The 111821-nt window shown below is 70.3% G+C and carries 108 protein-coding genes (2 of these 108 running past the window's edge); 65 read left to right on the plus strand and 43 right to left on the minus strand.

Features of this window, described 5'->3' with window-relative positions; genetic code table 11:
* The 8 genes from CCK91_RS04340 to CCK91_RS04375 all read left to right on the plus strand — a co-directional run.
* Positions 1–649: the 3' portion of a carbohydrate ABC transporter permease gene (locus CCK91_RS04340; RefSeq protein ID WP_207568180.1), read on the plus strand. 314 nt of this gene lie to the left of the window's left edge; only the last 649 of its 963 coding nucleotides appear in the window; the start codon falls outside the window, past its left edge; the stop codon is at positions 647–649.
* Entirely contained in the window at positions 646–1347 is a 702-nt protein-coding gene (locus CCK91_RS04345; RefSeq protein ID WP_086473000.1) for a hypothetical protein, read from the plus strand. Before CCK91_RS04340 ends, CCK91_RS04345 begins: the two co-directional genes overlap by 4 nt.
* A gap of 49 nt (positions 1348–1396) precedes the next feature.
* Positions 1397–2275 carry a CPBP family intramembrane glutamic endopeptidase gene (locus CCK91_RS04350; RefSeq protein ID WP_086473001.1) on the plus strand — a complete coding sequence of 293 codons (879 nt, stop codon included), beginning with the start codon at positions 1397–1399 and terminating at the stop codon, positions 2273–2275.
* A gap of 41 nt (positions 2276–2316) precedes the next feature.
* Complete coding sequence (locus CCK91_RS04355; RefSeq protein ID WP_086473002.1) at positions 2317–2973, plus strand: IMPACT family protein; 657 nt, start codon at positions 2317–2319, stop codon at positions 2971–2973.
* Between the two features lie 94 nt (positions 2974–3067).
* Positions 3068–3679 (plus strand): DUF1349 domain-containing protein, encoded by a 612-nt coding sequence (locus tag CCK91_RS04360; protein WP_086473003.1) that lies wholly within the window; start codon positions 3068–3070, stop codon positions 3677–3679.
* Between the two features lie 81 nt (positions 3680–3760).
* Positions 3761–4624: an SDR family oxidoreductase gene (locus tag CCK91_RS04365; protein WP_086473004.1), complete on the plus strand. Its 864-nt coding sequence runs from the start codon at positions 3761–3763 to the stop codon at positions 4622–4624.
* A gap of 61 nt (positions 4625–4685) precedes the next feature.
* Positions 4686–5279: a short chain dehydrogenase gene (locus CCK91_RS04370; protein WP_086473005.1), complete on the plus strand. Its 594-nt coding sequence runs from the start codon at positions 4686–4688 to the stop codon at positions 5277–5279.
* 63 nt (positions 5280–5342) lie between these two features.
* A complete protein-coding gene (locus CCK91_RS04375; protein WP_086473006.1) occupies positions 5343–5756 on the plus strand; it encodes a phage holin family protein in 414 nt (137 codons plus the stop codon).
* Positions 5757–5779: 23 nt separating this feature from the next.
* Here CCK91_RS04375 and CCK91_RS04380 read toward each other — a convergent pair whose 3' ends face one another.
* A complete protein-coding gene (locus tag CCK91_RS04380) occupies positions 5780–7072 on the minus strand; it encodes a LuxR C-terminal-related transcriptional regulator (RefSeq protein WP_086473007.1) in 1293 nt (430 codons plus the stop codon).
* Between the two features lie 101 nt (positions 7073–7173).
* Between CCK91_RS04380 and hxlB the strand changes: the two genes are divergently transcribed.
* The 5 genes from hxlB (at position 7174) to CCK91_RS19605 (ending at position 11084) form a co-directional block, all read left to right on the plus strand.
* Positions 7174–7785, plus strand: a complete 612-nt coding sequence (gene hxlB, locus CCK91_RS04385) for a 6-phospho-3-hexuloisomerase (protein ID WP_086473008.1) — start codon at positions 7174–7176, stop codon at positions 7783–7785.
* Between the two features lie 69 nt (positions 7786–7854).
* Complete coding sequence (gene hxlA / locus CCK91_RS04390) at positions 7855–8481, plus strand: 3-hexulose-6-phosphate synthase (RefSeq protein ID WP_085511986.1); 627 nt, start codon at positions 7855–7857, stop codon at positions 8479–8481.
* A 269-nt stretch (positions 8482–8750) separates the two neighbouring features.
* Positions 8751–10286, plus strand: coding sequence for a carboxylesterase/lipase family protein (locus tag CCK91_RS04395; RefSeq protein WP_086473009.1), 1536 nt, complete (start codon positions 8751–8753; stop codon positions 10284–10286).
* A gap of 105 nt (positions 10287–10391) precedes the next feature.
* Positions 10392–10568, plus strand: coding sequence for a hypothetical protein (locus tag CCK91_RS19600; RefSeq protein ID WP_165766984.1), 177 nt, complete (start codon positions 10392–10394; stop codon positions 10566–10568).
* 351 nt (positions 10569–10919) lie between these two features.
* Complete coding sequence (locus tag CCK91_RS19605; protein WP_162852292.1) at positions 10920–11084, plus strand: hypothetical protein; 165 nt, start codon at positions 10920–10922, stop codon at positions 11082–11084.
* A 90-nt stretch (positions 11085–11174) separates the two neighbouring features.
* Here CCK91_RS19605 and CCK91_RS04405 read toward each other — a convergent pair whose 3' ends face one another.
* Entirely contained in the window at positions 11175–11924 is a 750-nt protein-coding gene (locus CCK91_RS04405; RefSeq protein WP_086473011.1) for a type 1 glutamine amidotransferase, read from the minus strand.
* A 137-nt stretch (positions 11925–12061) separates the two neighbouring features.
* Between CCK91_RS04405 and dcd the strand changes: the two genes are divergently transcribed.
* Both dcd and CCK91_RS04415 read left to right on the plus strand, forming a co-directional pair.
* The gene (gene dcd, locus CCK91_RS04410; protein ID WP_056009122.1) at positions 12062–12652 is read left to right on the plus strand and encodes a dCTP deaminase; all 591 of its coding nucleotides are present in this window, start codon (positions 12062–12064) and stop codon (positions 12650–12652) included.
* Positions 12653–12715: 63 nt separating this feature from the next.
* Entirely contained in the window at positions 12716–13243 is a 528-nt protein-coding gene (locus tag CCK91_RS04415; protein ID WP_086473012.1) for a hypothetical protein, read from the plus strand.
* Positions 13244–13336: 93 nt separating this feature from the next.
* Here the strand turns inward: CCK91_RS04415 and CCK91_RS04420 are convergent, their stop codons facing one another.
* Positions 13337–13822 (minus strand): MarR family winged helix-turn-helix transcriptional regulator, encoded by a 486-nt coding sequence (locus CCK91_RS04420; protein ID WP_086473013.1) that lies wholly within the window; start codon positions 13820–13822, stop codon positions 13337–13339.
* A gap of 45 nt (positions 13823–13867) precedes the next feature.
* Here CCK91_RS04420 and CCK91_RS04425 point away from each other — a divergent pair, with 45 nt between their 5' ends.
* Together CCK91_RS04425 and CCK91_RS04430 are read left to right on the plus strand one after the other, a co-directional pair.
* Complete coding sequence (locus CCK91_RS04425; protein ID WP_086473014.1) at positions 13868–14818, plus strand: EamA family transporter; 951 nt, start codon at positions 13868–13870, stop codon at positions 14816–14818.
* A complete protein-coding gene (locus tag CCK91_RS04430; RefSeq protein WP_086473015.1) occupies positions 14815–15252 on the plus strand; it encodes a YdeI/OmpD-associated family protein in 438 nt (145 codons plus the stop codon). Before CCK91_RS04425 ends, CCK91_RS04430 begins: the two co-directional genes overlap by 4 nt.
* Before the next feature lie 59 nt (positions 15253–15311).
* Here the strand turns inward: CCK91_RS04430 and idi are convergent, their stop codons facing one another.
* On the minus strand, positions 15312–15857 hold the full coding sequence (gene idi, locus CCK91_RS04435; protein ID WP_086473016.1) for an isopentenyl-diphosphate Delta-isomerase: 546 nt from the start codon (positions 15855–15857) through the stop codon (positions 15312–15314).
* 85 nt (positions 15858–15942) lie between these two features.
* Between idi and CCK91_RS04440 the strand changes: the two genes are divergently transcribed.
* The 6 genes from CCK91_RS04440 to CCK91_RS04465 are packed head-to-tail and all read left to right on the plus strand — an operon-like array spanning position 15943 to position 21151.
* Entirely contained in the window at positions 15943–17016 is a 1074-nt protein-coding gene (locus CCK91_RS04440; protein WP_079001229.1) for a polyprenyl synthetase family protein, read from the plus strand.
* Complete coding sequence (locus CCK91_RS04445; RefSeq protein WP_086473017.1) at positions 17013–17981, plus strand: phytoene/squalene synthase family protein; 969 nt, start codon at positions 17013–17015, stop codon at positions 17979–17981. The genes CCK91_RS04440 and CCK91_RS04445 overlap by 4 nt, the downstream gene beginning before the upstream one ends.
* On the plus strand, positions 17978–19558 hold the full coding sequence (crtI, locus tag CCK91_RS04450; RefSeq protein ID WP_086473018.1) for a phytoene desaturase family protein: 1581 nt from the start codon (positions 17978–17980) through the stop codon (positions 19556–19558). The genes CCK91_RS04445 and crtI overlap by 4 nt, the downstream gene beginning before the upstream one ends.
* Complete coding sequence (locus tag CCK91_RS04455) at positions 19558–19911, plus strand: lycopene cyclase domain-containing protein (RefSeq protein ID WP_086473019.1); 354 nt, start codon at positions 19558–19560, stop codon at positions 19909–19911. The genes crtI and CCK91_RS04455 overlap by 1 nt, the downstream gene beginning before the upstream one ends.
* Positions 19908–20288: a hypothetical protein gene (locus CCK91_RS04460; RefSeq protein ID WP_086473020.1), complete on the plus strand. Its 381-nt coding sequence runs from the start codon at positions 19908–19910 to the stop codon at positions 20286–20288. The genes CCK91_RS04455 and CCK91_RS04460 overlap by 4 nt, the downstream gene beginning before the upstream one ends.
* Positions 20285–21151: a prenyltransferase gene (locus CCK91_RS04465; RefSeq protein ID WP_064297137.1), complete on the plus strand. Its 867-nt coding sequence runs from the start codon at positions 20285–20287 to the stop codon at positions 21149–21151. The genes CCK91_RS04460 and CCK91_RS04465 overlap by 4 nt, the downstream gene beginning before the upstream one ends.
* A gap of 109 nt (positions 21152–21260) precedes the next feature.
* On the opposite strand, the gene CCK91_RS04470 is transcribed toward CCK91_RS04465, so the two are convergent.
* On the minus strand, positions 21261–22061 hold the full coding sequence (locus tag CCK91_RS04470; protein ID WP_086473021.1) for an isocitrate lyase/PEP mutase family protein: 801 nt from the start codon (positions 22059–22061) through the stop codon (positions 21261–21263).
* A 205-nt stretch (positions 22062–22266) separates the two neighbouring features.
* On the opposite strand from CCK91_RS04470, the gene CCK91_RS04475 reads away from it, so the two are divergent.
* The 6 genes from CCK91_RS04475 (at position 22267) to CCK91_RS04500 (ending at position 30265) form a co-directional block, all read left to right on the plus strand.
* Positions 22267–23388 carry a LacI family DNA-binding transcriptional regulator gene (locus CCK91_RS04475; protein ID WP_086473022.1) on the plus strand — a complete coding sequence of 374 codons (1122 nt, stop codon included), beginning with the start codon at positions 22267–22269 and terminating at the stop codon, positions 23386–23388.
* Between the two features lie 152 nt (positions 23389–23540).
* Positions 23541–25217, plus strand: a complete 1677-nt coding sequence (locus CCK91_RS04480; RefSeq protein WP_086473023.1) for an ABC transporter substrate-binding protein — start codon at positions 23541–23543, stop codon at positions 25215–25217.
* 8 nt (positions 25218–25225) lie between these two features.
* Positions 25226–26197 (plus strand): ABC transporter permease, encoded by a 972-nt coding sequence (locus tag CCK91_RS04485; RefSeq protein WP_085512196.1) that lies wholly within the window; start codon positions 25226–25228, stop codon positions 26195–26197.
* Positions 26194–27114, plus strand: a complete 921-nt coding sequence (locus tag CCK91_RS04490; RefSeq protein WP_086473024.1) for an ABC transporter permease — start codon at positions 26194–26196, stop codon at positions 27112–27114. The genes CCK91_RS04485 and CCK91_RS04490 overlap by 4 nt, the downstream gene beginning before the upstream one ends.
* Positions 27111–28898: an ABC transporter ATP-binding protein gene (locus tag CCK91_RS04495; protein WP_086473025.1), complete on the plus strand. Its 1788-nt coding sequence runs from the start codon at positions 27111–27113 to the stop codon at positions 28896–28898. Before CCK91_RS04490 ends, CCK91_RS04495 begins: the two co-directional genes overlap by 4 nt.
* 188 nt (positions 28899–29086) lie before the next feature.
* Complete coding sequence (locus tag CCK91_RS04500) at positions 29087–30265, plus strand: glycoside hydrolase family 1 protein (protein ID WP_086473026.1); 1179 nt, start codon at positions 29087–29089, stop codon at positions 30263–30265.
* Positions 30266–30458: 193 nt separating this feature from the next.
* Here the strand turns inward: CCK91_RS04500 and CCK91_RS04505 are convergent, their stop codons facing one another.
* On the minus strand, positions 30459–31220 hold the full coding sequence (locus CCK91_RS04505) for a hypothetical protein (protein WP_086473027.1): 762 nt from the start codon (positions 31218–31220) through the stop codon (positions 30459–30461).
* Between the two features lie 53 nt (positions 31221–31273).
* Between CCK91_RS04505 and CCK91_RS04510 the strand changes: the two genes are divergently transcribed.
* Positions 31274–31936, plus strand: coding sequence for a MarR family winged helix-turn-helix transcriptional regulator (locus tag CCK91_RS04510; RefSeq protein WP_242664314.1), 663 nt, complete (start codon positions 31274–31276; stop codon positions 31934–31936).
* Positions 31937–32065: 129 nt separating this feature from the next.
* On the opposite strand, the gene CCK91_RS04515 is transcribed toward CCK91_RS04510, so the two are convergent.
* The gene (locus CCK91_RS04515; protein ID WP_086473029.1) at positions 32066–32836 is read right to left on the minus strand and encodes an SDR family NAD(P)-dependent oxidoreductase; all 771 of its coding nucleotides are present in this window, start codon (positions 32834–32836) and stop codon (positions 32066–32068) included.
* Positions 32833–33735: a fumarylacetoacetate hydrolase family protein gene (locus CCK91_RS04520; protein WP_086473030.1), complete on the minus strand. Its 903-nt coding sequence runs from the start codon at positions 33733–33735 to the stop codon at positions 32833–32835. Before CCK91_RS04520 ends, CCK91_RS04515 begins: the two co-directional genes overlap by 4 nt.
* Positions 33736–33915: 180 nt before the next feature.
* Here CCK91_RS04520 and CCK91_RS04525 point away from each other — a divergent pair, with 180 nt between their 5' ends.
* The 4 genes from CCK91_RS04525 to CCK91_RS04540 are packed head-to-tail and all read left to right on the plus strand — an operon-like array spanning position 33916 to position 37474.
* Positions 33916–35205: an L-fuconate dehydratase gene (locus CCK91_RS04525; RefSeq protein WP_086473031.1), complete on the plus strand. Its 1290-nt coding sequence runs from the start codon at positions 33916–33918 to the stop codon at positions 35203–35205.
* Entirely contained in the window at positions 35198–36151 is a 954-nt protein-coding gene (locus CCK91_RS04530; protein ID WP_086473032.1) for an aldo/keto reductase, read from the plus strand. Before CCK91_RS04525 ends, CCK91_RS04530 begins: the two co-directional genes overlap by 8 nt.
* Entirely contained in the window at positions 36151–37014 is an 864-nt protein-coding gene (locus tag CCK91_RS04535; RefSeq protein ID WP_086473033.1) for an amidohydrolase family protein, read from the plus strand. Before CCK91_RS04530 ends, CCK91_RS04535 begins: the two co-directional genes overlap by 1 nt.
* Before the next feature lie 43 nt (positions 37015–37057).
* A complete protein-coding gene (locus CCK91_RS04540; protein ID WP_086473034.1) occupies positions 37058–37474 on the plus strand; it encodes an RbsD/FucU family protein in 417 nt (138 codons plus the stop codon).
* A 15-nt stretch (positions 37475–37489) separates the two neighbouring features.
* Here CCK91_RS04540 and CCK91_RS04545 read toward each other — a convergent pair whose 3' ends face one another.
* The 4 genes from CCK91_RS04545 to CCK91_RS04560 form a co-directional block, all read right to left on the minus strand.
* On the minus strand, positions 37490–37897 hold the full coding sequence (locus CCK91_RS04545) for a hypothetical protein (RefSeq protein ID WP_086473035.1): 408 nt from the start codon (positions 37895–37897) through the stop codon (positions 37490–37492).
* Entirely contained in the window at positions 37894–38991 is a 1098-nt protein-coding gene (locus tag CCK91_RS04550; RefSeq protein WP_086473036.1) for a serine hydrolase domain-containing protein, read from the minus strand. The genes CCK91_RS04545 and CCK91_RS04550 overlap by 4 nt, the downstream gene beginning before the upstream one ends.
* Before the next feature lie 25 nt (positions 38992–39016).
* On the minus strand, positions 39017–39598 hold the full coding sequence (locus CCK91_RS04555; RefSeq protein ID WP_086473037.1) for a hypothetical protein: 582 nt from the start codon (positions 39596–39598) through the stop codon (positions 39017–39019).
* Between the two features lie 74 nt (positions 39599–39672).
* Positions 39673–41139, minus strand: a complete 1467-nt coding sequence (locus CCK91_RS04560; protein ID WP_086473038.1) for an MFS transporter — start codon at positions 41137–41139, stop codon at positions 39673–39675.
* Between the two features lie 160 nt (positions 41140–41299).
* Here CCK91_RS04560 and CCK91_RS04565 point away from each other — a divergent pair, with 160 nt between their 5' ends.
* The 8 genes from CCK91_RS04565 (at position 41300) to CCK91_RS04600 (ending at position 50632) form a co-directional block, all read left to right on the plus strand.
* Complete coding sequence (locus tag CCK91_RS04565) at positions 41300–43882, plus strand: ATP-dependent Clp protease ATP-binding subunit (RefSeq protein ID WP_086473039.1); 2583 nt, start codon at positions 41300–41302, stop codon at positions 43880–43882.
* 305 nt (positions 43883–44187) lie between these two features.
* Positions 44188–46050: a molecular chaperone DnaK gene (gene dnaK / locus CCK91_RS04570; protein ID WP_085511953.1), complete on the plus strand. Its 1863-nt coding sequence runs from the start codon at positions 44188–44190 to the stop codon at positions 46048–46050.
* 2 nt (positions 46051–46052) lie between these two features.
* Positions 46053–46727 carry a nucleotide exchange factor GrpE gene (locus CCK91_RS04575; RefSeq protein ID WP_086473040.1) on the plus strand — a complete coding sequence of 225 codons (675 nt, stop codon included), beginning with the start codon at positions 46053–46055 and terminating at the stop codon, positions 46725–46727.
* A 2-nt stretch (positions 46728–46729) separates the two neighbouring features.
* Positions 46730–47728 carry a DnaJ C-terminal domain-containing protein gene (locus tag CCK91_RS04580; RefSeq protein ID WP_086473041.1) on the plus strand — a complete coding sequence of 333 codons (999 nt, stop codon included), beginning with the start codon at positions 46730–46732 and terminating at the stop codon, positions 47726–47728.
* A 30-nt stretch (positions 47729–47758) separates the two neighbouring features.
* Positions 47759–48175 carry a heat shock protein transcriptional repressor HspR gene (locus tag CCK91_RS04585; protein WP_064297156.1) on the plus strand — a complete coding sequence of 139 codons (417 nt, stop codon included), beginning with the start codon at positions 47759–47761 and terminating at the stop codon, positions 48173–48175.
* Between the two features lie 90 nt (positions 48176–48265).
* Entirely contained in the window at positions 48266–48910 is a 645-nt protein-coding gene (locus tag CCK91_RS04590) for a hypothetical protein (RefSeq protein ID WP_133059934.1), read from the plus strand.
* 84 nt (positions 48911–48994) lie between these two features.
* Entirely contained in the window at positions 48995–49387 is a 393-nt protein-coding gene (locus CCK91_RS04595; protein ID WP_086473043.1) for a RidA family protein, read from the plus strand.
* Positions 49388–49429: 42 nt separating this feature from the next.
* Complete coding sequence (locus CCK91_RS04600) at positions 49430–50632, plus strand: class I SAM-dependent methyltransferase (protein ID WP_086473044.1); 1203 nt, start codon at positions 49430–49432, stop codon at positions 50630–50632.
* A 91-nt stretch (positions 50633–50723) separates the two neighbouring features.
* On the opposite strand, the gene CCK91_RS04605 is transcribed toward CCK91_RS04600, so the two are convergent.
* Positions 50724–52187 (minus strand): hypothetical protein, encoded by a 1464-nt coding sequence (locus CCK91_RS04605; RefSeq protein ID WP_086473045.1) that lies wholly within the window; start codon positions 52185–52187, stop codon positions 50724–50726.
* A gap of 91 nt (positions 52188–52278) precedes the next feature.
* On the opposite strand from CCK91_RS04605, the gene CCK91_RS04610 reads away from it, so the two are divergent.
* The 6 genes from CCK91_RS04610 (at position 52279) to CCK91_RS04635 (ending at position 58720) form a co-directional block, all read left to right on the plus strand.
* Positions 52279–53196 carry a DUF817 domain-containing protein gene (locus tag CCK91_RS04610; protein WP_086473046.1) on the plus strand — a complete coding sequence of 306 codons (918 nt, stop codon included), beginning with the start codon at positions 52279–52281 and terminating at the stop codon, positions 53194–53196.
* 252 nt (positions 53197–53448) lie between these two features.
* Positions 53449–55086: a sensor histidine kinase gene (locus CCK91_RS04615; protein WP_165766985.1), complete on the plus strand. Its 1638-nt coding sequence runs from the start codon at positions 53449–53451 to the stop codon at positions 55084–55086.
* A gap of 52 nt (positions 55087–55138) precedes the next feature.
* Positions 55139–55423 (plus strand): ATP-dependent Clp protease adapter ClpS, encoded by a 285-nt coding sequence (gene clpS, locus CCK91_RS04620; RefSeq protein ID WP_056009029.1) that lies wholly within the window; start codon positions 55139–55141, stop codon positions 55421–55423.
* On the plus strand, positions 55420–55989 hold the full coding sequence (locus CCK91_RS04625) for a DUF2017 family protein (RefSeq protein ID WP_086473048.1): 570 nt from the start codon (positions 55420–55422) through the stop codon (positions 55987–55989). The genes clpS and CCK91_RS04625 overlap by 4 nt, the downstream gene beginning before the upstream one ends.
* A 52-nt stretch (positions 55990–56041) precedes the next feature.
* Positions 56042–57247, plus strand: coding sequence for a glycosyltransferase (locus tag CCK91_RS04630; RefSeq protein ID WP_086473175.1), 1206 nt, complete (start codon positions 56042–56044; stop codon positions 57245–57247).
* Between the two features lie 9 nt (positions 57248–57256).
* Positions 57257–58720 (plus strand): MGDG synthase family glycosyltransferase, encoded by a 1464-nt coding sequence (locus CCK91_RS04635; RefSeq protein WP_086473049.1) that lies wholly within the window; start codon positions 57257–57259, stop codon positions 58718–58720.
* Between the two features lie 10 nt (positions 58721–58730).
* Here the strand turns inward: CCK91_RS04635 and CCK91_RS04640 are convergent, their stop codons facing one another.
* Complete coding sequence (locus CCK91_RS04640; RefSeq protein WP_086473176.1) at positions 58731–60989, minus strand: beta-glucosidase family protein; 2259 nt, start codon at positions 60987–60989, stop codon at positions 58731–58733.
* 106 nt (positions 60990–61095) lie between these two features.
* Between CCK91_RS04640 and CCK91_RS04645 the strand changes: the two genes are divergently transcribed.
* Together CCK91_RS04645 and CCK91_RS19610 are read left to right on the plus strand one after the other, a co-directional pair.
* Positions 61096–61764: an ABC transporter ATP-binding protein gene (locus CCK91_RS04645; protein WP_242664321.1), complete on the plus strand. Its 669-nt coding sequence runs from the start codon at positions 61096–61098 to the stop codon at positions 61762–61764.
* Positions 61761–63500: a hypothetical protein gene (locus CCK91_RS19610; protein WP_086473051.1), complete on the plus strand. Its 1740-nt coding sequence runs from the start codon at positions 61761–61763 to the stop codon at positions 63498–63500. Before CCK91_RS04645 ends, CCK91_RS19610 begins: the two co-directional genes overlap by 4 nt.
* 118 nt (positions 63501–63618) lie before the next feature.
* Here CCK91_RS19610 and CCK91_RS04655 read toward each other — a convergent pair whose 3' ends face one another.
* Complete coding sequence (locus CCK91_RS04655; RefSeq protein ID WP_207568181.1) at positions 63619–64620, minus strand: ABC transporter substrate-binding protein; 1002 nt, start codon at positions 64618–64620, stop codon at positions 63619–63621.
* A gap of 290 nt (positions 64621–64910) precedes the next feature.
* Here CCK91_RS04655 and CCK91_RS04660 point away from each other — a divergent pair, with 290 nt between their 5' ends.
* Both CCK91_RS04660 and CCK91_RS04665 read left to right on the plus strand, forming a co-directional pair.
* Positions 64911–65468, plus strand: a complete 558-nt coding sequence (locus tag CCK91_RS04660) for a hypothetical protein (RefSeq protein ID WP_133059935.1) — start codon at positions 64911–64913, stop codon at positions 65466–65468.
* A complete protein-coding gene (locus CCK91_RS04665; RefSeq protein ID WP_086473054.1) occupies positions 65459–66319 on the plus strand; it encodes a hypothetical protein in 861 nt (286 codons plus the stop codon). Before CCK91_RS04660 ends, CCK91_RS04665 begins: the two co-directional genes overlap by 10 nt.
* 147 nt (positions 66320–66466) lie before the next feature.
* Here CCK91_RS04665 and CCK91_RS04670 read toward each other — a convergent pair whose 3' ends face one another.
* Genes CCK91_RS04670 through CCK91_RS04685 form a run of 4 tightly spaced genes read right to left on the minus strand, consistent with a single transcriptional unit; the run spans position 66467 to position 70337 of the window.
* Entirely contained in the window at positions 66467–67270 is an 804-nt protein-coding gene (locus CCK91_RS04670) for an ABC transporter ATP-binding protein (RefSeq protein WP_086473055.1), read from the minus strand.
* A 1-nt stretch (position 67271) separates the two neighbouring features.
* Complete coding sequence (locus CCK91_RS04675) at positions 67272–68315, minus strand: FecCD family ABC transporter permease (protein ID WP_086473056.1); 1044 nt, start codon at positions 68313–68315, stop codon at positions 67272–67274.
* A complete protein-coding gene (locus CCK91_RS04680; RefSeq protein ID WP_079704968.1) occupies positions 68312–69382 on the minus strand; it encodes an iron chelate uptake ABC transporter family permease subunit in 1071 nt (356 codons plus the stop codon). Before CCK91_RS04680 ends, CCK91_RS04675 begins: the two co-directional genes overlap by 4 nt.
* Positions 69383–69386: 4 nt before the next feature.
* Entirely contained in the window at positions 69387–70337 is a 951-nt protein-coding gene (locus tag CCK91_RS04685; protein ID WP_086473057.1) for a siderophore-interacting protein, read from the minus strand.
* Between the two features lie 122 nt (positions 70338–70459).
* Between CCK91_RS04685 and CCK91_RS04690 the strand changes: the two genes are divergently transcribed.
* The 4 genes from CCK91_RS04690 to CCK91_RS04705 all read left to right on the plus strand — a co-directional run bounded on the left by CCK91_RS04690 (position 70460) and on the right by CCK91_RS04705 (position 75043).
* Positions 70460–72622 carry an ATP-dependent Clp protease ATP-binding subunit gene (locus CCK91_RS04690; RefSeq protein WP_086473058.1) on the plus strand — a complete coding sequence of 721 codons (2163 nt, stop codon included), beginning with the start codon at positions 70460–70462 and terminating at the stop codon, positions 72620–72622.
* A 222-nt stretch (positions 72623–72844) separates the two neighbouring features.
* The gene (locus tag CCK91_RS04695; protein ID WP_086473059.1) at positions 72845–73822 is read left to right on the plus strand and encodes a PrsW family glutamic-type intramembrane protease; all 978 of its coding nucleotides are present in this window, start codon (positions 72845–72847) and stop codon (positions 73820–73822) included.
* A gap of 87 nt (positions 73823–73909) precedes the next feature.
* A complete protein-coding gene (locus tag CCK91_RS04700) occupies positions 73910–74329 on the plus strand; it encodes a hypothetical protein (RefSeq protein WP_086473060.1) in 420 nt (139 codons plus the stop codon).
* A gap of 60 nt (positions 74330–74389) precedes the next feature.
* Positions 74390–75043, plus strand: coding sequence for a DUF1345 domain-containing protein (locus tag CCK91_RS04705; RefSeq protein ID WP_229940487.1), 654 nt, complete (start codon positions 74390–74392; stop codon positions 75041–75043).
* 167 nt (positions 75044–75210) lie between these two features.
* Here CCK91_RS04705 and CCK91_RS04710 read toward each other — a convergent pair whose 3' ends face one another.
* On the minus strand, positions 75211–75792 hold the full coding sequence (locus tag CCK91_RS04710) for a nitroreductase family protein (protein WP_086473061.1): 582 nt from the start codon (positions 75790–75792) through the stop codon (positions 75211–75213).
* An 80-nt stretch (positions 75793–75872) separates the two neighbouring features.
* The gene (gene acs, locus CCK91_RS04715) at positions 75873–77969 is read right to left on the minus strand and encodes an acetate--CoA ligase (protein ID WP_086473062.1); all 2097 of its coding nucleotides are present in this window, start codon (positions 77967–77969) and stop codon (positions 75873–75875) included.
* A gap of 176 nt (positions 77970–78145) precedes the next feature.
* On the opposite strand from acs, the gene CCK91_RS04720 reads away from it, so the two are divergent.
* Positions 78146–79087, plus strand: coding sequence for an NADP-dependent oxidoreductase (locus CCK91_RS04720; protein ID WP_086473063.1), 942 nt, complete (start codon positions 78146–78148; stop codon positions 79085–79087).
* Positions 79088–79256: 169 nt separating this feature from the next.
* Here CCK91_RS04720 and CCK91_RS04725 read toward each other — a convergent pair whose 3' ends face one another.
* From CCK91_RS04725 to CCK91_RS04790, 14 genes are all read right to left on the minus strand, one after another.
* On the minus strand, positions 79257–79601 hold the full coding sequence (locus CCK91_RS04725) for a hypothetical protein (RefSeq protein WP_133059936.1): 345 nt from the start codon (positions 79599–79601) through the stop codon (positions 79257–79259).
* Between the two features lie 209 nt (positions 79602–79810).
* Complete coding sequence (gene thrC, locus CCK91_RS04730; protein ID WP_086473177.1) at positions 79811–81256, minus strand: threonine synthase; 1446 nt, start codon at positions 81254–81256, stop codon at positions 79811–79813.
* 92 nt (positions 81257–81348) lie between these two features.
* Positions 81349–82458, minus strand: a complete 1110-nt coding sequence (locus tag CCK91_RS04735) for a threonine aldolase family protein (RefSeq protein ID WP_175116455.1) — start codon at positions 82456–82458, stop codon at positions 81349–81351.
* 163 nt (positions 82459–82621) lie between these two features.
* Positions 82622–83059 carry a hypothetical protein gene (locus tag CCK91_RS04740; RefSeq protein ID WP_079704981.1) on the minus strand — a complete coding sequence of 146 codons (438 nt, stop codon included), beginning with the start codon at positions 83057–83059 and terminating at the stop codon, positions 82622–82624.
* On the minus strand, positions 83056–84207 hold the full coding sequence (locus CCK91_RS04745) for an ABC transporter permease (RefSeq protein WP_242664329.1): 1152 nt from the start codon (positions 84205–84207) through the stop codon (positions 83056–83058). The genes CCK91_RS04740 and CCK91_RS04745 overlap by 4 nt, the downstream gene beginning before the upstream one ends.
* A complete protein-coding gene (locus CCK91_RS04750) occupies positions 84204–85088 on the minus strand; it encodes an ABC transporter ATP-binding protein (protein ID WP_086473064.1) in 885 nt (294 codons plus the stop codon). Before CCK91_RS04750 ends, CCK91_RS04745 begins: the two co-directional genes overlap by 4 nt.
* A gap of 187 nt (positions 85089–85275) precedes the next feature.
* The gene (locus CCK91_RS04755; protein WP_086473065.1) at positions 85276–86280 is read right to left on the minus strand and encodes an aldo/keto reductase family protein; all 1005 of its coding nucleotides are present in this window, start codon (positions 86278–86280) and stop codon (positions 85276–85278) included.
* A gap of 63 nt (positions 86281–86343) precedes the next feature.
* On the minus strand, positions 86344–87051 hold the full coding sequence (locus CCK91_RS04760) for a response regulator (RefSeq protein ID WP_086473066.1): 708 nt from the start codon (positions 87049–87051) through the stop codon (positions 86344–86346).
* Entirely contained in the window at positions 87048–88451 is a 1404-nt protein-coding gene (locus tag CCK91_RS04765; protein WP_086473179.1) for a sensor histidine kinase, read from the minus strand. The genes CCK91_RS04760 and CCK91_RS04765 overlap by 4 nt, the downstream gene beginning before the upstream one ends.
* Before the next feature lie 134 nt (positions 88452–88585).
* Positions 88586–90019 (minus strand): DUF6421 family protein, encoded by a 1434-nt coding sequence (locus tag CCK91_RS04770; protein ID WP_086473067.1) that lies wholly within the window; start codon positions 90017–90019, stop codon positions 88586–88588.
* Positions 90020–90179: 160 nt separating this feature from the next.
* Positions 90180–91025 (minus strand): ABC transporter permease, encoded by an 846-nt coding sequence (locus CCK91_RS04775; RefSeq protein WP_086473068.1) that lies wholly within the window; start codon positions 91023–91025, stop codon positions 90180–90182.
* A gap of 130 nt (positions 91026–91155) precedes the next feature.
* Positions 91156–92217, minus strand: a complete 1062-nt coding sequence (locus tag CCK91_RS04780) for an aliphatic sulfonate ABC transporter substrate-binding protein (protein WP_086473069.1) — start codon at positions 92215–92217, stop codon at positions 91156–91158.
* A gap of 54 nt (positions 92218–92271) precedes the next feature.
* Positions 92272–93180 carry an ABC transporter ATP-binding protein gene (locus CCK91_RS04785; RefSeq protein ID WP_086473070.1) on the minus strand — a complete coding sequence of 303 codons (909 nt, stop codon included), beginning with the start codon at positions 93178–93180 and terminating at the stop codon, positions 92272–92274.
* Positions 93181–93311: 131 nt separating this feature from the next.
* Complete coding sequence (locus CCK91_RS04790; RefSeq protein WP_071262226.1) at positions 93312–93893, minus strand: TetR/AcrR family transcriptional regulator; 582 nt, start codon at positions 93891–93893, stop codon at positions 93312–93314.
* Positions 93894–94030: 137 nt separating this feature from the next.
* Here CCK91_RS04790 and CCK91_RS04795 point away from each other — a divergent pair, with 137 nt between their 5' ends.
* Together CCK91_RS04795 and CCK91_RS04800 are read left to right on the plus strand one after the other, a co-directional pair.
* On the plus strand, positions 94031–94417 hold the full coding sequence (locus CCK91_RS04795) for a DUF1304 domain-containing protein (protein ID WP_086473071.1): 387 nt from the start codon (positions 94031–94033) through the stop codon (positions 94415–94417).
* 100 nt (positions 94418–94517) lie between these two features.
* A complete protein-coding gene (locus CCK91_RS04800; RefSeq protein ID WP_086473072.1) occupies positions 94518–95531 on the plus strand; it encodes an NADP-dependent oxidoreductase in 1014 nt (337 codons plus the stop codon).
* A 79-nt stretch (positions 95532–95610) separates the two neighbouring features.
* Here CCK91_RS04800 and CCK91_RS04805 read toward each other — a convergent pair whose 3' ends face one another.
* Complete coding sequence (locus tag CCK91_RS04805) at positions 95611–96708, minus strand: Glu/Leu/Phe/Val dehydrogenase family protein (RefSeq protein WP_242664331.1); 1098 nt, start codon at positions 96706–96708, stop codon at positions 95611–95613.
* A 164-nt stretch (positions 96709–96872) separates the two neighbouring features.
* On the opposite strand from CCK91_RS04805, the gene CCK91_RS04810 reads away from it, so the two are divergent.
* From CCK91_RS04810 to CCK91_RS04820, 3 genes are all read left to right on the plus strand, one after another.
* Entirely contained in the window at positions 96873–97793 is a 921-nt protein-coding gene (locus CCK91_RS04810) for an AEC family transporter (RefSeq protein ID WP_086473073.1), read from the plus strand.
* A 160-nt stretch (positions 97794–97953) separates the two neighbouring features.
* Entirely contained in the window at positions 97954–99546 is a 1593-nt protein-coding gene (locus CCK91_RS04815) for an amino acid permease (protein WP_207568182.1), read from the plus strand.
* Positions 99547–99705: 159 nt separating this feature from the next.
* Complete coding sequence (locus CCK91_RS04820) at positions 99706–101295, plus strand: DUF4832 domain-containing protein (RefSeq protein ID WP_086473074.1); 1590 nt, start codon at positions 99706–99708, stop codon at positions 101293–101295.
* Between the two features lie 282 nt (positions 101296–101577).
* On the opposite strand, the gene CCK91_RS04825 is transcribed toward CCK91_RS04820, so the two are convergent.
* On the minus strand, positions 101578–102453 hold the full coding sequence (locus CCK91_RS04825) for an exodeoxyribonuclease III (protein WP_071262231.1): 876 nt from the start codon (positions 102451–102453) through the stop codon (positions 101578–101580).
* A 220-nt stretch (positions 102454–102673) separates the two neighbouring features.
* On the opposite strand from CCK91_RS04825, the gene CCK91_RS04830 reads away from it, so the two are divergent.
* Positions 102674–103372 carry a DedA family protein gene (locus CCK91_RS04830; protein ID WP_086473075.1) on the plus strand — a complete coding sequence of 233 codons (699 nt, stop codon included), beginning with the start codon at positions 102674–102676 and terminating at the stop codon, positions 103370–103372.
* Positions 103373–103463: 91 nt separating this feature from the next.
* On the opposite strand, the gene CCK91_RS04835 is transcribed toward CCK91_RS04830, so the two are convergent.
* Positions 103464–104414 carry a LysR family transcriptional regulator gene (locus CCK91_RS04835; protein ID WP_086473076.1) on the minus strand — a complete coding sequence of 317 codons (951 nt, stop codon included), beginning with the start codon at positions 104412–104414 and terminating at the stop codon, positions 103464–103466.
* A gap of 71 nt (positions 104415–104485) precedes the next feature.
* Here CCK91_RS04835 and CCK91_RS20040 point away from each other — a divergent pair, with 71 nt between their 5' ends.
* Positions 104486–104608, plus strand: a complete 123-nt coding sequence (locus CCK91_RS20040) for a hypothetical protein (RefSeq protein WP_255376692.1) — start codon at positions 104486–104488, stop codon at positions 104606–104608.
* Between the two features lie 126 nt (positions 104609–104734).
* On the opposite strand, the gene CCK91_RS04840 is transcribed toward CCK91_RS20040, so the two are convergent.
* The 5 genes from CCK91_RS04840 to CCK91_RS04860 form a co-directional block, all read right to left on the minus strand.
* Complete coding sequence (locus tag CCK91_RS04840; protein ID WP_086473077.1) at positions 104735–105499, minus strand: FadR/GntR family transcriptional regulator; 765 nt, start codon at positions 105497–105499, stop codon at positions 104735–104737.
* 53 nt (positions 105500–105552) lie between these two features.
* Positions 105553–106341, minus strand: a complete 789-nt coding sequence (locus tag CCK91_RS04845) for a 3-oxoacyl-ACP reductase (RefSeq protein ID WP_207568183.1) — start codon at positions 106339–106341, stop codon at positions 105553–105555.
* Between the two features lie 147 nt (positions 106342–106488).
* On the minus strand, positions 106489–107853 hold the full coding sequence (locus CCK91_RS04850; protein WP_086473078.1) for an aldehyde dehydrogenase family protein: 1365 nt from the start codon (positions 107851–107853) through the stop codon (positions 106489–106491).
* Entirely contained in the window at positions 107850–108686 is an 837-nt protein-coding gene (locus tag CCK91_RS04855) for a gamma-glutamyl-gamma-aminobutyrate hydrolase family protein (protein ID WP_086473079.1), read from the minus strand. The genes CCK91_RS04850 and CCK91_RS04855 overlap by 4 nt, the downstream gene beginning before the upstream one ends.
* The gene (locus tag CCK91_RS04860; RefSeq protein ID WP_086473080.1) at positions 108673–110040 is read right to left on the minus strand and encodes a glutamine synthetase family protein; all 1368 of its coding nucleotides are present in this window, start codon (positions 110038–110040) and stop codon (positions 108673–108675) included. Before CCK91_RS04860 ends, CCK91_RS04855 begins: the two co-directional genes overlap by 14 nt.
* A 239-nt stretch (positions 110041–110279) precedes the next feature.
* Between CCK91_RS04860 and CCK91_RS04865 the strand changes: the two genes are divergently transcribed.
* Positions 110280–111821 carry the 5' portion of an amino acid permease gene (locus CCK91_RS04865; RefSeq protein ID WP_086473081.1) on the plus strand. Its footprint extends 15 nt past the window's final position, so only the first 1542 of its 1557 coding nucleotides appear in the window; its start codon is at positions 110280–110282; its stop codon lies off the right edge, out of view.

Genomic DNA, 111821 nt, shown 5'->3' on the forward strand with positions numbered 1-111821 from the left:
CATCTGGACCCGCATCCCGATGCTGACCTACCTCAAGAACTCGCTGTTCCTGTCGGTCACGATCACGATCCTGCAGGTGCTCACCGGGAGCTTCGCCGCCTACGGCTTCTCGAAGATGCACTTCAAGGGACGTGACGTCCTGTTCGTCGCCTACATCGCGACGATCGCGGTGCCGTGGCAGGCCTACATGATCCCGCAGTACATCATGATGCAGAACGCCGGCCTCGTGAACACGCACCTCTCGATCATCCTGCTGCAGGCGTTCGGCGCCTTCGGGGTGTTCCTCATGCGGCAGTACTACCTGACCATCCCCGACGAACTGAGCGAGGCAGCCCGCATCGACGGCCTCAACGAGTACGCGATCTGGTGGCGGATCATCCTGCCGCTCACGAAGCCGGCGCTCGCGAGCCTCGCGCTGCTGACGTTCGTCTCCACCTGGAACGACTACATGGGTCCGTTCATCTACCTGACGAGCAACGACCTCTGGACCGTGCAGCTCGGTCTGCGCTCCTTCGTCGGGCAGTACGACGCCGAATACGCGCTCATCATGGCCGGGTCCGTCGTCTCCGTCATCCCGATCGTGCTGATCTTCCTCCTCGGCCAGCGCTACTTCATCCAGGGCATCGCGACGAGCGGGATGAAGGGATGAGCGCGGTGACCGAGCGGCGGGCGGACAGCCGTGCCGGCGGCGTGCGCGGGCTGCTGCAGCCGCGCCGGGAGACCTTCGAGTCGGTGTTCGGCGTCGTGTACCGATCCCTCATGGTGGGCGTCGGCGTCGGGGTCGGCGCGCTCCCGCTGGCGGCCGCGATCGTCCTCGTCGCCGAGCCGCTCGCGAGCTGGCCGTTCCTGCTGCTGTGCTCGCTCCCGCTCGGCCCCGCCTTCGCCGCCGGTTGCTGGTCGTTCCAGCGGTCGCGCGACGCCGCCGATGCGGGGCCACTGCGGGAGGTCGGGATCGGCCTGCTGCGGACGTGGCGACCGGCGCTCGCCGTGTGGTCGCTCGTGTGCGCGCTCACCTTCGTCGTCGTGATCGACATCGTCGCCGTGTGGGGGACGCCGTTCGCGATGCTGCTCGGGCCGCTGCTCGTCGTCGTGCTGCTGCTCGCGGTCGTCGCAGCCTTCGGCGTCTTCGCCGGGTTGGCGGCCGCTCCGGGCCTGCGGTTCCGGGCCCAGCTGCTCGGCGGGCTCGTCCGGACCGTGCGTCGGCCAGGCACCTCGCTCCTCTCGCTCGTGCTCCTGGCCGCGTGGGCGGTCATCGTCCTCGCGCAACCGGTGCTCGGGCTCCTCGCCCTCGGCGGCTTCGTCCTCTACGCGGTCTGGAGCAACGCCGCGGCAGCGCTCGCCGACTGACGACCCGGATTGTCCGACGCCCGGGCCGGTTGAGTGGTTGGATCGACGCATGGGCGAGCACAGAGGTCACGAACACAGCGGTCAGCGGACACTCACCACCAGCGGATGGCACGACTTCTGGGCGAAGGGCGGCATCGGGCGGGCGTTCCTGCTGGCCATCGTCTACCTCGCCCTGTACCTCGGAGCCGGCTGGGTCGTCGGGCAGCTCTTCGGCGCACAGGTGGGCGAGGACGTCTTCGCGACCCCGCAGAGCGTGTTCTTCGGGCTCATGCTGCCGCTCATCGTCGGTTCCCTCGTCCTGGCCGGGTTCGTCCTGTCGGTCGGTTGGTTCCGGGAACTGTTCGCGAAGCAGCCGATCCGTGGGCGCTGGTGGATGTGGGCTGCTCCGATCGTGATCCTCGCCGCGGTCATCCTGCGGTTGCTCGGCATCGACTACGGGAGCTACGAGGGTTCCGTGGTCGTGGTCGCGATGCTGTCCGGGGTGTTCATCGGGTTCGCCGAGGAGATCCTGACCCGCGGACTGGTCGTGAAGATGCTGCGCGACGCCGGAAGTTCGGAGTGGATCGTGATGGTGATCTCCTCGCTGGTCTTCGCCCTGTTGCACGCCTCCAACCTCCTGTCGGGCCAGCCGCTCGTGACCGTGCTCGTGACCGTCGTCTACACCTTCGGATTCGGCGTGTGCATGTACCTGACGCTCCGGGTGACCGGCAACCTCATCTGGCCGATCCTGATCCACGGACTCTACGACCCGACGCTCTTCCTCTCGACCGGGGGGATCGACCACGCGGGAGCGGCCGCCGGTCAGAGCGTGTTCCTGGCGATCGCCGGTCCGGCCAACCTGCTCATCATGCTCGTGGCCGTGATCGGCTTGATCTTCGTCCGCGGGCACGTGCAGGCCCACCCGGCCGACGACGTGCTGCGGCCGTAGGTCGAACGGGCCTCATCGACCGGCCGAGTACGCTCGGACGGATGACCACCGCGCGGCAGTACCCGGCGACGATCGCCGCGCCGGTCGAGCACGAACTCGTGGTCAAGAAGTCTCGGTTCCTCGGCCTGGCGCACCCGGTCGCCTCGCCGGAGGAGGCCGAAGCGGTCATCGCGCGGGTGAAGAAGCAGGCGTGGGACGCGCGACACCACTGCGTCGCCATGGTCACGGGGCTGCTCGGCGACCAGGCCCGCTCGTCCGACGACGGTGAACCGTCCGGCACGGCGGGGATGCCGATCCTCGAGGTCATCCGGCGGCGCGAGCTGACCGACGTGGTCGTCGTCGTCACGCGGTACTTCGGCGGCGTCAAGCTCGGTGCCGGCGGGCTCGTCCGTGCGTACTCGTCGGCGGCCTCGGAGACGCTCGACCTCGCCGCGCTCGTGCGTCGCGAGACGCTGACGCGTGCAACGCTCGTCGTCCCGCACGCCGACGCCGGGCGGTACGACAACCTGCTGCGTGATTGGGCCGGCACCCATGGCGCCACCCTCGGAGAACCGGTCTACGGTGCGCAGGCGGAGCTGGAACTGTGGGCGCCGCCGGCCGAGCTGGAGCGGCTCCAGGCCGACGTGGCGTCAGCCTCCAACGGTTCGCTCGCGGTGGTCGTCGGGGAGGAGCGCGTCGTCGACGTCCCCGGCGGCTGACTTCGCTGAGCCGCCCGGATGTGCGCGGAATGGGCCAAATTCTGAGCAGATCCGGGCGACTCACGGGAACGGGCGATCCCGATAGGGTCGGACCATGCACACCGACGTGACCCGCATCGACGGGCTTCCCGACCTCGCCTGGACCTCGACCCCCGGAATCGCATCGTCCGACGCCGATACCGGAGCGCTCACCCTCACCTCCGCCGCCGGCGTCGACTGGAGCAACAGCTCGCTCGGTGGGCCGCGTGAGTTGCGTGCCACGGCGCTCGCCTTCGACGCACCCGAACACTTCACGCTCTCGGCGCGGGTCGCGGTCGTGAGCGAGCGCAGCACCTTCGACGCCGGTGCGCTCGCACTCTGGATCGACGACGACCACTGGGCCAAGCTCTGCTTCGAGCAGTCGCCACAGGGGCAGGCGATGGTGGTGAGCGTCGTGACGAACACCTGGTCGGACGACGTGAACTCGACGCACGTCTCAGCCGACCACGTGTGGATGCGTGTCAGCCGTCTCGGTGAGGCATGGGCGTTCCACAGCTCGACGGACGGTCTCACCTGGGACTTCGTCCGGGTCTTCCGCCTGCACAGCGACGCCCCGGTGCGGGTCGGTTTCCTCTCGCAGGCGCCGCTCGGCCCGCCCTGCGAGGCGCGGTTCGACGAGATCGCCTTCGGCACCGAGCCGCCGACGGACCTCCGCGACGGGAGTTAGCCGGCAACACCCGAGACCGCCGACGACAGCAGTGGAACGACCCTGTCCGCCCGAGTCGGCCCCGACACACGAGGAAAGAACATGACGCACAACGGCCCGCCAGCGCTGCCCGAGCTCGCCGTCACCGGCTCGACCGGCGCGGTCGGAGGACACGTCTCGACGCTCCTCGCCGACCGCGGGCTGTCGCAGCGACTGCTCGCCAGGACCCCCTCGCGCGCACCGGATCTTCCCCGTGCCGTCGTCGTCCCGTTCGCCTATCGGGACGACGAGGAGACCGCCCGTGCGCTCGCCGGGGTGCGGGTGCTGTTCATGGTGTCCGGTGCGGAGAGCGAGGACCGCCTCGACCAGCATCGGGCGTTCGTCGACGCTGCGGCGCGGGCCGGCGTGGAGCAGGTGGTGTACACCTCGTTCGTCGGCGCGGCGCCGGACGCCGTCTTCACCCTCGCCCGTGACCACTTCGCGACGGAGCAGCACATCCGCGAGTCGGGCATGGTGTGGACGTTCCTCCGCGACAACTTCTACGCGGACTTCATGCCGATGCTCGTCGGCGAGGACGGCGTCATCCGCGGTCCTGCCGGAGCCGGGCGCGCAGCCATCGTCGCCCGCAGGGACGTGGCGCGGGTCGCGGCCGCGGTGCTCGCCGATCCTTCGGCTCACGCGGGACGCACGTACGGTCTGACCGGTCCCGAAGCACTGGACTTCTCCGAGATCGCGGCGATCGTCGCCGCGCGGCAGGGGCGCGAGGTGCGGTTCCACGACGAGACCGTGGAGGAGGCGTACGAGTCGCGGCGCGTCTGGGCGGCACCCGATTGGCAGGTTGACGCCTGGGTGTCGACCTACACCTCGATCGCCAGCGGGGCGATGGCCGACGTGACCCACGACGTCGAGTCGATCACGGGGAGGCCACCGTTGTCGCTCGCGCAGCTGCTCGGCCAGGACGGCTGATCCGTCGCGCACGGACCGATCGGCTCGCAGGTCGACCGGTTGGGGGAGTAGCGTCGCCCGCATGAGAATCCTCGTGATCGGTGCCAGTGGACATGTCGGGCGAGCGGCGCAGGACGCCCTTGCGGAGCGTCACGAGGTGATCGCGGTGTCGCGCTCGACGGCGCCGGCCGTCGACACCACCGACGAGGCGTCGATCGAGGCGCTGTTCGCGGAGGTGGGCGAGGTCGACGCCGTGATCGTCGCCGTCGGATCGGTCCCGTTCAAGCCCGTGGGGGAGTTGACGCGCGACGACTACCGCGCAGCCTTCCTCGGCAAGGTGCTCAGCCAGCTCGACGTCGTGCGGATCGGGACGCCGTTCGTCCGCGACGGCGGCTCCTTCACACTCACGACGGGCATCCTCGCCCGCGAGCCGATCGCGACCGGTGCTGCGGCCTCGATGGCCAACGGAGCGGTCGAGTCCTTCGTGATCGGTGCCGCCCCGGAACTCCCACGTGGCATCCGCATCAACGCCGTCAGCCCCACCGTTCTCGCCGAGGCCACCGGCTATCACGACGCGTTCCCGGGCTTCGCGCCCGTCGCGTCCGACGTGGTCGGCCTCGCCTTCGTGCGCGCGGTGGAGGGTGTCGGCACCGGGCGGGTGCTCGCGCTGGACTGAGCCCTCGCGATCCCCTCAGTCGTGCTCTCGACGCGGTCGACGCCCCAGCGCTATGGTCGGCGCATGACCCGCTTCCTGCTGAGCATCGCCGTCAGTCTGCTGTCCTCGGCCATCGGGCTGCTCGTCGCCGACTGGGTCGTCCCCGGCGTCCGGCTGTCCCTCGGGGGCTTCGTCATCGCCGTCGTCGTCTTCACGATCGCGCAGGGCGTCCTCGGGCCCTTCATCCTCCGCCTGGCGCGACGGTACGCCTCGGCGATCCTCGGCGGCATCGGACTCGTGACGACACTCGTGTCGCTCTTCGTCGCGTCGATCCTCCCCGGCGGCCTCCACATCCGCGGTGTCCTGGCCTGGGTGCTCGCACCGCTGGTGGTGTGGCTGGTCACGGCGCTCGGGAGCTGGATCCTCGGCTGGGCGCTCATCACGCGACGGTTCGGCGACCGGGATCGTGACCGGGGCCGTACGAGCTCGAAGCGGTAGGCGGCGGCGCAGCCCGGACGGGATCAGCGGCTGGCGGCCAAGGCGGCTGCCAGCTCGACGCGGCTCGCGACGCCGAGCTTCCGCAGGACGTTCGCGATGTGGAACTTCACGGTGTTCTCGCTGATGGTGAGGGTCTCGGCGATCGCCCGGTTCCGTGCTCCACCGGCGGCCAGCTCGGCGACGCTCCACTCGCGCTCGGTCAGCGCGGCGGCCGCCGAGTCGGAACGTGTCTGGGCTGCGGGCGGTGGGTCGAGCGGAAGCGTCACGTGCAGTTCCGAACCCCACCCGGGCGTCGCCTGGACATCGAGACTGCCACGGAGGGCGGCGACGCGAGCGCCGAGCTGCTGCACGCTCGGGGTGTCGGCCGTCAACTCACCGGGGCCGTCGTCGCGGATGCCGATGAGCAGGTTGCTGCCGTCGCAGTCCCACTGCACGCGGACCCGCCCGACCGACGACTGCTCGACGAGCGCGAGGACCGTGCCGCGGACGATCGCCCGTCCGGCGTGCGCCACCTCGCCGGGCAGAGCCCGACCGTCGACGGGCGGCTCGATGAACTGGACCTCGGGACCGCCGAAGCGGGCCAGCGGGCGGAGGTCCTCGCGGAGTCTGGCGAAGGCGCGCGCGACCGGTTCCTCGGCCAACTGACGGTCGCGGTCGGACACCGCCCGCAGCTCGACCATCGCGGCCGAGGCGATCTCGGTCACTGCCGCCCGGGCGTCCTCCGGCGACGTCTGCCGCGACCGGGTCACCGCGAGGATCGACTCCAGCGTCGTCGCATGGGCGTCGGTGAGCTCCGCGATCGCGCCGGCCCGCTCGCTCGACGCCGCCCGCGAGTCACGGAGGTAGTCGGGGGCCGCCGTCGCCACCTGCTGGCGGATACCCGCCGCGACGACCTCCCACAGGGCGCCGACGAGCCGGTCGTCGATCGGACCCTGCGGGTCGGTCAGGACGAGGAGGGCGCCGGTGTCGGCCAGCCAGGCCGCGATCGGACGCTCCGCGCCCGCGATCACCGCCGACGTCGGCCGGTCGGCGTATGGTCCGGCATCAGGGGTGGCCGTGGTGACCGGGCCGCGCGGGGTGCGCTGTCGGACCGCGTCGAGCTCGGCGATCGTGACGCCCTCGACGATCGCGGGGTCGCCGGCCTTCTTCCGGGGGCGGCCGGTGCAGTCCTCGGTGAAGATCACGAGCGCGGAATGCGTGACGACCGGCTCGAGGACCTCCCGGAACGCACCGGCGATGCGGAGCAGCGAGCTGGATGCGACGGAGGCCAGGCCGTCGAGCAGCTCGACCGGGTAGGTGACAGGGCGTTCGATCATGTCCGCACCCTATCCCATCGGCCCGCACCCACCCGTTCGGGTAGGTGGAACCGCTCGGGCGAGCGGCGGCGTACCTACCCAATCACACCCAGGATGGAGGGATGTCGAACCCCACCGTCCCTCCATCCACGTCGGTGACGTCTGCGACCTCGACGGTCCAGGGAGCGCTCACCGCGATCGACGCCGAGCTGCATCGCACCGTGTCGAGCCTGCTGGGGGCCGATCCGGCCCCATTCGCCGGCGCATTCGACCGCCTGCGAACGGCGGACCGCGTGTTCGTGTCCGGTGCCGGTCGTTCCGGTCTCGCGCTCCGCATGACCGCCATGCGACTCATGCACCTCGGGCTCACCGTGCACGTCGTCGGCGAGACGACGACGCCCGCCATCAGCTCGGGTGACGTCCTGCTCGTCGCCAGCGGCTCCGGTACGACGACGGGTGTGGTCCGTGCCGCGGACACGGCCGTCTCCGTCGGGGCCGAGGTGGTCGCCATCACGACCGACCCCGCATCCCCGCTCGCAGAACTGGCCGCCGAGACGATCGTCGTCCCCGCCGCGCAGAAGACCGACCACGGCGGCACGCGTTCCGTGCAGTACTCGGGGAGCCTCTTCGAGCAGGCGGTCATGCTGCTCGGCGATGCGTTCTTCCATGCGCTCTGGCAGTCCGACGGCGTCAGCGCCGAGGAGCTGTGGCCGCGCCACGCGAACCTCGAGTAGTCGCCCGCTTCCTTCCCACGCGCCCGGCGGACGTCGGACGCATCCCATCACGACAGAAAGCAGCACCACATGAAGCTCCAAGTAGCCATGGACGTCCTCACCACCGAGGCAGCCCTCGAACTCGCCGGGAAGGTCGCGCCCTACGTCGACATCCTCGAGCTCGGCACACCCCTCATCAAAAGCGAGGGCCTGCGTGCCGTCACCGCGATCAAGGACGCCCACCCCGACAAGATCGTGTTCGCCGACCTCAAGACCATGGACGCCGGCGAGCTCGAAGCCGACATCGCCTTCTCCGCCGGTGCGGACATCGTCACCGTCCTCGGGACCGCCGGTGACAGCACGATCGTCGGCGCCGTGAAGGCCGCGAAGGCGCACGGCAAGTCCGTCGTCGTCGACCTCATCGGGGTCGCCGACAAGGTGCAGCGCGCGAAGGAGGTCACCGCTCTCGGTGCCGCGTTCGTCGAAATGCACGCCGGTCTCGACGAGCAGGCGGAGGAGGGCTTCACCTTCCAGACGCTCCTGTCCGACGGTGAAGCGGCCGCCGTGCCGTTCTCGGTCGCCGGTGGCGTGAACGTGTCGACGATCGCGTCGGTGCAGCAGGCGGGCGCACAGGTCGCCGTCGCCGGCGGTGCGATCTACTCGGCCGACGACCCGGCGGCCTCCGCGGCAGCCCTCCGCGCGGCAATCGTCGCCTAACCCGCCCGCCAACCCCGCACCCGTGGGGTTGGCCAGCGCGGTGCGCTGACGTGAGCGCGGTGCATCGGACGTGAGCGCGGGTCTCCAGAGACCCGCGCTCACGTGTCCGGGGCGCGCCCGGGTCAGCGCACCGCGCTGGCGCAACGGGTGGGTCGGCTGGGTGAAGCCCGAACATCGGACGGGTTTCGGGCGTGACGCGGCATACTGGGCGGATCACCACGCGACGCTCGTCGGATGAGCGCGCGGCCGAGTACCCGGAGGATCCGCCGATGACGACCGATTCCAGCCCAGAGCAACCCATCGCACAGACGACCTCGGGAACGGTCCGCGGGACGCGCCGCGCCGATGGATCGGTCGCCTTCCTCGGCATCCCGTTCGCCGAGCCGCCGACCGGAGCGAGACGGTTCCGGGCACCCGAGCCCAAGGCGCCCTGGGACGGACTCCTCGACGCGACCGCCTACGGCGCGACACCGCAGCGGAAGGCCCTGGCCGAGATCACGACGATCCCGGAACCGTCGATCCCCGGCGACTCGACGCTCAACGTCAACGTCTTCACGCCCGACCCGACGCCCGCCGCAGACAGTGCCGGTCTGCCCGTCCTCGTCTGGATCCACGGCGGCGGCTTCATCGCCGGGTCACCCGCGAGCCCCTGGTACGACGGCCGCGCCTTCAATCGCGACGGCGTCGTCACGGTCTCCGTCTCCTACCGCCTCGGCTTCGACGGCTTCGGCTGGCTGCCCGACGCCCCCGCCAACCGCGGCGTCCTCGACTGGATCCTCGCGCTCGAGTGGGTCCGCGACAACATCGCGTCCTTCGGCGGCGACCCGCAGCGCGTGACGATCGCCGGCCAGTCCGCCGGCGGCGGGTCCGTCATGACCCTGCTCACGGTCCCGTCGGCGCAACACCTGTTCCACCGGGCGATGTCCGTGTCCGGCGTCCCCGGCGACGTCCCGCTCCACGAGGCGCAGGCCCTGACTGCGCGACTCGCCGAGCATCTCGGGGTGCCCGCGACCCTGGCTGGTTTCGCGAGCGTCCCGGAGGCGACGCTGATCGAGGCCCAGCGCTTCGAACTCGTCCCCGGCGGCGCGACCGACCCGGAGTCCGTGCTCCGCGGGATGACGACGATGAACGGCCGCCTCGGCCTCGGCCCGGTCGTCGACGGCGAGTTGGTCGTCGACACCGTCGAAGCCGGCATGATCGCGGGACGAGGCGCGGACAAGCCGTTGCTCGTCAGTGCGACCCGAGAGGAGTTCGCCGGGTTCTTCACCGGTCGACTCGACGACTTCGACGCCGTGGCGCCGACGCGTGCCCTGGAACTGATGGGCGTGCCGGAGCCGCTCGCCGAGGCGTACGTCGCGACCCAGCCCGGCGAACGCACGGGACTCGTCGCGGGGCGCTTCGTGAGCGACGTCATGTTCCGGGAGCGCGTCGTCCGCTGGCTGGCGCTGCGGGACGACGCCGAGACGTGGGTCTCCGACTTCGTGTGGCGCTCGGCGGTGAGCGGGATCGCGGAGCACTGCCTCGACGTCCCGTTCATCTTCGATGTGCTCGACGACCCGGACGTCACCCGGGTGGCGGGCCCGCACGCGCCGCAGCAACTCGCGGATCGGATCCATGACGCGGTCGTGGCGTTCGTCCGAGACGGGTCGCCGGGCTGGTCGCGGTCCGACCGCGACGCCTCCGGGATCGAGGTGTTCGACGCGGCCGGAGCGCCGCCGGTCGAGCCCTTCGCGAGTGCACGCGTGCTCGTAGCGGCGAAGCGACTCGCGGAAGCGGCGTCGACGACGGCCTCGACACCGGTCTGACGGGCCCGGGCACTCGGCTCGTAGGACGAACCGGGTCGTTCTGCCAGGGGGTGTGGCTGTGAGGCGTCCCGCGTTACCGTCGGGACACGAGGAAAGGAAATGAGCATGAGCGACCCACGAGACGAGATTGACGACCCGATCGGCGACGCGCAGGAGGCGATCTCCCGAGCGCTGCCCGACAACGCTCCCGAGAGCGACGATCCGATGGCGGCGCCGACGGTCGACGACCCGGGCTCCGAGCCAGGTGACGGCGACCCCGCCGACCAGCCGGGCCTCCTCTAGCGCAGCTCGCCGGGGCGACCCGCAGCTCGGGAATCCCTGGTCAGCGCGGTGCTGCCGCCCGAGGTGTGCTGAACCGGCGCCAGCGCGGTGCGCTGGTCCGAGCCCCTGGGATCAGGCCTGACTGCGGCGCACGCGCGTGAGCGCGACCCTCTGGAGACCCGCGCTCACGCGTGTGGCCCGCGCTCGCGTCAGCGCACCGCGCTGGCGCAAGCCGAAACGCAGGAGGGCGGAGGTGTGCAACGCGGGGGCGCTCCGCGCGCGTAGCGGAACGACTTCGAGCGATGTCAACCCCCGGGACGGAATGGTCGGGCCCCCATACGGTGGACGGAGTTCTGCGAAAGGAGCTTCACCATGAACATCCTGCTCATCATCGTCATCGTCGTTGCCATCGTTCTCGCCATCACCGGTGGGTTCGTCCAGTCCCTCAACTTCCTGCTGTGGGTCGGCCTCGTGCTGCTCGCGATCGCGATCATCGCGTTCTTGATCAGGACGATCACGGGTCGCAAGGCCCTCTAACTCGAATTCGAGTTCACGAAGCGGTCGGTCCCTCCGGGGGTCGGCCGCTTCGCTGTGTCCGGGGTGGTGCGTCCGGGAACGATCCGAGTCCTACCGCAGCGACGGGTCGACGCTCGTCCGCCGGAGCACCGCGTCGGCGAAGGCCCCGAACAACCGCTCGCCGGCCTCCCGCATCGGCCCCGCCGCCGCGGCGACCTCGGCTCGCAGGCGGTCGGCGGCCTCCTCGGCGGTCCCCGTCACGAACGGCAGGTCGCGGAGCATGACCGGCTCCGCGAGCCACTGATCGAGCATCGGCGGGTCGACCTCGAGGTGGAACTGCGTCGCGAAGACCCGGTCCTCGATCCGGAACGCCTGGTTCGGCGTCGACGGCGTCGACGCGAGGACCGTCGCTCCATAGGGAGCCTCGACGACGTCGCCGTGCCAGTGCAGCACCGGCAGGCGCTCGCCACGCATGCCGAGCTCGCTCTCGGTCAGGAGCTCGACGTCACCGACACCCACTTCATGCGCGGCCGCCGAGTGGAGCGTGGCTCCGAGGGCCGTCGCGATGAGCTGATGCCCGAGACAGACCCCGAACACCGGGATGCCGAGCACCGCCGCATCGCGCACCAGCTGCGCTTCGAGACCGAGACCCGGGTGCTCCTCCACGTCGAGCGCGCCCATCGGGCCGCCGAGGAGGACGAGCCCGTCGAACCCGGTGATCTCGCGCGCCGGCGGCAGCTCACGGCGCTCGACGATGGTGTCGAGCGTCCAGTCGATCCCCGACGCCGTCAGCACCTCGCCGAGCACCGCCGGTCGCTCCCAAGGGACGTGCTGCAGGACGAGGACGTGCGGTCTGGTCATCGGAGGCCTCCAGGTCGCTGGGGCGGCGCGACCGGTCTCCGCCGGGTCGCGGAGGTCCGCGCCGTGCGAGCATCGTAGCGAATCCGGGCGTCGTCACCGGCCCGAGGCTTCGGGCTCCCGGCCGATACACTGTCACCGTGCTGCTCTCGGACCGTGACATCAAAGCCGAACTCGACGCCTCTCGCATCGCGCTCGACCCCTACTCGCCGGAGATGATCCAGCCGTCGTCCATCGACGTGCGCCTCGATCGCTTCTTCCGCCTCTTCGACAACCACAAGTACCCCTTCATCGATCCCGCGGAGGATCAGCCGGAGTTGACGCGCCTCATCGAGACGCTGCCGAACGAGCCGTTCATCCTGCACCCCGGCGAGTTCGTCCTGGGGTCCACCTACGAGCGGGTCTCCCTTCCGGACGACGTCGCAGCGCGTCTCGAGGGCAAGAGCTCGCTCGGTCGTCTCGGGCTCCTCACGCACTCCACCGCCGGCTTCATCGACCCGGGCTTCACCGGCCACGTCACCCTCGAGCTCAGCAACGTCGCGACGCTGCCGATCAAGCTCTGGCCGGGGATGAAGATCGGTCAGATGTGCTTCTTCCGGCTCACGTCACCGGCCGAGCGCCCGTACGGGTCGAGCGAGTACAGTTCCAGGTATCAGGGACAGCGCGGACCCACCGCCTCCCGTTCCTTCCAGAACTTCCACCGGACCGACGTCGGCGAGACGCAACGCTGACGCAGGACTGAGGCGGGCGTCCCGACGACGGGCGAGCAGGTGGACCAGCAGAAAGGCCCCGCCATGAGCACGTCAGAGCGACCCGACTTCGCCCGCGCGATCACCGCCGACGGGCCGACGCCGCTCTACCCGCGTCGCATGGTCCGGTTCGGCCAGTTCGTCGGGTCCTGGGACGTCCACTCGAAGCGCCTCGACGACGAGAGCGGCGAGTGGGTCGAGTCCGACTTCCGGTGGATCGTGTCGTACATCCTCGAGGGGCGTGCCGTGCAGGACGTCCAGCTCGTCGCGAACGACGCGGAGCCGTCGGGCTGGGAGACGGTCAGCACGGCTCTCCGTGTCTACGACCGGTTGATGGGCGCCTGGCGCGTGAACTACGTCGAGCCACGGCGCGGGGAGTTCTGTCAGCTCGTCGCGACGCCGCACCGCGCCGACGGCATCCGCCAGGACGGCACGCGGAACGACGACAAGCTCATCCGGTGGAACTTCAGCGGCATCACCGAGGACTCGTACACCTGGGAGAGCTGGGTGTCCGACGACGAGGGCGTGACCTGGTGGCTGCAGGAGCACAACGAGGGTCGCCGCATCGCCTGAACCGGTGCTGCCCGGGCACGTGCCCGTGCTCGGGGCACGTGGAACAGGGCGTGCCGCCGGAGCGGAGACGTGCCGCGAGCGTCGACGCGACACTCAGGTGTCGGTGCGAGCCAGGCGCTCCAGGAAGGCCGCCAGCTGCTCGCGCTCGGCGGGGGAGAAGCCGTCGAGGACACGCTCTTCGGCGGTGAGGTGATCGGGTAGGGCTGCTTCGACGAGGCGCTTGCCGGCCGGGGCGAGGGCGACGACCGTGCCGCGCCCGTCCTGCTCACTCGGACGGCGCGTCACGAGACCGCGCTCGACGAGCTTGTTCACCCGCTGGGCGATCGCGCTCGACGTCACCATCGACCAGTGGGCGAGGTCCTTCGGGGCGAGCTCGTGCGGTGAGCCGGCGCGGAGCAGGGTGGCGAGCACATCGAACGAGGCGCTGTCGAGACCGTGCTCGGCGAAGGTCGAGGACAGGCGTGCGTCGACCGCCGTCGCCGCTCGCGACAGTCGTCCGATGACGGCCATGGGCGAGACGTCGAGGTCGGGTCGCTCGGTCCGCCACTGGCTCAGGATGTCGTCGACGCGCGTGCTCATCCAGCCAGCCTAGCGATTCGCTTAGTGCTGAGCTATTATTGCTCAGTGCTTAGCAATCAACTCCGCGTCGCCGCCGTCACCGCCATCGCCCCGATCAGCTGGGGGACGACCTACCTCGTCACGAGCGAACTGCTCCCGCCGGGACGACCGCTGCTGGCAGCCGTGCTCCGAGCGCTGCCGGCCGGCCTCCTGCTCCTCGCGATCACCCGGACCCTGCCGGTCGGTGGCTGGTGGTGGCGGTCGCTCGTGCTCGGCACCCTCAACATCGGCGCCTTCTTCGCGTTCCTCTTCCTCGCCGCCTACCGGCTGCCCGGCGGGGTCGCCGCGACCATGGGGGCGATCGGGCCGGTACTCGTCGCCGTGCTCGCGAGCCTGCTGGTGGGGGAGGCGTTGACCGTGCGCCGCGTCGTCGCCGGGTTCGCCGGGGTGCTGGGTGTCGCCCTCATCGTGCTGCAGGCCGACGCGCGTCTCGACGCGGTCGGCGTCGTCGCCGCACTCGCCGGGGCGGTCTCGATGTCGCTCGGATCAGTGCTGAGCAAGCGGTGGGGGAGGCCGCAGGTCGGCCGCCGGATCGGCGCCCGCCGGCGCACGAGCCCGGACCTTGACCCGAACGCCGGCAGCGGCGCACCGGTCTCCGGCCTCGCGCTGACCGCCTGGCAGCTCGTGGCCGGCGGTCTCGTCCTCGTGCCGGTGCTGCTCCTCGTCGAGGGACTTCCGTCGGACGCCCCGGACGCGGCGGCGATCGGCGGGTACGCCTACCTCTCCCTCGTCGGCACGGCCCTCGCGTACGCTCTGTGGTTCCGAGGCATCGCCGCGCTCCCCGTCGGGTCGGTGTCGTTCCTCGGCCTGCTCAGTCCCGTCGTCGCCGTGTTGGCAGGCCTCGTGGTCCTCGGCGAGGCGCTGAGCCTCGGACAGCTCCTCGGGATCGCGGTCGTCGCCGGCTCCCTCATCCTGGTCTTCACTGCGAGACGGCCCCGGGCCATACTGAGCGCATGAGATTCCGCACCGTCATCGAACTCCAGGGCAACAACACCGGCATCCTCGTCCCCGACGCCGTCGTCGAGGGCCTGGATCGCGGCAAGCGCGTGCCCGTCGTCGTCACCGTCGGTGCGACCACCTACCGCAGCACCATCACCCCGATGGGCGGCCGGTACCTGATCGCCCTGAGCGCCGCCAACCGCGCCGCCGCCGGGGTCGCGGGAGGCGACGAGGTCGAGGTGGACCTCGAGGTCGACGACGCACCGCGCGTGTTCCCGTTGCCGCCCGAGCTCGAGACGGCGCTCGCGGGAGACGAGCAAGCGCTCGCCGCCTACGGAGCCCTGTCGTTCAGCCGACAACGCGCGCTGGCCGAGCCGGTCGCACTGGCGAAGACGGACGCGACGCGCGACAAGCGGATCGCCGCGGCCCTCGAGGCGCTTCGCGGCGCCTGACCTCGCTCAGTCGCTGAATCTGTTCGGAAACCGGCTCGATCCGCGCAGATCCGGGCGACTCAGTGAGCGGTGGTCTCCGCGAGGAGCGGCACGACGAGCGGCAGCTGGAGCGTGAGCCACGGGCTGAACGCGAAGGGCGCCTGTTCGACGGACTCGAGGAGCGATCCGGGTTCGGCCCAGGCCCACTCCATGACCTCGTCGGGGTTCGGCTCGGGCGTCGCGTCCGTGTAGGCGACGTAGACCGGGCAGATCTCGTACTCGACCACACCCGAGGCGTCGACGGCGCGATACCGGAAGTCGGGCAGCACCAGTTGCGGCGCGGAGATCGGCAGGCCGAGCTCGGCACTCGCCCGACGCAGCACGGCGTCCACGCTGTCCTCGTCCGGGCCGGGGTGTCCGCAGAACGAGTTCGTCCAGACGCCCGGCCACGTGAGCTTCGAGAGCGCGCGCCGGGTCACGAGGATGCGACCGTCGGGCCCGATGACGTGGCAGGAGAACGCGAGGTGGAGCGGCGTCTCCAGCGTGTGGACGGTCGCCTTCGGCGTGGTGCCGATGCGGGTGCCGTCCTCGGCGAGCAGGACGACGAGTTCTTCGGGTACCGACATGCGTCCATTCTCCCCGACGATCGGGGTGAACGCGAATGGACAGCTAGCGTACTAATCTCGCCGCTCCGTGAAGTAGCCTCGTGATATGGAGACCCACCACGTCGTCGACGTGCCCTATCGACAACAGCATCAGGTCGAGGATGCCCTCGAGCGTTTCCTCGAACTGGCGAAGACGCAGGCGGTGTCGTTCGGCGGCGCCGGCTACCTGCGGCTCTGGGAGACCATCGAGCGCAGCATGGCCGGCGGCAAGCGGTTCCGTCCCCGGATGGTCATGACGGCCTACGAGGCGCTGGGTGGCGAGGACATCGTCGCGGCCGCCCACGTCGCTGCCGCCTACGAACTCCTGCACACCGCGCTGATCGTCCACGACGACGTGATCGACCGCGACTTCGTCCGGCGCGGCAGCCCCAACGTCTCCGGCAGCTACCGCGACATCGCGCAGACCGCGGGCATCCCGCTGCCGCTCGCCGAGCACCGCGGCATGTCCGTCGCCGTCATCGCCGGCGACCTCGCCCTGTCCGCGTCCTACCGCCTGATCGACCGCGCGGGGAGTGCCGACTCGGTCCGCACCCGCCTGCGCGAGATCCTCGACGACGCGATCTCCGCCTCGGCGGCCGGCGAGCTCGCCGACGTCGACTTCACGGTCGGCGGCGTCGTCCCGACGGTCGACGACATCATCCGCATGGAGCGTCTGAAGACCGCCTACTACTCGTTCGAGGCGCCCCTGCAGTCGGGTGGCGTCCTGGCTGGCGCTCCGGAGGCGACGATCGACGCGCTCGGAGCGTTCGGGCAGCAGATCGGCATCGCCTATCAGATCATCGACGACGTCCTCGGCGTCTTCGGCGACTCGAAGACGACCGGCAAGACGACGATCGGCGACCTCCGCGAGGGCAAGTTGACGGTCATGGTGGCGTTCGCGGCGGAGCAGCCCGAGTGGCACGCCGTCGAGCACCTCTTCGGCGACCCGGACCTCGACGAGGAGGGTGCCGCCGTCCTGCGCGACGTCCTCACGACGACGGGCGCCCGCCAGCACGCGACCCTGCTCGCCGGTGACTACGCCAACCGCGCCTGGGAGCAGCTGGCCTCGCCGAGCATCCCGGCGCAGCTCCGCGACGAGCTCCGCCCCATCGTCGCCACCGTGCTCGAGCGGTCGCGATGACCGCAGCAGGGGACGGGACCGGGCGACCGGCCGACGACGCCTCGGCGGTCGGCGACGCACGACAGCTCTACGACCGGGTAGCCCAGGAGACCGCGAGCATCGTCATCCGTCGGTACTCCACGTCCTTCGGCCTGGCGGCCAGGCTGCTCGGTGGCGACATCCGCCAGGACGTCGAGAACGTGTACGCACTCGTGCGCATCGCCGACGAGATCGTCGACGGCGTGGCCGCGGCGGCCGGGCTCGACCCCGAGCGGGTCCTCCGCATGCTCGACGCCCTCGAGCAGGACACCGAGGACGCGATGGAGACGGGGTACAGCAGCAACCTCGTCGTCCACGCCTTCGCCATCTCGGCGCGGTCGGCGGGGATCGAGGTCGACCTCACCCGTCCGTTCTTCGCGTCCATGCGCGCGGACCTCTCGCGGACCGTCCACACCCCGGAGACGTTCCGCGACTACGTGTACGGCTCCGCCGAGGTCGTCGGGCTCATGTGCCTGCGGATCTTCCTGCGCGGCCACGACGTCGACGACGCCCAGCGCGCCGCGTTCGTCGTCGGCGCCAGGAGTCTCGGTGCCGCCTTCCAGAAGGTGAACTTCCTCCGCGACCTCTCGGCCGACCACGACGAGCTCGGCCGCAGCTACTTCCCGGGTGTCGCCGTCGACGAGCTCACCGAGGCGCAGAAGCACAGCCTGCTCGACGACATCGAAGCCGATCTCGACCGCTCGGCAGCGGTCCTCGGGCGGCTGCCGAAGTCGAGCCGTCGCGCGGTCGCCCTCGCCCAGGAGCTCTTCTCGGAACTCGCCCGACGCATCCGGACGACGCCGGCCTCGGCGCTCGTCCGCACGCGTGTCCGGGTGCCCGACCCGGTCAAGCTCCGCATCGCCGCCGGCGCGCTCGCCGGTCGCACACCGGCCACGACCGGCACCACCGCCTCCATCCCGACGATCGACGAGAGTTCGCAGTCATGACCACCTCCCACAACCGGACCGTCGTCATCGGCGGCGGCATCAGCGGTCTCGCCACCGCAGCCCTCCTCGCCCGCGACGGCCAGCGGGTCACGCTGCTCGAACGACGCGAGGTGCTCGGCGGCCGCGCCGGCACCTGGGAGCAGGACGGCTTCACCTTCGACACCGGCCCGAGCTGGTACCTCATGCCGGAGGTCTTCGACCACTTCTACCGCCTCCTCGGCACCTCCGCGGCCGAGCAGCTCGACCTCGGGCGACTCGACCCGGCGTACCGCGTCTACTCGGAGGGCCGCGACGGGCACCTCGACCTCGCCGCCGACCGGGCCGGCAACCTCGCCCTGTTCGAGTCGGTCGAACCCGGCGCCGGCGCGAAGATGGACGTGTACCTCCGCAGCGCGAAGGAGACCTACGAGATCGCCATCCGGAGCTTCCTGTACACGACGTTCGAGTCGTACCGGACGCTCGCGAGCCGTGAGGTCCTCGCCCGGATGCCGAAGCTCGCGAAGCTCCTCACGGAGGACCTCGACACCCTGGCCGCACGCACCGTCGCCGACGTCCGTCTGCAGCAGATCCTCGGCTACCCGGCCGTGTTCCTCGGCTCCTCGCCCTTCGAGGCGCCGAGCATGTACCACCTCATGAGCTACCTCGACCTCGAGGACGGCGTGCTCTACCCGCAGGGCGGCTTCTCGCGGATCATCGACACGATCGCCGAGCTCGCCCGCGCCGAGGGCGTGGAGATCATCACGGGCGCCGAGGTCACCGGCATCACCACGATGCCCGCCGGCCGCCGCGCCAGGGTCGACGGCGTCAACTACCTCGACGCCGACGGTCGTCGGCAGCTGCTCCGCGCCGACCGCGTCGTGTCCGCCGCCGACCTGCACCACACCGAGACGACGCTGCTGCCGCGTGAGCTCCAGACCTACCCGGCCGAGTACTGGGAGAAGCGCACCGCCGGTCCCGGAGCCGTGCTCGTCATGCTCGGCGTCCGCGGCGAGCTCCCGGAGCTCCTGCACCACAGCCTGTTCTTCACGGCCGACTGGCGCGACAACTTCGGCCGCATCTTCGGCGAGGAGACGAGCGTGCCCGACCCCGCGTCGCTGTACGTCTGTCGCCCGAGCGCGACCGATGCGGGCGTCGCACCCGACGGTCACGAGAACCTGTTCATCCTGGTTCCGGTCCCTGCCGATCCGTCCATCGGTGGCGGTGGAGACGCCCGGGTCGCGGAGATCGGCGACGCCGCCATCGCGCAGATCGCCGAGTGGGCCGGCGTCCCCGACCTCGCCGAGCGCATCGTGGTGCGTCGCGACGTCGGACCGGCCGACTTCGCGACCGACCTCAACGTCTGGAAGGGCACCGCCCTCGGGCCGGCGCACATCCTCTCGCAGAGTGCGATGTTCCGGAGCGGCAACGTCAGCAAGAAGGTCGACGGCCTGTTCTACACCGGCGGCTCAACCATCCCGGGCATCGGCCTGCCGATGTGCCTCATCAGCGCAGAGCTCGTCGTGAAGCGCATGCGTGGCGACATCACCACCGGCCCGATGGCGGAGCCGTTGCGCGCTCGCGCCGAGGCGACCGGCTGATGGGTCTGCTGTACCTGCTGGCGCTGCTCGTCTCGATCACCGGGATGGTCATGCTCGACCGGCGGTTCCGGCTGTTCTTCTGGGCCGACCGACGACGGGCCGCGATCATCCTGCCGATCGGCGTCGTGTTCTTCCTCGTGTGGGACCTCCTCGGCATCGGCACCGGCATCTTCTTCCGCGGTGAGACCGCGTTCATGACCGGGCTGCAGGTCGCGCCCGAGCTGCCGATCGAGGAGGTCTTCTTCCTGACGCTGCTCTGCTACCTCACGATGAACCTGTTCGGTGCGGCGCGACACACGCTCGGCCGGGTGTCCCGCCGGACGACCGGCGCCGCCGAGGTGAGCGGACGATGACCTACTGGGCCCTCAACGCATGGTTTCTCGCCGTCGTGGCGGTCGTCGCGCTGCTCGCGGTCGTGCGGCTCGATCGACGCCGTGCGAGCGGACCGCGATCCACCGGTCTGACGGCGGGCACCTGGCTGCTCGCGGTGGGCGGTGGGCTCGTCGTCCTCCTACTCATGACCGCGCTGTTCGACAACATCATGATCGGCATCGGGCTCGTCGGCTACGACCCGGCGCTCATCTCCGGCGCCTTCATCGGCATCGCGCCGCTCGAGGACTTCGCCTACGCCATCGCGGCGGCCGTCCTGCTCCCGTCGCTCTGGGTGCTCCTCGAGCGCCGAACCCCTGCTCCCGTCTCCCCATCCCCGTCCCAGGAGGACCCGGCATGAACCGACTCGGCCAGCTCGTGCTGTCCTCCCGACCGCTGTCGTGGATCAACACCGCGTACCCGTTCGCCGCGGCGTACCTGCTGACCACGCGCGAACTCGACCTCACCTTCTGGCTCGGGACGCTGTACTTCCTCATCCCGTACAACCTCGCGATGTACGGCATCAACGACGTCTTCGACTACGAGTCCGACCTGCGGAACCCGCGCAAGGGCGGCGTCGAGGGCGCGGTCCTGGACCGCCGGATGCACCGGTTGACGATCTTCGCGGCGATCGTGACGAACGTCCCGTTCCTCGTCTACCTCGTCGTCATCGGGTCGCCGCTGTCGTGGCTCGTCCTCGCGATCAGCGTGTTCGCGCTCATCGCGTACAGCGCACCCGGCCTGCGGTTCAAGGAGCGGCCGTTCATCGACTCGCTCACCTCGAGCACGCACTTCGTGAGCCCGGCGGTCTACGGCCTCGTCCTCGCCGGCGCGGTCTTCACCCCCGCGCTCTGGGCGCTGCTCGTCGGGTACTTCCTCTGGGGGATCGCCAGCCACGCCTTCGGTGCGGTGCAGGACATCATCGCCGACCGGGAGGGCGGGATCGGCTCGATCGCGACGGTCATCGGTGCGGCGGCGACCGTCCGGTTCGCCTTCGTCGCCTACCTGGCCGGCGGTGCACTGATGCTCGTGACCCCGTGGCCCATCCCGTTGGCGGGCCTGCTCGCGCTGCCCTACGCCGCTAGTGTGTTGCCGTTCTGGAACCTCCGGGAGGAGGACGCCGAGCGGGCCAACGCAGGCTGGAAGCGGTTCCTCCGCCTCAACTTCCTGACGGGCTTCCTCATCACGATGCTCATCATCTGGTACTGGTTCCTGACGTCCTGACCCCTGTTTCCTCTCCCTAACTCAGGAAACCGGCGGCGCGTCGCCGGTCCCGCAGGCAGGACCGGCGCGACACGCCGGGCACGTCCTGAGTTAGGGGAGGAGGACAGGCTCAGAGCTCGAAGGAGAAGCCGAGGTCCTCGGGGTACTCGCCGAGCTCGGTGAGGCCGGTCGCCGCGCGCTGGAGGGCGGCGAGGGTCAGGCCGAGCGTGCCGGGGCCGAAGCTGACGCGTGAGACGCCGAGTTCGGCCAGGCGCTTGAGCGGCACCGCGCCGGGGTAGCCGATGACGGAGATGCGTCCGTGCACCTGCTCGATCGCTTTGGCGACGAGCTCTTCGGTGCCGAGCCCGAGGAAGAAGACGACGTCCGCACCGGCCTCGAGGTAGGCGTTGGCGCGCGTGACGGCCTCGTCCCATGCCTCGGGGTCGCCGGCGAGCGTGTCGACCCGGGCGTTGATGACGAGCGGGATGCCCGCGTCCTCGGCTCCGGCGCGAGCGGCGGCGACGCGGGCCGCGGCCTCCTCGATCGGGAACTGTGGGGCCTTCGCGGCACCGACGGAGTCCTCGAGGTTGATGCCGACGGCACCCGACTCGACGATGAGGCGGCGGACGTTCTCGCGAACCCCGGCCGCGTCGGACGCGTAGCCCTTCTCGAAGTCGATCGTCACCGGCAGGTCGACGGCGCCCACGATGATCTTCGCGGCGGCGATCGCCTCGTCGACGTCGAGGCCACCGCCGTCTTCGAGCCCACGGACGTTCGACACCGAGTGGCTCGCCGAGGCGAGGGCGACGATGCCGGGGGCCTCGGAGACGACCTTCGCGGTGATGGCGTCCCAGACGTTGGTGACGATGAGCGGGGAACCCGGCTCGTGGAGGGAGTTGAGGAGGACGGCTTTGGCATGCTGATCAGTCATGTCCGCAGTCTGCCAGCGGACGTCGGCCGCCCAGCCGACAAGCGTCGAGAATTCAGGGAACGTTCGGGTTGGCTACGGTTCCCGGCTCGGGTGGGCCGCTCCCGTGACGCAAGACGAGGGCGCTCCGTGCGCCATCCCACGCCGCCGGTGGCCCGGGCGGGCAGGATGCCGTGCGTATCATTGGTGGCCGAAGGAAGGCGTTCCCATGACGAAACCGCCGACGGTCTACGACGTCGCGCACCACGCCGGCGTCTCCATCGCGACCGTCTCGCGGGTGCTCAGCCGCCCCGACGACGTGAAGCCGGCCACGCGAGACCGCGTGCTCGCCTCGGTCGGTGAACTCGGGTACGTCCCGAGCGGGGCCGCACGAGGACTCGCCGCGCGCCGCACCGGCGTCATCGGCCTGTTCTTCCAGGGGCTCGACGCGATGGACGACCTCGGGGACATCGCCCTCGAGGGTGACGAAGCGGCGGCCGGGGGAGCGCGCATCGTCCGCGACATCCCGGAGCGGACCGACACTCGGACGCTCAACCTCTACTTCGACGAGGTGCTGCGCGGCTGCGAGCTGGAGTCCTGGCGGAGCGGGTTCGCGCTGCTCGTCGGTGTCGGCCGCGGATCCACGGCGACGCAGACCGTGCGCGACATGGCGGGTCGGGTGGACGGCCTCATGGTGCTGGCCGGGAGTGCCAGCGAGGAGGAGCTCGCGCGCCTGTCGCGGCACGTCCCGATCGTCGTGATGGCGGGGCCGCGGCGCGGCGACGACCTCGATCACGTCTCCGTGAGCAACGCCGAGGGGATGCGCACGCTCACGGCGCACCTCATCGACGACCTCGGTGCCCGGGAGCTCGAGTACGTGGCGGGAAGCCTCGGCTCGCCCGACGACGCGGAGCGCTGGAGCGGGTTCCGTGCAGCCCTCGCGGACCGGTCGCTCGAGGCCCCGGAGGAGCCGACCCTCCGCGGTGACTTCACCCGGGAGGGTGGGCGACGGGTCGGTCGGGAGCTGTTCCGACGCGACGGACTGCCGCGGGCCGTCGTGTGCGCCAACGACCAGATGGCGCTCGGGGTGATCGACGCCGCCAGGATCGCCGGGGTTGCGGTCCCGGAGGAGCTCATCGTCACCGGATTCGACGGCATCGACGCCGGCCGCCTGTCGGCTCCGCGGCTCACGACGGTCCGTCAGCCGATGGAGACGCTCGGCCGGGTCTCCGTGCAGGCGCTCGCCCGTCGCCTCGCCGAGCCGAAGCTGCCCGCGATGTCCGTCCGACTCCCCGTCGAGGTCGTCCTCCGCGAGAGCTCCGAGTCGAGCGTCTCCGTGTCCCTTCCCTAACTCAGGACGTGTGCGGCGTGTCGCCCGTAGGGCGCGAGTACGTTGGCGGACACGCCGATGCTTTCCTGAGTTAGGGAAATCCAACACGGGTTGCGCCGGACAATGTATGCGCTTACACTCAACCGGTACAGACTTCAGCAAGGACGGTGGCGATGACGCACACGACGCACGAGCGGACCAAGGTCCGCAGGCGCAGACGACTCGGAGCAGCGGCGATGATCGCCGCGGCGGCCTTGCTCGTCTCCGGCTGCAGCATCCAGATCAAGAGCGAGCCGGATCCCTCGATCCCCGCCGACACGATGCTGCTGGCCTCCGACAAGGGCACCCCGATGCTCGAGCGGAACTTCAACCCCTACCTCGTGAACAAGCGCTCGGCCTCGAGCTACATCTACGAGCCGCTCGTGATCATCAACGTGCTCGACGGCAAGGAGACGCCGTGGCTCGCAGAGAAGGTCGATCTCCCGGACGCCCGCACGATCGACTACACGATCCGCGACGGCGCCACCTGGTCCGACGGCGAGGCGTTCACCCCCGAGGACGTGAAGTTCACCTTCGACCTCATCAAGCAGTACCCGACGCTCGACCAGAAGGGCGCCTGGCAGCACATCGACACGATCGAGGTGAAGGGCCAGCACGTCATTATGCACCTGCTCGACGATGACGCGCCCGCGGCCGACATCGTCTCGCAGACGCTCATCGTCCCGGAGCACATCTGGAAGGACGTCAAGAGCCCCGACACCTGGCGGAACCCGAACCCGGTCGGTACCGGTCCGTACGTCCTCGGCAACTACACCTCGCAGCAGTACACGATGGACAAGAACGAGACGTACTGGCAGGCCGACAAGATCGAGGTCAACCACCTCGTGATCCCCGCGGCCACCGGTGAGCTCGACATCGTCACGAAGGGCTTCGACTGGGCGTACTCGTTCCTGTCGAACGTCGAAGGCACCTGGGGTGCGGCCAACGACCACAACAAGTTCTGGTTCCCACCGGGAGGCGTGATCGGGCTCGTGCCCAACATGGACGTCGCCCCGTTCGACAACGTCGACGTCCGCCGCGGCATCGCCCTGGCGCTCGACCGCGACAAGATCGCCGACGCAGCGACCGAGGGCTACCTCGGTGCGGCCGGCCAGTCGAGCCTCATGCTCCCCAACCAGGAGGACGAACTCGACCCGACCCTGCCGAACCAGGGCATGATCACCCAGGACACCGCCGGCGCCCTCGAGGCCTTCGCGGCCGCCGGGTACACCCAGCAGGGCGGCAAGCTCGTCGATGCGGCGGGCAAGCAGTTCAGCTTCTCGATCACGACCGCCAACGGCTACGCGGACTGGCTCCGCGCGGTCCAGGAGGTCCGCAAGGAGCTCGGCGCTCTCGGCATCGACGTGCAGATCAAGCAGCCGCAGCCGCCGGGGTACCAGCAGGCCATCCAGAGCGGTGCCTTCGAGGTCGCCATGGGCGGCATGGGCAACGGCATCATGTTCCAGGGGTTCAACAACAGCTTCAACAGCGAGTTCGCGAAGCCGATCGGCGAGACGACGTCCAGCAACTTCGGTCGCTACCGCAACCCGCAGATGGACCAGCTGCTCGCGCAGTACAAGGAGACGACCGACGAGGCCACTCGCCTGGGGCTGAGCCACCAGATGCAGCAGATCGTCTACAGCGACTTCCCGGTCATCGGTATGTACTACGGCGGGCTCTGGGGCCTCTACAACGACAAGAAGTTCACCGGCTGGCCCGATGCGGACAACCCGTACGCGCCGCTGCAGACCTACGACCAGACCCCGCTCCTCGTGTTCACGCACCTCAAGCTCCGGAAGGACGGTGAGTGACCGTGTACATGGTGCGCAAACTCGGCCTCTTCGTCCTCACCCTGTGGGCGGCGGTCACGCTGAACTTCCTCCTGCCGCGGCTCATGCCCGGCTCCCCGACCGACGCCGCGATCGCGAAGCTCGCGCAGAACGGCCCGGTCTCCGCGGCCACACGTGCGGCGATCGAGGCCCAACTCGGTGTCCCCGGCGGCAACCTCTGGGAGCAGTACGTCACGTACCTGCACCAGGTCGTGACGCTCGACTTCGGGGTCTCGTACACCTTCTTCCCGCAGTCGGTCGGTGAGCTCATCTGGCAGGCGTTCCCGTACACGATCATCCTGCTCGGGATCGTGACGATCGTCGCCTTCATCCTCGGCACCCTCATCGGCGTGCTCGCGGCCTGGCGGCGGAACACCTGGCTCGACGCCCTGCCGACACTGAGCGGCACGTTCGCCAGCACGTTCCCGTACTTCTGGACCGCACTGCTCCTGCTGTTCTTCGCCGGCTACGTGCTCCACTGGTTCCCGACCTCGGGCGCCTTCGGCCCGACGGCTTCACCGGCCTTCACCTGGGACTTCATCGTCGACGTCGCGTACCACGCGGTGCTGCCGGCGCTGACGATCCTGGTGACGAGCCTCGGTGGCTGGATCATCGGCATGCGCAACGCGATGATCAACACCCTCGGTGACGACTACGTGACCTTCGCCGAGGCGAACGGTCTCCGTGGTCGCACGGTCGCCATCAAGTACGCGGCCCGCAACGCGATCCTCCCGAACCTCACCGGCTTCGGGCTCGCGCTCGGCGGTGTGGTCGGCGGCTCGATCCTCGTGGAGCAGGTCTTCGGGTACCCGGGCATCGGCTTCCTCCTGTTCAACGCGGTGATCGGACAGGACTACCCGCTCATGCAGGCGCTGTTCCTGCTCATCACCGTGAGCGTGCTCATCGCCAACTTCCTCGTCGACATCCTGTACGGCGTACTCGACCCAAGGACCCGCCGATGACCACCACACAGCACGTCAAGACACTGCAGTCCGACCAGACCGTGCGTCCGCCGAGGAAGTTCGCCTTCATCGGTCGATCGGCGGCGACGCTCTGGGCCAACTGGAAGTCCCGCCTCGGGCTCATCATCCTCGCGTTCTTCATCCTCGTCGCGATCTTCGCGCCGGTGCTCGCACCGTACGGCGCGAGCCAGGACGGGTTCCCCCGGAACGCCGACTCGAGCCCCGAGCACTGGTTCGGGACGACGGCGGCGGGCGAGGACGTCCTCAGCCAGCTCATCTACGGTTCGCAGATCAGCGTCACGGTCGGGTTCATCGCCGGCATCCTGTCGACGATCGTCGCGGTCCTGATCGGCCTCAGCTGGGGCTACATCAAGGGCTTCGGCGCCGAGGTCGTGAACTTCATCGTCAACCTGTTCCTCGTGGTGCCCGGCCTGCCGCTCATGATCGTCATCGCCGCGTACCTCCAGAACGGTGGGCTCGTGATGATCGTCGCGGTCATCGTGATCACCGGGTGGGCGTGGGGTGCCCGCGTGCTCCGCAGCCAGACGCAGTCGCTGCGTTCGCGTGACTTCGTGACCGCGGCCCGCTTCTCCGGCGACCGACCGTTCCGCATCGTGTTCAACGAGATCCTGCCGAACATGACGTCCCTCATCGCCGGTGGCTTCTTCGGTGCCGCGACGAGTGCGATCCTCGCGGAGGCCGGCCTCGAGTTCCTCGGCCTCGGCGACTCGTCGATCGTCAGCTGGGGCACCATCCTCTACTGGGCGCAGAACTCCAACGCCCTGCTCACCGGTCAGTGGATCCTCCTCTTCGCCCCCGGTCTCTGCATCGCGCTCCTCGCGATGAGCCTCACCCTCATCAACTTCGGTGTCGACGCGATCAGCAACCCGCGCCTCCGTGAAGGGAAGTCACGATGAACGCCGTCAACCTCCAGGCCGAGAGCGCGTCCGCGCCGGCAGCCGGGACCGGAGCGCTCCTCGAGGTCCGCGACCTGTCCGTCGTCTACGAGTCCGTCGGCGCCGCGCCGGTCCAGGCGGTCGACCACGTGTCGTTCTCCGTCGGTGCCGGTGAGTTCATCGGGCTCGTGGGCGAGTCCGGCTCCGGGAAGTCGACGCTCGGCTTCGCGGCCACCCGCTTGCAGAAGCCGCCGGCACGCATCAACGGCGGGCAGATCCTCTTCGGTGGCAAGGACATCCGTGAGCTCGGCGACGAGGCGCTCCGCGAGCAGCGTCAGGGCGGGTTCGCCATGGTGCTGCAGTCGGGCATGAACGCGCTCAACCCGGTCCGTACCATCCGCAACCACTTCGTCGACATCTTCAAGGCGCACGGCCACGTGTCCCGCGACCGCTGGGACGCCCGGATGGACGAGCTGGTCGGCAAGGTCGGGCTGACGCCGCAGGTTCTCGCGCGCTTCCCCGGTGAGCTGTCCGGCGGCATGCGTCAGCGCGTGTCCATCGCGCTCGCCCTGTCGCTCGAGCCTCGGCTCATGGTGTTCGACGAACCGACGACCGCGCTCGACGTCCTCGTGCAGCACGCGATCATGGACACGATCACCGAGCTGCAGCAGGCCGAGGGGTTCACCGCCATCCTCATCAGCCACGACCTCGGTGTCGTGCTCGAGGCGACGCAGCGCGTGCTCGTCATGCACGAGGGCCGCATCGTCGAGGACGCCCCGAGCCGCGACATCCTCGAGCGTCCGCAGGACCCGTACACGCGGATGCTGCTCAGTCATTACGCCGACCCGCGCGCCGCGGTCGTCGAGCTGCCCGGATTCCCGTCTCGGGCGAACCGGGGCACGGCTCCGGTGTCCGGCACGACGACGAGTGTCCCGACCGCGACGAGCGCGAGCTCCGAGTCGGGCCCTTCGACAGGCTCAGGGACCGTTGCTGCCAGAGCCGGTCGCTCGGCCGAGTCGGCGGTCATCGTCGACGCCGTCTCGAAGGTCTACCCGCCACCGCGTCGCGGTGAGTCCGCGGTCACGGCCGTCGACGACGTGTCGTTCACGCTCGAACCCGGTCAGTCGCTCGCGCTCGTCGGGGCCTCGGGCTCCGGCAAGTCGACCATCGCGAAGCTCATCACGGGCATCGAGAAGCCGACCTCCGGCGCCGTCCGCTTCGGTGACCTCGACGTCGCCCAGCTCAACCGCAAGGGCATCCGGAACCTGCACAAGAACGTGCAGATGATCTTCCAGGACCCGTACGCAGCGCTCAACCCGCTGCACACGGTCGAGTACACGCTCACCCGGCCGGTGGTGAACTTCACCGGGCTGAAGGGCGACGCCGTCCGCAAACGGGTGCTCGAACTCCTCGAGACGGTGGGCCTCTCGCCCGTCGAGCAGTTCGCGGCGAAGCTGCCCCACCAGCTCTCCGGTGGACAGCGGCAGCGCGTCGTGATCGCCCGGGCACTCGCGAGCGACCCCCAGGTGCTCATCGCCGACGAGCCCGTGTCGATGCTCGACGTGTCGCTGCGTGCCGGTGTGCTCGCGCTGCTCGAGGACCTGCGCGAGCAGTGGGGCGTCTCGATGCTCTACATCACTCACGACCTGCTGTCGGCGCGACTCGTGACCGACAACATCATGGTCCTCAACCAGGGTCGCGTCGTCGAACGTGGCGAGACCGCGCACGTCCTGCAGCACCCGCAGGATCCGTACACGATCCAGCTGCTCGACGCCGTCCCCAACCCGGCCCGCGCCAAGCGCTGACGCCCGTCCGGTCCCTGCGCCCACCCCGTCCGGTCCCTGAGCCCGCCCCGTCCGGTCCCTGAGCCCGCCCCGTCCGGTCCCTGAGCCCGCCCCGTCCGGTCCCTGAGCTTGTCGAAGGGCCTGGTCTTCGTCCCGGTCCCTGAGCTTGTCGAAGGGCCACACCTCTACATGAAACAGGAGCAACACCCGTGCTGACCTTCCCCGACGGCTTCCTCTGGGGCGCCGCCACCGCTGCCCACCAGATCGAGGGCAACAACATCAACAGCAACTGGTGGGTGCACGAGCACGAAGCCGGGACGAACATCGTCGAGCCCTCGGGCGACGCGATGGACAGCTACCACCGCTACCGCGAGGACATGCAGCTGCTCGCCGACGCCGGGCTCAACACCTACCGGTTCAGCGTCGAGTGGGCCCGGATCGAGCCCGAGCGCGGCATCGTCTCGCGTGCGGAGGTCGACCACTACCGTCGCATGGTCGACACCGCGCACGAGCTGGGACTCAACCCGGTCGTCACGCTCATGCACTTCACGGTGCCGCGCTGGTTCGAGCGCGACGGGTTCTGGCGGGCGAAGGACGCCGCCGACCTCTTCGCGCGGTACACCGAGCTGACCCTGCCGATCGTCGGCGAGGGTGTCGAACACGTCTGCACCATCAACGAGCCGAACATCGCCGCGATGCTCGCCGGTGGTGAGGACGCGGCCAACCTCGTCGCGTACGGCCTGCCGAACCCGGACCTGTTCGTGGCCGACGCGCTCCTCGAGTCGCACAAGCGTTCGCGCGAGGTGCTCTCCCAGGTGTCCGGCCTGAAGTCCGGCTGGACCATCGCGACGCAGGCGTTCCGGTCGAACGGTGAGCCGGGCTCCGACGAGATGCTGCGCGAGTACGGCTACCCGCGTGACGACTGGTACCTCGAGCAGTCCGCCGGTGACGACTTCCTCGGCGTCCAGGCGTACACGCGCACGTTCATCGGTCCGAAGGGCCCGCTGCCCGTCGAGGACGGCGTCGAGACGACGCTCACCGGTTGGGAGTTCTACCCGCCGGCCGCCGCCGAGGGTGTGCGGAGTGCCTGGGAGCTGTCGGGCGGGGTGCCGATCATGATCACCGAGAACGGCATCGCGACCTCGGACGACACCCGCCGGATCGACTACACGGACGGCGCCCTGCGCGAGCTGCACGCCTGCATCCAGGACGGGATCCAGCTCGAGGGGTACCTCCACTGGAGCGCGCTCGACAACTACGAGTGGGCGAGCGGCTTCCGGCCGACTTTCGGCCTCATCGCCGTCGACCGCGAGACCTTCGTGCGGACGCCGAAGCCGAGCCTCGCGTGGCTCGGGAACGTCGCCAAGGCGAACGGCCTCACGGAGTAGCCGAAGCCCTGGTCCCGTCCCTAACTCAGGAGATGTCCGGTGTGTCCGGCTGGTGTGGGTGGCGACACGCGACGGAGTCCTGAGAACGGGACGGTGGGTCGAATCGAGAGAGCCCCGGGCAGCGATTGCTGCCCGGGGCTCTGTGCATGGTGGTCGGCTCGGGTCCGCATGGGCGGAAGACGCCGGCGGCCGGTCAGCGCTCGCTGCGGGGGCCGCGACCGAAGCGACCACGCGGGCCGTGCTCGTGCGCTGTGTGCTCGTCCCGGCCGAAGGCTCGGGCGATGCTCTCGAGGCTGGCGAGCGTCGTCGCGAGGTCCTCGGGTGAGACGGCGTCGGCGACGGTCTGGCGGACCGCGTCGACCTTGGTGCGGAGCGCGTCGTGCGCCTCGCGACCGGCGTCCGTCAGGGTGATGCCGTCGGCGTCGACGATGACCCAGCCGCGGGCGGCGAAGTCCATGACGATGTCCGCGGTCGAGCGACGAGGACCGCGGTGGTGGCCGTGGCCAGGACCGAACGGTGCGCCGCCGGGACGGTGATCACGACCGAAGCCGGGACCGGACTCGCGGCCGCGCCCGGAGGCCCGATCGTGAGCGGGGTGGCCGTGCTCGTGGTCGCGCGGACGCTCCGCGGATGCGGTGTCCGCCGTCGTCTCGGCGGTGCGCTCGGGGCGACCGAAGCCGCGACCGGGGCCGAACCCGCCGCGGCGGCCGAACCGCTCGGGGCCGCGCGGTCCGCGGCGGTGTGGCGGGAGCGAGGCGCCGATCTCCTCGACGCTCGAGGCGCCGGAGGCGATGAGCTCGAGGGTGCGCCAGCTGCGGCGGCCGAGGCCGTCCTCGGCGAGCACCTCGTGCATCGAGTGCTTGACCGCGTGGTCGACGGTGCGGAGCCAGAAGCCGCGCGGGCGCTCGGTGGACTGGGTGGTGGACTGCTCTGGGGAAGTCGTGGGGGTGTTCATGAGTGGTCTCCTTGTTTGCATGCTCTGTTACATGTAAATGTATAATGACATGTATGTCCGATGGTCGTCAAGCGCAGCCCAGCGAACCCACAGCAACCGACCCGGTGGAGATGATCGAGCAAGCCCTCGTCCAGATCCGGCGGGACCAGTCAGGCCGTCGCTTCGGCGGACGCGGCGGACGTGGTGGGCCCGGTCGCCACCACCACGATGAGCACGGGGGGGGTCATCGGCACGACGCCGACGGCAGCGCTGATGACGAGCGTGGGCGCGGGCGCGGTCCGGGCTTCGGACCCGGCTTCGGTGGGCCTTGGGGTCCCGGCGGTGGCGCCCGTCACCCGCGCGAGCAGGCGATCGCCCAGGCGGCTCGGTTCCGGATGCTGGACGCGCTCGCTCGTGACGAGGCGGTCGGTGGCATGGGGATCAGTGCACTCGCGGAGTCGATCGGCGTCGACCAGCCTCGCGCGAGCCGGCTCGTGGCCGAAGCGACGAAGCGCGGCGAGGTCGCTCGCGCGGTCGACCCGAACGACGGTCGACGCAGTGTGGTGCAGCTGAGCGCCGCCGGCCGCGCGGTCCTGCAGGAGGCGCACCGGGGTCGACGCGACGCGGTCACGACTGCGCTCTCGGGATTCACGCCCGAGGAGGCGGCGCAGTTCGCGGCCTTCCTCGAGCGCTTCGTCGCCGCGTGGCCGCGCCCCGATGCGGAATCGCCCGCCTGATCCTCGACTCCGGGTTCGCAATTCAGAAGCGTCCCGGGTGAGTCGAGCCCCATCATCCCCTCGGTGGCCGGACGCGCCGGGGCGCTCCTGAGTTGTGAACGGTGAGGCGGGCGTCGGGACCGGCCCTCGCTACTCGGGGCGGAGGCGGAGCTCCTGCATCCCGCCGTCGACGGCGATCGAGGTGCCGGTCGTCGAGCCTGATCGCGGGCTCGCCAGGTAGGCGACGGCACCGGCGACCTCGGTTGCGGCGACGAGTCGGCCATGAGGCTGACGTGCCTCGAGTGCCGCGCGTTCCGCGGCCGGGTCGGCGGCGCTGTCGAGCAGCCGGCCCACCCAGGGGGTGTCGGCCGTGCCCGGGTTCACGCAGTTCACGCGGATGCCCTCGCGCAGGTGGTCGGCGGCCATCGCTCGCGTCAAGGACAGCACGGCCCCCTTCGTCGCCGTGTAGAGCGCGCGCTGGGGGAGTCCCGCCGTCGCGGCGATCGACGCGGTGTTCACGATCGCGGCCGACGGCGACTCGCGCAGGTGCGGGAGGGCTGCGCGGGTCACGCGGGCCATGCCGACGACGTTGATGTCGAAGACGCGGTGCCACTCGTCGTCGTCGTTCGACTCGACGGTTCCCTGCGCGCCGATACCGGCGTTGTTCACGACGATGTCGAGGCGGCCGAACCGTGCGACGACGGCGTCGACCGCCGCGCGGACCGACGCGTCGTCGGCGACGTTCGCCCGCACCGACAGGCGGGTGGCGGAGTCCTCGTCGGGCGACGGGTTCAGGTCGAGGATCGCGACGCTGGCACCGTCGGCGGCCAGGCGTTCGACGATGGCGGCCCCGATTCCCGAAGCGCCGCCGGTGACGATCGCGACGAGTCCGTCGAACTCGCCGGAGTCTCCGGCGCTCATGCGCGGGCTCCGAGTGCCTCGGCCGGCTTGGCAGTCGGCGCGATTCCAGGGACGGGGTCGACGAACCGCTGTCGCTGGCGGCCGAGGCCCTCGATCTCGACCTCGCAGATGTCGCCCGGTGCGAGGTAGGGGAACCGGCCGGAGAGCGCGACGCCCTCGGGTGTGCCGGTCAGGACGAGGTCGCCGGGTTCGAGCTGCAGGTACTGGCTCAGGTGCCAGATGACCGTGGCGACGTCGAAGATGAGGTCGGCCGTGCTCGAGTCCTGGCGCGGTTCGCCGTTGACCCAGCTGCGGAGTCGCAGGGCGCCGGCGTCGACCTCGTCCGGCGTCACGAGCCACGGGCCGGTCGGGTTGAAGCCCGGAGCGCACTTGCCCTTCGACCACTGCCCGCCACTCGCCGCCATCTGGAAGTCACGCTCCGACACGTCGTTCGCGGTGACGAAGCCGGCGATGCGGCCGAGGGCGTCCTCGGGGCTGTCGAGGTAGGAGGTGCGCTCGCCGATGACGACCCCGAGTTCGACCTCCCAGTCGGTCTTCGTGCTGCCTCGCGGGATGCGGACGTCGTCGTTCGGGCCGACGACCGTGTTGGGCGTCTTCAGGAACATGATGGGGATCTCAGGAGGGGCGGACCCGGACTCCGCTGCATGCGCCGCGTAGTTCATCCCGATGCAGACGACCGCACTCGGCCGGGCGATCGGAGCGCCGATCCGGAGCTCGTTGGCGCCGTCGAGGACTGGGAGGGCACCCGACTCGAGGGCGGCGCGAACGCGGGCGACGCCGCCGCCGGCGAGGAACGCTCCGTCGATGTCGGGGGTGATCGATCGGAGGTCGTAGGCGGTGTCGCCCGCGAACACGACGGGGGTCTCCCCGTCCACGGGGCCGAGTCTGGCGAAGCGCATGCTGGTCCTTCCGGTTCCGCCGGTGCCCGCGTGCGGACCCGGCTCCGTAGCCGATAACGTCTGAACTCTACCGCCCGATCTGCCCGTCGCAACAGATGATTTCGGCCGGGTCGAGCGCATTGACAGCTCAGACATCGGATGTCTAAGCTCAGTGGCACCAGCCCGAAGGAGCATGCCGACGTGAGTACCATCATCGGATTCGAGACGCACGACGTCCGGTTCCCGACCTCGACCACCCTCGACGGCTCGGACGCCATGAACCCCGACCCCGACTACTCCGCCGCCTACCTGCGGCTCGTGACGGACGCGGACGACGGTCACGAGGGCCACGGCTTCGTCTTCACGATCGGACGCGGCAACGACGTCGAGGTCGCAGCGATCCACGCCCTCCGGGAGCACCTCCTCGGCCGCGAGGTCGAGCCCGTGCTCGACGCCCTCGGAGCCTTCTGGCGCGAACTCGTCTACGACTCCCAGCTCCGGTGGCTCGGTCCCGAGAAGGGCGTCATGCACATGGCCATCGGCGCCGTCGTCAACGCGCTCTGGGACCTCAAGGCGAAGCGTGCCGGCCTGCCACTCTGGCGGTTGCTCGCCTCGATGACGCCGGAGGAGCTCGTCGAGCTCGTCGACTTCCGCTACCTGAGCGACGTCCTCACCCCGGACGACGCCCTCGAGATCCTCCGACGCGCGGAACCCGGACGCGAGGCCAGGACCGAGGCCCTCCTCGCCGCCGGGTACCCCGCCTACACGACCACGCCCGGGTGGCTCGGCTACTCCGACGAGAAGCTCGACCGCCTGTGTCGTGAGGCGGTCGCGGACGGATTCGCGCAGGTCAAACTCAAGGTCGGCGGTCACGTGGAAGACGACGTCCGTCGCCTCGCCATCGCCCGGAACGCGGTGGGACCCGACATCCGGATCGCCGTCGACGCCAACCAGCGTTGGGACGTCGCGGAGGCGATCGACTGGATGTCCCGACTCGCCCCCTACGACATCGCCTGGATCGAGGAGCCGACGAGCCCCGACGACATCCTCGGCCACGCGGCGATCGCGCGCGGCGTCGCCCCGATCCCGGTCGCGACCGGCGAGCACATGGCCAACCGCATCATGTTCAAGCAGTTCCTGCAGGCCGACGCCCTCCAGGTGCTCCAGATCGACTCCACGCGGGTCGCCGGGGTGAACGAGAACATCACGATCCTCCTCCTGGCCGCGAAGTTCGGCGTCCCGGTCTGCCCGCACGCCGGTGGCGTCGGGCTGTGCGAGGCGGTGCAGCACCTCTCGATGTTCGACTTCATCGCCGTGTCCGGGAGCGAGGATGGACGCATGATCGAATTCGTCGACCACCTGCACGAGCACTTCGTCGAGCCAGTGGAGATCGTCGCCGGCCGGTACCGCGCGCCGCTCGCCCCCGGCGGCGGTTCGGAGATGCTCGCGACGTCGATCGCCGAGTTCACCTTCCGGGGCGCCGGTGTCTGACCTGCTCGTCCCGCGGCTCGCGTACGGCGCCGCCAACCTCGGCAACCTCCACCGCGAGCTCAGCGATGAGGAGGCCTGGGCGATCCTCGATGCGGCCTGGGAGCACGGCGTCCGCTTCTACGACACGGCTCCGCACTACGGCCTCGGCCTCTCCGAGCGTCGGCTCGGCGCCTTCCTCCGGACGAAGCCTCGCGACGAGTACGTCCTGTCCACCAAGGTCGGCCGCCTCCTCGTGCCGAACCCCACGGGGGAGGGGGCGCTCGACACGGACAACGACTTCGTCGTCCCGGCGACCTTGCGGCGCGAGTGGGACGCGAGCGAGTCGGGCGTGCGTCGCTCGCTCGACGAGTCCCTCGAGCGACTCGGACTCGACCACGTCGACGTGCTCTACCTCCACGACCCGGAACGCAACGATCCGGAGTCCGGGATCGCCGAGGGGATACCGGCGCTCGCCGCCCTCCGCGACGAAGGACTCGTCGGGGCGGTCGGGATCGGGTCGATGGACGTCGCCGCTCTGCTCGCCGCGGTGCGCACGGGCCTGACCGACCTCATCATGATCGCCGGTCGGTACACGCTCGCCGAGCAACCGGCGGCCGAGGAGGTGCTGCCCGCCTGCCTGGAACACGGCGTCGGGGTGGTCGCCGCCTCAGTGTTCAACTCCGGTCTGCTGGCCCGCGCCGTCCCCGACCGCGACGGACGGTACGAGTACGGTGCCGTCCCGCCGGAGGTCTTCGACCGCGCCGTCGACATCGCCGAGATCTGCCGTCGGTTCGACGTCGAACTGCCTGCAGCCGCCCTCCAGTTCCCGCTCCGCCACCCCGCCGTGCGGGCGGTCGCGGTCGGCGCCTCGCGGCCGGAGCAGATGCTCCAGAACGTGGAGCGCTTCAAGGAGCCGATCCCCGAGACCTTCTGGACGGAGCTGCGCACCAGAGGGCTGCTCGGCTGATGCGGACGATCGACGCGCACCTCCACCTGTGGAATCGCGCCGACGGGTATCACTGGCTCGCTTCGGCCGACGAAGCGCTTCGCGAGGACTTCACGCCAGAGCGTGCGGCCGCAGAGCTGCAAGCGGCCGGCGTCGATGCGGCGATCCTCGTCCAGGCCGACGACACCGAGCTCGACACGATGTCCATGCTCAGTGCATCGGACGCTTTCAGCTGGGTGGCCGGCGTCGTCGGCTGGGTGCCGATCGACGATGCGAAGCGGGCCGAGGCACTGCTCGACCGTTGGGGCGCGCACCCGCGGTTCCGCGGCGTTCGTCAGTTGCTGCACGACGATCCCCGGGACGGCCTGCTCCTGGCCGCGCCCGCGCGCCGGTTGGCGGCGGTCCTCGCGGACCGCGGGTTTCCGCTCGATCTCCCGAACGCCTTCCCTCGGCTGCTCCGTGACGCCACGGAACTCGCGCGGCTGGAGGAGGGGCTGACGATCGTCGTCGACCACCTCGCGAAGCCGCCGCGTGACGATGAGGCCTTCGAACGATGGGCGACCGAGCTGGCCGCGGCGGCGGCGTCACCGAACGTGGTCGCGAAGGTGTCGGGCCTCAACCATGCCGGTCGGCCGTTCGTTGCGGCCGACGTGCGTCGGGCCTGGGACACCGCGCTCGACTGCTTCGGGGCCGAGCGGTTGATGCTCGGCGGCGACTGGCCGATGACGATCAGGAGCGGCGGGTACGGTGCGGTCTGGCACGAGCTGTCCGGTCTCGTCGACGAGTTGTTGCCGGCGGAACGCGATGCACTCCGTGGAGGGACGGCGACGCGCGTCTACCGGCTCGACCCCCGCGGGCCGGTCGGCGTCGACGGACTGACATGATCGGGCAGACGGATGGATACAGAACCATGACGAGGAGGTCACCATGCTGACAGGGATCGACCCGGTGCTGACCGGAGAACTGCTGCTGCACCTGGATGCGATGGGGCATTCGGACACGGTGGTGATCGCCGACGCGCACTTCCCGGCCGCCCGGCTCGGCGAACGCGTCGTGGTCCTCCCGACGCTCTCGACACCTGAGGTCCTCCGAGCGGTGCGCACGGTCATCCCGCTCGATGACGAACCCGTGCTCGACCTCATGACGAGTGCCGACGGCACGGTGCTCGACGTCCAGCAGGAACTCATCGCCGCCGCCGGCACGACCGAGGACGCCGTGCGCTTCGTCGACCGGTTCGCCTACTACGACGAGGCCGCCACGGCGTTCCTCATCATCCGTACGGGCGAGACCAGGACCTACGGGAACGTCACCCTGCGGAAGGGCCTCGTGACACGCACGGCGTGAGGCCGTTCGGCGCGGTCACCAGCAGAGCGCGACGATCGCGACACCGACCGCACCGTAGACACCGGCCTGGACCTGCCGCCGGCGGTCCTTCGGTGCGACCGCGGTCTCGACGGTCGCCCCGTGTTCGTCGAGTGAGCGCTTCGGTTTGGGCGCGTGCCACGGGAGTGACCGCCAGCGCAGGGCGGCTCCGGCGAGTCCGAAGCCGACGATCGCGACGGCGAGGACCCACGCCCAGGACCAGACGCCCACCGGTGCGGCGAGGGCGCGGACGAGCGCGAGGATCACGACGCTGTCGACCGCGTCGACGACGAGTCGGTAGCGCTCGGTCGCCGACCAGCGTCCCGTACTCCACGCATGCGCGACCTGGAGGGCGAGGACCCACGCGACGAGGGCGACGACGGTGGGGATCAGGATCTCGATCATCGTGCTGCTCCGATCTGCTCGAGGAGGGCGACGCCGGCCGCATCGACCGACTCCTGGGTCGCCGAGACGAGGACCACCGCGGTGCCGGTCGCTGGAACGACCCCGACGAAGGACGCGAAGCCGCCCGTGGCGCCGTTGTGCCAGACGAGGTCCTCACCGTCGATCGCCTTCCGATCGGTGATCCAGGCCCAGCCGATCTCGCGATCGCCGAACGCCGTCTGTGGGGCGAGCGCCTCGATGCCCGGCGCGCTGCCGTCGGCCAGTCGTTCCGCAAAACGCGCGAGATCCGCCGTGTCCGAGCGAATGCCACCGGCGGGCCCGATCGCCGTGCCGGTCCATGCTGCGGCGGTCCGTCCGCCGGCGGTCTCGCCGAGCAGGTCGCGGTCGCCGAGGTCGCCCGCATCGCTCACGGGGGCGGTCGCGTCGAGTCCCATCGGACCGGTGATCCGTTCCTCGAGGAGGTCGGCGTAGCTGGTGCCGGCGGCCGCGCCGAGGGCGGCACCGAGCAGTTCGAAACCGAGGTTGGAGTAGGTGCCCTTCGGGGTGTCGAGGGAGGCGGACCGCGCCTGCTCGCGCAGCTGGTCGAGGTCCTCACCGTAGGGGTTCGCCGTGGTGAGCGCGAACCACGTCGAGGAGAGGATCGTCGAGAGGTCGATCGGCAGCCGGGGCAGGCCTGAGGTGTGGGTGGCGAGCTGCTCGAGGGTGACGTCCGCCGCGGGCGCGGCGCCCAGTTCGAGGAGGTCACCGAGCCTGGTGTCCGGGGTGACCTCGCCGCGCTCGATCGCGTCGGCGAGCAACAGTCCCGTGAATGCCTTGCTCACCGATCCGATCTCGAACCGGGTGTCCGGCTGGGCGCCGATCGTCGCGGTGCGGGTGCCGTCCGGGGTGACGACGACGGCCAGCAGGGCCTTGCGGTCGGGGCCGGCGAGCTCGCGGACGGTCGCCGCGAGTTCGGCGTCGCCGGTGGCCTCGGGGGGAAGCGTCGAGGGCCCTGGCCGGAAGGCGAGCCCGATCGCGAGGGCGACAGCGGTGCTGACGGCGGCGATGACCCAGACCCGTCTGGGTCGGGACGTGCTGCGTGGTGTGGCGGTCATGCGGGGTCCTTCCTGGGGTCGGTGGTCATTCCATGGCGGCGACGGCGACGAGCAGCGGGACGAGTCGCATGGGTGGGACCGCGACCCGACCGCGGCCGGCTGGTTGCAGCCAGCCGGCGGCCGTCAGGACGCGGACGTGGTGGTAGACCTGGCCGGTCGTCCCGATGCCGTCGAGTTCGCCGAGGTCCGCGAGTGCGGAGGTGCCGTTGGCGACGGCCAGGAGCAGCTGCAGTCGGACGGGCGAGCCGATGGCCGCGAGTCGCGATGCCGCCGTCGCGAGTGGACCGGAGCCTGCTGATTCCGCGGCGTCGGGGTCGTCGCCGAGCGCGAGGAGGTCGTCGGTCGCCCTGGCGTACTGCCACTGCACGGGTCCACCGCCGGTGACGACCGATCCGGTGAAGAGGACCGCCCCATGCTCGAGCTCGGCCGTGCGCTGTTCGAGCCCGCGGAGCGCCCAGAAGGTGTCGTCGGCATCGCCCGTCGCGGCTGCGGACGCGACGTCGTCCGGTCGCTCGGTGGTCGTGTCGTCGCCGGCCGGTCGGGCGAACACGGCGGCTTCGAGACGCGCGAGACGTGCCTCGTGGTCGCCGGGGTCGATGATCGTCATGACCCAAGTGTATAAATATCGTAATTACGAAATCAAGCTAGACAGTCCTCTGGCCCGAGCGGTAGTGGCGCGTGTCACACCCGCGAGGCGAGCCGCCCCTGCTTCGCGTGCACCGGGATCAGCAGTCCGAGGCCGATGAGCAGCACGAGCACGATCCCGAGGATCCCCCAGAACTGCGCCCCACCGAGCGTGACGAACAGCGCGAAGGCGGTCGGCGCGAGGAAGGACACGGCGCGGCCGGTGGTGGCGTAGAGGCCGAAGACCTCACCCTCGCGGCCCTCGGGGATGATGCGCGCCAGGAACGAGCGGCTCGCCGACTGGGCAGGGCCGACGAACAGGCACAGCATGAGCCCGAAGATCCAGAAGATCGTCGCGCCGCCTTCGTGGAGGAAGAACACGGCGCTTCCCGCGATGACGAGGCCGATGAGCGACGCGACGATGACGGGTTTCGGGCCCACCTTGTCGTCGAGCAGGCCGATCGTGATCGTCGCGATCCCGGCGACGACGTTGGCGGCGATCGCGAAGATGATCACCTCGCCGGGTGAGAAGCCGAAGGTCCCCGCGGCCAGGACGCCACCGAAGGTGAAGACACCGGCGAGCCCGTCGCGGAACACCGCGCTCGCGAGCAGGAAGTAGAGCGTCTGTCGGCTGTCGCGCCAGAGTTCCGCGATGCTCTTGGCGAGGACGCCGTAGGAGGCGAAGAACCCGACGTGCGGCCGGGCGACGGCCTGGGGTGCGTGGTACTCGGGCACCGCGAACAGCACGGGCAGGGCGAAGATCCCGAACCACGCCGCGGAGACGAGCATCGCGACGCGGACGTCCATGCCGTCCTCGCCGGTGACGCCGAAGAGTCCGACCTCGGGGGAGATGAAGCCGAAGTACACGATGAGCAGCAGCACGATGCCGCCGATGTACCCCATGCCCCAGCCGAGACCGGAGACCTTGCCGATGGAGGTGGGCGTCGACACCTGGGCGAGCATCGCGTTGTAGTTGACGCCGGCGAACTCGAACACGATGTTGCCGACCGCGAGGAGGACGAGGCCCAGCCAGAGGAAGTTCGGATCGGGGGCGACGAAGAAGAGGAGTGCGGTGATCGCGACGACGACGTAGGTGTTGAAGCCGAGCCAGAACTTCCGCCGCCCGGCGGAGTCCGACCGCTGGCCGACGACCGGCGCGAGGATCGCGATCAGCAGCCCGGCGGCGGCGAGCGCCCACCCGAGCGACGCCGACACCGCGGCCTCCTCGCCGAAGGAGTCGCTCGTCAGATAGACGGTGAACACGAAGGTGGTGACGACGGCGTTGAACGACGCCGAGCCCCAGTCCCACAGGCTCCACGCGAAGATGCGGCCCTTACGGCCCGCCTGCGCCTTCACGGCGGCGACCTGCGAGGTGTCGAGGTCGACGGTGGCCGCTGCGGCGTCGGGGGTGACGAGCGGTGGTGGCGGGAAGTTGCGTGGCCGGGATCCGAGACGCGGGGCCTCGTCGCCGTGCCCGCCTGTCCGGCCGGTGTCGTCGGTGCCACCTGGGGGAGTCGTGCTCATGCACTGAGGCTAGTGCCGCGTGGTGAACGGGCGGTAGCGCGCGTCCCGGAGCGCGATGGCTGGGGGTTCGCTGGGACGCGGATCGTTGCCGGGAATAGCTTCGGGCACCCCGCGTTGGACTTGAGCGTACGACACTCAAGTTTGAATCCAGGAGGTTCACGTGCCCGAAGACTTCACCCAGGGCGGCGCAGCAGCAGACGGCGGATCGTCGTCGTTCGACGACTTCCTCGCCCGATACCTCGAGGGCGAGCGGGCGCGTTCGGCGCGGACCATCGACCTCAGCCGCTTCCTCACCGCACGGACGCAGGAGATCCTGCAACGCGCCGGCCGGTTCGCGCTCGAGCGCGGCCAGAACGAGCTCGACGCGCTGCACATCCTGCGCGTCATCGTGAGCGAGGAGCCCGCGAAGGACGCCGTCGCGCGCCTCGGCGTCGACCCGAAGGTCATCGCCAAGGCCGCCGAACAGCGTCTGCCGCAGGCATCCTCACCGAGCGTCAAGGACCCGGCCATCACGCCGTCGGCCCAGCGCGCGCTGTTCCACGCCTACCAGGTGGCCCGCGCCGCCGGATCGACGTACGTCGACCCCGAGCACCTCTTCTTCGCGCTCGTCATCAACCAGGACTCGCCCGCCGGTGAGGTCCTCGCCCGCGCGGGCGTCACGGCGGAGGCGTTGACCCAGGGCATGCGCCAGACCGTCGGCGACCCCGGCGTCGCCACCGACGACCAGGACGACCGCGATGCCGACGACCTCGACTCGGACACCCCGATGCTCGACCGTTTCGGCACCGACCTCACGGCGCTCGCCGCAGGCGGATCGCTCGACCCCGTCATTGGACGCTCGGCGGAGATCGAGCAGACCATCGAGATCCTCTCCCGCCGCACGAAGAACAACCCCGTGCTCGTCGGCGAAGCCGGCGTCGGCAAGACCGCGGTCGTCGAGGGGCTCGCCCAGGCCATCGTCGACGGCGGCGTCCCGGAGCAGCTGCGCGGCAAGCGCGTCGTCTCACTCGACCTGCCGGCCATGGTCGCCGGAACCCGGTACCGCGGTGACTTCGAGGAGCGCCTCACCGGCCTGCTCGACGAGATCGCGGCCAACCGGTCCGAGCTGATCGTCTTCATCGACGAGGTCCACACCGTCGTCGGCGCCGGAGGCTCCGGCGAGGGTGGCATGGACGCCGGCAACATGCTGAAGCCGCGTCTCGCGCGCGGTGAGCTGCACCTCATCGGTGCGACCACGCTCCGTGAGTACCGCGGGATCGAGAAGGACCCGGCGCTCGAACGCCGCTTCCAGCCCGTGCGGGTGGGCGAACCGTCGATCGAGGACGCCGTCCTCATCCTCGACGGTCTCCGTCCGGCGTACGAGGAGCACCACGACGTCCGCTTCACCGACGACGCCCTCCGCGCCGCCGTCGAGCTCTCGGCCCGCTACCTGCCCGACCGTGTCCTGCCCGACAAGGCCATCGACCTCGTCGACCAGGCCGGAGCCCGGCTGCGGTTGCGGCTCGGGAAGGCGGTCGACGTGAGTGCCCTCGTCGAGGAGCTCGCGACCCTCGAGGCGTCGAAGAACGCTGCCGTGTCGGCCGAGCACTACGAGGAGGCCTCGCGCATCCGCGACGAGATCACCGCCGTGCAGGCGAAGCTCGACGCCGCCTCCAACGGACCCGGTGCCCGCACCGACCGTGACGCGGTCGTCGACGAGGCCCAGATCGCCGGCGTCGTGTCCCGCGCCACCGGCATCCCGGTCAGTCGGCTCACGGAGGGCGAGCGGGAACGTCTCGCCGGTCTCGAGGACGAGCTGCACGCTCGCGTCATCGGCCAGCACGACGCCGTGACCGCGGTCTCGAAGGCCGTCCGTCGCAACCGCACGGGCATGGGGGACGCGAACCGACCCGTCGGCAGCTTCCTGTTCCTCGGCCCCACCGGCGTGGGCAAGACGGAGCTCGCGAAGGCGCTCGCCGGATCCCTCTTCGCGGACGAGCACTCCGTGATCCGCTTCGACATGAGCGAGTTCGGCGAACGCCACACGGTGTCGCGACTCGTCGGCGCCCCTCCCGGGTACGTCGGGTTCGACGAGGCGGGCCAGCTCACCGAGCGCGTGCGGCGCAACCCGTACTCGATCGTGCTGTTCGACGAGATCGAGAAGGCGCACCCGGACGTCTTCAACCTGCTCCTGCAGGTGCTCGACGACGGTCGCCTGACCGATGGTCAGGGGCGGACGATCGACTTCCGCAACACGGTCGTGGTCATGACCTCGAACCTCGGCTCCGAGTTCCTCGCATCCCGTTCCGGTGCGATGGGCTTCGTGGCCGGTGGCGCCGACGACCCCACGGGCTTCGGCTCCGAGGAGGCGCTGCGGGCGCGGGTCATGGGCAAGCTGCGCGAGGCGATGCGCCCGGAGTTCCTCAACCGCATCGATGAGATCGTCCTCTTCTGCAAGCTCGACCAGCAGCAGCTGCAAGAGATCGTCGGACTGATGCTCGGCCGCACGACCGAACGGTTGGCCGCGCGCGGTGCGTCACTCGAGACGACTCCGGAAGCGCTCGCGCTCCTCGCGGAGCTCGGCTACGAGCCGGAGTACGGCGCGCGCCCCCTGCGTCGCCTCATTCAACGTGAGGTCGACGACCGCATCGCCGAGCTCGTCGTGGGCGGCGGGGTCGGCGACGGCTCGACCGTGCACGTCGACGCGGTCGGCGGGAAGATCGTCGTCACGGAGCGTTCCGTGGTGGTGGCGGAAGCCGCCTAGGCGGCGCCCCCCTGCAACGGGCCCAGGACCGGACCTCCGGCCCTGGGCCCGTCGTCGTTTCGGCGGGCCGCCCGCGCGGTCACCCTGGCCATCCGCTGGGAGTTGAGCCAGGCGGACTCAACTTTCTTGACGTCGAAACCGGGCCTCGGTAGCATTGAGTCTTCGGGGCTCAAGTCTCGACGTCACACCAGCATCACCCCATCAACCAGCTCGGTGCCGAGCTCGTCGAGTCGACCGGACGCCCACAGCATGCCGCCCGAGTCGACGAGTTCTGAACCGGCAGTCAACACAAGGAGAACCAACACATGGCACGTGCAGTAGGCATCGACCTCGGTACCACCAACTCGGTGGTCGCCGTCCTCGAAGGTGGAGAACCCACCGTCATCGCCAACGCCGAGGGCTTCCGCACCACCCCCTCCGTCGTCGCATTCACCAAGGACGGCGAGGTGCTCGTCGGCGAGACCGCGAAGCGCCAGGCCGTCACCAACGTCGACCGCACCATCGCGAGCGTCAAGCGCCACATGGGCACCGACTGGAAGTTCGACGTCGACGGCAAGAAGTACACGCCGCAGGAGCTGTCCGCTCGCATCCTCGCGAAGCTCAAGCGCGACGCCGAGCAGTACCTGGGCGACACCGTGACCGACGCGGTCATCACCGTCCCCGCCTACTTCAACGACGCCGAGCGTCAGGCCACGAAGGAGGCCGGTGAGGTCGCAGGCCTCAACGTGCTCCGCATCATCAACGAGCCGACCGCCGCAGCCCTCGCCTACGGTCTCGACCGCGGCAAGGAGGACGAGCTCATCCTCGTCTTCGACCTCGGTGGCGGTACCTTCGACGTCTCGCTGCTCGAAGTGGGCAAGGACGACGACTTCTCCACCATCCAGGTCCGCTCCACCTCGGGTGACAACCGCCTCGGTGGAGACGACTGGGACCAGCGCGTCGTCGACTACCTGATCAAGCGCTTCAAGGACTCGACCGGTGTCGACGTCTCGGGCGACAAGATCGCGAAGCAGCGCCTCAAGGAAGCCGCCGAGCAGGCGAAGAAGGAGCTCAGCTCCTCGATGTCGACCTCGATCCAGCTCCCGTACCTCTCCCTCACGGAGAACGGCCCGGCGAACCTCGACGAGACGCTCAGCCGCGCGAAGTTCGAGGAGCTCACCAACGACCTCCTCGAGCGCACCCGCAAGCCGTTCAACGACGTCATCGCCGAGGCCGGCGTGAAGGTCTCCGACATCGCGCACGTCGTGCTCGTCGGCGGATCGACCCGTATGCCCGCCGTCGCCGAGCTCGTCAAGAAGCTCACCGGTGGTCAGGAGCCCAACAAGGGCGTCAACCCTGACGAGGTCGTCGCCGTCGGCGCCGCCCTCCAGGCCGGCGTGCTGAAGGGTGAGCGCAAGGACGTGCTGCTCATCGACGTCACCCCCCTGTCGCTCGGTATCGAGACCAAGGGTGGCATCATGACGAAGCTCATCGAGCGCAACACCGCGATCCCCACGAAGCGGAGCGAGACCTTCACCACGGCCGACGACAACCAGCCGTCCGTCGCGATCCAGGTCTTCCAGGGCGAGCGCGAGTTCACCCGCGACAACAAGAACCTCGGCACCTTCGAGCTGACCGGCATCGCGCCGGCTCCGCGCGGTGTGCCGCAGGTCGAGGTCACCTTCGACATCGACGCCAACGGCATCGTGCACGTGTCCGCCAAGGACAAGGGCACCGGCAAGGAGCAGTCGATGACCATCACCGGTGGCTCGTCCCTCGGCAAGGAGGACATCGAGCGCATGGTCCGCGAGGCCGAGGAGCACGCTGCAGACGACAAGGCCCGCCGCGAGCAGGCCGAGGTCCGCAACAGCGCCGAGCAGCTCGCCTACTCGATCGACAAGCTCATCAAGGAGAACGACGACAAGCTGCCCGAGGACGTCAAGACCGACGTCCAGGCCGATGTCGACGCCCTGAAGAGCGCGCTCGCCGGTGAGGACGAGGACGCGGTGAAGACCGCGTTCGACAAGCTCAACGAGAGCCAGGTCAAGCTCGGCGAGGCGATCTACGCCCAGGCGCAGGCCTCCGAGTCCGCCGCAGGAACCGAGGCCCCGGCTGAGGAGGCGACCTCCGATGAGGACGTCGTCGACGCCGAGGTCGTCGAGGACGAAGACGACAAGGACAAGAAGTAACCATGACTGACGAGAACCAGAACCAGAACCAGGACGATCCCATCATTCGTGACAAGCGACGGATCGACCCGGAGACCGGCGAGGTTCGTCAGCCTGGCACCGAGGGGGTTGACGCCGACGCGTCGGCCCCCTCGGGCGCACCTGCCGAATCCGCCGACGCCGACGCACCGGCCGCCGACGACGAGCTGACCGTCGAGGACATCCTCAACGCGGCTCCCGAGGAGCCCGTGCAGGGCGGCGACCTCTCCCCGGCCGAGCAGCTCGCTGCAGAACGCCTCGGCGACCTGCAGCGCGTCACGGCCGAGTACGCGAACTACCGGAAGCGCACCGAGGCCGGCCGCGAGGTGGAGCGCGAGCGCACCACCGGCGAGGTCGCCAAAGTCCTGCTCCCGGTACTCGACGACCTCGACCGCGCTGACAAGCACGGCGACCTCGAGGGCGACGCCCCCTTCACGCAGATCGCGGCCAAGCTCCGCGGCGCTGCCGAGAAGCTCGGGCTGAAGCCGTTCGGAGCGGTCGGCGAGACCTTCGACCCCAACGTGCACGAGGCCATCTTCCAGCAGCCCACGCCGGGCGCCGAGGGCGAGACCGTCCTCGACGTCGTGGAGACCGGGTACCACCTGGGCTCCACCCTGCTGCGCGCCGCGAAGGTGGTCGTCGCGGTCCCGGCGAGCTAGCCATGGCGAGTCAGGACTGGTTCGACAAGGACTTCTACAAGGTCCTCGGCGTCAAGAAGGACGTGACGCCGGCGGAGCTGAAGAAGGTCTACCGGAAGCTCGCGCGGCAGTACCATCCGGACTCCAACCCGGGTGATGCGAAGGCCGAGGCGAAGTTCAAGGAGATCAGCGAGGCCCACTCGGTCCTCGGCGATCCCGAGCAGCGCAAGGAGTACGACGCCGTTCGCGCCATGGGCGGTGGAGCACGCTTCACCGCGCCGGGTGCAGGCGGCGGCCAGGGCGGCTTCGAGGACGTCTTCGGGACGATGTTCGGTGGAGGCGGTGGTGGCGGTCGTCAGAGCTACAGCTACCAGCAGGCTCCTCCCGGGTACGAGGACATCCTCGGCGGCATGTTCGGCCAGGGTGGCTTCGGCCAGACCTCGGGCGGCTTCCGCGGCTACGGCGGACCCACGCCGGGCCGCGACATCACCGCGCACACGACGATCGACTTCATCACGGCCACGCAGGGCGACACCATCTCCCTGCAGACCTCCGAGGGACGCACCATCAAGGTGAAGATCCCGGCGGGTGTGTCGGATGGACAGAAGATCCGCCTGCGCGGCAAGGGGCAGCCGAGTCCGGACGGCGGCGAACCCGGCGATATCGTGGTCACCGTGAGTGTCCGCAAGCATCCCGTGTTCGAACGCGACGGCCTGAACCTCCGCGTCACCGTGCCGGTCACCTTCGTGGAGGCCGCGCTCGGCGCCACGATCGAGGTTCCGACGCTCGGCGGCGACCCCGTCAAGCTGCGGGTCGCCCCCGGTACGCCGAGCGGCCGCGTCCTGCGCGTCAAGGGCCGCGGTGTCGCGACGACGAAGGGCACCGGCGACCTCCTGGCCGTCGTGCAGATCGTCGTCCCGGCGCATCTCGGCGGCGAGGCCAAGGAAGCGCTCGAACGGTTCCACGAGCTGGAACCGAAGGACAACCCCCGCGACGAGCTCATCGCCCGGGCGCGGGGCTAGGAACCAGCAGCACACGGAAGGGCAGGGAGCATGGACGAGCATTCGCCGGTCTTCGCGATCGCGATGGCTGCCGAGCTCGCAGGCATGCACCCGCAGACCCTTCGACAGTACGACCGGCTCGGGCTCGTGTCGCCGACGCGGACCGCCGGGAAGTCGCGCAGGTACTCGATGCGCGACATCGCCCAGCTCCGTGAGGTGTCGAGGCTCAGCGCCGAGGGCGTCAGCCTCGAGGGCATCTCCCGCATCCTGACCCTGGAGAACGAGGTCAGCTCGCTTCAGGGTCGGGTGCGGGAGCTCGAGCACGCGCTCGCCAACGCCCTGCTGCGAACCCCGGGCAACCGGGTGTTCGCCGCCGGCATGGAGGGGAGCGTCGTCCCGATGCGGAGCGGTACCCGCACCCGCCGCCGGACCGAGGTCGTCGTCTGGCGGCCGTCGCTCTCCGAGTAGCCGACCACAGCGCACTCGTGGTCGTCATCCCGCGTGGATGACGACAACGAGTGCGCTTTCGTGTGGGTGCACGCCGCGTAGGGTTGGGGCATGAGCGCGCAGCCCGTGGTGACGAAGCCGGACCCGGCGCAGACCGCGCCCGCGACGGCCCGGAGGCGGCGCGGCGCCCGGCTGACCGGACTGACCGCCTACCCCCTCATGTACTTCGGGCTCATCGCGGGCGTGCTCCCGCTGCTCACGCTCATCGTGATCGGCGCCCCGATCCTCGTCGGCGTCCTGCTCGGTGCGGGCGAGGCCGAATGGGTCGAGGGCTTCTCGCGCGTGTTCGGCTTCATCCTGCTCTTCCTGTCACCGCCGTTCGGTGCCTGGGTGTGGGGGTACGTCGCGCTCGGGGTCGTCGCCTTCCTCGGTGGCATCGCCCTCAGCCTGCGGATCCTGCGACGTCACGGCGTGCGTCGCGCGGGAGCCGTCACGCACTGGGGCATGTGGGCCACCGTCCCGCTGCAGCTCATCTTCGCGGTCATCAGTGTGGTCATCGTGTTCGGCGCGATCGCGAGCATCAGAGCCGAGGACGCCAGTGGACTCGAGACCGTCCGCGCCTTCGGCCAGGGCGTCGCCATCGCCACGGTCGTCAACCTCTTCGTCTCCGCCGGGCTCGGCGTCCTGCTGTTCCCGGTGGTCCTCCGAGCAGTGAAGGCGGAGAAGCCGGCTCGACGCGCGCGCCGACGCGGCTGACCACTGGACGGTGTCGGTCCCCGGGAGCAGAATCGCTGCATCAGCCGGTCCAGGCTGTGTCGCCGCTCCAGAAGGGAAGCAGCCATGACCACGATGCCGATCGCCGTCGATCCTCCCTCCATGTACACGAGCCCCGCCTTCGCGCAGGGCATGATCCTCCCGGCCGGCCCGACGCTGTTCATCGGCGGACAGAACGGCGTCGACGCCGAGGGCGCACTCCTCGACGGCCTCGGCCCGCAGACGGAGCAGGCGCTCCGCAACGTCCTCACCGTGCTCGCCGAAGCCGGTTCCGGGCCCGAGCACGTCGCGAAGCTCACCATCTACCTCGCGCCAGGGATCGATCCGTCCGACGGCTACGCGGCGACCGCGGCGGTCTGGGGCGGTCGCCGGACCGCAGTCACGGTCGTCTCCGTGGCGCCCGCACGTCCGGGAGCGCTCGTCGAGATCGACGCCGTGGCGGCGGTACCCGCGTCCTGACCCCGCTAACCCGTGCGGACGACCCGCCGGTACGCTGAGGGGATGCCCGAGTTCTCCTTCGACGCGCTGCGCCGGTTCCCCGATCACGAGGCACCGAACCTCTTCGCCGTCGACGCGACCGACCGGCTGCTGCTCGACGAAGCGGCCGCTGCCCTGGCCGGGCGGGTACCGACGCCCGGCGAGATCGTCGTCGTCGGCGACGCCTACGGGGCGCTCACCCTCGGTGCCATCGCACTCCTGGGGGCGGCGGACGTCCGGGTCCACCAGGACGCGGCGGTCGGCGAGCGGGCGCTCGCGGCGAACGCCGAGCGGCTCGGCGTCGACGGCGGCTTCCGCAACCTGCCGCTCGGCGAGGAGCTGTTCACGGGCGCGTCACTCGTCCTCGTCCAACTCCCGAAGCACCTCGAAGCACTGCATGAGATCGCCGCTGCAGCCGCCCGCTGGGGCGCTGCGGACGTCCGTCTCCTGGCCGGTGGACGGGTGAAGCACCTGACGCCCGCGATGAACGACGTCCTTGGCCGGAGCTTCTCGACCGTCACTGCGAGCCTCGCCCGTCAGAAGTCCCGAGTGCTCCGCGCGAGCGAGCCGGTGACCGCCGCCGCCGTCGAGGGAGAGCGTGACGCGGTCGACGCCACGGCCTCGACCGCGCTGCGCACCGAGCACCATGCCGACATCGGCCTGACCATCGCCGCCGCCGGGGCGGCGTTCGCCGGCACGAAGCTCGACATCGGTACCCGCTTCCTGCTCGAGGCGCTGCCGGAGATCGCGCCCGACGCCCGGACGGCCATCGACCTCGGCTGCGGCACCGGCGTCCTCGCGGTGTCGCTCGCCATCGCCCGGCCCGAGCTCGCGGTCATCGCGACCGACCAGTCCGCTGCAGCGGTCGCCTCGACCACCGCGACCATCGCCGCCAACGACGACACCGACCGCCGACTGGCCGAGCGCATCACGGTGCTCCGCGACGACGGCCTGTCGATGCAGCCGGACGCGTCAGCCGACCTCATCGTCCTGAACCCGCCGTTCCACAGCGGGACCACCGTCCACACGGGCGTCGCCCACGACCTGTTCGCCGAGGCCGCGCGCGTCCTGCAGCCGGGTGGCATCCTCGCCGTCGTGTGGAACTCGCACCTCGGCTACCGGGCCGCCCTCGAGCGGCTCGTCGGTCCGACGAGGCAGCTTGCGCGCAACCAGAAGTTCACGGTGACGGTCTCGCAGCCCCGCGCCGCCGACGGGCCGCGTCCGTAACTCCTGCTGCTCGGACCGTCCGGTGGGCACCGGCCGCTCGGACACCGGCGTCCTCGACCGTCCGGCACGGGCGTTGCAGGAGTTGTGGACGTCAGGCGGCGTTCCAGAGGCGCTCGATGCGCTCGCGGAGCGCGGTCTCCTCCGGGGACTCGTCGGCGTACTCGGAGGCGTCGATCGTGATGGTGTCGATCGCGTCGAACCACCACGTCCCCCGCTCGCCGTCGACACCGATCCTCGTCCAGGTCCCCGGCGCGATGCCGGCCTTGACGAGCCCGATCGCCGCCCCGAGTGTCGCGTCGTCCGCCGCGCGGACGTCCACCTGCAGGCGGCCGGCGCTGCCCTCGAACGAAGCCAGTGAGCCCGATGCGGTCAGCTGCTCGACCAGGGTGAACAGCGATGCGACGTCGAGCCGCGAGCCGGTCACCGAGAACGTGCCGTTTGCGACAGGGCCGCCGATCCGGAGCGACTCGACGACCGACGCCGCCGGCAGCGCATCGAGGGCGTCGAGGGCGGCGCGCCCCGCCGCCGGATCCGACACGGCGATCCCGAGGCGGTCACTCGACGCCGCGATCGCGGTCACGCCGGGTACCGCGCTAAGCGCCTGGACAACCGGCAGCATCTCCGCCGACTGGACGCCGTCATCCCAGGTGACGATGCCGCCCTGGACCTCCACTGCGACGTCCGCCGGAACCGCGCCTGTCGCCACTGCGGTGGCGGCGGCCACGTCGTCGACGCTCGCGATGCGGAGGTCGATCGTGTCCGGGGTCAGGGTGGCGCCGATCACCTCGAACTGCTCGGCGACGGCCAGGTAGGCGGCGCGGGTCGGGCCGGGGTCGCCGCTGGCCGTCGCGTCGTCGTCGGCGCCTGACGAGATGGAGAACCGCGCGGTCGCGTCCCAGTCGGGGAGGCCGGGGGCCGCATCGTCGGCATCGTCCTCGCCGGGTTCGGCCGGGTCGACACCGTCGTCGCTGCGGCCGGTGACGATCGCGGCGGCGTAGGCGGGTGTCGCGTCGGCGGTCGACCTGGCCAGGTCGTAGGCGGCGAGGAAGTCCTCACCGGGACGCGCCACGAGGGTGAGCGAGGACGCACGCGCTCCGTCGGTGCCAGCGGAGGCGAGCTGCAGCTCGCCTCCCGGGACGCCCTCGTCCTCGAGCGAGGCGAGCAGCTCCAGCTGGGTCGCGTTGTCGGCCCGTCGGTCGAGGACGGACAGGGTGAACCCGCGGACGGTGAGGTCGACGCCCTCCCACGTCGCTCCAGCGCTCCGCTTCGCCTGCTTGTTCAGGAACCCGCCGATGCGGTCCACGATCGCGCTCAGCCGAGCGTCGGAGACGTCGTCGTCCATGAGCACCGACGCCGATGCCGTTCCGCTCCACGGCAGGGTGTTGCTCCCGGTCGTGTCGACATCGGCCACCTCCGGGACGCCGTCCAGGAGCTGCTCGAAGTCCCGCCCGGCGGCGGAAGCCGCGTTCACGTCGCCACAGCCTGAGAGGCAGAGGACGGCTGCCATGGCGAACAGCGCCGTGGCGGCGGTTCGGATCGTGCGGTTCTGCGGCATGGATCCACCCTAGGAGCCGCACGTCGCAGCCCGCGTCGGGGCGGTCCCGACGTCTCAGGTGCGGCGCCGAGTGTGCCCGTATGCTGGCCCGATGTCCGAGCCGTCCACCCCCGCAGACGGAGCACCTCGCGGCTCGCGCCGCCGGGATCGGCACGATCTCACCGCGGTCGAGCGCTGGATCGACGACCGGGCCAACCGGCTCCTGCGCGACGCCCCCGACGGCGGTGCGCGGGCGAAGCTGGTCGAGTTCCTCGTCTTCGGAGCGAAACAGGCGTGGGCGTGCATCTTCGGCGCAGCGATGCTCACGGTCATCGTCGCCGCCCGCCTCTGGTACCCGGACGACGTCTGGCTCGCCCGCAACGACGCGCTCGTCATCGCTGCCATCGTGATCCAGGCGGTCATGATCACCACGCGGCTCGAGACCGGCCGTGAGCTCTGGGTGATCGTCCTGTTCCACGTCGTCGGGACGGGCATGGAACTGTTCAAGACCGGGGTGGGGTCGTGGGAGTACGACGGCGGCGGGGTCCTGCACCTCGGCGCCGTGCCGTTGTACACCGGGTTCATGTACGCGGCCGTCGGGTCGTACATGGTCCGCGTGTACCGGCTCTTCGACCTCCGGTTCGACCGCTATCCACCGGTGTGGCTCACGACGATCATCGCGACCGGCATCTACGTGAACTTCTTCAGCCAGCACGTCATCGTGGATCTGCGATGGGTGCTGCTCGCAGCCGTCCTCGTCGTGTTCGCTCGGACGATGATGCACTTCCGCGTGTTCCGTCGGACGCACCGCATGCCCGTGCTGGTGGCGTTCCTGCTCGTGGCCTGCTTCATCTGGATCGCCGAGAACATCGGGACGATCACGGGCGCCTGGCTGTACCCGAATCAGGAGGACGGCTGGCAGCTCGTCCCGCTCACGAAGCTCGTGTCGTGGTTCCTCCTCATGATGATCTCGGTGGTGATGGTCACCTGGGTGTACCCGCCGAAGCGGCCCGATCGCCTCCCGACCTGAGCCGCCTGCTGTCAACGGTTGCTGAATGCGGTCCGCGCACCGGGTAGGGTTCGGGAGTGAGCGGCCCGAGCCCGGTGATCGCTCGTCCCCTTCCGGAGAGCAGCCATGGCCCAGCGTCAGCCCCAGGACCCACGCTTCCGTGATCGTGGCGGCGCTCGGCCGGCTCCCGCCCGGACGGCTCCCGTTCAGCCGGGCCAGGCTCGGCCCGCCCCCGCGCGACCTGCCGCCGCTCCACGGCCCGCATCGCCGGCCGTGGGCATCTCCGTCCCGGCCGCGGCCGCCGCACCCCTGCCGCGGACCAACCACCTCTTCGCCGGGGCGCAGTTCGCGTTCATCGCCTCGATCCTGATGCTCGGGCTGTACATCGGCCTGACCTCGACGTGGACCCTGCTGGAACCCGACTTCCTCATCGGGCTCTCCCTGACGGCCGCGGCGACGTCTCTGCTCTTCGCCGTGCCACCGTCCGGTGCGCTCCGTGGTCTGCTCGTGCTCGTACCGACCATCGACATCCTCGCCGTCGGGTTCTTCCGCGACACCCTGCCGAACCTGCCGACGTCGGGTCTCCTCATCGTCATCCCGGTGCTCTGGCTCGCCGGTGGGTTCGGGGTCTCGGCACTGCCCGTCCCGGTGTTCGGAGCGATCTTCGTCTCCCTCATCCCGGTCGCGCGCGCCGGAGCGTGGCCGACGACGCCTGGCGGGTGGGGTGCGATCTGCATCCTGCCGGCCCTGGTCCTCATCATGACCGTCACCGTGCACCTGGCCGCGCGCCAGCTCCGCGCCCACGAGGGACGGGCGCGCATCGCGCTCGCCGCGGCGACGGAGGCGGCAGCCATCGCGACGACGGTCTCGGAATCCGTCGACGCCGCCGTCGCCTTCTTCCGGCCGGACGGCACGGCGGCGCTCCGGAACGAGGCCACGTACGAGCAGGCCCGACTGGCGGGGTTCGACCCCAAGACCCGGGCCGGCGTCCACGTCTACGGACCGGACCGGAAGACCCGGCTGCCACCCGAGAAGCAGGTCATCAACCGGGCGTTGCGCGGAGAGAGCTTCCGTGGCGATCTGTACTGGGTGGGGCAGCCGGGCGACCAGCGCGCCATCATCGGGAACGCGCGACAGGTGCATACCGACGAGGGCACGTTCGTGGGCACCATCACCGTCGGTCACGACGTCACCGACCTCGCCGACGCGGTGGCGCTGCGCGAAGCGTTCCTCATCGACGTCTCCCACGAACTCCGCACCCCGTTGACGTCGATCATCGGCTACCTCGACCTCCTCACCGAAGGACATGATCTGCAGCAGCTCGGGCTGGAGCGTGAGGTCTCCACGATCCAGCGCAACGCGGAGCAGCTGTACGCGATCATCGGGGACCTGCTCGCGGCGGGCGACGCCGAGATGCGCGTGCGGATCGCCCTCACCGACGTCGCCGACATCGCCCGGGAGAGCGCGGCCGCGATCCTCCCGCAGGCGTCGGAGGCCGGCGTGACCGTCCGAGCCGAGGTCCCCCCGCACGTGGAATTGGAGGGCGACGGTGGCCGGCTCCGCCAGGTCCTCGACAACCTGCTGTCGAATGCGGTGAAGTACACGCCGCGCGGCGGGCGCGTCGTCGTGACCGTCGGGGTGGACGGGACGACCTGCACCGTCACCATCGCGGACACCGGCATCGGCATCTCGCCGGACGACCAGCGGCAGCTTTTCGACCGCTTCTTCCGAGCCAGGGAAGTCCGCGACGATGCGCGGCCCGGTGTCGGCCTCGGGCTGTCGATCGTGAAGTCCATCACCGAGGCGCATCACGGCTGGATCACCGTGTCCAGCCGCCCGGGCCGCGGCTCCACCTTCACTGTGACCCTGCCGCTCCGCCAGCCGCGCGCCGGCGCACCGTCCGCTTCCTGAGTCGGATCCCGGCAGGGAGGCGCTGCGGCACGCATCGTGGGAGGCTTGGAGGATGGCGCAGATCCTCGACCAGCCGATCGTCGACGAGGCGACCCTCACCATGCAACCGTGGGTCACCATCGTGTGGAACGACCCGGTCAACCTCATGTCCTACGTCTCGCTCGTGTTCCGCAGCTACTTCGGCTACACCCACGAGGAGGCGGAGCGACTCATGCTCGCCGTGCACCACGAGGGCCGCGCGGTCGTCGCGACCGGCAACCGCGAGGAGATGGAGCGCCACGTCGAAGCCATGCACGGGTACGGGCTCTGGGCCTCGCTCGCGAAGGCCGACGCATGAGCGCCTTCGTGCGTCCGCCCGTCGGGCCCGTCGTGCTCCGCCTCGACGAGCAGGAGACCTCGATCCTCGAGCAACTGGCGAGCCAGCTCGTCGACATGCTCGAGGACGCGACGCGCGCCGGGCTGGCGACGGCCGTGGAGCTCGACCCCGCCATGGCGCGGCTGGTGCCCGAGGGGTACCGCGACGACCCCGAGGCCGCTGCGGAGTTCCGACGCTTCACCGCCGACGACCTCGTCGGCGGCAAGGTGACCGCGGCGCGGACCGTCCTGGCGGCGCTCACCGCCGACGCGTCCGACGCGACTCAGCCGACGGACGTCCCGGTCGGGCACGAGGATGGTGCAGCCGTGACCCTCGAGGGTGAGACGGCCTGGACCTGGCTGCGGTTCCTCAACGACACCAGGCTCACCATCGCGGCTCGACTCGGCATCGAGGAGGACGACGCGGAGCCGTTCGACCCGGCTCCGACGACCTCGGACGACGAGCAGGATCCGCAGCTCATGATGGCGATCTACGCCTGGCTCGGGTACCTGCAGGAGTCGATCGTCGCCGTCCTCGACGAAGCCTGAGCCGCAGCGCCGGACACCTGCGACCCCGGTGCCACGGGTAGCCTTGGTGACCATGCACATCCTCGTCTTCAGCGACCAGCACCCCGAGTCGTCCGGCGGGGCCCAGGTCTCGATCCGGCTGCAGCGGCGCTTCCTGGAGGCCGCAGGGCACACCGTCACCGTGTGCTCGCCGCGGATGCACCAGGCGCACGACGACGACCCGCACTACCTCGACACCCCCTCGATCCCCATCACGCTCGACCGCGAGTACTCGATGACCGTGCCCGGCCGGCTCACCGACCGCTGGCTCGACGCACGCCTGGCCGAGCTGCCCCCGGTCGACGTCGTCCACGTGCAGGCCGACTTCTGGCAGGCGCTCACGGCCTACCGCTACGCCGAACGGCACGGGATCCCGGCCCTCCACACGATGCACAACCGCATGGACGTCGGCATCGAGCAGACCATGCCGGCGCCGGGCCTCGTCGTGGGAGCCCTGTCCTGGTGGCAGCGTCGGGTGCTCCGGCCGCGGCTCTCGACCCTGCCGACGGGCGTCTGGTCCTACCTGCAGGAGTTCGCCAAGCGTGCGGCCGTCGTCATCGCGCCGTCGCACCACTTCGCGCGCGTCCTCCGTGAGCAGGGCGTGACCGCCCAAGCCGAGGTCCTGTCGACGGGCGTCGACGACGCGGTGCTCGACGAGATCCTCGACGAACGCGCGACCACGCTCCACGTGCCGCACCGGCTGCCGTCCTTCGTGTGGATCGGGCGCTTCAGCCAGGAGAAGCGGCTCATGGAGTTCCTCGAGGCGGTGCGGCTCGCGGACGTCGACGCCGTGTTCCGCCTGTACGGGGCCGGACTCCTGCTCGCGAAGGCCCAGGCGTTCGTCGCCGAACACGACCTCGCCGACCACGTCGTCTTCGCCGGACGTGTCTCGTACCCCGACTCGCTGCGCGCGATCGCCGACGCCGACGCCCTCGTGCAGACGTCGATCGGGTTCGAGACGCAGGGCATGACCGTGTTCGAGGCGGCCGCACTCGGCACACCGTCGATCATCAGCGATCCGAACATCGCGGCGGAGCTCCCGGCCGACTCGATGTGGCAGCCGACGGACGGTGGGGTCGAGGCGCTCGCCGACGCGATCCGCCGCGCCGCCGCCGACATCGAGGCGGGTACCGCACCGGTAGTCGCACCGGGCCTCGCCCGCACCCTGCGCCAGTCGACGCAGACCACCCGCCTCATCGCCCTGTACGAGGCTGCCCTGGCGCCGGAGGCCGCGCGCTAGCATCGGCTCATGCGCAGGACATCGAAGCAGCAGCCCGGGCCGAACGGCGGCGAGCGCGTCCTGATCCTGTCGGCCGGGGTCGGGTCCGGACACAACAGCGCCGCCGCCGCCGTGGAACAGGCGTGCGCCGGGCGTCCCCACGTCGCCGAGGTCGAGGTCCTGGACGTCCTCCAGGCGAGCACCTCCCTGTACCGCGACGTCCTCGGCAAGGGGTACTTCGTGCTCGTCGAAGAGACGCCGTGGCTCGTGGAGTGGGGCTACGACCTCAGCGACGCACCGTTCCGTCGTCGCGGCCCGCTCGACCCCTGGACGCGGGCGAACGCGATGCCGGTGGTCAGCGCGATCAAGCGGTTCCGACCGACGGCGATCATCTGCACCCACTTCCTCCCGGCCCAGTTGCTGGCCTCGCTCATCCTCCGAGGCGCCGTCGACGCCAGGACCGCGATCGTCACCACGGACTACGACTTCCAGGGGCTGTGGTTGACGAGCGCCTTCCATGCGCTCTTCCTCGCCCGGGAGGAGGGACGGGTCCAGCTGACGGCCCTCGGTCTCCCGCCCGACCGCGTCGTGGCTTCGGGAATCCCCATCGCCGCCCAGCCGAGCGCCCCGGCCGAGCGCGACCAGGCAGCACCGCCCATGTTGCTCATCTCGGCCGGTGCGTCCGGCGGTGACTACGCGCTCGCGGTCGTCCGACAGACGCTGCACCTCCGGTCGGCGTTCACCGCGACGATCGTGTGCGGACGGAACGAGGCCCTGCGGCGGAGCGTCGAGGACCTCATCGCGCCCGGCGACGACCGCTACACCGTGCTCGGCTTCACCGACGAGATGCCGCAGCTCCTACGTCGAGCCGACCTGTTCATCGGCAAGCCCGGAGGGCTGTCGGCGTCGGAGTGCATGGCCGCCGGTCTGCCGATGGTGCTCGTGAACCCCATCCCGGGGCAGGAGGTCCGCAACGGCGACTACCTCATGGAGCAGGGTGCCGCCGTCCGGTGCAACACCGCGACGACGATCGGGTGGAAGATCGACGGGATCCTCGGCGAGCCGGGGCGTCTGGCGCGGATGCAGGCCGCAGCCCGACGGGTTGGTCGCCCCGACGCGGCCCGCGACGTCGTCGACCGGCTGCTCGACGGTCCGACGCGACCGTTCGTCGTGACCCGGGCAGCGCAGAAGACGATCTTCGACGCGAGCGCCCGACGGGTGGTCGCGAGCGAGCTCGAGGGCGAGTCGGCCCTCGTGCGCCTCGTCGACCCGGCGGCGTCCAGCACCGTGGCGCTGCTCCGGGCCGGTGAGCTGGACGACCTGCAGCAGCGCTACACCGGGCCGGACGGCACCCTCGTGCTGCGACGCGACGACGCGGTGCTCTCGGTCCGGCGCGACACCCAGCGCCTCCTCCGCGCCGTCCTCGGACGGGACGAGGAGCTCGCCGTGCGGGTCGAGGGCCTCGCCGACCTCGAGTCGGTCGACCCGAGCTGATCGGGCCGGGTCAGCCGGCTGTGTCCGGCAGTCGGGCGGGGTCGTCGTCGAGGTCGCTGTCGCCGGTCCGCAACGGGACCGCGGTCGCCCAGGTCGACGGGCTGTGCTGGGCGGCCTGCACGGCCCAGTCGCCGCCGCGGGCCGACCAGCGGCGGGTGACCGGGTCGCGTTCGAGCGTCGGTGTCGGATCGAGGACGACCCGGACGACGCGTTCCTCGCCCGCCTGCAGGGTCACCTTCCGGAACCCGAGGAGCTGGGCGACCGGTCGCTCGTGTGCGGTGTCGGCGGCGTAGAGCTGGACGACGGTCGACCCCTCGCGGTGACCGGTGTTCGTCACGAGGACCTCGGCGGTCCCTCCGGTGTCGTCGAACCGGTGCCCGAGCAGGCGGTGGTCGATCGTCGTGTACCCGAGGCCGAAGCCGAACGGGAAGGCCGGCGTGTGACCCTCCTCGTCCAACCGACGCTGACCCCAGCGGTCGTCGTACACGACGGCCTTCGCCTCGCGGTCGAACGGCGGCAAGTGTGCGGGATCGGTCGGGATCACGAAGGGCAGTCGTCCGCCGGGCTCGGCCACACCGGTCAGGACGTCGGCGAGCGCTCGACCGCCCTCCATTCCGCCGTACCAGGCGAGGACGAGCGCCGGGACGCGGTCGCGCCAGGCCTCGGTGAGGATCGCGCTCCCGCCGATGAGGACGACGACCGTGCGCGGGTTGGCTGCCGCGACGGCCAGGATGAGGCGTTCGTCCGACGGCCGGAGGCGGAGCGAGGTGCGATCGCCGCCACGCACGAACCGCGACGCCAGGTGCGCCACGCCCGTGATGGCACTGCGGAGTCGACCCGAGTCCAGGGCCGCCCCGAGGACGCCGACGTCGACCCCGCCGGTGACGACCGACTCGCCCTCGTCGTGCTGGTCGAAGCCGACGACGACGATGGCCGTGTCGGCGGCGGCCGCCGCAGCGACCGCGGCCCGCACGTTCCCGGCCGGGGTGCTCGTGATCTGTGTGTCGGGGAGTGCCTCACGGAGCCCCTGCAGCGGCGAGACGGTGGTCGGCGGACGGACGCGCGACGAGCCGTGGTCGCCGAGGTTCGCCCGGTCCGCGAGACGGCCGACCACCGCGATCCGACGGGTCGTCGCCGACAGGGGGAGGAGCGGTACGCCGTCGTCGACCGGGCGGTTGGTGAGGAGCACGATCGACTCCTCGGCGACATGCCGCGCGAGCGCGCGATGGGCCGAGCCGGCGACGACGTCCGCCGAGGGTTGCGGTTCGGTGCGGGTCGCGGCGTGCAGGAGGGTCGTCCGCAGGATGCGTCGTGCCGAGCGCAGGACGGTGGCGTGGTGGAGGGTGCCGGCTCGCAGGGCGGCGGGCAACTCGTGCGCCCGTCGCAGGCGGAGCGGCATCTCCACGTCCATGCCGGCCTCCAGGCTGCCGACCGCGTCATGCGTCCCGAAGACCCAGTCGCTCGTCACGAAGCCCGTGAAGCCCCACTCCTCCCGCAGCACCTCGGTGAGCAGCGGACGGTTGACGTCCATGTACTCGCCCCGCACCCGGTTGTACGCGCTCATGACCGAGTCCGCGCCCGCGTCGATCACGGCCTTGAAGTGCGGCAGGTAGACCTCGTGCAGTGCGTGGTCGTCCACCGAGACGTCGACCTCGAACCGCTCGTCCTCCATGGAGTTGAGCGCGAAGTGCTTCACGCACGCCATCGTGTGGACGCGGACACCGCGGGTCATGGCCGACCCCATCCGGCCTGTCAGCACCGGATCCTCGCCGTAACACTCCTGTGCGCGGCCCCACGCGGGATGGCGGAGCAGGTTGACGCAGACGGACGCCGAGTAGTTCGCCCCGCGGATCCGCGTCTCCGCCCCGATCGCCTCTCCCACCTGCTCCTCGAGCACCGGGTCCCAGGTGGCCGCCCGCGCCATCGTCACGGGGAACGCGGTGGACTCGCCGATGACGACACCGCGGGCGCCGTCACTGAACCGGATCCCCGGGATCCCGAGCCGTGGGACGGCTCCGGCCACGAACGGACGCCGGTGGAGCAGCACGGGGATCAGCGGGAGGAGTCGGCGCGGGGAATCGCCGTCGAGCAGCCCCAGGAGCTCCGCGTCGGTCAGCCGCTCGATCAGTCGTTCCGCGCCTGCGTCGGCGTCGAGACGTCCGGCGCGGATGTCCCGCACGACCTCGTCGTAGGCGTCGCCCTCGGGTGGTCCGCCTGCGCGGCGCTGCTTCGGCGGACGCGCGTGCCGGCGCCCGGTGACGATTCCCATGCTCTGCATTCTGCACCCTCGACCGACGTGTTGAGCCCCGACGCCCGACCGCGCGATCCGCCGCACGGTGGAGGACACCTCGGCGGACGCCTGCGAGGATGGGACGATGTCGGGACACGAGGGGGAGTCGGTTGCCGCGATGCAGCCGCTGATCGAGGCGGACGGCGTCGGAGCGGTGATCGACGGGGAGGCCCTGCTGGCGCCGACGGACATCCGGGTCGAGCGGGGGATGGCGCTCGCCGTCCGGGGCCGGAACGGGTCGGGCAAGACGACCCTGCTGCGGATCCTCAGCGGACGGCTGCGCCCGTCGAGCGGGACGGCGACGATCGGCGGCCGGACCATCGACGACCGCGACCGCGCGGTGCGTCGCTCCGTCTCGGCCCTCATCGGCACCCCGGCCTACGCGCCGGACCTGACGCTGCGCGAACACCTGCGCTACATCTCGACGACGTGGGGCGTGACCGGGCAGGCGGCGGACGACGCCACCGAGGAGCTGCTCGCGGCCCTGCGCATCGACACGCTCGCGCGCCGCTTCGCCACGGAGCTGTCCTCGGGTCAGTCGCAGCTGTTCGCCCTGGCGACGGCGCTCGTCCGGCCCTTCGACGTCCTCGTGCTCGACGAACCGGAGCAGCGCCTCGACGCCGAGCGGCGTGGCCTCGTCGCCGACCGCATGCTGCTCGCGAAGGAGCGCGGTGCGGCGATCGTCTTCGCGAGCCACGACGCCGGGCTCGTCGAACGGGTCGCGGACGAGGCGATCACGGTCGAAGCCCCGTGAGCACCGGCTCCGGGCGCATCTCGCGCGACGACCGTCGGGTCCTCCGCGCCGGCCGGGCGGTGCTCGCCGCGCGCGACGGTCGTCCGCGGGTCACCGACGTCGCGTTCGTCGTCTACGCCGCGCTGCTCGTCGCACTCATCGTGGGCGCTCCGCTCGTGCGGTTCGCTGTCCTCGGACTGATCGAGCCGGATGCCGCGGGCGTCGTGGCGGCCGTCCGGCCCGGGGCGGTCGCGCTGATCTCGGCGATCGCGACGATCGTCGTCGTGCTCGGTGGTCGGACGAGGGGACCGGTCGTGCCGAGGCCCGCGGCGGTGCAGTTCCTCGCCGATTCGCCACAGCCGCGTCGACTCACGCTGCGTCGTCCCTTCGTCGCCTCCGCGCTCGCACTCGCGGGGCTCTCGGTCCTCGTGGCCGGGGTGGTCGGCTTGTCGCGACTCCTGGTGCCGGGGGAGCGAGCCGCCGTCTCGATCGGCGTGGCAGCCGACACGGCCTCGGTGATCGGCATGACCGGACCGACCGTGCCCGCCGCCGTGGTGGCGTTCGTGATCGGCGCCGTGGGCTTCTCGCTGCTCCTCGCGGTGGCGTGGCTGCTCGGTCAGCACGGTTCGCGTCGGACGGTCGCCGCCGTCGTCACCGTCGCCGGCGTGGGCGGGGTGTTCGGGCTCCTCGTCCCCGGCATGCTGCTCGTCTCCCCGTGGGGCTGGCTGGGGCTCCTCTGGTCGCCGGTGGCCGGTGGCATCGAGGCCATGGTGCTCGGCAGCGCACTCGCGACGGGGGACTGGGCGGCGCTCTTCACCTGGGGTGGCGGCGGCTCGTTCGCGTCGGTGGGGGTGCCGGTGTCGTGGTGGCCGGCGGTCGCGCTCGTCGTGCTCGGGGCTGTCTCCCTCCTGCTGGTCCCGAGGGCGCTGGACGGGCTGCGGAGCGGACCCCTCCTCGACCAGGCGCTGCGCTGGCAGCGGGTCGGGATGATGCTGCAGAGCGGTGACGCCTCGGGTGCCGTCGGCGGGCTGCGAGCCTCCCCGACGAGCGGTCGCCGCGTTCCGCTGCGGATGATCGGGCCGTTCTGGCTCGTCGTCCTCCGGCGGTCGATCGTCGGAGCACGGCGGACACCTGGGCGGGTCGCCCTCGGTTCCCTGGTCCTGGCGGCGTCCGGTGCGGCGGTCGGTCTCTCGTTCGGGCTTCCGGACGGTGTGCGGTGGATGCTCGCCGTCCCCGCGGCGTTCCTCGCCTACCTCGCGGTGGGTGTCTGGTGCGACGCGGTGCGACACGGCGTCGAGAGCGCCGGGACACCGACGCTCTACGGCCGGAGCCCTCGGCTGCTCGTGCTCGCTGGAGCCGTTGCCCCGCTGCTGGCCGCGGTCGTGATCGGTGGGATCGGAGCGCTGCTCGGGGCGCTCGCCTCCGCGGCACCGGGTGGGATGACCCTCCTCGAGTCGCTCGGGTGGTGGCTGCTGCTCGCGGTGTGGATCGTCGTGCTCCGGACGTTCGACGCCGCGAAGGGACCACTGCCGATCCTGCTGCTCATGCCCGTCGCGACGCCGTTCGGCGACGCCTCCTCGCTGAACGTCCTGCTCTGGCAGTCGGACGCCATCCTGCTGGCGCTCCTCGTCGGTGGTGGGTTGACCGCGCTGGTGCCGGTGGCGCCGGGTGCGGCGGTCGTCCTGCTCGTCCTGGTACTCGTGATCGTCGCGGCGTTGGGGTTCGCGCGGTTGCGGAAGCTGTCCCGGCCGGCCTGAGCCCGAGCGGGACCGGGCAGGGCGCGAGAACAGGAGAACAGCGCGAGAGCCGGACGGAATCGCACATTCCGTCCGGCTCTCGCGCGGATCTCCTCCTGTGGTGCGGGTGGGCTGGACCCTACTTCGCGACCTTGGCGGCGGCCTCGGCGAGCTTCGGGACGAGCTGCTCGAGGACGACGGGGATGCTGAGCACGGACGCCGCGCTGTAGGCCTGCGTGAGCTCGTCGGCGGGGTCGAGGACGATCGCGCGACCGTCCTGCACCACGGGGAGGCTCGCGAGGAGCGGGTCGGCGGTGGTGTCCGCTGCGCTGAACCCGATCGGGAGGAGGACAGCGACGTCGGCGTCGAACGCGGACACCTGCTCGGCGGAGACCGCCGCGTAGAAGCCGGAGGCCTCGAGGTCGAGGACGGCCGGGTTCTGCTGGAAGCCGAGGTCGGCGAGGATGTCGAAGCGACCGTCGCCCTCGAGGTAGGCGCCGTAGGCGTCGCCGAACTTCGTCGCGGCGACGGTGGTGAGCCCGGCGAACTCCTGGTGGACGTCGGCGGCCTCGTTGATCGACTGCTTCGTGGCGGAGACGAGCGCGTCGCCCTCCTGGGTCTTCCCGAGCGCGGCGGCGACCTGCTCGAGCTGGACGTCCCACGGGGTCGCGAATGCGGCGGTCCCCTTCGGTGCGAACACGGTCGGGGCGATCTCCGAGAGCCGCTCGTACTGCTTCTCGTCGCCGGCGGATCGGGTGTTGAGGATGAGGTCGGGTTCGAGCGCCTGGATCTGCTCGTAGTTGACGGTGTCGCCGCTGTCCTCGATGATCTCGGGGGTCACGTCGCCGAAGAGGTCGGTGGCCCATGGGCCGACGGCCTTGTTGTCGGCGCCGAAGGACTGCCAGTCGTACACGCCGACGGGCACCACGCCGAGGGAGAGTGCCATCTCCGCGTCGGACCAGCCGAGGGCGACGACGGTGAGGTCGCCGGCGGGCTCCGGGACGGTCACCTCGCCGAACATCGTGTCGACGGTGCCGAGCGTGCCGGTGGAGGCGTCGTCGGTGGAGGACCCGGCGGTGCAGCCGGCGAGGGCGAGGCCGGCGACCGCAAGGGCGGCGACGGCGGTGAGGGTGCGGGGCATGCGGCGCATGTTCTGCTTTCCGTTGAAGACGTGGGGTATGAGGTAAGCCTAAGCTTCCCAAGTCACGTCCCGATAACGCTTGTGCTTCGGCCAGCGCGGTGCGCTGACGTGAGCGCGGGTCACTGACGCGAGCGCGGCCCTCCGGAGACCCGCGCTCACGTCCGCAGGGGTGCGCTCGCGTCAGCGCACCGCGCTGGCACGCGGGCCAGTTGTGCGACATATGTCCGTGTAGGCATATCTGCTCTGTGGATAACCCTGGGCGGGAGTCTGGGCGCGTTTAGCGTCGAGGGATGCCAAAGACCTCGCGCTCTCGCTCTGTCTCCACGATCGTTCTCGCGGCGGGGCTACTCGCCCTCACCGCGTGCACCGGGCCTGAACCCGCACCACCTCCAACGACCACGCCTCCGGTCTTCGAGAACGAGGAACAGGCGCTGGCGGCCGTGACCGAGACGTATCAGCGTTTCCAGGAGCTCTCGTTCCAAATCCTGGCCGAGGGCGGAGCCAATCCGGAACGGATCTCGACGCTGGCATCAGACGACGTCGCTCAGGTGGAGATCGACGGGTACCGCCGATCGGCAGAGCTGGGGTACGCCGTCACCGGTACGCCGTCGATCCAATCGGTCGACCTCGACCTCTGGCTGCCACACCCGGACTCCCTCCAGATCGTGGCTCGTGCAGACGTCTGTGTCGATATCTCGAGCGTCCAGGTACTCGATAGCGCGGGGGCGTCGGTCGTGCCAGCCGATCGCGCGACCCGGTCACTCTGGTCAGTCGACATCGCGTATCGAGAAGCAGATCGATCGCTCTTCGTGAGTTCCAAGCAGAAGGAGAAGGACCAATGCGACTGAACGAATCTCACCGTCCGACGGTGCTTACCGCCTGGGCGCTGGTCCTCGGCCTGGTCCTCGCACTCGGCCCTGGGACTGCGGCGGTCGCTGCGCAGTGCTCGGACTTGGACCACTCCATCGGCGCTTGCATCGGCAACGGTTCGGTCGACATCGGTGGAAGCGTCGAACGCCCTGGTACTGGCGGTGGTTCTGGCGGCGGGACGGGCGGAGACAGCGGCGGCGGCTCAGCCGAGCTTCCTCCTGGTGTGACCGACGGGCCCAACGGTGAGCGGACGGTCTGCAGCCTCATGCGGCCGGACGAGTGTTACACCTTCACGCCCGGCGACCTCGGCACCGACCTCGGAGCAGCACCTGTCGCCCCGGTCACGATCCGCGACGTCGCCAGCTTCGCCCCCGCCGCACCCACCGTCACCACCGAACCCGCCGCCTGGGGTGTCCGCGGGCTCCACACGAACGTCATCGCCGGTGCTTCAGGCCACACCCGCACCGGTACCCTCCTCGGCCAGGTCGCGGAGGTGAACTTCATCCCCGTCGCCTTCACCTTCGACTACGGCGACGGCGACGGCGACACGACCACCACCCGCACCGGCGGATCCTCGTGGGCCTCCCTCGGGCTCGCCGAGTTCTCCAAGACCCCGACCAGCCACCGCTACACGACGGTCGGCACGAAGACCATCACCGTCGAGGTCGAGTACGCCGCCGAGTACCGCATCGGCGACAGCGGCTGGCTTTCCGTCGTCGGAACCCTGTCGATCCCGACCGAAGAACCCCACACAGTCCAGATCGTCCGGAACTCGACCGTCGGCGTCGACAAACCCTGCCGCCCCGGCAAACCCGCCATCGGCTGCTGACACCGGCACGCGTCCACCTCGTGAGCGCGCCCCACCGGCGTGAGCGCACCCATCCGGAGGCCCGCGCTCACGTCAGCGGGGCGCGCCCACGCCTGCAAACCCGCGCTCACGCCAGCGCACCGCGCTGACGTCGGCCAGAACCACGGGTCAGTGCGCGCCCATCAGCGGGATGACGAGCGGCGTGTGCGACTCGGGGTCATCGATGATCCGGCAGCGGAGCCCGAAGACCTCTTCGACGAGCTCGGCCGTCACGATGTCCGCCGGCGCACCCTGCGCGACCACGTGTCCGTCCCGCATCGCGATCAGGTGCGTCGCGTACCGCGCCGCCTGGTTGAGGTCGTGGAGGACCGCGACGAGGGTGCGGCCACTCTCCTGGTTGAGCCGGGTGAAGAGGTCGAGCAGCTCCACCTGATGCGTGATGTCGAGGAAGGTCGTCGGCTCGTCGAGCAGCAGCAACGGCGTCTCCTGGGCGAGGGCCATCGCCACCCACACCCGTTGGCGCTGGCCGCCGGACAGTTCGTCGACGAGGCGACCGGACAGCTCGGTGACGTTCGTCGCCTCCATCGCCGCGAGCACCGCCGCCTCATCGGCCGCCGACCAGCGTCGGAGGATCGACTGGTGCGGGTATCGGCCACGCGACACGAGGTCGATCACCGAGATGCCGTCGGGCGCGATGGACGTCTGCGGCAGCAGCCCGATGCGCTTCGCGACCTCCTTCGACGGGTAGCGCGTGATCTCCTGGCCGTCGAGCACGACGTGTCCCTGGGTCGGCTTCAGCAGTCGCGCGAGGGCGCGCAGGAGCGTCGACTTGCCGCAGGCGTTCGGCCCGACGATGACCGTGAACGAGTCGTCGGGGATCGCGATGTCCAGCTCGTGGATGATGGTCCGCTGGTCGTAGCCGACGCGGAGGCCGGTTCCGGCGAGTCTCGTGGTGGGGGTATCGGTCTTCATGTCAGCGCTTTCCCGCCTGCGTGATGAGCAGGGCGATGAGGTAGATGCCACCGAGGGTCACGGTCACCGCACCGACCGGCAGGGCGGCCGGGGCGATGATCCGCTGGGCCACGACGTCGCTCACGAGGAGTAACGCCGCGCCCATGGCGGCCGAGGGGACGAGGGTGATGCCGGCGGACCTGGTCAGCCGCCGGGCGAGTTGGGGTGCGGCGAGGGCGACGAAGATGATGGGGCCGGCGACCGCGGTGACGGTCGCGGTGAGGGCGACGCCGATCACGAGCAGCAGCAGCCGCGTGCGTTCGACCGGGATGCCGAGGGCGCTCGCGATGTCGTCGCCGAACTCCAGCATGCCGAGTCGGCGGGACATGAGCGCGAGGAGGGGGACGAGGACCGCGACCGCGATCGTCACGGGCACGACGTCCTGCCATCCGAGGTCGGCGAGCGAACCCATGCCCCAGCTGGCGGCCGCGATGGCGGCGTTGAGGTCCGCCCGCAGCTGCAGGTAGTCGTTGAATGCGTTGAGGACGGCGCTGATCGCGATGCCGATCACGATGAGCCGGAAGCCCTGGACGCCCCGAGACCACGCGAGGAGGTAGACGACGAGGGCCGTCGCGAGCCCGCCGATCAACGCACCGGACACCATCGCCACGTAGTTTCCGCCGACGACGAGGGTGACGATGAGCGCGCCGGTGAACGCACCGGAGTTGAAGCCGATGATGTCGGGACTGCCCAGCGGGTTCCGGGTGATCGACTGGAAGATCGCGCCGGAGAGCCCGAGCGCGACCCCGCCCACGACGGCGATCACGACCCGCGGCAGACGCCACTCCAACACGATGCGGAGGACGCTCTCCGAGCCCGTGCCGGTGAATGCGGCGAGCAGTTTGTCGAGCGGGATGCGGTACTCGCCCTGGGTGAGCGCGAAGGCGCCGACCCCCACGACGACGGCGACCAGGGCGCCGACGACGATCAGCTCACGCCGGTGGACCACCCAGCTGACCCGACCGACCCGCACGGTGCGCCGGCCCGGTTCGGCGACCGCGGTCACAGCCCCTGCGCCTTCGAACGGCGGATGAGCACGATGAGGAGCGGGGCACCCACGAACGCCGTGACGATCCCGACCGGCATCTCGCCGGGGACGGCCACCCGCCCGACGAGGTCGGACAGCAGGAAGATGATCGGCGCGAACACCATCGTGAACGGCAGTACCCAGCGCTGGTCCGGTCCGACGATGGCCCGGGCGAGGTAGGGCGACATGAGTCCGAGGAAGGCGATCGGTCCGGCCGCCGCGGTGGCAGAACCGCACAACAGGGTGATCGCGACGACCGAGAGCACCCGCGTCCGGAGCACCTTCGTGCCGAGTGAGGTCGCGAGGTCGTCTCCGAGGGCGACGGCGTTGAGCGACCGGGAGACGACGAGGGCGAGGACGACCCCGACGATGAGGAACGGCAGCACCCCGAGGAACACGTCCATCTGGCGGTTCTGCAGCGAGCCGGCCTGCCAGAAGCGGATCTTGTCGAAGATGTCGGGGTTGCGGATCGTGATGGCGAAGGTCACCCCCTGGAGCGCGGCGGAGAGCGCGACGCCGGCGAGCACGAGGCGGACCGGGGTCGCCCCGGCACGGCCCCGGGAGCCGATCACGTACACGATGACGGAGGCGAGACCGGCGCCGGCGAAGGACCACCACACGTAGGAGCTCAGGTCGGCGGTGCCGGCGATGGCGACGGCGAGCACGACCGCGATGTACGCCCCGGCGTTGACGCCGAGGATGCCGGGGTCGGCGAGCGGGTTCCGCGTGACGGCCTGCATCATCGCTCCGGCGAGGCCGAGCGCCGCGCCGACGCCGATGGCCAGGAGCATGCGCGGCACTCGGAACCCGGTGACGAGGATCGCGTTGGTGTCGTCGCCGCCCTGTGACAGCGCCCGCCAGACCTCGGCGGCACTGATCGTCCCCGAGCCGATGAAGAGGCTGCCGGCGGCGATGGCGGCGAGCACGACGAGCGCGGCGACGAGCAGCAGCCAGCGCGAGGCGGTCGATCGGGCGATGCCGGTCGACGCCTCTCGTGCGCGGGCGGCTGCGGTCGGGAGCCGCAGGCTGTCGAGGTCGGCGCTCACCGGCTCATCGGTTGTCTTCGGCCTTGCCGTGTCGCCAGTAGCCCATGAACGCGACCGACTTGCGGTCGACGCCGCACCCGGAGACGAGGTGTCGGCGGAGTGTCTTGATGGCCGACGCCTCTCCGGCGAGCCACGCGTAGAGCGGTGCGCTCTCGAGGACGGGGCCTCCGGTGGCGTTAACCGGCGCTTCCCAGAGCAGCTCGGTGTCCACGTCGACGTCCTCGAGTGCCGGCTGCGTGGCGATCGTGGCGGTGTCGACGCTCGGCGCGAGGCGGCTCGCGATGCGCTCGACCTCGGGGATGAGCAGGGTGCCCACGGGCTGGTCGCCGCGGGGGAGGACGACGACCTCGACCCCGTCGGGCTTCGTGGACAGGGCGGCGATGTCGTCCTCGTGCGGCAGCTCGACGACGGCGATCCCGCGCGCGGTGCTCGGCAGGCGCTCGAGGATCCCGGCGATCCCGGGCAGGGCCGTCTCGTCGCCGGCGAGGAGCACCTGGTCGACGGTGGCCGGTGCGTGCCAGTCGATGCCGCCGGCCGGGACCGCTGACCGGGCGTTCGGGACGTTGACGACGAGCTCGTCGCCGACCTTCGCGTCCATCGCCCAGGAGGACGCAGGGCCGACGCGGCCGTGCAGCGCGATGTCGACGTCGAACTCGGCGAGCTCGGGCCGGACTTCGCGGATCGTGTACGTGCGCATCGGGTGACGCTTGTCGTTCGGCAGCAGTCGCCAGGCCTGGTACCAGTCGTCGTGCATCGGCAGCTCGTCGAAGCCGGTGTCGGGCAATGGGAAGAGCAGCTTGATGCGCTGATCGTGACGGTTGTCCGCGATGTGCTGGACCTCGGGGCCCGTGAACGTGAAGCGCCGATAGCTCGGGCTCACCTGCTCGATGCGCCGGACGACGGCTGCGAGAAGGATGAAGATCGAGTCGGGGGTCTGTTCACTGAGGCGAGGCATCGATAGGTAAGCCTACCCTTCGATGCGCTGGAGGTCACCTGCCGATCGCACCTTGTCGGCAGGGAGTGGCGGTGGTAAACTTGAGTCAGATTCACTCAAGTTTTGAACAGGAGACCGTACCCATGCCAGCAGGCCAGACGCCTCAGCAAGAGGATCAGCGCAGCGCGCTCGAGCAGTACGGCGTCAACCTGACCGAGATCGCCGCCTCCGGCAAGCTCGATCCGGTCATCGGCCGCGACGCCGAGATCCGTCGCGTGAGCCAGGTCCTCACGCGACGCACCAAGAACAACCCCGTCCTCATCGGCGAGCCCGGCGTCGGCAAGACCGCCGTCGTCGAAGGCCTCGCCCAGCGCATCGTCGCGGGCGACGTCGCCGAGAGCCTCAAGGGCAAGCAGCTCATCTCCCTCGACCTCTCCGCGCTCGTGGCCGGCGCCATGTACCGCGGGCAGTTCGAGGAACGCCTCAAGGCGGTGCTCAAGGAGATCGACGAGTCCGACGGACAGGTCATCACTTTCATCGACGAACTCCACGTCCTCATGGGTGCCGGCGGTGGCGAGGGATCCGTCGCGGCGGCCAACATGCTGAAGCCCATGCTCGCCCGTGGCGAGCTGCGGCTCATCGGTGCGACCACGCTCGACGAGTACCGCGAGTTCATCGAGAAGGACGCCGCCATGGAGCGTCGCTTCCAGCAGGTGTTCGTGGGGGAGCCGAGCGTCGAGGACACGGTCGCCATCCTCCGTGGACTCAAGGAACGGTATGAGGCGCACCACAAGGTGGCCATCGCCGACAACGCGCTCGTCGCGGCGGCAGCCCTGTCCAACCGCTACATCACGTCCCGGCAGCTGCCCGACAAGGCGATCGACCTCATCGACGAGGCGGCCAGCCGACTGCGCATGGAGATCGACTCGGCGCCCGTCGAGATCGACGAGCTCCGACGCAGCGTCGATCGCCTGAAGCTCGAGGAACTCGCCCTCAAGAAGGAGAAGGACGACGCCTCCAAGGAGCGCCTCGCCCGCCTCCGGGAGGACCTCGCGACCCGCCAGGCCGCGCTCGGCGAACTGCAGGCGCGCTGGGAGCGCGAACGTGCGAGCCTCAACCGGGTCGGCGACCTCAAGAAGCAGCTCGACGCCGCCCGGAGCAAGGCCGAACGCGCCCAGCGCGAGGGCAAGCTCGAACAGGCGTCCAAGCTGCTCTACGCCGACATCCCACAGCTCGAACGCGAACTCGCGCTCGCGGAGTCGGCCGAGCAGGACACCGACGGCGAACCCCGCATGGTCAACGACCAGGTGACCGCCGAGGACATCGCCGCCGTCATCGCCGCGTGGACCGGCATCCCCGTCGGTCGCCTGTTGCAGGGCGAGACGGAGAAACTGCTGCACCTCGAGCAGGAGCTGTCCCGCCGACTCATCGGGCAGCACCGTGCGGTCGCCGCCGTGTCCGACGCCGTCCGGCGCACCCGGGCCGGCATCTCCGACCCCGACCGCCCGACCGGCTCGTTCATGTTCCTCGGCCCCACCGGCGTCGGCAAGACCGAGCTGGCGAAGGCGCTCGCCGAGTTCCTCTTCGACGACGAGAAGGCCATGGTCCGCATCGACATGTCCGAGTACGGCGAGAAGCACTCGGTCTCCCGCCTCGTCGGTGCACCTCCGGGGTACGTCGGCTACGAGCAGGGCGGGCAGCTCACCGAGGCCGTTCGTCGACGCCCGTACTCCGTCGTGCTGCTCGACGAGGTCGAGAAGGCGCACCCCGAGGTGTTCGACATCCTCCTGCAGGTGCTCGACGACGGTCGGCTGACCGACGGCCAGGGGCGCACGGTCGACTTCCGGAACGTCATCCTCGTGCTGACCTCCAACCTCGGCTCGCAATACCTCATGGACGCCTCGCTCTCCCTCGAGCAGAAGGAGGAGGCGGTCCAGCAGCTCGTGCGCCAGGCCTTCAAGCCGGAGTTCATCAACCGTCTCGACGACATCGTCGTGTTCCAGCCGCTCAGCGAGGCGGAGCTCGGCCAGATCGTCGAGCTGTACATCGACCGCCTGCAGCGTCGACTGGGTGAGCGTCGGCTCCACCTCGCCGTCACGCCCGACGCCCGTGCCTGGCTCGCGGAGCGCGGATACGACCCCATGTACGGCGCGCGTCCGCTGCGTCGACTCATGCAGCGGGAGATCGACGACCGCCTCGCGCGGGCGATCCTCGACGGCTCGATCCGCGACGGCGACACCGTCCACGTCGGGCTCGCGAGCGACGGCGACGGCCTCACGGTCGAGCGAGCGGTGGTCCCGGCCTAGCCCGCCTGCTTGCGGCCAGCGCGGTGCGCTGACCCGAGCGCGACCCACCGACGTGAGCGCGCCCCTCCGGAGGGGGCGCTCACGTGTATGCCCCGCGCTGGCGCGACAGCACCGCGCTGGCCGTGACCCCCGAGTGGGGGAGGAAACCCCTGGTGCGCGACGGATGCCGCGCACTAGCGTGATCTCGCGGTGGGCCCGGTCGGCGCGCCCTGAGAGGACCCGATGACACACGCAGCCCCGAGCACGACGCCTGAGACCAGCGACACCGCAGCGCCCCTCTGGCGTCACGCACACGCCCCCGCCTGGTTCTTCTTCGGCGGCCTGGCGCTCTGGCTGTTCCTGCTGCTGGTGCCGCACGTCCTCCTCGGCAACCCGGCGGTGATCCCCGCGTGGATCCTGCTCGGCTCAGGGCTGGCCGCGTCCACCCTGCTGCTCATCATGGCCCGACGTCTCCAGCCGGGCGACGGCGTCACGACGGCGACGCTCCTCTGGGCGGTCCTGGTCGGAGGCTTCATCGCCATCACGCTCGGCAGCACCTTCGACTCCCTCATCGGCGTCGCCGCGACCGATGCCGGTGAGAACCCGCACGACATCGGGCTGTTCTTCGCCGGGGTCGCCGAGGAGCTGGCGAAGATCATCGCCGTCGTGATCGTGGCGTGGCGGCTGCCGGTGAAGACCGCCCGTGGTGGTCTCTTCGTCGGCGGCGCCGTCGGCGTCGGTTTCGCCGTCCTCGAGAACCTCTGGTACATCGGGCAGGGGTGGGCGAACGGGGTCGAGGCCTCGCAGAAGCTGGCCGCCGGTTCGCCACCACTCGAAACCATCCTCTCGCACCCGGCGTTCCAAGCGGCCGGGGCCGCGTTCGCCCGGACCGTCTTCGACCCGGTCGGACACCCACTGTGGACGGCGCTGTTCGCCGCGGCCGTGTTCGCGGCTGCACGCAACGGCCGGTTCCGGATCACCGTGGGCGTGCTCCTGACCTACCTGCTCGTCGCGGTCATGCACGGCCTCTGGGACGGCAACACCGTGCTCTGGGGGCTGCTGTTCCCGGGCATGCCGGTGCTCAAGGCGCTCGTGGTGCCGGCCATGGTCGTGCTCGTCGTCGCGTTCGCGCTCATCTGGCGGGCGCGGGTCCGTCGCATCAACCGCGACGCCGGCGTCGTGTCGCTCCACGTCCCGCGTCGCGAGCGCAAGCAGGCCTGACCACTGGACGCGCGAGGCCTGCTGCGATCCGGGCGTGCCGGGGAGTAGCGTGAAGCGCACCCGATCCGCGACGCCGAGGAGACACCCATGCTGGGACGCAAGACCTTCGAACAGCGAGAGGTCGACCAGGCGAAGACGATGATCGCCGCCCTCGTCGCCGGCCGCGAGACACTGGCCGAGGCCGGAGCGGACCCCGCGGCACTTGCGGTGGTCGACCCTGAGTTCTTCACCGGTCTGACGCTCGTGCTCGACCGACCCTTCGTCCACCGGGTGCGGTCCGTGCTCGGGAAGGGGCCCGGGGCCCTCAATGAGCTCGAACTCATCGTCGCGTCGATCCTCGACCACGACCGGGTGTTCACGGTGGGGACCGTCCTGCAGTACGCCGAGGGGACGTCGTTCACCGGCCTCGTCCCGGGCGAGACGATCCTGCTGAGCCCCGTGCAGTTCGAGCGCCTCGCCGTCGGCGTCTTCGCCGAGTTGGAGGAGTTGTTCGTCGAAGCGGTGTGAGGTGCGGCGTCGGCCGCGAGTCTGCGTCACGCGATCCGCCGACGGTGCCACGATCAGCTCGTGAGCTCATCGACGTCCGGAACGATCATGGTGCGGCACGGCGCGAAGCTCCGGTTGACCGTCTCCGCCCTCGTCGGTGTCGCCGTCGGCGTGATCGTCGGCCTGAACTGGTTCTGGGCGGGTGCGATCCTCGCCGGTTGGGGGACCACGTGCGTGGTCTTCGTCGGTTCCCTCTGGATCCGCATCTGGCGGATGGGCCCGGAGCGCACGCGCGAACACGCGACCTCGGAGGAGCCCGGGCGAACGACCAGCGAGGTGCTCATCGTGCTCGCGAGTGTCGGGAGCCTCGTGGCCCTGAGTGTCGTCATCCTGCAGGCGAGGGCGTCCTCCGGGGTCGAGCAGGGCGTGCTCGCCGGTTTCGCGGTCGTGAGCGTGGCGCTCTCCTGGGCGCTCATCCACACGATCTACACGCTGCGGTACGCGCGCATGTACTTCGCGGCGCCGGAGGGCGGCATCGACTTCAACCAGGAGGAGGCGCCGCAGTACAGCGACTTCGCCTACCTCTCCTTCGACCTCGGCATGACCTACCAGGTCTCGGACACGACGCTGCGGTCCAGCGAGCTGCGCCGCACCGTCCTCAAGCACACCCTGCTGTCGTACCTGTTCGGCTCCGTGATCCTGGCGACCGTCATCAACCTCGTCGCGGGGCTGTAGCGGCGCGACGGACACGCCCTTCGACACGCGGTCCCTGAGCCTGTCGAAGGGCAGGGACTGGCGGAGGTGCTCAGGCACCGGTTACGACGACGGTGAGCCCCCGAAACGACGACTGCGCAGCCCGGCGGACCGGACTGCGCAGCGTGGTGGTGTAGGAACCGAGCGGACTACTCCTGGACGATCACGAGGTCGGCGAGGGGACGACGCTCACGCGGAGCGGTCTCGCGGTCGCGGAGCATGCCCTCGGGCAGGAGCTCGGGGTCGCCGAGCTCGCCGAGCGCGGTGACGGTGAACGGCACCAGGCCGTCCGGCAGCGAGAACGCCTCCCGGATGCCGTCGGCGGAGAAGCCGGCCATCTGGTGTGCGAAGAGACCGTCGCTGTGGGCCTGGATGCTCAGGTGCGCCATCGCCTGGCCGAGGTCGTAGATGGCCCAGGGACGCTCGTTGCCCTCGTCGTCGAGGGTCTCGGCGACGGCGACGATGAGCGCGCCGGCCTGCGCTGCCCAACCGCGGTTGAAGGCCACCAGCTGCTCAGCGATCGTGTCGAACGTGGCGGTGCCCTTTGTGCCGACGATGAACCGCCAGGGCTGCACGTTGTTGGCGCTCGGCGACCAACGCGCGGCTTCGAGGGCCGAGGCCATCTTGGCGGCGTCGACGGGCTCACTCACGAAGGCGCGGGGGCTCCAGCGGTCGGCGAGGACGTCGAGGATGGGGGCGTCGGTCTGGGCGGTACGGGTGACGATGGACATGCGGTCTCCAAGCGAAACAAGGGAAGTGGACAGAGGTTGCGTCGCCGTTGACGATGGATGCAACTGCATCGATCGGGGCGCTATTCCCGGGCTTGAGGAGTCCGTGCAGCGGTGACGATCTCCGCGATCCGGTGCGGGGCCGCTTCGTCCTGCAGCGACGTCGTGTCGCCGAGGGGCCGCTGGTCGACGATGTCGCCGAGCAGACGCCGCATGATCTTCCCCGAGCGGGTCTTCGGGAGGTCTGGGACCACGAAGACGTCGCGAGGCTTCGCGATCGGGCCGATCTCGTTCGCCACGTGGGACCGCAGCGCCTCGCGGAGTGCCGCGGATCGCTCCAACCAGTACGCCTCGCCGTCCGCCTCGGGCCCGTGGGACCGCGAGGACGGGATGACGAACGCAGCGATCGCGCTCCCCGTGATCGGGTCGTGCACGCCGACCACGCCGGCCTCGCCCACGTGGGGATGCGACACGAGGGCCGACTCGATCTCGATGGTCGACAGGCGGTGGCCCGAGACGTTGATGACGTCGTCGACGCGCCCGAGGACCCAGATGTCGCCGTCCTCGTCCCACTTCGCGCCGTCGCCGGAGAAGAAGTAGCCCTGCTTCCAGTACTTCGCCCAGTACGAATCGCGGTAGCGTTCCGGGTTGCCCCAGACGGTGCGCGCGAGCGACGGCCCGAAGCGGCTGACGACCAGATACCCGCCGGATCCGTACGGCACCGTCTCGCCGTCCTCGTCGACGACCAGCGCCTCCAGGCCGGGGAGTGCGCGACTGCCGGAACCCGGCTTGATCGTGGTCGCGCCGGGGAGCGGTGCGATGACGGCCGACCCCGTCTCCGACTGCCACCAGGTGTCGACGACCGGGGTCTCGCCGCGCCCGATGCGCTCGCGGAACCACATCCAGGCCTCGGGGTTGATCGCCTCGCCGACGGTGCCGAGGAGCCGGAGGGTCGAGAGGTCGTACTCGGCGGGCGGCCCCTCGGGGAACCAGGTCATGAGGGTCCGGATGAGCGTGGGCGCCGTGTAGTACGTCGTCACGCCGTAGCGCTCGATGATCTCGAAGTGCCGTGCCTGGTGCGGGGTGTTCGGCGTGCCCTCGTAGATCACCTGGGTGAGCCCGTTCGAGAGCGGACCGTAGATCTCGTAGGTGTGTGCCGTGACCCAGGCGAGGTCGGCCGTGCACCAGTGGACGTCGTCGTCCTTGGCGTCGAAGATCGCCCAGTGGGTCCAGGACGCCTGCGTGAGATAGCCGCCTGACGTGTGGACGAGTCCCTTGGGCTTCCCGGTGGTGCCGCTCGTGTAGATGATGAAGAGCGGGTTCTCCGCATCGAACGCCTCGGCCTCGTGGGTGTCGGCGGCGACACCCACGGTGTCGTGCCACCAGACGTCTCGACCGGGGGTCCAGGGCACGTTCGGCGTCTCGTCGCCCGTGCGTGCGACGACGAGCACGTGCTCGATGGACGGCACACCGTCGACGGCGGCGTCGGCGTTCTGCTTGACCGGCACGGCCGTACCCCGGCGGTACTGGCCGTCGGTGGTGATGAGCAGCTTCGCCTCGGTGTCCTCCACTCGGAAGCGCAGCGCCTCGGCCGAGAACCCACCGAACACGAGGGAGTGGATGGCGCCGATGCGGGCGACGGCGAGGGTGGCGATGACCGTCTCGGGGATGACCGGCAGGTAGATGACGACGCGGTCGCCCTGGCCGATGCCGAGTGCCGTCAGGGCGTTGGCCGCCTTCGCGACCTCGCGCTGCAACTCGGCGTAGGTGATGGAGCGGCGGTCGCCCGGCTCTCCCTCGAAGTGGAGGGCCACTTTGTCGCCTCGTCCGGCGTCGACGTGCCGGTCGACGCAGTTGACCGCCACGTTGAGCCTCCCCCCGGCGAACCAGGTGGCGGCGGGGACGGTGAGTTCGGGCTCGGAGTCCGACGGGTCGGACCCTGCGACCGGCCGAGCCGGGTCCCAGGTGTGAGCCGTCTCCCACGGGGTGACCCAGTCGAGGCGTCGGGCCTGCTCCTCCCAGAACGCCACCGGGTCGGCGGCCGCGCGAGCCCACTCCTCCGGGCCGACGTTCGCCGTCTGGGCGAGGTCGGCCGGCGGGGCGTAGCTGCGCGTCTCGGCGAGGAGGTTCGCGATGGTGGCGGCGGGCGCTGCGGACGTCGATCCATCAGTGGGAGGCATGCTGCAACGCTACGCGGGAGGACGGCGCCGGTGCCATCCGCGGGGTCATGCGGCGTCATGGTCCGGACGTTCCGAGGGGCTGTGGAGGAGCGTCGGGAGTAGCCTCGAAGGGCCGCCGCGATGCGCGGCGGACGTCGATCAGGAGCGCGCACGGCGCGTCTCGAGAAGGGAACGACATGGCGACCGTCATCCAGTACCAGGAGCTCGGCTCGGCCGACGTCCTCGAGCTCGTCGAGGTGCCGACACCTGAGGTGGGCCCCGGCGAACTCGTCGTCGAGGTGCGCGCCGCGGGCGTGAACCCGATCGACTGGAAGCTCCGCAGCGGTGTCCGCGGCGGCGAGCTGCAGGGCACCCGACGCGTCGGGAGCGACGGCGCCGGCGTCGTCGTCGAGGTCGGCGACGGGGTCGAGGGCTGGTCGATCGGCGACGAGGTCGTCGTCGTCAACGCCTCCGGGACGTATGCGACCCACGTGGTCGTCACGCCCGACCAGATCATCCGCAAACCGGCGGCCATCTCCTTCGAGGAGGCGGCGGCGATCGGCATCCCCGTGAGCACGGCCTACCAGGCGCTGCGTTCGCTCGGCGTGACCGAGGGGACGACCCTCCTGATCCACGGCGGATCGGGCTCGGTGGGGCACGCGGCCGTGCAGTTCGCCGTGGCGTGGGGGGCGACCGTCGTCGCCACCGCGAGCGAGGGGAACCACGCACGCCTGCGGGAACTCGGGGCGATCCCCGTCACCTACGGTCCCGGGCTCGTCGAGCGCGTGCGCGAGGCCGCTCCGCAGGGCGTCGACCGCGTACTCGACGCCGTCGGCACCGACGAGGCGCTCGAGGCCTCGTTCGAGCTGGTCGAGGACCGGCAGCACATCGGCACGATCGTCGTCGGTGCGAAGGCCGCCGACCTCGGGATCCAGGCATGGTCCGGCGGCAACCCGCTCCCGCTCACGGCGCAGGAACAGGCCTGGCGGGCGGAGGCGATCCCGGCGGTCGCGTCCCTCGTCGAACAGGGGCGCTTCAGCTTCGAGCTCGGCACCGTCCGACCTCTCGCCGAGGCCGCCGAGGCGCACCGCGAGAGCGAGTCGGGTCACCCGAGCGGGAAGCTCATCCTCATCCCCTGAGCGCCCTTCGACCGGCTCAGGGACCGGGGGTGGCTCGGGCGGGAGTGCCCTTCGACCGGCTCAGGGACCGGGGGTGGCTCGGGCGGGAGTGCCCTTCGACAGGCTCAGGGACCGGTGGTCCGGACGGGGTGTCGACCGGGTGCCCTCGACCGGCTCAGGGACCGGAGCGCTACTCCGGGCCCTCGCCGAAGCTGTCACCGACGGGAGCGCGGTCCGCGAGGTCGTCCTGGTCGTCGAGGTCCTCGACGGCGTCCTCGGTGTCCGCGTCGTCGTCCAGACCTGCATCGCCGACGACGTCGTCACCACCGACGCCGTCACCGGCGTTGCTCAGACCGCCATCGCCGGGGGCCGCGTCGTCGGCCGAACGGTCGACCGCACCGCCGTCGGGCACGACACCGCCGACCGAGCTGTCGGTCTGGTCCTCACCCGGCACGTGTGCCTGGGCGCCCGGACCGCCGTGGGCGAGGGCGTCGCGTTGGGCGTCTGCTGCTGCTGGATCCATGGGAGTGCTCATGACGGCAGCGTAGAGCGGATGCCGCGTCTCGGCGGGGGCTTGGCTCCAGGACGCAGGGCACCTATCCTCCGCGCTGCCCGCCGGACCGGACGCGGTGCGGGCAGTGCGGTGCCCTTCGACAGGCTCAGGGACCGGGATGGCTCAGGGACCGGGGTGGCTCAGGGACCGGGATGGCTCAGGGACCGGGGTGGCTCAGGGGCCGGGGTGGGTCAGCGGCCGGTGTGCTGCGCGATGATCGCCTTGATCCGGTCGACGTCGGCCGGCACGATCTCGAAGCGCTGCTCGAGCCCCTCGATGCCCTCGAACGCCTCGGGTCGCTCCGGCTCCTCGCCGAGCGCCTCGCGGACGATCTCGGCGAACTTCGCCGGCAGCGCGGTCTCGAGGACGAGCATCGGGACACCCTCGCGCAGGTGGCGGCGGGCGACCGTGACGCCGTCGGCGGTGTGCGGGTCGATCGTGACGCCGTAGCGCTCGTGCACGTCGCGGATGGTGGCGACGCGGTCGGCGTGCGTGCTGCGGCCCGAGACGAAGCCGAACTCGCTGATCCGCTCGAACTCGGGCGTCCCGGAGAGGTCGAACCCGCCCTCCTCGTCGAGGGACCGGAACAGCTCACCGAGGCGGGTCGCGTCCTGACCGACGAGGTCGTAGAGGAACCGCTCGAAGTTCGACGCCTTCGAGATGTCCATGCTCGGGCTGGAGGTGTGGTGCGTCTCGGCCGCCGAGCGCGGGCGGTACACGCCCGTGCGGAAGAACTCGTCGAGGACGTCGTTCTCGTTCGTCGCGACGACGAGCTGGTCGATCGGGAGCCCCATGGAGCGGGCGATGTGCCCGGCGCAGACGTTGCCGAAGTTGCCTGACGGCACCGAGAACGACACCTTCTGGCCCGGACCGTCGGTCGCGAGCAGCCAGCCGTGCACGTAGTACACGACCTGCGCGACGACGCGGGCCCAGTTGATCGAGTTGACCGTACCGACGGCGTGGAGTGCCTTGAACGGAGCATCCTTCGAGACGGCCTTCACGATGTCCTGACAGTCGTCGAAGTTGCCCTCCACGGCGAGGTTCACGATGTTGTCGTCCTGGAGGCTGAACATCTGCGCGCGCTGGAAGCTGCTCATGCGGCCATGCGGACTCAGCATGATGACCCGGATGCCGGTCTTGCCGCGCATGGCGTGCTCGGCCGCGCTCCCGGTGTCGCCGGACGTCGCGCCGAGGATGTTGAGTTCGTCGCCGCTCTTCGCGAGCGTGTACTCGAAGAGGTTGCCGAGCAGCTGCATCGCCATGTCCTTGAAGGCGAGCGTCGGGCCGTTCGAGAGGCCGAGGAGCTGCAGCTCGCTGCCGCCCTCCTCGCCGAGGGTGCGCAGCGGGGTGATGAGCGAGGCGTCGTCGCCGGCGCGGCCGTTCGCGTACACCTCGGCGGTGTAGGTGCGACGGGTGATGTCCTGGAGATCGGCCGCGGGGATGTCGTCGGCGAACTTCGACAGCACGGCGAACGCGAGGTCGGCATAGGACAGCTCGCGCCACGACTCGAGTTCGTCAGCGGTCAGCTGCGGGTACTCGGCCGGGAGGTACAGGCCGCCGTCCGGGGCGAGCCCGCCGAGGAGGATGTCCGAGAAGTGCTGGGGCAGATCGTGGCCCCGCGTCGACTGATAGTGCATGACCGTCTCTCTCATCCGGTTGGAAGCCCGATCTCCAACCTTGCCATATCGGGGGTCGGCGCGCAGAGGCCCGCCGTCATCGTGACCGGCCGCTACGCGCGGGCGAGTTCCTCGCGGATCGCGGCGACGAACGCGTCGATGTCGTCCTCCGTGGTGTCGAACGAGCACATCCAGCGGACCTCGCCCTTCGCGGCGTCCCAGTCGTAGAAGCGGAAGCGTTCCCGCAGGCGGTCGGGGACGCCCGCTGGCAGGGTCGCGAACACCGCGTTGGCCTGGGTCGGCTGGCTGAAGCCGAGTCCCGGTGCCTCGCCGGCGGCGATGAGGGCCTCGAGGGAGGTGCGGAGGCGCGCGGCCATCGCATTGGCGTGGGTCGCGGAGCGGAGCCAGAGCCCGTCGCCACCGTCGGCCGCCGGCTCGAGCAGGGCGATGAGCTGCGCCGCGCCGAAGCGCATCTTCGACGCCAGCTGCATGTTGAGCTTCCGCAGGTAGACGAGGCCCTCCGACGCCGACGGTTCGAGGACGACGATGGCCTCGCCGAACATGAGTCCGTTCTTCGTCCCACCGAAGGACAGCACGTCGACGCCGGCATCGGCGGTGAACGCGCGCAGTGGGACGCCGAGGGCTGCGGCTGCGTTGGCGATGCGGGCGCCGTCGAGGTGCAGTTTCATGCCGTGACCGTGCGCGTGGTCGGCGATCGCGCGGATCTCCTCGGGCGTGTACAGGGTGCCGAGTTCGGTGGTCTGCGTGATCGAGACGACGAGCGGCTGCGCACGGTGCTCGTCGCCCCAGCCCCACGCCTCGCGGTCGATGAGGTCGGGCGTGAGCTTGCCGTCGGGGGCGTCGACCGTCAGGAGCTTGATGCCGCCGACCCGCTCGGGCGCGCCGCCCTCGTCGGAGTTGATGTGCGCGGTCGACGCCGAGATGACGGCACCCCAGCGCGGGAGCATGGACTGCAGACCGACGACGTTCGCGCCGGTGCCGTTGAAGACGGGGAACACGGCGACGTCGCGGCCGAAGTGATCGGCGAAGACCTCGTGCAGCCGACGGGTGTAGTCGTCCTCGCCGTAGGCGATCTGGTGGCCGCCGTTGGCCGCCGCGAGGGCGTCGAGGATCTCGGGGTGGACGCCGGAGTAGTTGTCGGAGGCGAAGCCGCGGATGCTGGTGTCATGCAGAGAGTCGGTCACTGATCCATCCTCGCGCATGCCACACGCAGCTTCCGTGCATCGCGGGCCGACTTCCTGCGTGCTCGACCCGGTGTCGTCGGTCTCCCCAACTCAGGAGTGTCCCGGCGTGGCGGCCGGTGCGCGCGGCCGCCACGCCGCGACACGCCGAGACCTTCCTGAGTTAGGGGACTGGGAAACGGGGTCAATCAGCGGCGTGACGCGGGCCGTCGGAGGAGGGGACGACCTCCTCGGGCACGGCGTCGATCGCGGCGTCGACGTCGGCGTGCGCACCGGGCTCCGGCTCCGCGTCCGGGGTCTCCTGCGCGAGCGCGTGCTCGTAGGCGAGCGCGTGCACGGCGATCGAGGAGGCGACGGCGGCCTGCTGCTCGTCCTCGGCGGAGGGCTGAGCCGGCTGCTCAGCCGCCAGCGCGGCGGCCTGCTCGGGCGTCAGCCGGGCGTCCTGGTCTTCCTCGTCCTCGTCCACGAGATCGAGGACGATGGGCTCGTCGCCGTAGATGTCGCCCGCGGGATCGCCCGCGAGCGGGGCCGGTGCGGGGAGGCGCTGCTCGGCGTCGAGGAACTGCTTGGCCTCGAAGGCACCCGGGTTGAAGACCTCGTCGATCCCGCCGAGCCCGCTCATGCCTTGAGCGCTTCCGAGAGCTTGACCCGGCCACCCATTTTCAGCAGCGAGTTCTCGTAGATCCGCGAGCCGACGAGGATGACGAGCGCCGCGGTGATCGCGAGGATCAGCAGGGACAGGATCGGCTCCCACCACTGCGCCGAGCCGACGAAGAGACGGACGGGCATGCCCACGGCTGCCGAGAACGGCACGTAGGACATGATCGTCATCACCACCGGGTTGTCGTTGAAGAAGATGACGGCGAAGTACGGGATCATGATCAGCATCGTAATCGGGGTCGTCGTCGAACCGATGTCCTCTTGACGTGAGACCAGCGATCCGGCAGCGGCGAACAGCGCGGCCAGCAGGATGAAGCCGAGCACGAAGAACACCACGAACCAGACGACCGGGGTCCCGAGGCCGGCGAGTAGCTCCGTCTGGCCCGTCACCGTCAGCCCGATCACCGACAGCGCCGCGATCGCCAGGATCTGCCCGAACGCCAGGATGCTGTTGCCGAGCACCTTGCCGGCGAGGAGCGCCTTCACGGGGATGGCGGACATGAGGATCTCGACGACGCGGGTCTGCTTCTCCTCGACGACGCTCTGCGCGATCGACGCCCCGAAGGTGGTGGCGGAGACGAAGAACACGAGACCGAACCCGAGCGACACGATGTACAGCAGGAAGCCGGCGGAGCCGTCGGCGTCGGGATCGAGGATGGTGACCTGCGGCTGGGCGCTCAGCTGCATGATGAGCGTGTTGGAGGCCTCGGAGTCGAAGATGACCTGAACACCCGTGGGGTTGTCGTCGGTGGCCGGCGCGATCGCCGCCTCCACATCGCCCGACTTCACCAGTGCTTCAGCTGCGGCGACGTCCGCCGCCTCGGTCACGTCGAAGGTCTTGCCGTCGACGAGTCCCGCACCCGCGTTCCCCACGACCGCGACCTTCGTGGTCTCCGAGGCCGTGTTCTTCGCGAGGAACCCACCGACGACGATGCCGGCGAGGATCACGAGGAGGAGGATGCCCGTCGAGATGAGGAACGTCTTGCTGCGCAGACGCATCTTGACCTCGCGCTCGGCGACGAGTCCGATGCTCTGCACGAGGCTGGGGGAGGCCGGGCCGGAGCGACGACGACCGGCGGGCTGGATCGGGGACTCGGTTGTCGTGGTCACTGGATGACCTCCTTGAAGATCTGGGCGAGGGTGGGTCGGAGGGGGGCGAAGCTCGTGACGTCGCCCCGGGTCAGCGCCTCACGGAGCACGGCCTGCGCCGCCTGGGCGTCGTCGGCGTCGAACAGGGCGTAGCCACCGTCGAAGTCGACGACGGAGATCCCCGGACGCTCGCGCAGCCAGCCGGTGTCGGCCGCGGTGAGCAGCTCGTAGCGGTTGCCGGCGTGGGCTTCGCGGAGGGACTCGCGCGAGCCGGAGGCGCGGATCCTGCCACCGGCGATGATCACGAGGTCGTCGCAGAGGCGCTCCACGATGTCGAGCTGGTGACTGGAGAACAGGACGGGGGAGCCGTCTGCGGCGAACTCGCTGAGCACACCGACGACCACGTCGACCGCCATCGGGTCGAGGCCCGAGAACGGCTCGTCGAGGACGAGGACGTCGGGGTCGTGGACGAGCGCCGCGGCGATCTGCGCCCGCTGCTGGTTGCCGAGCGACAGGCTCTCGAGGGCGTCGTTCCGGCGCTCGCCGAGGCCGAGGCGCTCGAGCAGCTCGCCGGCGTTGCGCTTGGCGGCGTGGGTCGTGAACCCGTGGAGGCGGGCCAGGTAGACGAGCTGTTCCTCGACCCGCATCTTCGGGTAGAGGCCGCGCTCCTCCGGCATGTAGCCGAACCGGCGGCGGTCCTCCGGGGTGAGCGGGGTGCCGTCGAGGGTGACGGTTCCAGCGTTCGCGGCGAGGACACCGAGCAGGATGCGCATCGTCGTCGTCTTGCCGGCGCCGTTCCCCCCGACGAACCCGGTCATGCGACCGGGGGCGACCTGGAAGCTGACGTCGTCGAGCACCTTCCGCTCGCCGTATGACTTGTCGATGTGGCTGAGTTCGAGCATCGGCCGCCTCCTGTGATCTGCGTGCTGGACCGAGTGTCCTGCGTCGGGTTCTCCCGGTATGGCGATCACGCTACGCGGCGTGGTGTGCCACCGGCATCCGCCGCAGGACGGGTTGACGCGACGACGCCCGGTCCCCTTCTCCGTCGAGTGGGGGATACCGGGCGTCGTGGACCAGCCGCGCGCTGGATCAGGCGGGGCGGGACTCCGGGGAGACCGTCTTCGAGGGGTCGGTCTCGGCGACGGAGCCGATGGCCTCGTCGATGCGGGCGATGACCGCGTCGTCGAGCTTCACACCGGCCGCGGCGGCGTTCGCGGTGACCTGCTCGGGACGCGAGGCACCGACGATCGCACCGGCGATGTTGTCGTTGTGCAGCACCCAGGCGAGCGCCAGCTGCGCCATGGTGAGGTCGAGCTCGTCGGCGATGGGCTTCAGCTGCTGGACGGCCGTGAGCACCTCGTCGTCGAGGAAGCGCTTGATCGTGTCGGCGCCGCCCTTCTCGTCGGTCGCCCGGCTGCCCTGCGGGAGCTCCGCGCCCGGCAGGTACTTGCCGCTGAGGACGCCCTGCGCCACCGGCGACCAGACGATCTGGGAGATGCCGAGTTCGCGCGAGGTGGGGACGACCTCCTCCTCGATGACCCGCCACAGCATCGAGTACTGCGGCTGGTTCGAGATGAGCTGGAAGCCCAGCTCCTTCGACAGGGCGTGGCCGGCGCGCAGCTGCTCGGCGTTCCACTCGCTCACGCCGATGTAGAGCGCCTTGCCCGCCCGGATGACGTCGGCGAAGGCCTGCATCGTCTCCTCGAGGGGCGTCTCGCTGTCGTAGCGGTGGGCCTGGTACAGGTCGACGTAGTCGGTACCGAGACGCGTGAGCGAGCCGTCGATCGACTCCATGATGTGCTTGCGCGACAGCCCGACGTCGTTGTGCCCCTTCGGGCCGGTGGGCCAGTAGACCTTCGTGAAGATCTCCAGGCTCGCGCGTCGTTCGTCCTTGAGGGCGTCGCCGAGCACCTGCTCCGCCGCCGTGTTGGCATAGGCGTCGGCCGTGTCGAAGGTGGTGATGCCGGCGTCGAGGGCGGCGCGAACGCTCGCCGTGGCGACGTCGTTCTCCACCTGCGAGGCGTGGGTCAGCCAGTTGCCGAAGATGATCTCTGAGATCTTGAGTCCGCTGTTGCCGAGGTATCGAAATTCCATGGTCGTCACGCTACTCCTCGCATCCGACCGACCGACGGGGTTGCGCGGAGACGGAGCGAACCCTCAGCTGCGCGGCGACGCCAGGCCGTGCTCGTAGGTGTAGATGACCGCCTGGATCCGATCGCGGAGGGCGAGCTTCTGCAGCACCTTCGACACGTGCGACTTCACGGTCGCCTCGCCGACGAAGAGCGTGGTCGCGATCTCCTGGTTGGACAGCCCCTGGGCGACCAGCTGCAGGACCTCGCGCTCGCGCTCCGTCAGCTGCCCGTATTCGGCGCCGGTCGTCGGCCCGGCCGGGACGGTGTGATCCTCCACGGTGTCCTCGACGGCGGGGGCCTGCCGGGTGAACCCCTCGATGACCCGGCGGGTGACCGCCGGCGAGAGGAGCGCCTCCCCGCCCGCGATCACCGAGACCGCGGCGACGAGTTCCTCCGGCGACGAGTTCTTCAGGAGGAACCCGCTCGCACCGGCCCGGAGCGCCTCGGCCAGGTAGTCGTCGCGGTCGAAGGTGGTGAGGATGAGGACGGCGGCGTGCACCTCGGGGTCCGCGACGATCCGGCGGGTGGCCTCGAGGCCGTCCATACCCGGCATCTGGACGTCCATGCAGATCACGTCCGGCGCGAGCGTCGTCGCCAGCGCGACGGCCTCGGCGCCGTCCGACGCCTCACCGACGATCTCGATCCCGGGCTGCGAGCCCAGGATGATGCGGAAGCCGGCGCGCAGCAGCTCCTGGTCGTCGACGAGGAGGATGCGGGTGGGCTGCTCGGTCATGCCTGGTCCTTCGTCGTGGTGGTCTGGGGTCGTCCTGCGGAGGAGGAAGCGAGGCGGGCGTCGGCGATGGACGCGGCGACGGGCTCCATCGCCTGGTCGCCCGGCCGGCCGAGCGGGATGGCGGCCCGCACGAGGAAGCCGCCGCGGGCGCGGGCCCCGACCTCGAGGACGCCGCCCGACGACGCCACGCGCTCCCGCATCCCGATGAGTCCGAGCCCACCGCGGCGGGCCACCGTCGGGACGGTCCCCGTGTTCGTGACCTCGAGCTCGACCGCGTCGTCCAGATAGCGGAGCCTGAGTTCGGCCGTGGCCGTGGTGCCGCCGTACTTGCGGGCGTTCGTGAGCGCCTCCTGAGCGATCCGGTACAGGTTGAACGACACGACGGCCGGGATCGCGACCGGTGTGCCCACGAGTTCGAACCTCGTCGGCAGCCCGTTCGCCGTTGATTCATCGGCGAGCCGGCCCAGCTGGCCGACGCCGACGGTCGACGGGCTGCTCTCCTCGTCGGTCGGTTCGCCGTGGGCGCGAAGGGTGCCGAGCATCTTGCGCAGCTCGTCGATCGCGCTCCGAGCGCCGAGCTCGACGTTCGTGAGCGCATCCCGCGCGGCGGCCGGGTCCGCATCGAGCACGGTGCGCGCGGCACCGGCCTGGACCCCCATGACCGAGACGTGGTGGGCGACGACGTCGTGCAGCTCGCGCGCGATCCGCACCCGCTCGAGGGCGACCGCCTGCCGGGCGGACCGGGCGCGCTCCGCCTCGAGCTCGGCCGTGCGCTGCTCGAGCGCCGCCCGCTCCCGGGAGGACTGGTACACGCGCTCGCCGAAGAAGTACGCGGCTCCGAAGTAGAGGATGTTCGTCAGGATCTGGATGAGGATGAACGCCACGAGGGGCGAGAAGAGCCCCACCCGGGAGAGGCTGGGCAGCGCGTCGGGGTCGGTCGCCTGGATGAACATGGAGACGAGCAGCCAGACGAACATGGCGACGATGATGAGCACGCGGACCAGCGCAGCGCGACGTCGGTTCGGAACCCATGCCCCGACCGTGTAGATCGCGAGGAACAGGGCGATGTTCGTGAAGAGGACCTCGGGTACGAGCACCGTGCCGCCCACGATGAACATGACGGCGACGACGATCGAGACGGAGCACGGGAAGCGGCGACGGAACGCGAGCGGCGCGGTGATGCCGATCGCCCAGAGGACGGACGCCCACATCGGTGCGGGCTCGGGGTAGAACCCGGCGATCGTGTACAGCGTCAGGCTGAGGAGGGTGCCGACGCCGAGGGCGACGGCGAGGATGATGTCGGATCGCTGTTCCGACGGCGTCGCGGCCGGACGCCGCCACTCGGCGTCGTAGGGGTCGACCGGGCGGTCCTCCTGCTGGTCGACGGCGGGCTCGCTCATGCCGTCCACGCTAGCGCGACGCCCCGCCGGGGACATCCGTCGAGCGACGGAGCGCGGCGGTCCGGAGCTCGAACAAGAGCCCGGAGCGGCACTCAGGAGAGTGCTGCTCCGGGCTCCTCCGCGGCACGGTCGGGTCAGGCCGCGGATCGCCCCGTGATCCCGGCGGTCGACGTGATGACGTCCGCCATCTTCTTGCCGAGCGCCTCATAGAACATCGACAGGGGGAACTCGTCGTCGAGGACCGCGTCGGTGAGTCCGCGCGGCGGTCCGCTCAGGATCTCGTCGGACAGCCCACGCGCCCACTGCGACGCGGGGTGCGGCGTCAGCGTCGTCCGGACGAGCTCGTACGCGGCGAGCCAGTGCGCGGTCTTCGGACGGTCGATCGATCGCCAGTACAGCTCGTCGATGCTCTCGCCGAGCCGCACGACCACGTCGGGGACCTCGTCCCAGTCGATCGTGAGCCTGGTGTCGGTCCAGTGCAACACGCCGTGTTGGTGCATCCACGCGAAGAGCAGCTGGCCGCCGACGCCGTCGTAGTTCCGGACGCGCGAGCCGGTGATGGCGAACCGGAAGATGCGGTCGAAGATGATCGCGTACTGCACGAGCTTCGCGTGCTCGAGGATCGCGGCCTCCGCCGCATCGAGCGCCTCGGTCTCCGCGCGGGTCGTCAGCGTGCGCTCCAGCCGGACCGACTCGCGGAACGCCGTGAGGTCGCATCGGAGCTCCTCAAGGGAGTACAGGAAGAACGGCATCCGCTGCTTGATCATGAACGGGTCGAACGGGAGGTCACCGCGCATGTGCGTGCGGTCGTGGATGAGGTCCCACATGACGAAGGTCTCCTCGGCCAGCTGCTGGTCGTCCAGGAGGGACGCGGCATCGGCCGGGAGCTCGAGCTTGGTGATCTCGGCAGCGGCTCGGACGACCCGACGGTACCGGGCAGCCTCGCGGTCCTGGAAGATCGCGCCCCAGGTGAACGCCGGGATCGCGCGCATCGCGACCGTCTCGGGGAAGAGGACCGCGGAGTTCGTGTCGTACCCCGGCGTGAAGTCGAGGAAGCGGATCGGCACGAAGAGCGCGTTCGTGTAGTCGCCGGCCTCGAGCGCGGCGATGAACTCGGGCCAGATGACCTCGACGAGCACGGCCTCGATGTGGCGGTCGGTCGAACCGTTCTGCGTGACCATCGGGAACACGACGAGGTGGCCCAGGCCGTCCACGCGATGCCGCTCGGGGTGGAAGGCGACGAGCGAGTCGAGGAAGTCCGGGACGCCGAAGCCGTCGCGCTCCCAGCGGTCGAAGTCGGCGACGAGGGCGTCGAGGTACTCGGCGTCGTGCGGGAAGTTCGGAGCGAGGGTACGGACGCTCGCGACGATCGTGGCGACGTGCCCTGCCGCCGGCCCGTGGTCGCTCGCCTCGGGGATCGAGCCGTCCTTCACCTGGACGGCCTGCAGCGCGGTCGCGGCGGCCTTGAGGTCCGTCCAAGCCGGGTGCCCGACGAGTGCGGCGGCGTCTTCGACGACCTCCGGCTCTCCGACGATGCTCTTCGTGTGGGTGGTGGCGACGTTCGACATGGTGAACCTCCTTCCGCGTGCGCAGGCGTCGCCCGGGGTGGGTGACGATTCCTTCGAGCGTAGGGGCGGAAGGGGTGCGGATTTCTTGCGTCAGGAGCGACTTCGCTGCAACATTCGGCCGTTCGCGCTGGGGAACTGCACGGTCGGCCGCGGCGGGCCCCTACCCCCAGCGGCGCTTGATCCAGCGGTCGAGGACACCGACGAGCGCATCGGTGATCGCGCCGAGCAGCGCGAGCACGATGATGACGAAGAAGATGCGGTCGACCCGGCCGTTGTTCTGCGAGTCCACCAGGCGGAATCCGAGTCCCATGGACGAGGCGATGAGCTCCGCCGCCACGAGGAACAGCCACGACTGCGCCAGCGCGAGCCGGAGGCCGGAGACGACCGAGGGCGTCACGGCGGGCAGCTGCACCGTCCGGAACAATGCGACACCGTTCAGGCCGAACGCGCGGCCGGCCTCGACCAGGTGCTTGTCGACGTGGCGGAGCGCGGCGGAGACCGTCGTGTACACCGGGAAGAACGCGCCGATCGCGATGAGCGTGATCTTCGACTCCTCACCGATCTTCAACCAGAGGATGAGCAGCGGGACCCACGCGAGCGACGGGACGGCCCGGATCGCCGCGAAGGTCGTCGACAGCAGGATGTCGCCGAGGCGTGAGAGCCCCACGACCGCGCCGAGGACGAGACCGAGCACGGCACCGATGAGGAACCCGATGAGGACGCGCTGCACCGAGATGGCGACGTCCTGCTGCAGCCAGCCGCGCTGCGCGAGATCCACGCCGGCCGCCCAGACCTCCGCGGGTGCCGGGAGTTGCGAGGCCGGCACGAGGCCGAACGCGGTGACGAGCTGCCAGGCCCCGAGGATGACGACGGGGACGAGGAAGCCGCCGAGGACGACGACGATCCTGCGGGACCCGAGGACGGCGCGCGCTTCGCGGCCGGACTGGGTCGCCTGGGCACCCGCGAGACCTGCGGTCGGGGTGCCGAGTCCGGGTTGGTCGCTCACGGGTTCCTCTCGGGACGGTTCATCGGGTGGCCCTTCGACAAGCTCAGGGACCGGGGTTGGGCTTCAGGGGCCGGGTTGGGCTTCAGGGACCGGGGTTGGGCTTCAGGGACCGGGTGGGAATGGCGCCGGACTACTTCGCGCCGATGGCGGACGGGTCCGCGTCGTCCACGAAGCTCGGATTGAAGAGGTCGGCCAGGGCGTCGTCGACCTTGTCCTGCGACGACACGTCGCCGGACTCCACGAAGATCGGGCCGATGATCGACAGGACCTGCTCCTGCGCCTTGCCCGGGGCCGGGTCGACGTCGAGGTTCGAGCGCTCCGTGATCACCTTCGTCGCCACGGCGAGGTCGAGGCCCGCGGCGTCCGCGAGGATCTGCGCCGTCTCGTCGGGGTTCGACGCAGCCCATTCACGAGCGTGCTCGTAGGCGTTCACGACGGTCTGCGCGACGTCAGGACGCTCGTCGATGAAGGACTCGGTCGCGGCCAGGATGCCGTAGCTGTTGAAGTCGACGTTGCGGTAGATGAGCTTCGCGCCCGCCTCCTCGGCGCCGGCCATGATCGGGTCGAGACCGGCCCACGCGTCGACGGAACCGTTCTGCAGGGCCGCCCAGCCGTCGGCGTGCTGGAGGTTCTCGATCGTGACGTCTGAGGCGGACAGACCGGCCTCCTCCAGTGCCTGCAGGAGGAAGAAGTAGGGGTCGGTGCCCTTCGTCGCGGCGACCTTCTTGCCCTTGAGCTCGGCGACGTCCGTGATCGTCGATCCCTGGCCGACGACGATCGCCGACCACTCGGGCTGCGAGAAGACGTCGATCGCCTGGATGGCCGATCCGTTCGCCCGGTTCAGGAGCGCGGCGGACCCGGCGGTGGACCCGACGTCGATCGCGTCGGCCCGCAGTGCCTCGTTGGCCTTGTTGGAGCCGGCCGACTGGACCCAGTTGACGGTGATGTCCTGGTCGTCGAGTGCGTCCTCGAGCCAGCCCTGGTCCTTGATGATGAGCGAGAGCGGGTTGTAGGTCGCGAAGTCGATGTTGAGCGTGCCGCCCTCGGTGGTGCCGGCGGTGCTGTCGCCGCCGGCCGCAGGAGCGTTCTCGCCCGCGACGCAGCCGCTGAGGAGGAGCGCTGCGGCGGCGGTCGCGGCGACGAGGGCCGCGCGCCCGGCGCGGGAGGTGGTGAAGCGGCGTCGTGAGGTCATGCGTTGGTCCTTGCTGTGGATCGGTGCGGGATGACGGCGGAGGTGGTGGGTGGCTCAGTACGGGAAGTGCGGGATGGACGGCAGCCGTTGGTCGCCTCGGGCGAGACCGTGGCGGTCGATGCCGAGTCCGTCGAGGAGACGGCCGCGCAGCTCGGCGAGCTCTGCCGACCCGCGGTCGCGCGGGCGGTTGCCGGGGACGGTCACGGTCTGGGCGATGGTCGAACCGGGGTGTCCCTCCTCGCGACCCAGGAGGATGACCCGGTCGGCGAGCTGGAGGGCCTCGTCGACGTCGTGCGTCACGAGCAGGATGGTGGTGGGTGCGGCGAGGTGGATGGCGAGCAGCAGGTCCTGCATCTTCAGCCGGGTGAGGGCGTCGAGGGCGCCGAACGGCTCGTCGAGGAGCAGGACGCCCGGCCGGCGGGCGAGGGCCCTGGCGAGCGAGGCGCGTTGCGCCATGCCGCCGGAGACCTCGCGTGGGCGGTGCTCGGCGAAGTCCGCGAGCCCGACGAGTTCGAGCAGCTCGGCGACGCGGGCACGCCCTTCGGCCGCGGGTGTCCGCTTGGGCAGACCGAGTGCGACGTTCGCCGCGATCGTGCGCCAGGGGAGGAGTCGAGGCTCCTGGAAGCCGAAGGCCGTGCGCGGGTCGATGCCGGCGACGGGTGTGCCGTCGATGAGCACGGAGCCGGCGGTCGGGTGGTCGAGACCGGCCGCGATCCGCAGCAGCGTGGACTTGCCGCAGCCGCTCGTACCGAGGATCGCCACGACCTCGCCGGCCTCGGCGGTGATCGTGACGTCGCGCAGCACGGGCCGCGGGGCGTCGGCGCGTTTGCCGGCGCCGCTCGCGAAGGTGCGGCCGACCCCGGCGAACGCGACCGTGGAGGCACGATTCGCCGAGCCGACGGGGACGGCGTCGCGGGTGACCGGCGAGCTCGCGGCGAGCGGGCTTGGGGCAGCGTTCGTCATGGGTCTCGGGCTCCAGGGGTGGGGTGCCCGCCATGCTACGCGAGGGTGTCGGACCGCTCTCGGTCGCAGAAACAGAGCGTCACATTGGCGTCCGCCGGTGACATCCGGAGGGTTCCGGTGTTATGCGTCCGCTACCAGCTGCCGACCTGCGTGAGGGCGACGTCGAGGATGGCGACGGCCTCCTCCCGGTTGACCCGGGCGAGCAGCAGTGCGCTGACCGACAACGACGTGAGCTGCCGGGCGGCCGCGGCGAGTTCGTCCGCGTCCGCCTCGGGACGGGCGAGGGCGAGGGCGTCCGAGACCGCGGTCGTGAGCTCGGCACGGTAGCCGTCGACGACCTCGCGCAGTGCATCGTCGTGGGCCGCGAGTCCGGCCGCGCTGTTGAGGAGGAGGCAACCGCGGCGGGGGGAGTCGTCGGGCAGGGTCGCGATGACCGTCTGCACGCCGGAGAAGTAGGTGGTGAGCCCGGCTCTGCCGTCCGTCGCCCGCGCGAGGACCGAGAGGCGCGGTCGGATGACGGTGTCGAGGTAGTCCTGCACGGCGGCGTCGAACAGCCCGCGCTTGCTGTCGAAGGCGTGGTAGAGGCTCGACCGCCGCAGACCGGTGGCCGCTTCGAGGTCGGCGAGCGAGGTCGCCTCGTACCCGCGGTCCCAGAAGACGTCGCGCGCCGCCTGGACGACGGCGACGGTGTCGAACTCCTGCGTGCGTCCCATGGGTGCCTCCTCTGGCTCGGCCGGCCCTCCGGACAGGCGGGTTGTGTACCGAGCGTTCTACTATTATAGTAGACCCATCGGTACAGAATGTCGCTCCGCCCGGACGACTCGACGCCGATCTCCCGGAAGGCCCGCCCATGCTCGTCGTCAGTCTCGTCCTCGTCGGCATCGCCGCCCTCCTGCACGTCTACATCTTCGTGCTCGAGTCGCTGCGCTGGACCGAGCCGGCCACCCGCAAGACCTTCGGCACCTCGGAGCTCGAGGCCGAGACCACCCGCGGCCTCGCGTACAACCAGGGGTTCTACAACCTGTTCCTCGCGATCGGCACCATCGTCGGCATCGTCTTCCTCATCACCGGCTCGACCGGTATCGGCGCGGCCCTCATCTTCGCCTCGGCGGGTTCGATGCTCCTCGCCTCGCTCGTCCTCATCACCTCGGACCGCACGAAGGCCCGCGCCGCGATCGTCCAGGGGACCACCCCGTTGCTCGGACTCATCGCGCTCGTCATCGCACTGGCCGTCTGACCCCTCCGCGACGCCCCAGGCGTCACCCCGTCCGCAACCCGACGACGTGCTGCGCCCACCCACCGAAGCATCGAATCACCGCACCAAGGAAAGGCACCACATGAACACCCCCGCGCTCAGCACCCAGATCCAGCTCGTCTCGCGACCGGTCGGCTGGCCGACCGAGTCCGACTTCCGGACCGTCTCCGTCGAACTCCCGGAGCTCGCGCCGGGTCAGCTCCGGGTCCAGAACCTCTTCCTCTCCGTCGACCCCTACATGCGCGGCCGCATGAACGACGCCCGCTCCTACGTCGCGCCGTACCAGCTCGGTGAGACCATGACCGGCGGAGCCATCGGCCGGGTCGTCGAGTCGGCCGCCGAGGGCTTCTCCGTCGGCGACGTCGTCCTGCACCAGTTCGGCTGGCGCGACCTCGTCCAGGAGGACGCCAGCGGGTTCCGCGTCGTCCCTGAGCTCCCCGGCGTCCCGCTGTCCGCCTACCTCGGCGTCCTCGGCATGACGGCCCTCACCGCGTACGTCGGTCTGCTCGAGGTCGCCAAGTTCCGCGAGGGCGACACGGTGTTCGTCTCCGGTGCGGCAGGTGCCGTCGGCACGATGGTCGGCCAGATCGCCCGTCTCAAGGGCGCGAAGCGCGTCATCGGTTCGGCCGGATCGGCTGAGAAGGTCGCCCTGCTGACGGAGAAGTACGGCTACGACGCCGCGTTCAACTACAAGGACGGCCCCGTCACCGAGCAGCTCGCGGCCGCGGCACCCGACGGCATCGACGTCTACTTCGACAACGTCGGCGGCGAGCACCTCGAAGCGGCGATCGACGCCTTCAACGACGGCGGACGCGCAGCGCTCTGCGGCGTCATCTCGCAGATCAACGACACCGAGCGTGCCGAGGGTCCCCGCAACCTGTCGAACATCGTGACCCGGGGGCTCACCCTCACGGGCTTCACCGTCGGCAACTACACGCAGCACTTCCCGGCGTTCTCGGCTGAGATGGGCGCCTGGTTGCAGAACGGCGACGTCGTCTTCGACGAGACCGTCTACGAGGGCCTCGACCACACGCTCGACGCGTTCCTCGCCCTCATGCGCGGCGCCAACACCGGGAAGATGGTCGTCAAGCTCTGACGCGATCCCTCGATCTCGCCTGACGCCGGCGATCGACGGCCCGTCCACCCACTCCGGGTGGACGGGCTGTTCGTCGTCGTCAGACCGCTGCGAGGACCCCGCCGGCCGCATCGATTCGGGCCATCGCGAGGCGTTCTGCGGCGACGAGCGTCGTGACGCCCTCCGCTGCGGCGTCCCGGTAGATCGACTGCACGGTGCGCCCGATCGCCGACACCCGCTGCTCGATGGCTGCGGCATCGGCGCCCGGTTCGGACGCCATGGCGAGGTAGATCACGCCGCCGGCGTTCGCGACGAAGTCCGGCGCCCACAGGATGCCGCGCTCTTCGAGGGCCACCGCGTCGGCGCGGGAGGCGAGCTGGTTGTTCGCCGCCCCGACCACGGCGCGACACCGCAGCTGCCCGATCACCCGGGCGTTCAGGGCACCGCCGACACCGCACGGCACGAAGAGGTCCGTCTCGACGAGATGCTCGTCGCCCGGTTCGATCCAGCTGGCGCCGATCTCCTCGGCGAGGGCGCGCTTCCGCGGGTCGACGTCGGTGACGATGAGGCGGGCCCCCTCGGCCGCGAGCCGTCGGGCCAGACGGCCGCCGACCTGACCGAGCCCGGAGATCGTCGCCCGGTGGCCCGCGACGAGCGGGGTGCCGAAGACCGTCTCGAGCGTCGCGGTGATGGCCGCGTGCACACCGGCCGCCGTCGCCTCGCTCGGTTCGCCCACACCACCGCGATCCGTCGGCAGCCCGCTGACGTGGTCGGTCCGCTCGGCGACGACGGCCATGTCGTCGGCGGTCGTGCCGACGTCCTCCGCGGTGCGGTACGCGCCACCGAGGGCTTCGACCGCGTCGCCGAGGTCGAGCATCGCGTCGCGGCGCTCCGCGGGGTCGAGGGTCGTGCCGACGGGCAGGTGGATGACGGACTTGCCGCCGCCGTGCGCGAGACCGGCGGCCGCGTTCTTCATCGTCATCCCCGCCGCGAGGCGGAGGGAGTCGTCGACGGCCTCGAGCCAGGACCCGTACCGCCAGAGTCGCGCTCCGCCGAGGGCCGGTCCCAGGGCGGTGGAGTGCAGGGCGACGCTGATGGTCAGCCCGGAGCGCGGTCCGCGGCTGATGGAGAGGCGTTCGTGGGGGAGGGTGGTGCTGTGCATCGCGTCGCTGGACGCGACCGGGTCGAATGACGTCATCGTCGGATCTCCTCGTGGGTGATTGGTGCGGGCTCCTGGTGGGAGCGGATCGCGGGGCGATGGTGGTGCCCGGCTCTCCTCCCCAGATTCTCCACGCCGACCGCCCGCTCCACAACCGTCGGCTCGACCGGGCCGCCGGACGGGCTGCACCTAGGCTGGACGGCATGGGTGGAGTGCTGACGGGGTTCGCGATCATCGGCACCGTCATCCTCGTCGGCTACCTCGCCGGGCGTCTCGAGGTCGGGGGCCCGACGACCGGGCATGTGCTCAACCGGGTGGCGTTCTTCGTCACCAACCCGGCGCTGCTGTTCACCGTGCTCGCCACGGCCGACCTGCACGAGGTGTTCAGCAGTTTCATCTGGGTCGCCCTCGCGAGTGCCCTGTCGGCCGCCGCACTCTTCGTGCTGCTGAACGCCGTGTGGCTGCGCAAGGACCTCTCCGTCGCGACGATCGGTGCGCTCGGCTCGGGCTATGTCAACGCCAACAACATCGGCATCCCGGTGGCGGTCTACGTCCTCGGTGAGGCCGGCTACGTCGCCCCGGTCATCCTGCTGCAGCTGCTCGTCTTCGCTCCGATCGCGCTCACCATCCTCGATGTCAGACAGCGCGGTTCCGTCTCCTTCCTCGGCATCGTGACGCAACCCTTCCGCAACCCGATGATCGTCGCGTCGATCATCGGCGTCGTGCTCAACCTGTTCGGCGTCCGGCTCCCCGAGCCCGTCATGGCTCCGTTCGAGCTCCTCGGCGGCGCAGCCGTGCCGCTCATCCTCATGGCGTTCGGGATGTCGCTGCACGGCATGCGGCCGTTGCAGGCCGGCAGCGGACGTCGGGAGATCTTCGTGGCGACGGCGATCAAATCGGTCGTGATGCCCGTGTTCGCGTACCTCATCGCCCACTTCGGGTTCGGGCTGAGCGGCACGCCGTTGTTCGCCTCGGTCGTCCTCGCGGCCCTCCCGGCGGCCCAGAACGTCTACAACTTCGCCAGCCGATACGAGCAGGGTGTCACGCTCGCCCGCGACACGGTCCTGCTGACGACGATCCTCTCCGTGCCGGTCCTCGTCGTCGTCGCCGCCCTGCTCGCCTGACCCCCGGAGCCGGTCCGTCCCGAGCGCCGCTGTCCTCCGAAGTATGGACAGCGATGGCCGGAAAAGCCGAACGATCGCGACTACTCTTGGGCGGGCACGACTGAGATATACCACCGTCCAGTCCGGCGGAGCGCCGTCGGACCCGACCCGATGGGACGACATGACCGAAGGCACGACCCCACGACACGAACGTTCCGGAGACTGGGCCGCATCCCGCGAGACCGTCGGTGACGAGATGCTCGCGGTGCAGGACTTCTCCGGCGAGGAGGAGGGGTACCACAAGACCCTCAAGCCGCGACAGATCCAGATGATCGCGATCGGCGGCGCGATCGGCACCGGGCTCTTCCTGGGTGCGGGCGGCCGCCTGAACAGCTCCGGCCCGGCGCTCATCCTCGTGTACGCGCTCTGCGGGTTCTTCGCCTTCCTCATCCTGCGGGCCCTCGGCGAACTCGTCCTGCACCGTCCGTCCTCCGGCTCGTTCATCTCCTACGCGCGTGAGTTCTACGGCGAGAAGATGGCGTTCGGCGCGGGCTGGTTGTACTTCCTCAACTGGGCGATGACGTCGATCGTCGACGTCACGGCCGCAGCGCTCTACATCAAGACCTTCGGCAAGCTGTTCGGTTGGAAGGAGCTCGAGGACTTCCCGCAGTGGGTCTTCGCGCTCGCCGCCCTGGTGGTCGTGCTGGCGCTCAACCTCGTCTCCGTCAAGCTGTTCGGGGAGATGGAGTTCTGGTTCGCGCTCATCAAGGTGTCGGCGCTCGTGATCTTCCTCATCGTCGGCGTCTGCTTCATCATCTTCGGTGGCCGGACCGACATCGGCGCCGTCGGATTCTCGGTCATCGGCGACAACGGCGGGCTGTTCCCGGTCGGCGCCTTCGCCCCGATGATCGCGATCTCCGGTGTGGTCTTCGCCTACGCGGCCATCGAGCTCGTGGGTACGGCGGCCGGTGAGACGGCCGAACCGAAGAAGATCATGCCGAAGGCCGTCAACACGGTCATCTTCCGCATCGCGATCTTCTACGTCGGCTCGGTGCTGCTCCTCTCGCTCCTGCTGCCCTATACGGCCTACCAGGCCGGCGAGAGCCCGTTCGTCACCTTCTTCTCGCACATCGGGTCGGAGCAGGCCGGGGCGATCTCGGCGTCCGTCATGAACTTCGTGGTCCTGACCGCGGCGCTGTCGAGCCTCAACGCGGGCCTCTACTCGACCGGTCGCATCCTCCGCTCGATGGCCGTCAACGGTTCGGCCCCCGCGTTCACCGGCAAGATGAGCAAGAACGGCGTCCCCTTCGGCGGCATCCTGCTCACCGCAGCGCTCACCCTGCTCGGCGTCCTGCTGAACGCGCTCTACCCGTCGAAGGCGTTCGAGCTCGTGCTCGAGATCTCGGCCATCGGCATCATCGGCGGCTGGGCGACGATCATCCTCTGCCAGATCCAACTGCAGCGCTGGGCGAAGCAGGGCAAGGTCGAGCGGCCGGCGTTCCGCCTGTTCGGAGCACCGTTCACGTCGTATCTGACGCTCGCGTTCCTCCTGTTCGTCCTCGTGACCATGGGCTTCTCGGAGACCGGGCGCTGGGTCCTCGCCTCCCTCATCGTCCTCATCCCGATGCTCATCGTCGGATGGTTCGCCGCCAAGCCGCGGATCATGGCCGCCGCAGCCGCACGCGAGGGGCACACGGGCACCTGGCCGGTGGTGGCCGAGCGTCCCGCCATCGATGCGAACAAGCGGAAGCGCGGGGGCGCACCGCGGTCCTAGCGCGGGAACGGACGACGCCGGGTCGGCGGTCCGCGGCGAATCGCTAAGCGATAGTGATCACTTCGGGCCGGTTTCGAGCATTCCCTTGCACCTCGGGTGTCGGTTCAGCAGGATGTGGGCAACCTCTTCCGTGCACCACCGGACCCCGCTGGAGTTCCCGTGAACCGTCGTCTCCGTCTCGTCGCCGTGCTCGCCGCGTGCGGCATCGTCGTCGCCACACCGCTGAGCGCTGCGGCGCAAGCACCCGCCCCGACCTCGGCCGACACGGTCGCCTACGAGCCGAGCAACGCGATCATCGCGAATCCCGAGCGCGGCTTCGACCACACGAACAACACCCACTACTACCCCGAGGGGACCGAGGGTGGGACGGGGTACACGCCGCTCGACGTCGCCACCCTGGCGTCCTACCGCGAGGAGGGCATCACCGAACTCGTCCGCGTCTTCTATATGGAACGGTTCGTGGCCGAGCCGACCCTCGACCCGGCCTGGCTCGCGCTCGTCCAGGCGGACTTCGACGCGGCTCGCACCGCCGGCATCTCGATCATCCCCCGCTTCGCGTACCTCGCCGGAGGCGACTGGCCCTACACGCCGCCCTATGGCGACGCGCCGCTCGACATCGTGCTCACCCACATCGAGCAGCTCACGCCGATCTTCCAGGACAACGCCGACGTCATCTCCGTCGTCCAGGCCGGCTTCGTCGGCCTCTGGGGTGAGGGCTACTACACGGACCGCTTCGCCGCGGACCCGGCGAACCCCGGTGTCCTCACGGACGAGGACTGGGCGAAGCGTCGCGCGGTCGTCGAGGCGCTCCTCGAGGCGGTTCCGGCCGACCGCTCCATCCAGGTGCGGACCATGAACATGAAGCAGAACATCCTCGGGGTGCCGTCCGGGACCGCTGGGGCCATCACCGAGGCGCAGGCGTTCGACGGCAGCGCCATCTCGCGCATCGGTCACCACAACGACTGCTTCCTCGCGGCGCCCGACGACTGGGGCACGTACCTGTCCGACCCGATCTCCCTCGATCAGGACTACCTCGCGCAGGAGAGCGACTGGGTGCCGGTCGGCGGTGAGACCTGCAACGTGAACCCGCCGCGGTCGGAGTGGGCGACCGCCTCGGCCGAGATGGAACGCTACAACTTCAGCTACCTCAACTGGGACTACCTGCAGGACGTCCTGCAGTCCTGGGGACAGGAGAACCTCGACACGACCGCGAAGCGACTCGGCTACCGCTTCGTCATGACGGAGAGCTCGGTCGTGGACGGCACGCTCTCGCTCACGGTCCGGAACGACGGTTGGGCGGCTCCGTACAACAGCCGGCCTGCCTACCTGGTCCTGTCGAACGCCGAGCGCACGGTGCGCGTCCCGTTCGGTTCGGACGCCCGCACGTGGGGTGCGGGGGAGACCGTCACGCTCCAGGCGTCACTCGCCGACGTCCCGGCCGGTCGCTACGACACGGCGCTGTCGCTGCCGGCCACGCACGAGTCGGTCGCGGCCAACCCGCTCTACGCCGTCCAGACGGCGAACCTCGGCACCTGGGACCCGGCGACCGGCGTGAACAGCCTGCAGCGTCAGGTGACCGTCGGCGCCGACGGGGTCGTCATGGACGAACCGGTCGCCGGTGCTGCGGCCAGACTGCCCGACACCGGCGTCGCCTCAATCGCGCCCGCGTGGCTGGGTGGCAGCGTGATCGCCCTCGGTGCCCTCGCGCTGGTCCTCTCCCGCCGCCGGGTCTCCTCGCCCGCGTCCTGATCGGGGGACGTTCACAACTCCTGCTCGATCGGGGCGGCTACCGCCTCCGGTGTCGGACAGGGCCGCCGAGGCATGACCTGCAGGAGTTGTGAACACGGTTCGGACGGTCGGGCGGTCGAGCGCCGGACGGTTGGGTGAGGCGGGGCCAGCGGGTGCCTGTCCGCGGGCGAGGCCGTCTGCCGTGTTCACAACTCCTGCTGAGTGCTCGTTCTCGGCGCCTGGGGTCCCAGCTGAGCGCTGGCGTGCTCCGACAGCACGAGTTGTGGGCGGTGCGGAGCGGTGTCAGCCGAAGATCATCGGCGAGTCGTCGTCCTCTTCCTCGGAGAGGGTGAAGTCGAGGTCGACGACGACGGGCACGTGGTCGCTCGGGCTGTCACCCTTGCGCTCGTTGCGGTGGATCGACGCCTCGACGACGTGATCCGCGAACGCCTGCGAGCCGTAGATGAAGTCGATCCGGAGGCCCTCGTTGCGCGGGAACCGGAGCTGCTTGTAGTCCCAGAAGGTGTAGCCCTCGGGGACGAACGGGCGGACGGTGTCCTGGAGTCCCGCGTCGACGAAGGCGGCGAGAGCGGCGCGCTCCGGCGCGGAGATGTGGGTCGAGCCCGGGCCGAAGCTCGGGTCGCCGACGTCGGAGTCGAGCGGCGCGACGTTCCAGTCACCCATGAGCGCGAGCGGCAGCTCGGGGTTCTCGGCGAGCCAGGAGCGGGTGTCGGCTTCGAGCGCGGCGAGCCAGCGGAGCTTGTAGTCGTAGTGCGGGTCGCCGACCGCGCGGCCGTTCGGGACGTACAGGCTCCAGAGGCGGACGCCGTCGACCGTCGCGCCGATGGCTCGCGCTTCGAGCGGCAGGCCGTCGGCGTCGAAGCCGGGACCGTCCAGCGCGAGGCTCGCCGGTGGCTTGCCGAAGCCCGGCATGTCGGGGAAGCCGATCTGCACGTCCTCCATCGGGAGGCGGCTGGCGATGCCGACGCCGTTCCACTGGCTGAGCCCGTGGAGCTCCACCTGGTAGCCGGCCTTCGTGAAGGCCTCCATCGGGAACTGCTCGGGCTTGCACTTGAGCTCCTGCATGGCGAGGACGTCGACGTCCTCACGGACGAGCCAGTCGACCACGCGGCCGACGCGGGTACGGATCGAGTTGACGTTCCAGGTGGCGATGCGCATGCCCCAACGCTATCGAACCTGCCCCGCCCTCCGTCTCCGTCCGATGTCCCCAACTCAGGAGACGCGGGGCGTGTCGCCCGGGCGTGCCGCCGGTGAGCCCCGACACGCCGGAGGCTTCCTGAGTGAGGGACGGAGGACGAGGCGTCGGGCAGGACGACGGGTGGGGGATTGAGCGGAGGTTCCCAGGGATGGCGCGCAGGTGTCGCGTAGCGTCGAGGGTATGACGACGTCCACCGCCGCCACGTTCAGCCTGTCCGCCGCCTCGACCGGAGGGGACAGCGCCCTCGGAGGGGTCGCCGACTGGGCGGTCGACCTCATGGAGACGTTGGGCGGTCCGGGGGCCGGACTCGCCATCGCCCTCGAGAACCTCTTCCCGCCGCTGCCGAGCGAGATCATCCTCCCGCTCGCCGGATTCGCCGCCAGTCAGGGCAAGCTCGGACTCGTCGAGGTCCTCATCTGGACGACGGCCGGTTCCGTGATCGGTGCGCTGGCCCTCTACGCGATCGGGGCGGTGCTCGGACGCGACCGGATGCGCCGGCTCGCCGAGCGCGTGCCGCTCGTGCACGTCGAGGACGTCGACCGCGTCGAGGCCTGGTTCCAGAAGCATGGCTCGAAGGCGGTGTTCTTCGGGCGGATGCTCCCGATCTTCCGGAGCCTCATCTCCGTCCCCGCCGGCGTCGAACGGATGCCGGTCCTGCGGTTCACGCTGCTCACCTTCGCGGGCAGCGCCATCTGGAACACCATCTTCGTGCTCGCCGGGTTCTTCCTCGGCGAGCAGTGGCACATCGTCGAGGAGTACGCGGGCATCCTCCAGAAGGTGGTCATCGCGGGTGTCGTCATCGCCCTCGGCGTCACGATCTGGAAGGGCGTGAAGCGGTATCGCCGGGAGCGCAGCGGCGCCGGTCGGGCCGAGGGCTGACCGTCCCCACCTGGACCGTTCTCAGGACTCTTGCGGTGTGTCCGGGGTTCCAGCCACCGGCGCGCCGACGGACTCCTGAGAACGGTCCCGCTCACACCCAGCGGGGCGTGGTGAGTTCCTCGGGCTCCGGCGCGGTGTGCGAGGCGGCGACCGACTGCGCCTCCACGCGGATGGCGTCGAGGACCGTCCGCACCGCCAGACGTTCGGCGCGGTCGGGACGCGACAGGGCGACGATCCGACGCGTCGCGTCGAGCCCCGCGAGCGGACGGAGGACGATGCCGCGCTCCGGCCCGCTCGCCGTGTACCGCGGGAGGAGGCCGATACCGAGGCCCGCCGCGACCATCGCCTCCGCGATGCGGTTGTCGCTCACCCGCTGCACCACTCGGAGCTCGCCGCCCGATTCTGCCTCGATGCTGCGGAGCAGGCGGTCGAGCGGATAGCCGACCGGCACGCCGATCCAGGACTCGTCAGCGAGGTCCGCCGGAGTCAGGACGGTCTGGCCACTGAGGCGATGCCCGACCGGCAGCACGACGTCGAGTGGCTCGGAGAGCAGCTGCGCGATGCGGAGACCGCGACGGACCCAGTTGCGCTCGCCGCTGATCGCCTGCGCGATGACGATGTCGAAGTCGGCCGCCAGGTCGGGGAAGTCCTCGAGGTCGGGGTCGCGGTCGCTCACGACGACCCGCAGGCCGGGCACCGCTTCGAGCGTGCGGAGCACGGCGGGGACGACCATCTGCCCGAAGGTGGGGAAGGTCGCGACCGTGACGGTGCCGATCGGACGGTTGCGGTACTCGTCCCATACGCTCGTCGCCCGTTCGATCGCGACGGCGACGTCCGTGGCGCTGGCTGCGAGTGCCCGGCCGGCGTCGGTGAGGACGAGCCCGCGGCCACGTCGTTCGGTGAGCGGCAGGCCGGCCTCGCGCTCGAGGACCTTGAGTTGTTGGGAGACCGCGGACGGGGTGCGGTGCGTGGCCTCCGCGACGGCGTGCACGGTGCCGCGCTCGGCGAGTTCGCGAAGCAGGTCGAGTCGGCGGACATCCATGTAGTGATGCTACCGAGTGACGTCAGTATTGTTCGCTTGTCCTTCACGACCAACAGGCGTTTCATAGAACCATGACCATCTATCTCGGCATCATCGCCCTCCTCGCTGCGAGTGCAGCCGTCGGATCGGTCGTCGTCGTCAAGCGCGACGGCTACCGTGCCATCCCGGCCCGCACCTACCCGAAGTCCTTCTAAGACCTCGCACCCGCCGGCCCGACCGGCGCATCCGACCTCCTCGCGACTCGTCGCCGGGAGGTCGTTCCATGTCCCCCCCTCGACAGGCTCGGGGACCGGGGTGGGGGCTCGGGACCGGGGTGGGGCTCAGGCGAGGAAGCCGCGGAGGAGCGCCTCGGAGCCGGCGACGTGCTCGGCCATCGCCTGCGCCGCCTCCTCGGGGTGACCGCGCAGGATCGCCTTGACGATGCGCTCGTGCTGCTCGTCGGAGTGCGCGATGTTGACGGCCAGCAGCGGGATGCCGTTCAGGAGTTCGTTGACCCGCATGCGCGACTCGGCGACGAGCGGCAGCAGGCTGGGTGCCCCCACGAGCTCCGCGATGAGCAGGTGGAGGCGGGAGTCGTGGCGGCGGTAGTCGGCGGGCGCCGCGTCCCGGCAGTCTCCGAGTGCCTGCCAGAGTCGTTCGCGGTCGGCGCCGGACAGCTTGCACTGCGCAGCCTCGCGCGCCGCACCGACCTCGAGGATGCTGCGGAGCGTGAGCGTGTCCTCGATCTCCGCTGCCGAGATCGCGACCCGGCCGACCTCGGGGGAGTCGGCCGCGTTGATCGCCTCGTCGTCGGGCAGCTCGGCCATGACGAACGTCCCGCCGTAGCGCCCGCGCCGCGAGGTCAGGAAACCGGCTTCGGTGAGCGCGGCGATCGCATCCCGCACGGTGTCGCGACTGACCCCCTGCATCGTCGCGAGTTCACGCTCGGCCGGCAGGCGACCGCCCGGCTCGATGAGCCCGAGTCGGATGGACTGCAGGAGCCGCTGGACGGTCTCCTCGAAGGCGTTCCCGGCGCGGCCCGGACGCAGGAGGAGCTCGGCGCTGAGCACCTCGGTCGCCTCGTCGCCCTTCCGCGTCTCGCTCATCGGATCAGTCTATTTCCCCGGGGTCGCGTCCCCCGCCCGGGCATGTCGTCAGCTCATTCCGGCGTCACGTAGGCGGAGGAGATGCCACCGTCGACGAGGAACGTCGACCCGGTGATGAAGGACGAGTCGTCGCTCGCGAGGAAGGCGACGGAGGCGGCCAGCTCCTCGGGCTCCGCGAACCGACCGAGGGGGATGTGCACGAGTCGACGCTGCGCACGGACCGGGTCCTTCGCGAAGAGCTCCTGCAGCAGCGCGGTGTTGACGGGACCCGGGCACAGGGCGTTGACGCGGATGCCCTGCCGCGCGAACTGCACGCCGAGCTCGCGGCTCATCGCGAGCACTCCGCCCTTCGACGCCGTGTAGGAGATCTGCGAGGTGGCCGAACCGAGGACGGCGACGAACGACGCCGTGTTGATGATCGAGCCCTTCCCCTGCCGCACCATGTGGCGGATGGCGGCGCGGGAGCACAGGTAGACCGACTTGAGGTTCACGTCCTGCACGCGCTCCCAGGCCGGGAGCTCGGTCGTCTCGATCGAGTCGTCGTCGGGCGGGGAGATGCCGGCGTTGTTGAAGGCGATGTCGACCGAGCCGTAGGTCTCGGCCGCCGTGTCGAACAGGTGGTCGACCTGCGCCTGGTCGGTCACGTCCACCTGGACGAAGAGCCCACCGACGAGCTCGGCCGCCGCCTGGCCGGTCGTCGGGTCGAGGTCGCCGATGACGACGGTCGAGCCCTCCGCGGCGAAGCGCTTCGCGGTGGCGAGGCCGATGCCGCTCGCGCCGCCGGTGATCACGGCGACCTTGCCGGCGAGCCGCTGGGTGAGGTCGATGGGGGTGATGGTCATGTGGTGCTCTTTCTCTCTGCCCCGCCCTTCGACAAGCTCAGGGACCGGGGTGGTGCTCAGGGACCGGGGTGGTGCTCGGGTACCGGGGTGGTGCTCGGGTACCGGGGTGGTGCTCGGGTACCGGGGTGGTGCGGCCCTTCGACAAGCTCAGGGACCGGGGTCGACGGCGAGGAAGACGTTCTTCGTCTCGGTGAAGGCGAGCGGGGCGTCGGGACCGAGCTCGCGCCCGAGACCCGACTGCTTGAACCCGCCGAAGGGGGTGGAGTAGCGGACGGAGGAGTGGGAGTTGACGGACAGGTTGCCCGACTCCACCGCCCGAGCGGCCCGCATCGCACGGCCGATGTCGCGGGTCCAGATCGAGCCGGAGAGGCCGTACTCCGTATCGTTCGCGAGCGTGAGGGCGTCGGCCTCGTCCTCGAAAGGCAGGACGGCGACGACGGGACCGAAGATCTCCTCCCGGACGGTGCGGTCGTCGCGGCCGGGCGTCAGCACCGTCGGCGCGAACCAGTACCCCGGGCCGTCCGGGGCGCTCCCGGTGAAGGCGACCGGCGCGCCCTCGGGCACGTACGAGCGCACGGCGGCCAGATGCGGAGCGGAGACGAGCGGCCCCATCTCGGTGGCCTCGTCGTTCGGATCGCCGACGATCACACCCTGCACGGCCGGCTCCAACAACTCCATGAACCGCTCGTACACGCTCCGCTGGACGAGGATCCGGCTCCGGGCACAGCAGTCCTGGCCCGCGTTCTCGAAGACGCCGTAGGGGGCGGCGGCGGCCGCGCGTTCGAGGTCGGCGTCCGCGAACACGATGTTGGCGCTCTTGCCGCCGAGTTCGAGGGTGACCCGCTTCACCTGCTCGGCCGCGCCGGCCATGATGCGCTTGCCGACGGCGGTCGATCCGGTGAAGACCACCTTCCGGACGGTCTCGTTCGTGACGAAGCGCTCGCCGACGACCGACCCGCGGCCCGGCAACACCTGGAACAAGCCCTCGGGCAGGCCGGACTCGAGGGCGAGTTCACCGAGACGGATGCTCGTCAGCGGTGTCCACTCCGCGGGCTTCAGGACCACCGCGTTCCCCGCCGCGAGCGCCGGTGCGAACCCCCAGGCGGCGATCGTCATCGGGAAGTTCCACGGGGTGATGATGCCGACGACGCCGAGCGGTTCGTGGAAGGTGAGGTCGATGCCCCCGGCGACCGGGATCTGCTGACCGAAGAGCCGTTCGGGTGACGCCGAGTAGTACTCGAGCACGTCGCGGACGTGACCGGCCTCCCACCGCGCCTGGGTGATGGGGTGGCCCGAGTTGACGACCTCGAGGCTCGCGAGGTGCTCGCGGTCGGCGTCGACCGATGCGGCGAATCGGCGGAGCGCCTGGGCGCGGTCGGCGGGGCTGACGGCCGCCCAGGACCGCTGAGCGACGGCGGCGCGGGCGATGGCGGCGTCCGTCTCGGCGAGGTCGAGGTGATCGACGGTCGTGACGACGTGCTCGTTGGCCGGATTGAGGATCGTGTAGCTCACGGTGCGGTGCTCCTGCTCTCGGTGCCGGGTGTGGTGCTGGTGCTGATCCCTGCGGTGGTCCCGGCGTCGCGGTGGCGACGCGCGGCGTCCACGAGCCCGGCGAAGAGACGGCGGTCGGCGGTCTCCTCCTCGGGGTGCCACTGCACGGCGAGGCCGAAGGGGACCGTCGGCAGCTCGACCGCCTCGATGACGCCCTCCTCGGTGCGGGCGGTGACGACGAGCCCGTCGGCGACGCGGTCGATCGACTGGTGGTGGTAGACGTGCACGTCGAGCTCGTCGTCGTCCTGCCGGAGCAGCGCGGCCAGTCGCGAGTCGGCGTCGATCGCGACGGTCTTCGGGCCGAAGACGCCCTCGCCGGGCTGGAAGGAGTCGTCGCCGACGAGGTCGGGGAGATGCTGGACGAGCGTCCCGCCGAGCGCGACGTTGAGCAGTTGCGCGCCACGACAGATGCCGAGGAACGGCAGCTCGGCGTCGATCGCCGCCGTGAGCAGCGCCTCCTCCCAGGCGTCCCGATCCGTCCGCGGACGACCCGTGCGTGGATGGGCGACCTGACCGTACAGGCCGGGGTCGACGTCGGCGCCACCCGAGACGATGAGGCCGTCGAGGCGGGCCAGCACGGACGCGGCCACGGCGCGAGTGACCGGCTGGGGTGGGAGGAGGACCGCGATCCCGCCCGCATCCGTCACGGCGTCGAGGTACACCTTCGGGAGGAAGGACGCCGGGACGTCCCACACACCGGTCTGGGCCTGCTCGAGGTAGGTCGTGATGCCGATGAGCGGAGCGCTCGAGACGGGCGGGTCGGTCGCTGGGACGTTCGGGTCAGAGGCGTTCAAAGCCGCGCACCCGCTCCCAGTCCGTCACCGCGGCGTCGAAGGCGGCGAGTTCCACCTTCGCGAAGTTCAGGTAGTGGTCGACGACCTCGTCGCCGAAGGCCTCGCGGGCGATCCTGGACTGCGAGAAGAGCTCGGCCGCCTCCCGGAGCGAGGTCGGGACGCGGGGCGCGCCGCCCGTGTACGCGTTGCCGTTGGTCGGGTCCTCGAGCTCCAGTTCGTTCTCGATGCCGTGCAGTCCGGCGGCGATGAGGGCTGCGACGGCGAGGTACTGGTTGACGTCGCCGCCCGGCACCCGGTTCTCGACGCGCATGCCGAGCCCCCGGCCGACGACCCGGAGCGAGCACGTGCGGTTGTCGTGTCCCCAGGCGACGGCCGTCGGGGCGAAGCTGCCGTCGACGTAGCGCTTGTAGGAGTTGATGTTCGGGGCGAAGAACATCGTCAGCTCGCGCATCGCGGCGAGCTGCCCGGCCAGGAAGTGCCGGAAGAGCTTCGACATGCCGTCGGGCGCGTCGGGGTCCGCGAACACGGCCGAACCGTCCTCGCCGCGGAGGCTGATGTGGATGTGGCAGCTGTTGCCCTCGCGCTCGTCGAACTTCGCCATGAACGTGAGGCTCTTGCCGTGGGCGTCGGCGATCTCCTTCGCCCCGTTCTTGTAGATCGAGTGGTTGTCGCAGGTGACGAGAGCGTGGTCGTAGCGGAACGCGATCTCCTGCTGCCCGAGGTTGCACTCGCCCTTGACGCCCTCGCAGTACATGCCGGCGCCGTCCATGGCGTTGCGGATGTCGCGCAGCAACGGCTCCATGCGGGTCGACGCGAGGATCGCGTAGTCGATGTTGTAGTCGGTGGCGGGGGTCAGCTTCGTGTAGTCCTTCGCCCAGGCCTCCCGGAAGGTGTCGTCGAAGACGAGGAACTCGAGCTCCGTGCCGACGAACGGGACGAGGCCGCGTTCGGCGAGCCGTTCGAGCTGGGCGATGAGGATCTGACGGGGTGAGGCGACCACCGGGGCGTCGTCGAGCCACTGGAGGTCGGCGGTGACGAGGGCCGTGCCCGGCAGCCAGGGCACGCGGCGGAGCGTCGAGAAGTCGGGGACCATCGCCATGTCGCCGTAGCCGCGTTCCCAACTCGACATCGCGTAGCCGTCGACCGTGTTCATCTCGACGTCGACCGCGAGCAGGTAGTTGCAGCACTCCGCCCCGTGCTCGGCGACGTCCTCGACGAAGAGGCGGGCCGAGACGCGCTTGCCGATGAGTCGGCCCTGCATGTCGGTGAACGCGAGGATCACGGTGTCGATCTCGCGCGCGGCGACGGCCGTCGTGAGCTCCTCGAGCGTCAGGTTTCCTGAGCGTGGGTGCATGGCAGCTCCTCGTTGATCCGGGGGACCCGTCGTCGGCGTTCTGCCTCGATGGAGAACTGAAAGGTCGCGAACTCGACCATTACATCACAACGCCTCCAGCGGATCGATGCATTTGTGAGACGGATTTCCTCACAAAGGTATGTACACGCGACCATTGCAGGTCCTAGAGTCGGGCCAACCGAATCTGAGGACGTTGTGCGAGCCCGACGAGCGCGCAACCCGAGCGACAGGACGCATCGATGGCTGACGACACGCGCAAGATCTCCGGGGTGACCTACACCGCGGCCGGCGAGGGGTACTTCGAGAAACGCAGCCTGAAGCGGTCCGCCGGGGTGTGGGGCCTCTGGGGCCTCGCCGTCGCGGCGGTCATCTCCGGCGACTTCTCCGGCTGGAACTTCGGCATCGACTTCGCCGGGTTCGGTGGCATGCTCATCGCCTTCGTCATCCTCGTCGCGATGTACTACGGCATGATCTTCTCGATCGGGGAGATGGCCGCGGCGATGCCGCACACCGGCGGGGCCTACTCCTTCGCGAGAGCGGCGATGGGTCCGCTCGGCGGATTCGTGACCGGCCTCGCGGAGACCATCGAGTACGTCGCGACCACGGCCGTGATCGTGTACTTCTCGGCCTCCTACGCCGACGCCATCACGAGCGAGCTGCTCGGCTTCTCCATGCCGTCGCCCGTGTGGTGGGCCATCCTGTACGTCGCGTTCATCGCGCTCAACTCCGCCGGCGCGAGCATCTCCTTCCGCTTCGCCATCGTCGTCTCGATCATCTCCATCGGCATCCTGCTCGTCTTCTCCGCGATGGCGATCTTCTCCGGACAGTTCGCCTGGGCCAACCTGTTCGACATCGCCCCCGACGCAGGTCAGACCGAGTTCCTGCCGCACGGCGTCCTCCCGATCCTGTTCGCCCTGCCCTTCGCGATGTGGTTCTTCCTCGGCATCGAGGAGCTGCCGCTCGCGGCGGAGGAGTCCCACAACCCGGTGCGCGACATCCCGAAGGCCGGGTTCTGGGCTCGTGGCACGCTCATCGTGACCGGCCTCCTCGTCCTCTTCCTCAACACCGGCGTCATCGGTGCCGAGGCGACCGGGACGGCAGGGGAGCCCCTGCTCGACGGCTTCCGGGCCATCGTCGGTGACGGCGCGGCGGCGGTGCTCGCCCTCTTCGCCCTCATCGGGCTCCTCGCCTCGTTGCAGGGCATCATGTTCGCCTACGGTCGCAACATGTACTCGCTGTCCCGCGCCGGGTACTACCCGCGGTTCCTCTCGCTCACCGGCAAGCGGCAGACGCCGTGGGTGGCCCTCGTGGCCGGGGCGATCATCGGGTTCATCGCGTTGCTCATCGTCGACGCGGCCGGCGGATCGGGCGGCGTCGCCGGGGCGATCGTGCTGAACATCGCTGTCTGGGGCGCGGTGCTCGCGTACCTCATGCAGATGATCGCGTTCCTGCTGCTGCGGAAGAAGTTCCCGAACGCCAAGCGGCCCTACCTCAGCCCGTGGGGTGTGCCGGGGGCGGTCATCGCAGCCGTCATCGCCGCGCTCATCTTCGTCGGCTTCCTGCTCAACCCGACGTTCCTCCCGGCGATCATCGCGATCGTCGTCGTCTACGTCGTCATGCTGGTCGCCTTCGCGGTCTGGGGTCGCCACCGGCTCGTCATGTCACCGGAGGAGGAGTACGCGGTCTCGGGCGGCCTGCACGGCGACCCGGAGACGGAGGGCTACGGCGGCGCCACCGAGGCGGAGTTGCTCGCAGCCGACCGTCCCGAGGACCCGGGCCCC

This window comes from Plantibacter elymi (nom. nud.), from assembly GCF_900177795.1.
In the GTDB taxonomy this organism is placed as follows: domain Bacteria; phylum Actinomycetota; class Actinomycetes; order Actinomycetales; family Microbacteriaceae; genus Plantibacter; species Plantibacter elymi.

Excerpts from the sequence above, each read along its gene's own strand:
- CCK91_RS04750 (WP_086473064.1), bottom strand. The coding sequence starts at position 85,088 with ATGCTCGAACTCAGCCACATCGACAAGTCATACGGCGAGCGGAAGGTG.
- CCK91_RS04405 (WP_086473011.1), bottom strand. The coding sequence starts at position 11,924 with ATGACCAGACCGCACGTCCTCGTCCTGCAGCACGTCCCTTGGGAGCGA.
- CCK91_RS04720 (WP_086473063.1), top strand. The coding sequence starts at position 78,146 with ATGGCGACCGTCATCCAGTACCAGGAGCTCGGCTCGGCCGACGTCCTC.
- CCK91_RS04685 (WP_086473057.1), bottom strand. The coding sequence starts at position 70,337 with ATGCCTCGCCTCAGTGAACAGACCCCCGACTCGATCTTCATCCTTCTC.
- CCK91_RS04475 (WP_086473022.1), top strand. The coding sequence starts at position 22,267 with ATGACGAAACCGCCGACGGTCTACGACGTCGCGCACCACGCCGGCGTC.
- CCK91_RS04485 (WP_085512196.1), top strand. The coding sequence starts at position 25,226 with ATGGTGCGCAAACTCGGCCTCTTCGTCCTCACCCTGTGGGCGGCGGTC.
- CCK91_RS04415 (WP_086473012.1), top strand. The coding sequence starts at position 12,716 with ATGAGCACGTCAGAGCGACCCGACTTCGCCCGCGCGATCACCGCCGAC.
- CCK91_RS04800 (WP_086473072.1), top strand. The coding sequence starts at position 94,518 with ATGAACACCCCCGCGCTCAGCACCCAGATCCAGCTCGTCTCGCGACCG.
- CCK91_RS04350 (WP_086473001.1), top strand. The coding sequence starts at position 1,397 with ATGGGCGAGCACAGAGGTCACGAACACAGCGGTCAGCGGACACTCACC.
- CCK91_RS04840 (WP_086473077.1), bottom strand. The coding sequence starts at position 105,499 with ATGAGCGAGACGCGGAAGGGCGACGAGGCGACCGAGGTGCTCAGCGCC.
- CCK91_RS04830 (WP_086473075.1), top strand. The coding sequence starts at position 102,674 with ATGACGACGTCCACCGCCGCCACGTTCAGCCTGTCCGCCGCCTCGACC.
- CCK91_RS04365 (WP_086473004.1), top strand. The coding sequence starts at position 3,761 with ATGACGCACAACGGCCCGCCAGCGCTGCCCGAGCTCGCCGTCACCGGC.
- acs (WP_086473062.1), bottom strand. The coding sequence starts at position 77,969 with ATGCCTCCCACTGATGGATCGACGTCCGCAGCGCCCGCCGCCACCATC.
- CCK91_RS04770 (WP_086473067.1), bottom strand. The coding sequence starts at position 90,019 with ATGTCGAACGTCGCCACCACCCACACGAAGAGCATCGTCGGAGAGCCG.
- CCK91_RS04790 (WP_071262226.1), bottom strand. The coding sequence starts at position 93,893 with ATGGGACGCACGCAGGAGTTCGACACCGTCGCCGTCGTCCAGGCGGCG.
- clpS (WP_056009029.1), top strand. The coding sequence starts at position 55,139 with ATGGCGCAGATCCTCGACCAGCCGATCGTCGACGAGGCGACCCTCACC.
- CCK91_RS04805 (WP_242664331.1), bottom strand. The coding sequence starts at position 96,708 with ATGACGTCATTCGACCCGGTCGCGTCCAGCGACGCGATGCACAGCACC.
- CCK91_RS04755 (WP_086473065.1), bottom strand. The coding sequence starts at position 86,280 with ATGGAATTTCGATACCTCGGCAACAGCGGACTCAAGATCTCAGAGATC.
- CCK91_RS04665 (WP_086473054.1), top strand. The coding sequence starts at position 65,459 with ATGCGACTGAACGAATCTCACCGTCCGACGGTGCTTACCGCCTGGGCG.
- CCK91_RS04635 (WP_086473049.1), top strand. The coding sequence starts at position 57,257 with ATGCGCAGGACATCGAAGCAGCAGCCCGGGCCGAACGGCGGCGAGCGC.
- CCK91_RS04860 (WP_086473080.1), bottom strand. The coding sequence starts at position 110,040 with ATGCACCCACGCTCAGGAAACCTGACGCTCGAGGAGCTCACGACGGCC.
- CCK91_RS19600 (WP_165766984.1), top strand. The coding sequence starts at position 10,392 with ATGAGCGACCCACGAGACGAGATTGACGACCCGATCGGCGACGCGCAG.
- CCK91_RS04600 (WP_086473044.1), top strand. The coding sequence starts at position 49,430 with ATGCCCGAGTTCTCCTTCGACGCGCTGCGCCGGTTCCCCGATCACGAG.
- hxlA (WP_085511986.1), top strand. The coding sequence starts at position 7,855 with ATGAAGCTCCAAGTAGCCATGGACGTCCTCACCACCGAGGCAGCCCTC.
- CCK91_RS04725 (WP_133059936.1), bottom strand. The coding sequence starts at position 79,601 with ATGAGCACTCCCATGGATCCAGCAGCAGCAGACGCCCAACGCGACGCC.
- CCK91_RS04520 (WP_086473030.1), bottom strand. The coding sequence starts at position 33,735 with ATGCGCTTCGCCAGACTCGGCCCCGTGGACGGGGAGACCCCCGTCGTG.
- CCK91_RS04370 (WP_086473005.1), top strand. The coding sequence starts at position 4,686 with ATGAGAATCCTCGTGATCGGTGCCAGTGGACATGTCGGGCGAGCGGCG.
- CCK91_RS04590 (WP_133059934.1), top strand. The coding sequence starts at position 48,266 with ATGAGCGCGCAGCCCGTGGTGACGAAGCCGGACCCGGCGCAGACCGCG.
- CCK91_RS04465 (WP_064297137.1), top strand. The coding sequence starts at position 20,285 with ATGAACCGACTCGGCCAGCTCGTGCTGTCCTCCCGACCGCTGTCGTGG.
- CCK91_RS04780 (WP_086473069.1), bottom strand. The coding sequence starts at position 92,217 with ATGACCTCACGACGCCGCTTCACCACCTCCCGCGCCGGGCGCGCGGCC.
- CCK91_RS04495 (WP_086473025.1), top strand. The coding sequence starts at position 27,111 with ATGAACGCCGTCAACCTCCAGGCCGAGAGCGCGTCCGCGCCGGCAGCC.
- CCK91_RS04355 (WP_086473002.1), top strand. The coding sequence starts at position 2,317 with ATGACCACCGCGCGGCAGTACCCGGCGACGATCGCCGCGCCGGTCGAG.
- CCK91_RS04605 (WP_086473045.1), bottom strand. The coding sequence starts at position 52,187 with ATGCCGCAGAACCGCACGATCCGAACCGCCGCCACGGCGCTGTTCGCC.
- CCK91_RS04555 (WP_086473037.1), bottom strand. The coding sequence starts at position 39,598 with ATGACGATCATCGACCCCGGCGACCACGAGGCACGTCTCGCGCGTCTC.
- CCK91_RS19605 (WP_162852292.1), top strand. The coding sequence starts at position 10,920 with ATGAACATCCTGCTCATCATCGTCATCGTCGTTGCCATCGTTCTCGCC.
- CCK91_RS04660 (WP_133059935.1), top strand. The coding sequence starts at position 64,911 with ATGCCAAAGACCTCGCGCTCTCGCTCTGTCTCCACGATCGTTCTCGCG.
- CCK91_RS04550 (WP_086473036.1), bottom strand. The coding sequence starts at position 38,991 with ATGACCGCCACACCACGCAGCACGTCCCGACCCAGACGGGTCTGGGTC.
- CCK91_RS04735 (WP_175116455.1), bottom strand. The coding sequence starts at position 82,458 with ATGCGCGAGGATGGATCAGTGACCGACTCTCTGCATGACACCAGCATC.
- CCK91_RS04760 (WP_086473066.1), bottom strand. The coding sequence starts at position 87,051 with ATGACCGAGCAGCCCACCCGCATCCTCCTCGTCGACGACCAGGAGCTG.
- CCK91_RS04535 (WP_086473033.1), top strand. The coding sequence starts at position 36,151 with ATGCGGACGATCGACGCGCACCTCCACCTGTGGAATCGCGCCGACGGG.
- CCK91_RS04430 (WP_086473015.1), top strand. The coding sequence starts at position 14,815 with ATGAGATTCCGCACCGTCATCGAACTCCAGGGCAACAACACCGGCATC.
- CCK91_RS04490 (WP_086473024.1), top strand. The coding sequence starts at position 26,194 with ATGACCACCACACAGCACGTCAAGACACTGCAGTCCGACCAGACCGTG.
- CCK91_RS04785 (WP_086473070.1), bottom strand. The coding sequence starts at position 93,180 with ATGACGAACGCTGCCCCAAGCCCGCTCGCCGCGAGCTCGCCGGTCACC.
- CCK91_RS04740 (WP_079704981.1), bottom strand. The coding sequence starts at position 83,059 with ATGAGCGGGCTCGGCGGGATCGACGAGGTCTTCAACCCGGGTGCCTTC.
- CCK91_RS04460 (WP_086473020.1), top strand. The coding sequence starts at position 19,908 with ATGACCTACTGGGCCCTCAACGCATGGTTTCTCGCCGTCGTGGCGGTC.
- CCK91_RS04810 (WP_086473073.1), top strand. The coding sequence starts at position 96,873 with ATGGGTGGAGTGCTGACGGGGTTCGCGATCATCGGCACCGTCATCCTC.
- CCK91_RS04540 (WP_086473034.1), top strand. The coding sequence starts at position 37,058 with ATGCTGACAGGGATCGACCCGGTGCTGACCGGAGAACTGCTGCTGCAC.
- CCK91_RS04700 (WP_086473060.1), top strand. The coding sequence starts at position 73,910 with ATGCTGGGACGCAAGACCTTCGAACAGCGAGAGGTCGACCAGGCGAAG.
- CCK91_RS04630 (WP_086473175.1), top strand. The coding sequence starts at position 56,042 with ATGCACATCCTCGTCTTCAGCGACCAGCACCCCGAGTCGTCCGGCGGG.
- CCK91_RS04505 (WP_086473027.1), bottom strand. The coding sequence starts at position 31,220 with ATGAACACCCCCACGACTTCCCCAGAGCAGTCCACCACCCAGTCCACC.
- hxlB (WP_086473008.1), top strand. The coding sequence starts at position 7,174 with ATGTCGAACCCCACCGTCCCTCCATCCACGTCGGTGACGTCTGCGACC.
- crtI (WP_086473018.1), top strand. The coding sequence starts at position 17,978 with ATGACCACCTCCCACAACCGGACCGTCGTCATCGGCGGCGGCATCAGC.
- CCK91_RS04560 (WP_086473038.1), bottom strand. The coding sequence starts at position 41,139 with ATGAGCACGACTCCCCCAGGTGGCACCGACGACACCGGCCGGACAGGC.
- CCK91_RS04815 (WP_207568182.1), top strand. The coding sequence starts at position 97,954 with ATGACCGAAGGCACGACCCCACGACACGAACGTTCCGGAGACTGGGCC.
- CCK91_RS04380 (WP_086473007.1), bottom strand. The coding sequence starts at position 7,072 with ATGATCGAACGCCCTGTCACCTACCCGGTCGAGCTGCTCGACGGCCTG.
- CCK91_RS04585 (WP_064297156.1), top strand. The coding sequence starts at position 47,759 with ATGGACGAGCATTCGCCGGTCTTCGCGATCGCGATGGCTGCCGAGCTC.
- CCK91_RS04655 (WP_207568181.1), bottom strand. The coding sequence starts at position 64,620 with ATGCCCCGCACCCTCACCGCCGTCGCCGCCCTTGCGGTCGCCGGCCTC.
- CCK91_RS04670 (WP_086473055.1), bottom strand. The coding sequence starts at position 67,270 with ATGAAGACCGATACCCCCACCACGAGACTCGCCGGAACCGGCCTCCGC.
- CCK91_RS04445 (WP_086473017.1), top strand. The coding sequence starts at position 17,013 with ATGACCGCAGCAGGGGACGGGACCGGGCGACCGGCCGACGACGCCTCG.
- CCK91_RS04835 (WP_086473076.1), bottom strand. The coding sequence starts at position 104,414 with ATGGATGTCCGCCGACTCGACCTGCTTCGCGAACTCGCCGAGCGCGGC.
- CCK91_RS04575 (WP_086473040.1), top strand. The coding sequence starts at position 46,053 with ATGACTGACGAGAACCAGAACCAGAACCAGGACGATCCCATCATTCGT.
- CCK91_RS04455 (WP_086473019.1), top strand. The coding sequence starts at position 19,558 with ATGGGTCTGCTGTACCTGCTGGCGCTGCTCGTCTCGATCACCGGGATG.
- idi (WP_086473016.1), bottom strand. The coding sequence starts at position 15,857 with ATGTCGGTACCCGAAGAACTCGTCGTCCTGCTCGCCGAGGACGGCACC.
- CCK91_RS04545 (WP_086473035.1), bottom strand. The coding sequence starts at position 37,897 with ATGATCGAGATCCTGATCCCCACCGTCGTCGCCCTCGTCGCGTGGGTC.
- CCK91_RS04645 (WP_242664321.1), top strand. The coding sequence starts at position 61,096 with ATGTCGGGACACGAGGGGGAGTCGGTTGCCGCGATGCAGCCGCTGATC.
- thrC (WP_086473177.1), bottom strand. The coding sequence starts at position 81,256 with ATGCACTATCAGTCGACGCGGGGCCACGATCTGCCCCAGCACTTCTCG.
- CCK91_RS04595 (WP_086473043.1), top strand. The coding sequence starts at position 48,995 with ATGACCACGATGCCGATCGCCGTCGATCCTCCCTCCATGTACACGAGC.
- CCK91_RS04360 (WP_086473003.1), top strand. The coding sequence starts at position 3,068 with ATGCACACCGACGTGACCCGCATCGACGGGCTTCCCGACCTCGCCTGG.
- CCK91_RS04440 (WP_079001229.1), top strand. The coding sequence starts at position 15,943 with ATGGAGACCCACCACGTCGTCGACGTGCCCTATCGACAACAGCATCAG.
- CCK91_RS04580 (WP_086473041.1), top strand. The coding sequence starts at position 46,730 with ATGGCGAGTCAGGACTGGTTCGACAAGGACTTCTACAAGGTCCTCGGC.
- CCK91_RS04610 (WP_086473046.1), top strand. The coding sequence starts at position 52,279 with ATGTCCGAGCCGTCCACCCCCGCAGACGGAGCACCTCGCGGCTCGCGC.
- CCK91_RS04395 (WP_086473009.1), top strand. The coding sequence starts at position 8,751 with ATGACGACCGATTCCAGCCCAGAGCAACCCATCGCACAGACGACCTCG.
- CCK91_RS04515 (WP_086473029.1), bottom strand. The coding sequence starts at position 32,836 with ATGAGCGCCGGAGACTCCGGCGAGTTCGACGGACTCGTCGCGATCGTC.
- CCK91_RS04795 (WP_086473071.1), top strand. The coding sequence starts at position 94,031 with ATGCTCGTCGTCAGTCTCGTCCTCGTCGGCATCGCCGCCCTCCTGCAC.
- CCK91_RS04825 (WP_071262231.1), bottom strand. The coding sequence starts at position 102,453 with ATGCGCATCGCCACCTGGAACGTCAACTCGATCCGTACCCGCGTCGGC.
- CCK91_RS20040 (WP_255376692.1), top strand. The coding sequence starts at position 104,486 with ATGACCATCTATCTCGGCATCATCGCCCTCCTCGCTGCGAGTGCAGCC.
- dnaK (WP_085511953.1), top strand. The coding sequence starts at position 44,188 with ATGGCACGTGCAGTAGGCATCGACCTCGGTACCACCAACTCGGTGGTC.
- CCK91_RS04710 (WP_086473061.1), bottom strand. The coding sequence starts at position 75,792 with ATGTCCATCGTCACCCGTACCGCCCAGACCGACGCCCCCATCCTCGAC.
- CCK91_RS04510 (WP_242664314.1), top strand. The coding sequence starts at position 31,274 with ATGTCCGATGGTCGTCAAGCGCAGCCCAGCGAACCCACAGCAACCGAC.
- CCK91_RS04625 (WP_086473048.1), top strand. The coding sequence starts at position 55,420 with ATGAGCGCCTTCGTGCGTCCGCCCGTCGGGCCCGTCGTGCTCCGCCTC.
- CCK91_RS04345 (WP_086473000.1), top strand. The coding sequence starts at position 646 with ATGAGCGCGGTGACCGAGCGGCGGGCGGACAGCCGTGCCGGCGGCGTG.
- CCK91_RS04480 (WP_086473023.1), top strand. The coding sequence starts at position 23,541 with ATGACGCACACGACGCACGAGCGGACCAAGGTCCGCAGGCGCAGACGA.
- CCK91_RS04375 (WP_086473006.1), top strand. The coding sequence starts at position 5,343 with ATGACCCGCTTCCTGCTGAGCATCGCCGTCAGTCTGCTGTCCTCGGCC.
- CCK91_RS04690 (WP_086473058.1), top strand. The coding sequence starts at position 70,460 with ATGCCAGCAGGCCAGACGCCTCAGCAAGAGGATCAGCGCAGCGCGCTC.
- CCK91_RS04695 (WP_086473059.1), top strand. The coding sequence starts at position 72,845 with ATGACACACGCAGCCCCGAGCACGACGCCTGAGACCAGCGACACCGCA.
- CCK91_RS04420 (WP_086473013.1), bottom strand. The coding sequence starts at position 13,822 with ATGAGCACGCGCGTCGACGACATCCTGAGCCAGTGGCGGACCGAGCGA.
- CCK91_RS04765 (WP_086473179.1), bottom strand. The coding sequence starts at position 88,451 with ATGAGCGAGCCCGCCGTCGACCAGCAGGAGGACCGCCCGGTCGACCCC.
- CCK91_RS04470 (WP_086473021.1), bottom strand. The coding sequence starts at position 22,061 with ATGACTGATCAGCATGCCAAAGCCGTCCTCCTCAACTCCCTCCACGAG.
- CCK91_RS04845 (WP_207568183.1), bottom strand. The coding sequence starts at position 106,341 with ATGACCATCACCCCCATCGACCTCACCCAGCGGCTCGCCGGCAAGGTC.
- CCK91_RS04640 (WP_086473176.1), bottom strand. The coding sequence starts at position 60,989 with ATGGGAATCGTCACCGGGCGCCGGCACGCGCGTCCGCCGAAGCAGCGC.